This window comes from Methylobacter psychrophilus, from assembly GCF_025583945.1.
Lineage (GTDB): Bacteria > Pseudomonadota > Gammaproteobacteria > Methylococcales > Methylomonadaceae > Methylobacter_C > Methylobacter_C psychrophilus.
The window spans coordinates 1-115,343 of sequence record NZ_JAOEGU010000005.1 but is presented as its reverse complement, the minus strand read 5'-3'; the positions used below and the strand labels follow the sequence as shown (position 1 = coordinate 115,343).

Below are 115,343 nucleotides of genomic sequence, written 5' to 3'. Positions count from 1 at the left end.
AAAAGAACAGGCAGATTATTACAGAAATTCTGGACTTACCGGCTGAACCGGTATGGTTGGAGCAAATACATAGTAATCGTGCCGTTAAGGCCGTAAAAACGACTTCATTGCAACAAGCTGATGCCAGTTATACAAATGAGTCAGGCGTGGTTTGTGCGGTGCTGACTGCGGATTGTTTGCCGTTACTGGTTTGCTCCAGCGATGGTGCGCAAGTAGCAGCAATTCATGCCGGTTGGCGTGGTTTGTTGGCAGGTGTAATCGGTAACACGATCGATGCCATGCAAAGTCCTCTCAATCCCTCTCTTTCAAGCGGGGAAACCAGCCAGTTCGGCAATAGCGGTCTCAATCCTCCACTTTGTAAAAAGGGGGATAGGAGGGATTTACTGGTATGGTTAGGGCCGGCAATCGGGCCTGACTGTTTTGAAGTCGGCTTTGAAGTGCGAGATGCTTTTCTGCAAAAATCAGCAGGATTCAACGATGCATTTAAACGGCAAAGTAACAATAAGTGGTTGGCCGATATTTACCAGTTAGCCCGGATTGAACTGGCAGCGCTGGGCGTAGTTAACGTTTACGGCGGCACACACTGTACTGTTACCGAGCATGAGCGTTTTTATTCTTATCGCAGGGAGTCACAAACAGGACGCATGGCGACATTAATATGGAGAGAATAACGCAGTGAATTTATTGGTATTAATTATTATCTTTACCGCTGTCGGTGGCGTATTAAGCGTTATGGCCGCAGCTGTTTTTTTACTGTTGCGTGATCATCACCGGAGTGCAATATTACCGCACGGAATTAGTTTTGCCATTGGTGCATTATTAGCGGTTGCTTTTTGGGGGTTGATTCCCGAGGCTTTTGAAAAGGTTAAACCTGAGCAATTTCAATCATTATCGGCAACGATTTTAGCCGGTATTCTTGGTTTTTTTGTACTGGAAAAATTGTTGATTTGGCGGCATTGTCATTATGGTCGTTGCGAAGCTCATGGTGATGATACGCAGAGTGATAATCATGCACATAGTCACGGACATAGTCACGGCGGTGCCAAGTCTGCGGGCGCGTTGATTATTGTGGGCGATAGCATTCATAACTTTGTTGATGGTGTTTTAATTGCGGCGGCATTTTTAACCGATGTGCAGTTAGGCATAGTGACCAGTTTAGCGGTGGCAGCGCACGAAATTCCTCAAGAAGTAGGTGACTTTGCCATCTTATTGGACAGTGGTTATTCTCGGGGTAAAGCACTTTTTTACAATGTGCTGGCCAGCTTGACTACTGTATTAGGCGGGGTGTTGGCTTACTTTAGCCTGGAAGATTTGCATGATAGCCTGCCATATTTCCTGGCATTAGCGGCTTCAAGCTTTATTTATATTGCTGTTGCTGATTTGATACCCTCGTTGCATACCAAAACTGACATGAAAACTTCATTGCAACAAATTGCCTTGATTGCTGCCGGTGTCTTTTTGATTTGTTCATTACACAATATCGCCCATCATATCGAAATGGCGTAGAGACGCGATTTATCGCGTCTCTACTCACTTAAGTTTAAGTCGTTACTGTAGGCTCTGTTCTGCCGGTTCGTTTTTTAATTTCACAAAACTGTTCGGCGAGCAGAATTAACTCGCCTAATGCCTCTTGCGCATCTTGATTGTGTCTGGTGGCATCCGCTTCAAACCGTTCGATATAGATTCTTAAAGTCGCACCCACTGTTCCTGTTCCGGATAAACGAAAAACAATCCGCGAACCGTTTTCAAAGCCGATGCGTATGCCTTGATTATTACTGATACTGCCGTCTATCGGATCTTCATAGCTGAATTCATCAGCATAGTTAACAACGTATTCGCCAAAACTTTGGCCAGGTAATGTTGCTAATTGACTGCGTAAATGTTCGAGAATGCTGTTAGCAATCGGGCTCTCGACAGCTTCATAGTCGTGACGGCAATAAATGTCTCTACCGAATTTTTGCCAGTGATCATGGACAATATCTATAACAGACTGGCGTTTAACAGCAATTAAATTTAGCCAGAAAAGCACTGCCCATAAACCATCCTTTTCACGCACATGATCAGAGCCGGTACCAAAGCTTTCTTCGCCGCATAGGGTTATTTTTCCGGCATCAAGTAAATTGCCGAAAAATTTCCAGCCAGTAGGCGTTTCGTAACAGGGTATGTTGTAGCTGGCTGCGACGCGGTCAACTGCCTGACTGGTAGGCATGGACCTTGCGACTCCGCTTAAGCCTTTGCAATAAGCCGGAATTAAATGCGCATTGGCCGCCATAATAGCCAGGCTGTCACTGGGTGTGACAAAAATATTGCTACCGGTGATCATGTTGCGGTCGCCATCACCATCAGATGCTGCGCCAAAGGTAGGGGCGTTAGCGCTGAACATACGCTCGGCAAGTTCATGTGCGTGCGCCAAATTAGGGTCAGGATGATGACCGCCAAAATCTTCCAGCGGTTCGGCATTAATCACCGATTCTGGCGAAGCTCCCAGCATGTCTATCAATATTCTTTTTGCATAAGGTCCGGTTATCGCGCTCATGGCGTCAAACAGCAATGTAATATAGCCAGAGCTAATGCTTTGTTTAAGCAAGTTAAAATCGAAAATGGATTGCATAAGTTCCGCATAATCAGCAACCGGATCAATAATGGTGACTTTAAGCTCGTCTATTTGCTGAGAGCCTATGCTATCGAGATCCACATCTTGGATGTTAGCCGTTTTATAACTGTCGATGGTTTGGCTACGCTGATAGAATGCGTTAGTGTCTTTTTCCGGAGCAGGTCCGCCATTACCAACATTATACTTGATGCCAAAATCTTCATCCGGGCCTCCGGGGTTATGGCTGGCAGAAAGAATAAGTCCTCCAAAGGCATTATATTTTCTGATGAGATGTGACGCGGCCGGTGTAGACAGTAATCCTCCCTGGCCAATAATCAATTCACCAAAACCATTGGCGGCTGCAATTTTAATGATGATTTGAATAGCCACTCTGTTAAAATAGCGGCCATCGCCACCTAATATCAATGTTTTTCCGTTGAAGTCTTCCAATGAGTCGAAAATTGATTGAACAAAATTTTCCAGATACCTGGGTTGCTGAAATACTTTAACTTTTTTTCGGAGTCCTGATGTGCCTGGATTCTGATCGTTGTAAGGTTGTGTTGCGATAGTTTCTATTTGCATGTTGTCTCCTTAATGCGATAATTAATGTGGTTTATAAAGTACACCAAAATCCTTTTTTAATGTAAATTTTAATATGTTGCGAACTTATTTATTACTGTGTTGTAGTTTAGTTTCTTTTACTGCTTATGCAGATCCCAATGTGTGGCTTTTAATCGATACCACCGCGCGAAAAATTGAGGTAAAAAAAGGTGAGCAAACACTTGAAATATTGAGTGAAATTGCTATTGGTCGTGGCGGTGCCGGATTAAAAGGTCATCGAGGCGATAACGTGACGCCTTTTGGAAGTTATAGAATAGGCTGGGTTGGTGAAAAAAGTAGCTTTCGCCGGTTTTTTGGGTTAAATTACCCTTCCGCAGAAGACGCGGAAAAAGCCTTAGGAAAGGGTGTTATTGATCGATTAACTTATGAACGAATAATTACTGCTCATCAATTTCATCAAATACCACCACAAAACACGCCGTTAGGTGGACAAATCGGTATTCATGGTCTTGGGCGTGCAGATGCAAGAATTCATAAAGCGTTTGATTGGACTCATGGTTGTATTGCCTTGACTAACACTCAGATTGATCATTTAAGTCAATTGATCGACACCGGAACAGTGGTTAAGATAAAATAAAGCTGGAAAATATAGCTAACAATGCTAGAATCCCGCCAGCTATAATGTTTTTTTGTAGTAATAACTTTAAACTGAGGAAAATAATATGAAAAAAGTAATGAAATTATCAATGATCGCAATGGTTGCAAGTTTGGTTGTTGGTTGTGCGACTAATTCAGATATTGAAGGTCTGCAATCACAAATTGACGGCTTGAAAACTTCTGTAGCTCAAGCATCATCTGATGCACAAAGCGCACAAAGCGCAGCTGCTGACGCATCTGCAAAAGCATCTGCTGCAGAATCTGCTGCTAACCGTGCTGCTCAGTATGCTCAAGACACTAACAGCAAATTGGACAACTTGTTCAAAAAATCAATGATGAAATAAATCATTATTGCTTTAGAGCAGAAAAAAGCCCGGCGGTTTTCCGCCGGGCTTTTTTTTATGCCTTATTTTCTCCGCCAAACAACTCTATCAAGCGTGGCAGGAAGTTTGCCAGTTCCGCTGACATAATTGAAAAGTCGACATCAAACTGTGCCGCTTCATCTTCGGTTTCAATATCAGCGACTTGATCCTGAATTAAATCAAGAAAGCGGAGGCGTTTAACGGACAGATTTTCATCAATAATGAATGAAAGGCGTTCTGCCCAGCTAACGGCCAGCTTAATAACTACTTTGCCGGTATCCAGGTGAGTTTTAATCTCGGGAAGCGATAAATCGTGGCGCTTACAGCGAATAATGCCGCCAGCCTCTTCTGGTGCACGCAATTCACATTCATCTTCGATGGTGATATCGTCGGGTGCTTCATTATTAAGCAGCCATTGAGTCATGGTGGTGCTTGGTTTTTCGATGGTATTAAGAGGCATGGCAGGTAATGAGCCTAAAGATTTACGTAATAAACTGAGTAAATCCTCGGCACTTTTTGCGGAGGCCGCATCGACAATTAACCAGCCGCCTTTAGGGTCAATATAAGCATATATTTTTCGTGAAAAAGTAAATGCCTTGGGTAATAAATCAAAGATCAGTTCATCTTTGATTTCAGTTCGCTCTTTTTTGGATAATTTGCGTGCTTGTTGCTCTTCTTGTTCAAGAATTTTTTCCTGAACCAGTTCATTAACGACAGCGGCTGGCAGGACTCTTTCTTCCTTTTTTACACACAGCATCATAAAGCCGTTGGCATTATGTACCAGTTGTTGTGCTGTTTTGCCTAAGGGCGGTGTCCAGCCAAAAGTAAACTCCTCATGAAGACCGCAGGAACGAAAAGACAGTGGTTCAAGTTTTTGTTCCAGCTCTTCTGGAGCCAAGGTGAAAGCTTCGGTAAGACGAAAAATGCTAAGATTTTTAAACCACATGGGTAAATGATATCCTGTAAAAATAATGATTGCGCATTATCTCAAATTTAAAGGTATAGAAATAAAGTAAATTTTATGAAAAATAAACTATGACAACTATAAGTGGTTTTTTTCCTATCGTTTCAGGTAATGCCAAGGTATTGATATTAGGCAGCATGCCTGGTGAGGCCTCATTGCTCAGGCAACAGTATTACGGGCATGCCAGAAATGCTTTCTGGCCAATTATAAGTGCGTTGTTCGGTTTAGATCCCCTGCTTTGTTATCAAGGGCGTAAAGAGTTGCTAGTCGAAAACAGGATTGCGGTTTGGGATGTCTTGCAAAGCTGTAGCCGAAAGGGAAGTCTGGATGCCAACATAACGTTGGCAACCGTTATAACTAATGATTTTGCTGATTTTTTTACTGAATATAAAGCTATTGAGTGCGTCTTTTTTAACGGGAAAATGGCTGAAAAATTATACCGGAAGCAGATTGTTCCGGCTTTAAATCAGCGATTCTCTTACCTTGAATATCAGTGTCTGCCATCAACCAGTCCAGCTTATGCAGCATTAAGTCTTGAACAAAAGATAGAAGCATGGAAAGTGATTAAAAAGCATGTGGTAAAATAAATTTTATTTTTACTGAGTAACAATCAGGTAAGTATTTTTTACTTGGAAAAGTTTGTTGCTGGGCGCTATAGTATTGCCGATATATTCTGGATGCGCTCTGGAATTAAAGTGGCAATAAGAAAGCTGAAATGCAAAATCGACTTGGGTGATTTTAATGATGCCTTTGGGTTTTGTGGTGTTATTTTTTGGGTAATGGTTTGATATAAAATGCGTGAAGAACAAGAGCTAGAACAAGAATATGAGTATGAATACAACAGCAAGGGCGAAATAGTTTATTACGCTATTCGGCCCAATAAAACTCAAATAAAAAAGGAGTTGGCGGTACTTTTTGCATTAAGTGAAGAGCTATCCGAATTGTCGGCGGCTCAAGTGAAATATCTTGAGCTTCCTGACAATATCCATAAAGGAGTTATGGAGGTTTCTGGAATGCCGCACAAAGGTGCAAGAAAGCGGCTACTAAAATTTATTACCGGGCAGTTAAACAAGATAGATATAGATCCTATCTTGGAAAAATTGGCACGGATGAAAAACCAAAGTGCTCATGCAGTAAGAGAGCATCATATCGTTGAGCGCTGGCGCGACCGTTTGATTGCTGGAGGTAATAATGCCTTGACGGAATTTCTCAATGAACAGCCTGATGCGGATCGGCAGCAGTTAAGGCAGCTATTACGCAACATTCAAAAAGAAACTCAAGCAGGTACGCCGCCAAAATCTTCGCGATTATTATATCGATACTTGAAAGATGTCTTTAAAATTGAAGGTGAGCTTGAGCCTGAAGATTACGCAGCATTTGAAGAGAGCGCCGAGTTTGAAGATAATGCCGTCATTGAACATGACATCGAGTTTGATGATGATGCCGGATTTGACGATGAGGATGATTTAGAAAACGGTTAAACGGGTAGGACTAAAGGTGAAAATGGCAAAACCGTTGTTTTGTACCTTTCACCTTTAGCTGTTAACTTTAAGGCCTATTTTTCAGGCAGCTGAAGGTCTGCAGTCAGGTTCCAGGTAGAAAAAGGAAACGGCAGTATTTCTGTATTGAAAGTTAAAAACAATAGTATATGGTAAGTATAGATAGAAAGATTGCGCCCAAAACTTAGAACATTTTGATTGGCTTTTCCGGTCAGCAGAGTCGATGCGACCTGCAATATAATAACCGCCCACAGTATCATTCTGACTAATGCGCCGATAGCTGAAAAAACTACCATAAAGAAAATTCGTTTCCAGGTGTCAAGTTGTTTCAGGTTATAGTTGATTTGTTCGTCCATAGTATTCATTAACCTCGGTTCATGATGTCACGTAAATCAAGAGCGGCGGCATTTGCCCTCGCTATGTAATTTGCCATTGACAGGGAATAATTGGCAAAAAGACCGTAGCCACTACCATTTAAAATCATCGGGCTTAAAACCGGTGTTAAGGCGTTCTCCATTGCCTTAATCATAATATCAACAGTACGCATGGCCCGCTTATCCAGCAGAATGTCAGCAAAGTCATGTTTTATGGCTCTTAGAATATGTAATAAAGCCCAGCTTGCGCCGCGAGCCTCATAGAAAACATCGTCAATTTCCAGCCATGTTACGTTAGTTACTGGCGTTCCTTTTTCATCAGCAGCCTGTTTTTCAAGTTCAGTTAATCCTGGTCCATAGTTGCCGCCGGAACTGTTTGCGCTCAGGCGTGTAGATAGACCACCCAGGCGCTTTATCACAACCTCAGTGTACTGCCAAAGATTATCGGCTCTGGAATAAAATTGCGCTTTTTTTACCGGGCCACCGTATTTTTGCAGGCGCAACATATACTTATGCAGGGAATCAATGCCTTTTTGGTATTCAGCTTCCGTTGATGGCAAAGCCCACGAGTTATGCTCGTAATAAAAATAAGGTTCTGCTATGGCTAAATCAGGATCTTCGGCAGATTGTGACTGATCTCTGGCAAAGTGATTTCTTAAGGCGGTTGTGGCATCGCGTAACATTACCAGTGCACCATATTCCCAGTTGGAAATATTGTCGAGAAATACGCCGGGAGGTGCGACATCATTAGTAATGTAGCCACCGCTTTTATGTAGCAGTACTTCAGCAATATGAGCCAGTGTGTTGGTATAGGTATAGCCAACGGGCATTTCTGAAGTGTTGGTTTCTTTTGCTCTCTCAAGCGCTTCATCCTGTATATTAAACTGCCCGGGTTCGCTTCCCCACCAGGCGCCCAAAATAACGAGAACGACCACTACTGTGAGGGTAAGAACACCAAAGCCCCAGAGTATCCCTTTAGATTTTATATCGTCCAGTGTTTCACTTGCTGCCATTTGCGGTATCCTGTAAAGAGGGTATGTGTTTTGATAAAACAGATTGCTATTGTATAAAAAATAGCTGGCATGTTAGCAGGTTTTTAAATGTTTTGCTTGGGAAGCCAGTTGCTATTCAGATTTTTTTTTGGCTCTCGGATGTGCCTTATCATAAACATCTGCCAGATGTTGGAAGTCAAGATGGGTATATATCTGTGTCGTACTAATATTGCTGTGTCCAAGTAGTTCCTGAACGGCTCTTAAATCCTGGCTGGATTCGAGCAGATGGCTGGCAAACGAGTGTCTCAGCATATGCGGGTGGATATGTTCGGCAATGCCTTTTTTTTTGCACCATTGATCCAATCTTAACTCGATACTACGTTGGCCTAGTCGGGTTCCTCGTGTTGATATAAATAAAGCAGGCTCTGCTACAACAACGTTTTTTAAACGTTGTTCCAACCAGTTACTAATAGCAGTAACAGCTTTACTGCCTATAGGTAACAGTCTTGATTTGCCGCCTTTACCCAAGCGTACCATCAACGACTTATCAGCCAGATCAATATCCGTCAGGTTAAGCGCGGCAAGTTCGCCAAGCCGTAAACCTGAAGAATAGAATAATTCAAACATGGCCAGGTCACGGATTTCTAGCACCGAGTTTGTACCGGCCTCCAGTAAGCCGGTGATCTGATCGACATCCAGCGTCTTTGGCAGCTTTCTGGCTTGCTTGGGTGCTTTAACATATTGTGCCGGATTACTGTCGGCAAGGCCTCCTTTTAACAGAAAGTTATAAAAGCTGCGAATTGCTGATAATTCCCGTTGCAAGCTGGTACTACCAAGGCCTTGCCGATGACGACCGGCTATATGCGAGCGGATATCACTTTGCTTTAGATCAGTCCATTGAGGTATGGATTTGTCGGTGCAATAGTTGGTCAAGTGTTTAATATCTCGTTGATAACTTTTAACGGTATGTTCAGAGGCACGTTTCTCAACAGTCAGTTGCTCAAAAAAGTCAGTCAGCATTTGCTGTGCGTCAGCATGCATAAGGGCTTTGCCGTAATAATGAAATTAATCGGGTACCGATGATCTCGCTCATCTGGTTTAAAAACAGATTGCCCATACTGTATTGAAAGCGGTCTTCTTCACGGCTGCCTATCGCCAGAATGCCGTCAAGTTCAGTGAAATTCATCGGGATAATAGCGCAAGATTTTATTTCCAGTGCGGCATCGCCGAATAGTATTTTTGCCTGCCTCAGAGTTGGTCGGCCGCATATTGGTTGATTACTGGCGAGTACTTTAAGAAAGGGTTGCAGATCTTCGCTCCCAGGTTCAATAAATAAATGGGCAGCAGCTGATTCAGGGCACGATTTAATGATACGCACAGCGACAAAGTCGGTTAAAAAGTAGTCGGCCAGGACATTATCAAGATTCGCGATGGCTTGTTCCAGTGTTGATGTGTCGAGCAAAGCCAGCGTAAGTTTGTGCATGCGAATAAAAGAAGTATCGTTATCACGGGCTATTTCTATCAGTGCATTGAGTTGGCTTTCCATTTCATAATGTTTGCTTCTGAACAGTTCCAGCTGTTTTGAAATCAGGGAGATTGCCGTTCCGCTGGGATGAGGAACGCTCATTTTTTCAAGTAAGCTTAAGTGTTCATGGAAGAAGTCTGGATGATGTTGTAAATAATCTTCAATTTGAGAAGTGCTGAGCCCTGTTTTTTTTTCACTCATAGCTTAATGCTTCCATCAAAAACAGAAATAGCAGGTCCAGTCATCAACACTGGCTCATTACGACCTGACCAGCGTATGGTTAACTCTCCACCGGGTAGTTCAACGCAGACATCCTGATCCAGAAGGTTCTGCTCAATACCGATAACGACAGCGGCACAAGCACCGCTGCCGCAAGCCAAGGTTTCAGCTGCGCCTCGTTCATAAACACGGAGTTTAATATGCTTTCGGTTGATGATCTGCATAAAACCGATATTGGCACGTTCAGGAAAAATAGCATGGCTTTCCAAGGCTTGACCCAAGTCAGCTACGGGCGCATTTTTAACATCACTGACTTGAATAACCGCATGTGGATTACCCATGGAAATAGCACCAAAACTTGTCTCTGTTGCGTTAATACAGACGCTATAAGCAAAAGATTCTTGATCTACAAGGATAGGAACTTCAGACGGTTTATGTTTGGGAATGCCCATATTGACAGTTATCAGGTCATTATCATTAAAACGTAGCAGCAATTGACCTGAGTCGGTATCGACGCGTATTTCGTTTTTATCAGACAGTTTTTTATCGCGCACAAAACGCGCAAAGCAGCGTGCACCGTTACCACATTGCGCGACTTCACTACCATCTGCGTTAAAAATCCGGTACTTAAAGTCGGCATTATTACTGGCCGGTTTTTCGACCAGTAATAGCTGGTCAAAGCCAATGCCGAAATGTCGATCAGACAGGAGCCGGATTTGTTTGGGTGTTAAGGATATCTGTTGATTGATCGCGTCAATGACCACAAAATCGTTACCTAGACCGTGCATTTTAGTGAAGTTAATCATGTGTTGTCTTTCATTTTGCGTAATTTGTTGATCGGGTTGGCTTTACATAAAATAAGTGTGATCAGGGTAATAAATGCTCACCTGCCCACAGCTGTGCAATACTTTCTCTCTCCCTGACTAAATAAACCTGATCGCCATCGACCATTAATTCAGCAACGCGCGGTCTGGAGTTGTAATTGGAGCTCATGGAAAAACCATAAGCCCCCGATGAGCGTATTGCCAACAAATCTCCTTGAGATAACTTAAGGTTACGGTCTTTACCTAAAAAATCACCGGTTTCACAGACTGGCCCGACTATATCCCACACTTGATCGAGTGCGTTACTTTGCTGATTGACGGGAATGATTTCCTGCCAGGCGCTATACAGCGATGGGCGTACCAAATCATTCATGGCAGCATCAACAATGGCGAAGTTTTTATGCGTGGTGGGTTTAAGGTATTCAACCTGGGTCACCAGAATGCCTGCATTGCCAACAATGGCGCGACCAGGTTCCAGTAAAATTTCAAAATCGGTTTTTCCGAGGCGCTCTAAAACCGCTTTTATATAATCAGCGGGTTCAGGTGGCTGTTCTTCGTTGTAACGGATACCGAGTCCGCCACCCAAATCCAGATGATGCAGATGAATACCGTCGGCTTTAAGGGTAGAAACCAGATCAAGGATTTTATCCAGAGCGTCCAGAAATGGCCGTGTTTCTGTGAGCTGTGAGCCTATGTGACAGTCTATACCAATAATATTGATGTTTGGCATAGTCGCTGCGCGGCGATATTGGGTTAATGCCTGTTCAATATCGATACCAAATTTATTTTCTTTTAAACCGGTAGAAATATAAGGATGCGTTTTGGCATCAACATCAGGATTGACTCGAAAAGACACGGGCGCAATAACCCCTAATTGTTCTGCAAGACGGCTAATTCGATCCAGTTCATCGCTGACTTCAATATTAAAACAGCGTATGCCGATTTTTAGCGCCGCTAAAATTTCATCTTCACGTTTACCCACGCCTGAAAAAACGATTTTCCCGGCATCGCCACCAGCAGCAATAACGCGTTGCAGTTCACCTAGCGAGACAATATCAAAACCTGAGCCCAAGCGGGCAAGCAGATTAAGCAAGGCAATATTGGAATTTGCTTTTACGGCATAGCAGATTAAATGCGCTTGGTTGCCGAATGCCAGATCAAAAGCTTTCCAGTGCCGCTCTAGTGTGGCTCTGGAATAAATGTAACAAGGGCTACCGTGTTCGGCAATAATATCTCGCACAGGGACATCTTCGGCGTAAAGCTCATTGTTTCGGTAATTAAAATAATCCATGGTTTACTTGTTTTCTTCGGGTTTAGGTTCGGGTTTTAATTCAGGTTCAGACTTAACTTTGGGTTCAGGTGGCACATAAACCGGTGAGTCTGTACCTGGCAGATAAAGCGGTCCTATTTGCCCGCAGCCTGTTAAGACGGAACACGCGACTAAAAAGAGGAGAAATTGACTGGTTTTCATAAGGCTTCATCATAAATCATTGTTGGCCACTCTGTAGCAAAAACGAATGACATAATAGTATGAATGACCTTGCTTTAGAAAGCGATGACAGTATTTGATTTAATATTGGCTTAAATGGAGAAATATAAATTAAGTCCGTGATTATAAGTTCTTCCGATGCCTCAGCGGATATCGGTTCATTATTGTGGGCAATGGAGGTAAATGTATTAACCTAAACCAATTACTTATGAAAATGTTCGGACGGACACTTTCCCTGTCTTAAGCTGATGATAGGCCAACCAGCAGCCTTGGCAAATGCGGTTAGTTTTTCATCAGGATCAACCGCAACAGGATTATCAACCCATTTAAGTAATGGCAGATCGTTATGTGAATCACTATAAAACCAACTATCCTGCATGGTTTCGTCTGAGGTTTTTAACCATTCTTCCAATAGCTTGACTTTGCCTTCCTGAAAACAAGGTATGCCATTAAAGCGACCGGTATATCTGCCATCGACAAATTCAGGGGTTGTCGCCAATAAATTGTCAATGCCATAAAGTTTAACGATAGGCTCGGTAACAAAGCGGTTGGTTGCGGTAATAACCAGTAACGTATCCCCCCGGTTTTTATGTTTGGCGATAAGTTCCTGCGCGGGTTTTAATAATATCGGTGTGATGATGTCTTGTATAAATTGCGCGCGCCATTGGTGTAGTTGCTCGGGATCATTATTGGCTAGTGGGTGCAATGAAAAGCGCAGAAATTCAATAATATCCAGTGTGCCTTGTTTGTAGTCGTCATAAAATTTGGTATTGGCACTTTCGTAGTGATTTTTATCCACTACGCCTTGGTCAACAAGAAACTGTCCCCATAAGTAATCGCTGTCATCGGCTATCAGGGTATTATCTAAATCAAAAATCGCTAAACTCACGTTAAACCTGTCTGAAGTAATTAAAAGGGCTATGCACTCTGGCATCTAGGGTTTTTTTATGGAACAATGGCGTTATTATAAACAACCTGACCTATTCTTGTAAGTCTACCAGTTAGCAAGATTAAGATATAGGGCGGGTAAAAATGCAGGTTTTAACATGATAGACTCTAAAGGATACCGACCTAATGTCGGAATCATCCTTTGCAATGACGAGGGTCGCGTGTTTTGGGCAAAACGGATGGGCGTGAACGCATGGCAGTTTCCGCAAGGCGGAATAAATGATAACGAAGACCCTGAAGCAGCGATGTATCGAGAATTGTGGGAAGAAACAGGGCTGCAGCAGCAGCATGTGCAAGTATTAGGGCGTACGCGCTACTGGTTAAGGTATCAGTTGCCGGAGCGATATATCAGAAAGAGCTCCATGCCTTTATGTATAGGCCAAAAGCAAATCTGGTATATGCTGAGGCTTATAACAGCTGACTCAACGGTGCGTTTTGATCATTGTGCCAAGCCGGAGTTTGATAGTTGGCGCTGGGTCGATTATTGGGAGCCGCTTAATGATGTTGTGTATTTCAAGCGTAAGGTTTATCAAAAAGCGATGATTGAGCTGGGTGCTATTCTGGCGACAGAATCTGTGCCCGTTAGTGCGGTCAGTTATTTGGCAAAAGATCATAAGAGTTTTAAAGTGAAGGGCTCAAGGTCAAAATGATGCTCCGCTGGAGTTGCAATAACAGGTATATCTGATGAATATAGAATCAACTTTTCCGGTAGCGAGATAATTCCGGATTTTATCTTGCTATACATTTTCAGATAAATAATTGCTATACCAACAGATAACATCCCTTGAAGGGATGGTATCTGCATAAGCTTTAAATAACGCATAGTGGCAATTTAATTTCTGAAAGTCTATACAAAGGCTGATTGTTAAATGAGAGCATGGTACCTACAGCCATTTCTTTTTCTTAAAAAAGCGCAGCAAAAACACCGAGACACTAATAAAAAAAATCCATAATACCGGATAACCCCATCGCCATTTTAATTCCGGCATATATTCAAAGTTCATACCATAAACGCCCGCGATAAAAGTTAATGGAATAAATATCGAGGCAAACACGGTAAGAACTTTCATGGTTTCATTCATTTTATTACTGACACTGGATAAATAAATATCCAGCATACCGGCGATTAAATCGCGATAAGATTCTATCGCTTCAATAATACGTATGGCGTGATCATAAACATCACCGAAATAACGCCGGGTTTTTTCATTGATTAAGGGTGATTCGCTGCGCTGAATGCCTGCCAATAATTCACGTAGAGGCGATACTGACCGGCGTAAAAAAATTAATTCACGCTTGATTTTCTGGATGGTTGCCAGGGTTTCTGATGACGGATCAGAGAGTAATGTCTCTTCAACGGATTCGATCAGATCATCAAAGGTATCTTGCACGGCAAAATACTCATCAACAACGGTATCCATAATCAGATAGGCAAGATAATCAGTGCCCAGGTTTCTGATTTGACTTTTATCGTTATCAAGGCGGTTTAGAATGGGATTAAACAGTTCGTTAGGTTTTTCTATAAAGGTAAATACGAAGTTATTTAATATCAATAAGCTGATTTGTTCGTAGCCGATGTTAAAGTCTTTGTTACTTAAGGTAATCGCTTTAATGACGATATACAGATAATCATTAAATTCCTCGAATTTTGGCCGTTGATGGGTATTAAGAATATCTTCGAGCACTAATGAATGTATATCAAAATAGTGGCCTATGGCATCAATAATGGAGACATCTTTTAAGCCGTCAACAATTACCCATGTTATGGTGTCGGTTGTTTTGTAAGGGAGAAGTTCTTCAATGGATTTGACGGTGTGTCTTGTCAAGGTCGATTTATTGTAATTTATTACAGAAATTTTATGCTCATGTGTATGTACTTCGCCAACATGCACTAGCGATCCTGGTGGCAAACCTGATTTTTCAGAAGAGAAGCTAAGTGATTCCGACATGGGGTGTCCTTGTTTTGATCGGGTTATTTTTCCGAAATTAATGTTTGCAGGAGTGGCCACGCGAGTAAGTAGCCACATTAATACCAAGATATTGCAGGCATGGTATGCTGCTGTGATTTACAGAATGGTTTGTTTGGATAGTGCTCCTGCCTGTTCTTTAACCAATTTTGGTACGAGGTAGCCGGGTAGGGTGGCTTGAACCTCTTTGATAAGATCTATTGCTACTGTTTCAGAGACTTCAAAATGTCCGGTTCCAGTCGCCTTATCGAGTAGGTGTAGATAATAAGGGATAATGCCTTGACCAAAAAGCTGTTCACTTAATTCGCATAGCACAGCTACGTTATCATTAACGTCTTTTAACAAGACTGATTGATTAAATAAGGTAATGCCTTTATTTCTCAGTAGCTTAAAGGCAGTAATGACACGCGGGCTTATTTCATTGGCATGGTTGCAGTGGACCACTATCACTATTTGTTTTGAGCTTTGCGTTAAGGTGTTAATGAGATCATCAGTTATTCGTGCCGGTAAAACGATAGGTAAGCGTGTGTGTATCCGGATGCGTTTTAAATGCGGGATAGCGTTTAATTGGGCAACAAGTTTTGCTAATCGTGTATCGTTCAGTAACAACGGGTCGCCGCCGCTTAAAATAACTTCCGAGATATCAGGATTATCTTGAATATACTGGATCCCGGCATTTTCATTTTGTTTACTTAGTTGAAGGTCGGCATAAGGAAAGTTACGGCGGAAACAATATCGGCAGTTAATGGCGCAACTGCCGGTGTTGATAAATAAAACCCGACCATGATATTTGTGTAAAACACCTGTTTGAGTTGCAGAGGGGAGATCACCAACCGGATCGTTACTAAACCCGGGGTATGCAAATAATTCGTTTTTAATCGGCAATACTTGCCGTAATAAAGGATCATTGGGATTACCTTTTTGCATACTGGCAGCAAAACTTAAAGGGACCCGTAACGGGAAGTTTTCGGCAGCAGCAACTGAAACAGGTAAGTCATTAACTGATAAGCGCAGATAATGACATAAGCTCTCAATATTATTAAAGGCTTCGGCTAGTTGTTGTTGCCAGTTTTTAGTAAAGTGCAGGGTTTCGTTAAGGTCTTCTGACATGAAAGTAGTTATTTAAAGTTTCTATCGATTGTTGGCTCTATTATAATGATTATGTTTTACATTGTTTGTCATCTTGAGGATAAAATGGCCAGTTATAGCACCAATGAATTTAAAGCCGGATTAAAAGTCATGTTGGATAATGACCCCTGCGCAATTATTGAAAATGAATTTGTAAAGCCGGGTAAGGGACAGGCCTTCAATCGGGTCAAAATCAGAAACCTTAAGACAGGGCGAGTGATTGAGAGAACTTTTAAATCAGGTGACTCTCTTGAGGGCGCTGATGTAGTTGATGTTGCGATGCAATATCTGTATAACGATGGCGAGTTTAGACACTTTATGGTGCCGGATACGTTTGAGCAGTATCAATGTGATGAAAAATCCATCGGTGATACCAGTAAATGGCTTAAAGATCAGGATTCTTGTACTGTTACTTTATGGAATGACGCACCTTTAGCGGTATCACCGCCCAATTTTGTTGAATTGGCGATAGTTGAAACTGATCCGGGTGTGCGTGGTGATACTTCTGGTGGTGGCGGCAAGCCCGCTGTTTTGGAGACAGGTGCGGTAGTTAGAGTGCCATTATTCGTGCAACAAGGTGAAGTGATTAAAGTTGATACCCGCACCGGTGAATACATTTCACGTGTGAAAGAATAGTGCTAAATGAGTGGCGGCCAACATGCTCCGTAGATATGATGCGTTTAAGAGCGCAAGTACTTAAAGACATACGGCAGTTTTTTTCAGCAAGAGCGGTACTTGAAGTAGAGACGCCCTTGCTGGGTAATAGCTGTGGAACAGATCCACAATTAGACTTTTTTACGACTGATTTTTGTTTGCCTCCACTACAGCAGGGTTTGTTTTTACAAACATCGCCTGAGTTTGCCATGAAACGCTTGCTGGCTGCGGGTAGTGGATCCATCTATCAAATAGGCAAAGCATTCAGGAATGGTGAATCAGGACGCTTTCATAATCCTGAATTTACCCTATTGGAGTGGTATCAGGTTGGCTTTACCTTGCCTCAGTTAATGGATGAAATTGCCGAGTTAATGACGGTTTTGTTTGCGGGCCGTAAAGATTTGAGCCCGACACAACGAACTAGTTATCAGGAAGTATTTCAACTTTATACGGGTTTGAATCCTTTAGAATTTTCTTGTCAGGATTACTGTGCTTATGCACGGTATAATGACCTGTCTGAAGCGATCGATATCTGTGGCATTGACCATGGATTATGGCTGGATTTTATTTTTAGTCATCGGGTTCAGCCAAACTTGGGTGAAAATGCCGTGTGTATGGTTTATGATTATCCGTCCTGCCAGTCGTCACTAGCCCGCGTTAATGAATGTAACCCGGAAGTTACCGATCGTGTCGAGATTTTTATCAATGGCATTGAATTAGGTAATGGTTATTATGAATTAATTGACTCGCAAGAACAGAGTCGGCGCTTTGATGAAGAAATTGTTGTCAGGCAGCAAAGAAAACGACCTGTTACCGTTAAGGACAAGCATCTTGTTGCCGCGTTGGAATCGGGGTTGCCCGAATGTTCCGGGATGGCTATAGGCTTGGATCGTTTACTGATGTTAATGACCAACAGTGCAACGATTAATGAAGTGCTTAATTTTCCTGTACACAGGGCTTAAGCTTGTTCAAGATTTATTGTGCTATAATGCCGCGTTTTTAATCGTTCTGACCCTAATGTTTTATTTTTAGCCACCTACATGAAATCAAATACTTTTTCTCGCTTATTATTGTTGGGTCTGCTTGTGTCGCAGGGGGTTAAAGGTGATGAAGAATTCGTTGTTAAGGATATTCAGGTCAAAGGTCTGCAGCGCATCTCTTTAGGTACTGTTTACAACTATCTTCCCGTTAATGTCGGTGAAAGGTTTTCTTTGGATAATGTTTCACCAGCCATTAAGGCCTTGTTTAAAACAGGTTTTTTTAAAGATGTAACGTTGGAAAGAGAAGGTTCAACGTTAATTGTCAAGGTGGTGGAGCGTCCATCAATAGCAAAAATAATTTTTGAAGGTAATAAAGATCTGAGTAAAGATGACCTGACCAAGGCCTTGGATAAAATTGGTTTGGCTGAAGGTAAAATATTTGACCGGCAAGTTCTTGATAAGGTGGAGCAGGAATTAACACGCCAATATTTGAGTCATGGTAAATATGGCTTAAAAATTAAAACAGACGTGTCGAATTTGACAAGGAATCGTGTTGGTATCCATATTAAAATTTCTGAGGGTAGGGTTACCAAAATCAAGCAGATTAATGTGGTTGGTAATAATGCTTTTGATGATAAAACCCTGATAGGGAAATTTGAATTAAGCACGTCCAATTTATTATCCTTTTACACGAAGGACGATCAGTATTCCAAACAAAAGTTGGCTGGCGATTTAGAAACTCTTCGGTCTTATTATCTGGATCGTGGTTATGTTAATTTTGCCGTTGAATCTACTCAGGTAGCTATTACGCCGGATAAAAAAGATATATACGTCACTATTAATATCAAAGAAGGTGATGTTTACAAACTGTCCAAAGTAAAATTGGCCGGTAATTTGGTGGTAGCACCTGATGAATTAATTAAACTGGTTAGTATCGGGCCAACCGAGATATTCTCCAGAAAAAGTGCAACTGAAACCTCAAAGGCCATCCAAGATCGTTTGGGGGATGAGGGTTATGCTTTTGCCAACGTTAATATGGTGCCTGAAATTAACGAAAGCCAAAAAACAGTGGATATGACCTTTTTTGTTGATCCTGGAAAGCGTGTTTATGTCCACCGTATTAATATGAGTGGTAATACTAAAACCCGTGATGAAGTACTGCGTCGCGAAATGCGTCAAATGGAAGCCAGTTGGGCATCGAGTTCTAAAATTGAACGCTCGAAAACACGTCTTGAACGGTTGGGTTATTTTGAAACAGTCAATGTAGAAACGCCACCGGTTGTGGGTACTTCCGATCAGATTGATGTTAATTACAAGGTAGTGGAGAAGGCTTCAGGCAATTTGTCGGCGGGTGTCGGCTTTTCCCAGGTTCAAGGGATAGTATTAAATGCCAATATTGCTCAGGATAATATCTTTGGTTCGGGTAAACGGGTCAACATAGCGTTTAATAACAGCTCTTATTTGACCAGTTATCAGTTTGGTTTTTTTAATCCTTACTTTACAACGGATGGCGTTAGTCAGGGTTATAATCTGGGTTATACCAAGCGAAATGCCGGAGCCATCAATATTGCCAATTACAATACCAATATTGCCAATGCCGGTATTAATTTTGGTATTCCCTTGAATGAATTCGATCAGTTACGCTTTGATACTGATGTAAAGCACACTACCTTAGGAACCACTTATTACTCTTCCAATGAAATTAAAAGCTTTATTGCTGAGCAGGGTGACAAGTTTTTTACCCTTGGTCAGTCTGTGAGTTGGTCTCACGATACCCTTAACAGGGCTTTGTTTCCCAATAAAGGCGGGCAGCAAAGATTATCCGGCTTAATAACTGTTCCTGGTAGTGATCTGGAATATTATAAAATAGGTTATCGGCATCAACATTATTTTCCATTAGCCAAAGATTTTACCTTCAAGTTGAATGGAGAAGTCGGCTATGGTGGAGGTTATGGAAATACCAACGCATTACCTTTCTTTGAAAATTATTTCGCCGGCGGTACCGGATCAATACGTGGCTTTAAAAATAATACGCTGGGCCCCAGGGATTCCAATGGTTACCCGCTCGGTGGTACGACTAAAATAATGGCTAATGCCGAGTTGTTTTTTCCGGTACCTTTTATGGCGGAAACCAAGTCGATCAGATTGGGAACATTTTTTGATGCGGGTTCATTAAATGATAGTTTTAGCATCAATAACCTGAAATATTCTGCAGGTATTTCAGGTGAGTGGTTATCGCCATTCGGTGCGTTATCGGTGAGTGCGGCATATCCCTTGAATAAAGGAACTTATACTTATAATAATGCTGCTCCTGGTTCACCGGCTAATGATATCACTGCAAATGATCAAACACAGTTCTTCCAATTCAATTTTGGTCAGAATTTCTGATAAGTTGTTTTGGTTTAACAGGCTTATCCCCTATAATTTACAAAATATTATTTTTATTCATACTTTACTTTAATACTAACCGGAGATCGATTTAACAATGAAAACAAAAATTTCTTTATTTTTAGGGCTGATGTTTTTTGCAAATGCCAGTTTTGCAGATTTAAAAATTGGTTTTGTCAATATACCTGCTGTTCTTGAAAAAGCGCCTCAAGCTGAAAAAGCTAAAAAACGTTTGGAACAAAAATTTTCACCTAGAGACAAGCAACTGGTTGCTCAACAAAAAGAAATTCAGGGTATGGAAGAAAAACTGGCCAAGGATGCTTCAGTGATGAGTGATTCCGAGAAAAGTAATCTTGAAAAAGACATTATCAATAAGAAAAGGGATGCAAAAAGATCTCAGCAGGAATTTAGCGAAGATTTTAATGCCAGCCGTAATGAAGAATTGGGTAAATTGCAACGTCGTATCGTTGAAGCCGTTCGAAACATAGCTAAAGATGATGAATATGATTTACTGCTGACTGATGGTGTTATTTACGCTAAAGACCAGTTTGATATTACTGCCCAAGTTCAGAAAAAACTGTCAACAATGCCTGAGTAAATGATTTACTACTATTCAAGTACACTACTAACCTCTTTTATAAAGCACTCTACATCATGTCTATCAAGTTAGATATTTTACAAATACAAGCATTCTTGCCACATCGATACCCTTTTCTATTGGTTGACAAAGTGATTGAGTGTGAGCCTGGTATCAGGCTGTTAGGAGTGAAAAATGTCACTTATAACGAACCCTTTTTTCAGGGTCATTTTCCACAAAAACCCATTATGCCGGGTGTTTTGATTTTGGAGGCTTTGGCTCAAACGACGGGGCTGTTAGCTTCAGAAACCGCCGGGGCTGAATTGAAAGGTATGATCTATTATTTGGTGGGTATTGATAAAGCCAAGTTTAAAAGGCCGGTTGTACCCGGAGATCAATTAATGTTGGAAGCCAAATTTGTTAAAAGCAGGCGTAATATCTGGGCATTTGAATGCCGTGCGGAAGTTGACGGCGAATTTGTCGCAAGTGCCGAGATTAGATGTGCCGCGGTGGTAGAATAATTTTGATTGATCCAACAGCCATAATTGATAGTCATGCTGAATTGGCCGATGATGTATCCGTTGGCGCTTTTTCTGTCATCGGTGCGGAGGTAAAAATTGATGCTGGTACGGTCATCGGTCCCCATGTTGTTATTAAAGGACCTACTTCCATTGGGAAGGATAACCGTATCTATCAATTCACATCAATCGGTGAAGATCCACAAGACAAAAAATATGCGTCTGAGATTACCCGGCTTGAAATTGGTGACAGAAACACTATTCGAGAATTTACTTCCATGCACAGAGGAACCCAGCAAGATAATGGTGTTACCAAAATAGGCAGTGATAATCTGTTTATGGCTTACACCCATGTCGCTCATGATTGTATTATTGGTGATAATGTTATCATGGCTAATGGCGCATCATTAGCCGGGCATGTGCATTTAAACGATCATGCCATCCTGGGCGGATTTACCTTGGTGCATCAGTTCACCCAAATAGGGCAATACAGCTTTGCGGCTATGGGTAGTGCTATCACCCAGGATATTCCGCCTTTTGTTATGGTTGGTGGCAAACCTACCCGGCCACATGGTATAAATTCAGTAGGTATGGAGCGCAATAACGTATCCGCTGAAGATATCAGATTAATTAGAAATGCTTATAAAATAATCTATAAAATGAATTTACGCTTGGAAGATGCCATAGAGAAAATGGAAGAGTTGGCTAGTGACAGTAAGCAATTAGCTGATATGATTAATTTTTTGCGTAATGTACATAGAGGAATATTACGCTAGGTTTTACTGGTAAATCTAATTTACGTGACATTGTTGCTATGGATGACGACTTGATTCAAATACCCCCCGGTTTTCTGGTTGCCGGTGTCGATGAGGCCGGTCGTGGACCGCTTGCGGGTCCCGTAGTCGCAGCAGCCGTTATTCTTGATCCGCTAAAGTACATTGATGGCTTGGCTGACTCCAAAGTACTCAGTGAGCGAAAACGCGACAGTCTTTTTGAGATTATTAAGACAGATGCTTTAAGTTGGTCGGTGGCAATAGCCAGTGTTGAAGAGATTGATGAGCTAAACATTCTACAGGCAACCCTGCTTGCCATGCAGCGAGCGGTAAATGGCCTGTCAATTGTGCCTGATCAAGTTTTAGTCGACGGTAACTGCCTCCCCAAGTTACTTATTCCTGCCCAAGCGATCATTAAAGGTGATAGTAAAGTCAAGGCAATCAGTGCCGCTTCTATCCTGGCAAAAGTTGAGCGTGATAAAATCATGGTTGACTATTACAAAAAATATCCTGATTATTCGTTTCACCTGCATAAAGGCTACGGTACCAAGCAGCACTTAAAAGAGCTTGAGCAATTTGGTTTTTTATCCATACACAGGAAAACATTTAATCCTGTAAGAACCATGATACTTCAGCAAAAGTTAGTTGGTTAATCCAATTAAAAGCTTATCACCACGAAGACACGAAGGACACGAAGTTTTTTTCCTTCGTGGTGAATAACGTATTGTTTTAATTCATGTAGTTCGGGTAACGGCTTTATCGTTGCCCGATATTACGGTAGTTAAAATTGAAACGATATCAAGCTCGTGTCTTTTAAGGAGTTATGATTATGAAATGTCCATCTTGTGCAGCGGTGGAATTAGTGCATGACACCCGTGACATGCCATATACCTACAAAGGTGAATCAACCGTTATCCCAGCAGTAACCGGCGATTTCTGCCCGGCCTGCGATGAATCCATATTGAATGTGGTTGAATCGCGGCGTACGATGAGCTGTATGTTGGAATTTAATAAACAGGTGAATGCATCGATTGTCGATCCTGACTTTATTGCCAGTGTCCGTAAAAAGCTCGCACTTGATCAGCGTGAGGCATCCGAAATTTTTGGTGGTGGCATTAATGCGTTCTCGCGTTACGAAACGGGTAAGACTAAACCTTCATTGGCGCTGGTGAAGCTACTCAAGGTACTTGACCGTCACCCTGATCTACTGAACGAAGTTAGGGCAGCCTGACGTCACTTAAACAGTTTTAGAAGCACTTTCTTCGTGTCTTCGTGGTGAAAAAATTATTTCAACTTGACCTGAGTGGTTCCTCATCCATTAATGCAATCTGTTCGCGTAGTTCAATGATACGATCCTGCCAGTAACGTGGAGTATTAAACCACGGGAAGGCCATAGGAAATGCAGGATCATCCCAGCGTTTTGCAATCCAGGCAGAATAATGGATCAAACGTAAAGTTCGCAGGGCTTCCAGTAGATGTAATTCGTTGGTATTGAAATCGTAAAATGTCTGATAGCCAGTCAGTAGATGGTTGAGTTGCAAAGTCATCTCGTCACGGTCACCTGAAAGCAACATCCATAAATCCTGTATCGCAGGTCCCATTCGGCAATCATCAAAATCAACGAAATGAGGCCCGTCATCGGTCCATAAAATATTGCCTGGATAGCAGTCACCATGCAGTCTTAGGCTTTTTACCTTGCCGGCGCGTTCAAAACATCGTCTTACCGAGTCCAGTGCATAAGCGTTAACGCTACTATAAGCATTCAGCAGATCTGCTGGAATAAAATTATGAGTTAGCAGGTAAGCGCTAGGTTCGTCGCCAAAATTGGTAATATTTAGCGCTGGGCGTTCTTTAAAAGGTTTTAACGCGCCAATGGCATGAATACGGCCAATAAAACGCCCCATCCATTCCAGTTTTTCACGACCTTCAATTTCTGGTACGCGTCCGCCTTGTTTGGGAAATACAGAAAACCGAAAGCCCTCGATTTCATTGAGCGTCTGATTGTCGTTGAATAGTAAGGGAGGGACTACGGGTATTTCATTTTCTGCCAATTCCTGAATAAATGCGTGTTCTTCAACGATCGCAGCGGTTGTCCAGCGGTTGGGCCTATAAAACTTGGTGACAACCATCGGGGCATTCTCTCTGCCAACCTGATAAACGCGGTTTTCATAGCTGTTAAGTGCAAGCAATCGCCCATCACCAGGCAAGCCCACACTATCCATAGCAAGTAAAATGATATCGGGAGTTAGTGCTGAAAAAGGTGTAAGTTGAGTATTCATAAGGTCATTGTAACCTTGAATACGCAGTAAAGTCAGTCAGATTGACTAATAAGGCACGAAAAACACAGAAATAATTAATGCCAGAGCCCGGAAAAAGTATTTTGTCCACGAAAAGCACAAATAAATAACTTACCCTGTTACCAAAATCTATCTATTGGCTAAGCATCTAAAGGCAGGTAGCACTATTAAATATTGTCGTATTTTTCGCGGATAAAATTTTATAAAGTTATTTATTCAGTTGTTTCTTTAGGGCCTTGGGCATCAGCAGGGTCGCCTTCATAAGGAGTGGCATAGCTGCATTCTTTTTGTGGACAGACTTTTTCGACGCCATGTCTTTTGGTTTCTTTTACCGTCAAAATAGGCCAGCTACATTGCGGGCAGGGTTCATTGATCGGCATGTTCCAGAGTGCGTAATTACATTTTGGATAGCCCGAGCATGAATAAAATACTTTGCCATTGCGTGACTTACGTTTAAGTATCGAGCCTTTATTGCATTGCGGGCATTCGACACCGGTATCGGCAGGCTTTTCCAAGGGTTCAATATGGCGACAAGTTGGATAAGCGCTGCAACCGATGAATTTACCATAGCGACCGGTTTTGAAAATTAACGGCGATTCGCATTCAGGACAGGCTCGGCCTTCTACTGTTTCCGGTTCATCGGAAGCACCGGCATCATCATTTAAATTACGGGTATAGGAGCATTCAGGATAATTGGTACAGCCTATAAACCGACCATTTCTACCCAGGCGGATGGATAATGGACTGTCACAGGTCGGACATTTTTCATCAATCGCTTCCTGGGTAACATCTTTGCGCTGAACACTGGCATCTTTTTCCTGAACGGTTGCATGAAAAGGTTTCCAGAATTCATGCATTAATGGAATCCAATCTTTTTCACCACGGGAAACAGCGTCAAGCTCATCTTCTAAATTAGCGGTAAAATCATAATCAACGTATTTTGAAAAGTGTTCAGTCAAAAACTTATTAACGATTCTGCCTACATCGGTAGGGTAAAAACGTTTACTGTCCAGAGTGACATATTCGCGGTTTTGCAGGGTGGAAATAATTGACGCGTACGTAGAAGGCCGTCCTATACCGTGTTCTTCAAGCGATTTTACCAGGCTGGCTTCGCCATAACGTGGTGGCGGCTCAGTAAAATGTTGAGCGGCAATAATGTCGTTGAGAGTGACTGGCCTGCCTTCTTCAAGTGGTGGTAAAAAGCTTTCCTTATCATCACTTTCCTTGCTGTCATCTTTTCCTTCAAGATAAACTGCCATAAATCCGGGGATGGCAATAGTAGAGCCTGTTGCTCTAAAGCTATGTTTACCGTCACCACAGGTTAAATCAACAGCGACCATATTAAGAGTCGCATGAATCATTTGGCAGGCTATAGTACGCTTCCAGATTAGATCGTACAGCTTGTATTGTTCAATACTGAGGTGGTCTTTTATCTGGCTCGGTAAATGTCTTGGGTAAGTGGGGCGTATCGCTTCATGTGCTTCCTGGGCATTTTTTGATTTGGTTTTGAACAGTCTGGGTTCTTTAGGCACATTATCAGCGCCGTATTTTTCTGCAATCAGTATGCGCATTTCCTCTACGGCTTCTACTGACAAGTTAACCGAATCGGTACGCATATAGGTAATCAGACCTTCTGTTTCGCCACCTATATCGATACCTTCATACAGTTGTTGGGCCACTATCATGGTGCGTTTGGTGGTAAAGCCCAGTTTCCGTGAGGCTTCCTGTTGCAAAGTCGAGGTTATAAAAGGCGGCGCAGGGTTACGTTTTTGCTGTTTCTTTTCCAGTTTGGCAACCAGTAACTGTCCATCGGCTGTTGTTAGTAGTGCCTGCTTTGTCTTTTCTGCCAAGGCTTCATCGGTAATGCTGAATTGAGTCAGTTTTTGACCATCAAACTGGGTCAGTTTAGCTTTAAACTTTTGTTCATGAGCTGTCAATGCCGCATCAATAGTCCAGTATTCACGGTTTTTGAAGGCTTCAATTTCAAGTTCACGTTCAACTATCATTCGTAAGGCAGGGCTTTGTACGCGACCGGCTGACAGGCCGCGGCGGATTTTTTTCCATAATAACGGTGATAAATTAAAGCCAACCAGATAATCCAAGGCACGACGCGCCTGTTGGGCATTGATTAGATTAATGGCCAGCTTTTCAGGATTGGCAATCGCTTCAGTGACGGCTTTTTTAGTGATTTCATGAAAGACTACGCGATGTACCGGTTTGTCTTTGAGTAATTTCTTTTCTCTTAGTAGTTCAAGCAAATGCCAGGAAATGGCTTCCCCTTCTCTATCAGGATCGGTTGCCAGATATAAGGTGTCTGCTGATTTAAGTGCTTTGCTGATAGCCTGAACATGACGCTGATTGCGATCTATGACTTCATATTTCATGGCGAAATCATTATTCGGGTCAACGGCACCCTCTTTGGGAATAAGGTCGCGGACGTGTCCATAAGAGGCTAAAACCTGAAAGTCTTTGCCTAAATATTTCTCGATAGTTTTTGCTTTTGCAGGAGATTCTACAATGACAAGATTTTTACTCATTTAAGGTTCAATGTTCAAGGTGAAAGGCAAAAGGTGAAGATTTATGGTTCTTAAGACTCAAGGCAGGTATTATTTAACCTTGAAGCTTGTATCTTTTTACCTTAATGTAAATAGTTAGGGACAAGATCATAAACGATATCTTCCATTCTGGAAAAGGCAATTTCTTCATCAGGCTGGCTAAGCAAAATCATTAACACAATCCATTTCAGCTTTTCCATGGATATTTCTTCATTTTCGAGTGCCATTGCACGATCAATAACAATTTCCCGATTGGCCGAATTTAAAATGCCATTTTGTTCAAGAAACATAATAAGATTACGGCATTCAAGATCAAGTTTTGCTGTTTCCTGAGAGCAGAAAATACGAAACGCAGGCGCGATAGTTGGCTTTATCGCACGCTGCAGGCTAAGTGAGTCAAGCCAATCAAAGGCTTTATTAACCTCGCAGGACTCAAAACCTGCTTCCAGTAATTCCGTTCTAATTGCATCGCTATCAGGAAGGATTTCAATTTCATCTTCCATATAGTTTTCAAATAAATACATTAGGACATCAAAAATATTTTCTTTCATAGTGTGTTTGTTGTTTATAATTATTTTACTCTCATATAGCAACCGCCAGCGGTTGCTTCCAGATAACCTTGAAGCTCGAGAATCAGTAACATTGAGGAAATAACTTCAACGGATTCACCGGTATTCTCAACCAGGCTGTCAATAGAGGTTGGGCTAAACATGACGTGATTCAACAATGTTTCTTGCTCCGGGTCAAGTGTTGATTCCATGGTAAATGATAGCAATTTTTCATCTTGTGAATAATATTGATTTAATTCTTCAAGAATATCCTGGGTGGTTTCGACAAGTTTTGCCCCATTACGAATAAGTGCATTGCAGCCTCGCGCCAAAGGATTATGAATGGAACCTGGAATAGCAAAAACCTCGCGATTTTGTTCTAAAGCCATTCTGGCAGTTATTAACGAACCGCTTTGCTTGGCGGCTTCAACAACCAGAAGGCCTTGGCACAGTCCGCTGATAATGCGGTTTCGTCTCGGAAAATGATTGGCTTTTGCGGTAGTGCCAGGTGGAAATTCCGAGATCATCGCGCCGGTAGTAACAATTTCGGTTGCCAAGTCTTTATGTCGGGCAGGATAGACTCGATCCAGTCCGGTTCCTGCCACGGCAATTGTAAAGCCTTGCGCATTTAATGCGCCTCGATGGCTGGCTGCATCTATACCCAAAGCCAGGCCACTGGTGATAACAAAACCGTGACGGCACAATGTCTTGGCAAAATTGAATGCAGTTTCCTCACCTAACGATGAAGGATTTCGACTGCCAACGATGGCAATCTGTGGTAATGCCAATAAATCAGGGTTTCCGCGTACAAATAAAATGGGCGGTGGATCCGCAATTTCCTTTAATTGCAAAGGATAATTTGTATCGTTAAAGGTGATTGCGAGGTTGTTTTTTTGTTCCAGCCAAGAGATATCGTAATCTATTATTGTCCAGTCCGGATTTTTGATGGCATGAATAATATCACTTTTTAAGCCTAAAGCAGAAAGGGCTGATGCCGATTCTGTAAATAACTGTGCAGGTGTATGCGTTTTCAGGAGGCCAATAAATGTCCGACAACCGACACCTGGGGTGCGCAACAGGGCAAGCCAGTATTTTAAATCATTGTCAGTTGATTGCGTATTTATATTCAGGGTGTTTTAACTTTATCTAAAATGTGAATGGCCTGAGTCGCTTTCATCACCAGAGCGTAACTGACACGCTCAAAGGGGCGAAATACCATCAGGGTGCCGGCAATTTCATCGGGTAGCTTAACGACGTCGTTTTTAATGGTGCTGTACGGGTCATTAATACTTTTACCTGTTCTGTAGATGGCCAGTTCATGGCCAGCAAGAATACCGTCTTTGGTGCCTTTGTCTATAACGACGATGTTATAAAGTCCTATTTGAGAAACTCCCCCAAGCACGCTAATGAGGCTGCCATTAATGCTTTTTTCGGGAGGCCTTGGAAAATAATTTAAGGTAACCTCGTCTTCATTTTTTGGCATGGCCCGGTCACCTTTGCGAATTTCACTGTTTGATTTAGTGATGGATAACGTCGCCGGGTCTCCTGGCTTTTGCACAATGGTATCGGCGATATATTTCGCATCATACCCCAGAATTTCTCCGGTATCAGGGCTGACATAGGTATCTCCCGCTCGATAAATAGTGTATGACCGATTTTCTGGTTGAGTTATCGAGCGTACGTACACTTTATCGCCAGCTCCTGCAATGAGATGTTCACCTGCAAAATCAATGATATAAGGTGCATTATTGAGTTCGTTTTCGGTGACCACTTTGGGTGAGGTTAAAAATTGCGCTATAGACTCGGCGGGAATTAAGTTAATTGCTTGTTTAATAACCGTTTCCCGAATGCAAGGTAATAATTTTCCTGTTTCGGAAACATTAAATTTGGTCCGACCGTTTTTAACATCATCCTCGCCAAGAACGCAGGTCGAATCAACCCCGTATTGAGCTTGTTGTGCATTTCTGGACAAGTCAAGTTGCGGCCTGCCATTGACGATGGAAAAATAAATAGTATCACCTGGATAAATCAGCTGCGGATTTTTTATCTGAGCGTTGTTATTCCATAGTTCAGGCCATTGCCAAGGCTGGTTTAAAAACTTACCGGAGATGTCCCACAAAGTATCACCTTTCACAACGGTATATTGATCCGGGTGAGCAGGGTTTATTTGTATTTCTTCTGCCCATGTATTTATACTAATTAAAGAAATATTCATTAATACAAAAAGTGTTCGAAGAGCCATATTAATACCTGGAGAGTCTTTTTTAGCTGTTATGGATTCAAAGTTTATATGAATTACTATAGGATTCTGGTATTTCACTAAGTTATTGTTTTTTATGGATAAAAAGTTAACTCTTTTGGTGAAGTGTATCACCTAAATGGTGGTGATTGATGTCACTATTCTGGCATCAAGTTTTGAAGGTTACAAGCGAGAAATTAAAAGGCAATGTCTTCCATATCGGCAAATTCAAGTTTTTGTAATTCCCATTTAACTTGTTGCTCTACGTCCTCCCATCTATCAAGTAATATTTTTAACACGCTTTCTACTTCTGGCTCCCCCCAATCATCGCCTGCGAGGGCTAGGTCTGTTTCTGACATTTCATCCATCTCTATTGCATTTCCAATACGCTCCGCAATCACCCATGCATCTATTTCGTCTGCTTCGCCGTCAGCGATATATTCAGCGATATATTCAGCAACAAGACCGGCAAGACCTACAAGGACGCGCCAATTTTCCGGCACTGGCAACATTCGCAGTCTTGATTTAACATCGTCACTGTAGTTCGTTTGCCCCGGCTCGATAAACATTTTACATCGACCACTAAACAAACGTTCGTTGTCCCAATCGCGCGGGATTGATAGGGGGATACGCCGTATCTCAATTTCGCCAACCCCACCAAAGCATGAATATATGACATGGTGTCCAACTTCATGAAAGCACATTGATTTTTTTACTTTCTCTTCAATTTCTTTTAACTGGCTTTCGTTTAGATTCAAGATTTACACCTCTAAGTTGTAAAAATATTTTAAAGACTATAAGCGAGAAATTAACAGGCAAGCGCTATCTGCCTGCACAGTTTGTGCTTTGCCGATGGTAGGGTGATCGATTGTGTGACTTAATAATAAACCCTGATCAATCGTGGCGGTAATGGTTGCCGCCTCTAACAGGTCGCAAAGTTCAGCGAGGGTAATTATTTGGGTTTTCATGGCTTTTAAGTCCTTATTTGATTTTTAGAGGACTTACTGTAGCTGAGTAATTCAATACTTACAAGATAAACATTTTTGGTGTTAACGATATAAAACCCCAGCAAAAACAATAAGATAAGTCAGTACTTACTTACTTTATATTGCTGTAGAAACCGGTTGTAATAGTCTTCTGTGTGCTTAATGAGGGGCTGTGTCGCCGCAACTATTTTGTTTAAGCCGTTATATTCCATCTTGGTTAAACCTATCTCCTTGAGGTTGTAATCTGCCCAGTTTAGATCGGTAAATAAAGCACTACGTTCTTGTGATACCTTAACCCTTTTATTAAAGCGGTTTCTGTAACACCCATGCTTTTCTCTGGCGGTCATTTTTCCATTAAGTTTATAAATTGCTTTTTGTACCGCGTCCTCTTCATCCTGTCTTATCAGGAATGCACCTTGATAATGTGGTTGTCCTCTTCCGGCTGTCTCAAATGCAAACCAAAAGGCTACTTTATTATCCTTTGGACGCTTTAGGGCTTCGCTTAAGGCTTTTTGTAGTCTATCCCTGATAAAGTCTACTCTTAATAGTTTTTGTTGCTTAAAAGCGGCTGTGAGGGCTTTTGACTCGTTAAATACAAAAGGTGTGAGCCTGTAATTATTATTTGAAGAGCTTTCAAGCTCCGATAAAGCAAGTTGGTAAAAGTATGGCTTTAAATCTTTATCAAGATTTTTCCACGCCGAAAATTTTAATTTTATACCGGTGTCTTTATCGTCTTCTTTAGCGTAAATGAATACTGATTCTGGTAGGTGTTTTACTAAGTTTTCTATGTCGTGTGAAGGTGTATTAAATCTATATACTAACCCCCCTTGATATTCTGCCAATGCTAGGTCTTTCACATCCCTTATGCCGCGCTGGATGGAGCGGGTTTTTTCTCGCCTATTTTTAGGGCAATTCTCGTGTGAATTTTCCCATTTTTTACTGCTTTTATTGTTTTCTCTGATCGCCATTTTTATCTTGGTAATGGCGATAACATCACGGGGTATTCTGTTATCGTTTAGGTTGTTCATGGTGGTATAATATGCTTGCTGTCTGTAAGAGGGTTGCTGAATAAAGCCGGTTTAGTGGTTGTCGCCACTGTAATGACCGGCTTTTTTGTATGTTTTTTTCCCAGATTTTTACATTTTGAAATCAATATGGGTCGATTCACTAGCTATATTCGGTGCTCTACCCCTCCTTCTAAGGGTCTACCTTGCTTTTTGTAAGGTCTTTATAAGGTCGTCGTTAAGTCAGTGCTTACCTATCAATCTTCTATGATGTCGGTATCATCAAGATCGGCATAGCATGTTGGCGAATCTAACCCGCTTGCTTCAAGTTGCTGTTGCCTCATTGTTTCGATGTCATCACCGGTTAACTCTGAGATAAATAAATCGGGCAATGATTCCTGTTCCACTGGCTGATTGTCTATCTGTAGCGTTACCCTTAAAAGCTTCTGAGATAATGTTAGGCTTGTTGCCAATGCCGCGATACTTCTAGCTTTCATGCTGGCTGGGCTATCTTCGAGCATGACCGCTTCAAGGCAAACGGCTATTGACTCGCGCAGGCGTTGCGCCTGATTCAGATCATCCAATAAGCTGGCGCTTATTTCTCTTTTGAGACTATCGACAAATGAACCATCTTGTAATAGTTCTACCCTAGCAATACTGACAGCGGTTGAAGTCAAAGCGCCCTTATCTGTCCCCAGCTTCTTAAAATGGCGTTGTAATGTGCTGGGGCTAATGCCCGTCTTGCTGGCAATGCTTGCCAAAGAATACCCAGCATCCCTGAGAACGATAGCGCCCTTTATATCCAGCGTTGTTTTAACAGTGCGTTTAATGGCTATCTTGGCTGGCATGGCTTAGTGGATCGCATGGGTAATGGCAAGCATTAGCACCGGTTCAATGTTGGTTTCAAACCATGCTATAACGTCCCCCTCGTTGAAAGATATGGCAAAGCTTTTGCCTCGTGGCGACCTATGGCAGGGTAACGCGCCAAACTTGCGAGAGCCGCGTTTAAACCCTCTAGCTATGGCGGCTGGTGTCCACTGCTCTCTAATCATCTCGTCAACCAAGCCCCTGTAATCCCTATCTTGATCGGGCAAGGCATTGGCGGTTAAAACGGCTTGGTGTAACCTTTCAATCAGGCGCACACAGTTAGCCTTCGAAAGATTATAGGGCTTGGCGGTAAACAGATCGTCTTCGACAATAGGCAAGTTTAAATACTTTGAGCTTGTGGTGGGTGTTTTGATAATCATTAGATTGTTTCCTTTGGTAAATAGTCAGCAATATCTGTTAGTGGTTGTTCTCGATTATCTATGTAAAAGCGCTGTATTTCTTCAAGTGAACCGCCGGCGTCCTTGATGTTCATTGCCGCAAAATATGTGCTTACCCTACGTTTGATCGAATGCTCTGTAATGCTTTGTAATATGCCGGTAACTGTTTTTGTGCCCTCTGAGGCTTCGACAAGCGCATCAAGCCACGCTCCAACCTCTTTGCTAATGGTTACAGTAAATTGCTTGCCACCGGATGCTTTTAATTTATCTCGTTGGCGTTGCTTTTTTTCCGCGTCTGTTAGCGGTTGTTTTTTTAACTTTTCCATGACATTCCATAACTAATTGATATTATAGACAATTATATAATAAATAACGACAAGTCACCAGCTAATATTACATGAAATAATTAACCATTTAAGTTGTGATTCCCCAGCTCATAAATTACAGACAAGCATAAAAAAAAGCCACTGATTAAGTGGCTTATTGAGTACGGGATAGGGCTTGGTTAACTATGCGCGTTTTAAAATATTTGTCACTGTTGACGCATACCATTTACCTCCGCGCCTTGTTTTAACGCCCATGTTGTTGAGCTTTGCCGCGATAGCTGGAAGAGAGTCACCCTGATTTCTACACTGTTGAATAGTGTCTATGACGGTCTTGGCAAAAGTTGACGCTTCATGCCTGTTAGTAGCATTCGATTTTTCCCGCGCTTCGTCTAAATTGGTTCGGTTGCCTAGCGGTAATCTAGTTGGATCTTTTTTAATGATAGCCAACGCGGCTTTGGTTCGTTCACTGATAAGGTTACGCTCTTTTTCTGATAGAGCCGCGTACAAGTGCATCATGAAGGGGTCGGCATCTTTACCGAGTTGAGCCACAATAAATGGAACTTTGGTTTCCATCAGGCTTGATATGAAAGCCACGTTTCTACTTAGGCGGTCAAGCTTGGCGACAACTAAGTGAGCGCCTATTTTTTTAGCATGTTTTAACGCTTCTGCTAATTGCGGTCTTTTATCCAAAGCATTAGAACCTTTGCCGGTTTCGGTTTCTTCATAGTGGGCGATAACTTCGATATTTTCAGTTTGGCAAAACTCGGTAACTGAATCAAGTTGTGCTTTTAAGCCTAAACCTGATTTTCCCTGTTCGGCTGTTGATACCCTTGTGTAGATAATTGCTTTCATTAGTTTTGCCCTGTTGTGTTAACCTGTTACAAATTATAAACGGTCGTTTACATTTTGTAAAGCAAAGATTGCTGACATTGATTAGTGTAAGTATTTATACGTATATCGTTTATGTTTGAATTAAATTATTGTGGGGTGTGGTGCATCTATGAAAGCTTACCTACAAGTATGCAATAGCAAAGATACTTTTCAATGGATAAAATCGATCAGATAAAAGCGGTATTAGACCACGAACTTAAAAGTTCACTACCAAATGTAGGCATTGCATTTGGCGTTAAGCTTTTCAATGAGTTCAAGGCGCGTGGGTGGTTAACTATCGATATTGGGGGGGGGGGGGGGCTGAATTTATGTTTGGTGTGTATCAAGTGCCAGCTTGCTATAAAACACACGCTATATTTCAAACTTGGGGTATTCCAGAACTAGAATTTAAAATTTATTAGGAAAACGAACTGACGCGGTAAAGTTCGTTTAACCCCTGTTTACAGTGCAAAAAACCACTTTACTTTCATATACGGAAAGTAAAGTAGCCTGTAATCATTGGGCTGTAGCGTGTCGAGGGGTAAATACGGGGTAAAAAGTGAAAAAAACGGGGTTTTTAGGTTATTTCACCAACTTAAAAGGATGGTGTACTAAGCCGTAATCTATCTTATCAATCCATTCAACCAATGGGCCAATATCTGCATCCCGATGTCCACCAGTGCGGTAAACCTTAGAAGCCATTGTTGCGATAGAGTGCCCACAAAACGCCGCTACTATATCCCTGTCGCAACGCATATTTAAAAGTTTGGTGCTTAACGAATGTTTGAAGCTATGGAACACAACATCTTTACTTATAACGCCTGCATTACTGCTGTATTCGCCCCACCACTGGCTTTGTGGTCCAAAAGACTCTGGTCCATATTTTCCCACGTTCCGCCGTGCTGTCGGGAATAGCTCCTTTTCACCCTTTTGCAGTTGGTCGTTAATGTAATCAGTAAATCTAAGATCAATTAAGACTTTATGAATTGGAATAAGGCGTGGTCTGTAATCGTTTTTAAAGCGGCTGTCTCCGTCATCAGGATTCACGTTAAAATCTATAATCCAATGCTCTGAATCATCGAACGCTTTATGCTTGCGAATGTCGCTTAAATGAAGTTGGCATAGTTCGGACAAAGCCGCGCCTGTATATAACCCCAGCAATGGCAGCCAGTATTTAAAATTGGCATCGATACCACGAAACGAATTAAACCCCTTAACGTAATTTTCCCGACCTGAGTTATCATCTTGAAATAGGGCTTTAAGCTCATCTGGATTAAAGGCGCGTCTGTTTGATTCTGAACTAATACGCCTAGTTGCATGGTCAAACGCTTCTATTGCGTCCCCCAGCTCCTTTACGCGCTCCTCCGTCTTTATCCAGTTTAAGAACGCCCTTGCTATCTTGATGTCACCACCAATGGAACTTGGCGTTCTTGTTTCATAAGATGATGTATCGATATTGTCATCAAGCAACATTGATACCGTCAAGCCTAGCTTATTAAATCGTTTGGCTATCTGTCCATTTGAAAAGAAGCTCTTCGGAATAACATGTGCAATTTTAATATATTCCTTTGCACTGTCCCAATCAAACAACGCCGCCGGTTTGTCACAAACTAAAAGGAAAGGTCTTAAAATCCCTATCTTTTTTGATGTCGTGGTTGCTGTCCATCCATCTTTAACACCTTCGGTGGTTTGATACTTGACGTAATCAACAAAGTATTCTGATAATGTTTTAGGATTGATTAGTTTAGCTGGGGTAGCAGTTAACGCTGCTGGCGCGGAAATGGCTCTAAGTTGGGCTTGATGTATCTCTTCGGCACGTTTGTGCCTTGTTGTGCGGTCTTGTTTGGTTTCCTTTGGCTTCATCAAGTGATAAAGCTCTAGGTCTTTGTTATCGTCGCCGGTGTCTATAGTTACAAGTCGTCCAAGTTCATCATAAAAGGTTATGAAGTCTATTCTTGTATGATCTTCATCGACTTCCTTTGATACCGACTTATTAAACATTCCATCAACGAATTTTTCTTCCGCTTCCGCTTGTAGTTTGGTTTTGTCTGCAAGCAGTTCATCAATAATCTTTTTTGCTCTTTCTGATGTGTTATCTGACTTACTCATTAAATCGTCAACGATTTTTTCAAACTCGACTCGATACACCCGCGCTCTTTTAATGGCAAGTTTCCTGCTGTCAGTTTGTAGTGATCGCCGAACCTCCTTTTTATTGTCAAAGTGCTGTAGTAATGATTTTGGAATAATGAATCGGGCGTAATACATCCCGTGCGTATTCTTGCACATAAAGTTTGCACCGCTCATGTTTTTAGCCCTCTTGATGTACTAGGGTTATGTACCCCCTAAGTGTATCACCGCAAGAACTAACCCCTTAACCCCCAAGAACTATGGTGTTGACCAGATAAGACCCGTACTATAGAATTCCAGTATTCAATTATTTTTAGTGGAGAGTTTGTTGAGTATTTTAACTGTTCTCGAGTTTCCGGACGAGCGATTGCGCAAAAAAGCCGTAGTTGTAAAAACGGTCGATGATAAAATTAGAAAGTTAGTCGATGATATGCTTGAAACAATGTATCACTCGCATGGTGTAGGCTTGGCTGCTACGCAGATTGATGTACATCAACGGATTGTCGTTATTGATGTCAGTGAAGAAAAAGATGAGCCCTTATTCTTGATAAATCCTGAAATTATTGAAAAAGACGGTATTAAAGAGTCGGAAGAGGGCTGTCTTTCTGTGCCTGGTTTTTTTGAAAAGGTAAATCGGGCAGAACACATCAGGGTAAAAGCACTCAACAGGGATGGTCAGTCTTTTGAATTTGATGCAACGGAGTTATTGGCAGTTTGCGTGCAGCATGAAATTGATCATTTGAACGGAAAGTTGTTTGTTGATTATATTTCGCCCTTAAAAAGGCAGCGAATCAAGAAGAAGTTGGAAAAAATTCATAAAATGGACAATAGCTGAGTATGAAGATTATTTTTGCCGGAACTCCGGACTTTGCCGTACCCAGTTTGCAAATGTTGCTGGCTTCCAAACATGATATCTGTGCTATCTATACCCAGCCTGATCGACCAGCTGGCAGGGGACGGCAGTTACACGTAAGTCCCGTTAAGGCGTTGGCTTTAAAGCACGAAATCCCTGTATTTCAGCCCGTTAATCTCAAGATGGATGAAGATTTTCAGCAATTACTGTCACTCAATGCTGACCTGATAGTTGTGGTCGCTTATGGTGTGATTTTAACGCAAGCGGTATTGGATGTGCCCAGACTGGGTTGTATTAATGTTCATGGTTCATTGTTACCGCGTTGGCGAGGTGCTGCGCCCATTCAACGGGCATTAATCGCGGGTGACGAAAAAACCGGTGTGACCATTATGCAGATAGCGCTTAAGCTGGATGCGGGTGATATGTTGCACAAGGAAGAATATGTCATTGATGCTAAAGATACGGCTAGCAATTTACATGATAAATTAGCCCAATTGGGCGCGACAGGTTTGAGTAAAGTGCTGGTGGAAATGGAGGCAGGGGTTATTCACGCAGAGCCTCAAGATGAAAATTTGGTCACTTATGCCGAAAAGTTAACAAAAATTGAGGCGACCATTGATTGGATGCAACCAGCAAGTAGTCTGGCACTTAAAGTCAGAGGTTTAAATAGTTGGCCTGTCGCGCAGACACTTTATCAGGGTAATGTATTGCGAATCTGGCAAGCAGAAGCGATAGCGCTGGATACTGAATTAGAACCGGGTACGGTCAGTTGTAACAATAAAAATATGGATGTGGCAACCGGAAAAGGGCTGTTACGACTACATGAAGTTCAGCTTCCTGGAGGGAAACGTATATCGACTCAGGCCTTTTTAAATGCTCATGATATTAATGGCATCAAGCTTGGCAGTCGCTCCTGTATCCCCGCAGTTGTAGGTAGAACACCCGGTGAATAGTCGATTGGTCGCAGCGCGGGTATTGTCTCGCGTTATACAAGATGGGCAGTCCTTAACAGCGGCGCTGGATTCCGCTTTACAGACCATTGAGTCGAGTAAAGACAAGGCATTCATACAGGCTTTATGCTATGGCGTTTGTAGGACTTATCATCAATTGGATTTTATTTTAAGTCAATTACTGGATAAACCACTCAAAGATCAGGATGTTAAGGCCCTGGCTTTAGTCGGTTTATATCAGCTTAAATACATGCGGGTAAAACCTCATGCCGCTGTTTCCGAAACCGTGTTGGCAGCCCGAAAAAAACCATGGGCTAAAGCGCTGATAAATGCTTTGCTTCGACGTTATCTGAGAGAGCAAGAAGAGCTTGAGCAGAAAGCCAATAACGTGCAATTTGCAGCAGTGAGTCATCCTGACTGGCTTATCAAAAAAATTGAGCAGGATTGGCCGCAACAGGCGCAGCAAATTTTTCTGGAAAATAATCAGCAACCACCGATGACGTTACGTGTGAATTTGGCACATACCAGTCAGGATAAGTATTTACAGCAATTAAGCGACCAAGGTATAGGAGCAGTAGCGGTCAGTTTCTGTCCTTCGGCAATCATTCTGGATAAGCCGGTAGCTGTTGACCTGTTACCTGGCTTTGCAGACGGTATTGTCTCTGTTCAAGATGCCGCTGCGCAATTGGCGGCCGGGTTATTGGACGTTAAAGCGGGGCATCGGGTTTTGGATGTGTGCGCTGCGCCCGGCGGTAAAACAGCGCATATTTTGGAGCAGCAGGCGCAACTAAAAGAATTGGTGGCGGTTGATATTGATGAATTTCGCTTGCAGCGAGTTAGCGATAATTTGCAGCGCTTAAAGTTACCCGCCAAACTGGTGGTGGGCGATGCAGCAAATCCTCAAGAGTGGTGGGATGGTCAGTTTTTTGAACGCATTCTATTGGACGCGCCTTGTTCAGCATTGGGTGTTATTCGTCGTCATCCTGATATTAAGCTATTACGCAGAGCCGAGGACATCAAACCGTTACAGACTTTGCAGCAAAATATTCTGCGTGCTGTCTGGCCGTTATTAGCCCCTGGGGGAATAATGCTTTATGCGACCTGCTCCATTCTAAAGCAGGAAAATGAACAGCAAATTGAGGTGTTTTTAGCCGAGCATCCCGATGCAGTTGAGTTGTCTATTGATGCTGTTTGGGGTTTTTCCGGAAGTCATGGCCGGCAGATTATGACGGGTGAATCGGCAATGGATGGCTTTTATTATGCGCGTATCAGGAAACAATAAGTGCCATTGTTATGCTGCTTTATCATTGGACTGCTGCCCTTTTTAAGTTACGCCAACGAATTTACTGCAGAAGTCAAACAAGCCGGGATAACCTTGGAAGGTAATAGTTATGTGTTATCTGCAGACATTGTTTATCAGCTCAGCGAAAAAGCAAAAGAGGCGCTACACAATGGTGTGCCTTTGTTCTGGGATGTTCAAGTGAAAATACTGCAACACCGCGATATTGTCTGGGACAAAACGCTGGTCGATACGACGTTACGTTATCGTCTTCAATATCACGCTTTATTGAATATGTATCGGGTCAGAAATGAGGGCAGTGGTGAGATTTATAATTTTTCCATGCTGTCTGCAGCGCTGGATTTGATGTCTGCAGTGCGTGACTTTCGTGTGATGAGTAAGGTTGTACTCGCTCCTGAAAAACAGTATCTTTATGCCATGAAAGTCAGTTTTGATCGTGATGCGTTGCCTTTACCTTTGCGGACGATTACCTATATTGATCGGCAATGGTACTTATCCAGTGAATGGACACTATGGCCCCTAAAAAAATAAAACTCCCGGTTAATTTATCTGTTTTAGTCCTGTTTGGTCTAATTTTGTTGTCGTTGCAATTGATGAGTTCAGCCATGCAGGAATCATCACAGTTGAATGCAATGTATTCATGGCTGCTATTATTCAATGCTCTGGGTTCTGTTGTATTACTGATATTGGTCGGTGCCAATATATATTCGTTGATTCAGCATACCAAAAGACGTGAAGCGGGGTCGCGGTTAACCACCCGAATGGTATCCCTGTTTGTCGTTTTGGCTTTAGCGCCTGCCGTTATTGTGTTTTATTTTTCCATGCAATTTTTGCATCAAGGCATTGATAGCTGGTTTAATGTGGAAATAGATCGAGCCATGGAAGATGCGCTGGAGCTTAGTCAGTCTTCATTGGATCAACGTATGCGCTGGCATTTGAAGCAAATGCAGCAATTGACGCAAAGGTTGGAATATTCACCTGAAAACCTGGTGGTTCTGGAAATGGAAAATTTGCGCCAAATTTCCGGCGCTTCGGAGATGACTCTTTTTTCTCGTCAGGGTCGAATTATTGCGTCAAGTAGTATTAATCCTGGCGATATTTTGCCGAGTTTACCCGACGAGCATATCTGGTTGCAGTTACGTCAGAATTCTGTTTATGTCGCTTTGGCACCGATACATGAAGAAGAATTGATGATTCGTGTTATTGTTAAGGTTAAAACGCAGGAGCCGCAATATTTACAAGCGTTATATCCTGTTCCGGTAAGAATTGCGGATTTGGCGGATTCAGTCGAATTTGCTTTCGTCCGTTATCAGGAAATGAATTATCTAAGAAACTCATTAAAAATGAGTTTCTCGTTGGCGCTTTCATTAGTCTTGTTAATGAGCTTATTGGCAGCAATATGGGTGGCCTTTATTAGCATCCGTAATATTACCGCGCCAGTAAAAGAGCTGGTTAAAGGTACACAAGCTGTGGCTTCCGGGCATTATGATCAGCAGTTACCGGTTATGGCGCAGGATGATCTGGGTTTCCTGGTTGAATCATTTAATGAGATGACTCACCGTATTGCTGTGGCTCGTGATGAGACCAGAAAAGTTGGTTTTGAAGTGGAAAATCAACGGGCTTATCTGGAAACAATTCTGGCGAATTTAACGGCCGGTGTAATTAGTTTTGATGCGTTGTATAAGATTCGTACGGCAAACCAGGCTGCTTACCGAATATTTCATATTCATGTTAATCAGTTTATTGGGCGCACTTTATTGGAGCTTGTGCAGAACTATTCCGAGTTGGCAGAGCCGCTAAAATCAATTCAGCGATTAGTAGAGCAGGCTGATGATATCTGGCAGCAACGGATTGCTTTTTTAGGCCCTAATGGTCGGCAGGAGTTGTTGTGCCGAGGGACGCCGCTATTCTCGCAAGAAGGTTTTTGCGTTGGCGCTGTAGTTGTTTTTGATGATGTGACTGATTTGATCCAGGCTCAGAAGAATGCTGCCTGGGGCGAAGTCGCCCGGCGCTTGGCTCATGAGATTAAAAATCCGTTAACGCCTATTCAATTATCGGCAGAAAGATTACAGCATAAGTTGGCTGATAAGCTGGAGCCTGTTGACGCTGATATTTTGCAACGGTCAACAAAAATTATCGTACAGCAGGTTGAAGCGATGAAAGAAATGGTCGATGATTTTTCTGAATATGCGAAACCTTCCAAAAAGCAGACCGTAGATATTGATTTACCGAGCCTGGTTCAGGAGGTATTGGCGCTTTATGCATTAAAATCAGAAGTGAAATTTAAAGCCGATTATGAGACCGGCTTACTGATGATTAATGGTGATCCGGTTAGTATAAGGCAGGTGCTTCATAACCTGATAAAAAATGCTTTGGAAGCTATCGGTGCTCATGGGTTGATTGAAATAAGTCTGCACAGGGTACAGAAAAACAACACCGATTTTATAGAAATAGCGCTTTATGATGATGGGCCGGGTATTAAAGAAGGTCAAATGGAGAAAATTTTTGAGCCTTATGTGACAACTAAAGCTAAAGGTACTGGTCTGGGGTTGGCGATCGTGAAAAAAATAATTGAAGAACATGGCGGTGCAATCTGGATTGACACGAGTCGTAAGGTGGGTGCGGGTTTTATAATCCAGCTCCCTGCATGTAACTCTTAAATAGCTGTAAAACATTATGAATGTAAACACACCGCGTATTTTAGTTGTAGATGATGAGCCGGATATTCGCAGGTTGGTTTGCGAAATACTTGAAGATGAAGGCTATCAAGTTGCTATGGCTGAAAATGCAAGTACTGCCCGAGAATTAAAAAAATCCCAACAACCTAATTTGATATTACTCGATATCTGGATGCCCGATACGGATGGTATTACTTTGTTAAAAGAATGGGTTGATGAGGATTCCATGTTGTGTCCTGTAGTCATGATGTCTGGGCATGGCTCAGTAGAGGCAGCCGTTGAAGCGACCCGGTTGGGTGCTTATGATTTTCTTGAGAAGCCCTTGTCGCTGGCAAAATTATTATTGATTGTTGAAAGGGCATTGGAGGCAGGTAATCTCCAAATAGAAAATGCCGGTCTAAGAAAGCAACTGGTTGTTGATATTGAACCGATCGGCAAGAGCGCTACTGTAGCCAGAATTAAAGATCAGTTAAAGCGACTGGCTCAACATGATACCCGAGTACTATTTATCGGTGAGGCGGGTGTTGGTAAGGAGCTGTATGCGCGATATTTACATAACAACAGCACACATCGGAATGGTTCTTTTGTTGATGTCGCAGTAGGAAGTATATCGCCAGAAAATTCGGCAGTAGAGTTTTTTGGTAAAGAAAGTCAGGGTAAAATTTATCCTGGTTTATTGGAAAGGGCTCATAAAGGAACGCTGTTTCTAAGTGAAATAGCCGGTATGGACAAGGAAACCCAGTTAAGGTTGCTCAGCGCTCTGGAATCAAGTTCTTTTCTGCGCGTGGGCGGTAGTGAGGCTGTGCGCGTTGATGTCAGAGTGGTAGCATCAACCCGAATTACGATGGATGAGGAGGTTAAGTCCGGGAGATTCAGGCAGGATTTATATTATTTGCTTAATGAAGTTACTCTTAATATTCCGCCATTGAGTGAGCATAGCGAGGATGTGCCAGGATTGCTCAGTTTTTATGTTGATTATTTTGTTAATCAGGATAAGTTGCCTTTTCGAAAATTTTCTATGGCTACGCAGAATTTTTTACGTAATTATAGTTGGCGCGGTAATGTGCGGGAGTTAAAGAACCTGGTGCAGCGTTTAATGATTTTGGGTGTTGGTGAAGAAATAGAATTGGATGAAGTAAAGTCGGCATTGGGATCGGTAGTCAGTGATATCGTATCATCATCAGTTCCCGAGTTTTTCAATTTACCGTTAAAAGATGCACGAGATCATTTTGAAAAAGCTTATCTGGAATATCATTTTGAGCGTACAGGCGGTAGTGTTGCGAAGTTGTCAGCTGCCGTGGGGATGGAACGAACTCACCTTTATCGTAAATTACACTCGTTAAATATCAAGTTATAAATTGAGGATTAGTATATTTACAACTTGATTAAAGAGGCGGTAATACTATATAATTTAGAGGATAGATAGGTATGGATTAAACTTGTTTTTATCGTAATTTACATTCGATAATAAATAATAAAGTAGATGCAAAGATTTTTACATCCTGCTTCTCGTACCTAAATTATAAATAAACATTGAAAAAAAAGGCAATGTTTAGTAAAATTCTCGCTCTTTTATTGAGCCTTTAGAGAAAGACTAAGTAACGATGAAAACATTTAGTGCGAAAGCAGCAGAAGTTAAGCGCGATTGGTATGTAGTTGATGCAGATGGGAAGACGCTGGGTCGCCTTGCTTCTGAAATTGCACTCCGTCTTCGTGGCAAACACAAACCCGAATACACACCGCACGTTGATACCGGTGATTATATTATTGTTGTAAACGCAGAAAAAATCGGCGTTACCGGCAATAAAGAAAAAAATAAATTATATCAGCATCATACAGGTTATATTGGTAATCTGAAAACCGTTACCCTAGGTAAGCTAAGACAAACGTTCCCGGATCGTATTCTTACTACTGCGGTTAAAGGTATGTTACCAAACAATCCACTAGGCCGTGCAATGTTCAAGAAATTGAAAGTATATGCAGGACCTGAACACGATCATCAGGCCCAACAGCCAAAAGTTTTAGAATTATAAGCGAGTAGACCATGGCAGCAGCTCAGTATTACGGAACAGGTCGTCGTAAAAGTGCAATAGCACGCGTTTACGCAACATCAGGCACTGGAAAAATCACTATTAACAAAAAAACTATCGAAGACTATTTTGGTCGTAAAACCGATCAGATGGTTTCATGTCAACCACTTGAGTGTGTTGATATGGTAGCTAAATTCGATATCAATGTGATTGTTAAAGGTGGCGGTCCTTCTGGTCAGGCGGGTGCTATTCGTCATGGCTTGACACGTGCATTGATGGTATATGATGAAACATTGCGTCCAGCCCTAAGAAAAGCGGGTTTTGTGACTCGTGACTCGCGTATTGTAGAACGTAAAAAAGTTGGTTTGCATAAAGCCAGAAAACGTCCACAGTACTCGAAACGTTAAGCAGGTTATATCGTGACAGGTAGCATCAGTTACCCGTTATGAAATAAAAAGGGTCGCATTCGTAAGAATGTGGCCCTTTTTTATGAGTGAAATAAATAAAGATAGCGTAGTTAGTCTGGAATTAATTATTGCTGATCTTCTCATGCATTCAGTGATTTAATTATTATGGATGATAAAAAATCTATCTGTTTTTGTGTCATAGAATTAACTATTGGCACGTCGGGGATGATTTTTTTTATCAGCAATGCTAAAATTCAAAATCAATCATTAAGTAGATTTAACGGATGTCGATAGACCCTCAAAAAACACCTAATATGTCGCTCGCGTTAGAATTTAAGAGTAGTACTTTTTCAGTGCCTGTTTTAGTTTTATCTAGCGATGATTTGGTTGTTATCGAACAGCAGCTTCAAGAAAAAATCAATTTGGCTCCAGAGTTTTTTAGAAACTCGCCTTTAGTGCTGGACTTGCAGGAAATAAATAAACATAACTTCAATATTGATATTGTAGCGCTTGCCGATATTATTCGTCGATGTGGTTTATTTCCGATAGGGATACGTGGTGGCAACGTACAGCAGAATGAAAAGGCATTGGAGCAACGTATTCCTGTTTATGCCGGCCATAGTGACGGAGTATTGGCCGAAAATAAAAAGCAAAAAGCTATTGCTCCGGTTCCAGGGCCGAAAACAGACTCAGACATAGATATAGAGGTCATTACAACGACACTAATTACTCAGCCTATTCGCTCCGGGCAACGCATTTACACGGCAGGAGATTTGGTTATTTTATCTCAGGTTAGTGCGGGTGCAGAAATTATGGCCGAGGGTAATATCCATGTTTATAATACTTTAAGAGGTCGGGCTTTAGCGGGTGTGCGAGGGAATACTGAGGCACGGATTTTTTGTTTTGATTTACAGGCTGAGCTTATTTCTATTGCCGGTAATTATAAAGTCAGTGAGGATTTAAATGAATCCGTACGCAATAAGCCTGTTCAGATTTATTTACAAGACCAAGCATTAATTATTAAAGATATTGTGCAGCACCATTAACGTAGAGGAAAATTTCGTGCCAAGAATCATAGTCGTAACATCTGGTAAAGGCGGCGTTGGTAAAACAACAACCAGCGCTGCAATTGCCATGGGACTTGCAAAAAAAGGTCATAAAACAGCGGTCATTGACTTTGATGTGGGTTTGCGTAATCTGGATTTAATAATGGGCTGTGAGCGCCGCGTGGTTTATGACTTTGTTAATGTCATTAATGGAGAGGCGACGCTTAATCAGGCTTTGATTCGGGATAAGAACTGTAATTTACTTTACATACTGCCTGCTTCACAAACACGCGACAAAGACGCTTTAAGTCAAGAAGGTGTGGGTAGGGTTTTGGATGAGCTAAAAAAAGATTTCAAATATATAGTTTGTGATTCTCCTGCCGGTATTGAAAAAGGCGCTCATTTGGCCATGTATTTTGCCGATGATGCCTTTGTCGTAACCAATCCTGAAGTCTCTTCGGTGCGCGATTCGGACCGTATGCTGGGTATTTTAGCCAGTAAATCACGTCGGGCGGAGCAAAATGATGAGCCTATTAAAGAATATTTGCTATTAACCCGCTATTCGCCAGAAAGAGTAAAATTAGGTGAAATGCTTAGTGTCGATGATGTGCAGGATATTTTATCGCTGCATCTATTGGGCGTTATTCCTGAATCAAAATCAGTATTAAATGCATCAAATTCAGGTACACCTGTTATTCTTGATGAGAAAAGTGATGCTGGTCAAGCCTATGCAGATATTATTGCCCGCTATTTAGGTGAAAATAGACCACATCGTTTTATCGAGGATAAAAAAGGGTTTTTTAGGAAATTTTTCGGGAGCAGGTAATGAGTTTACTTGATTATTTTAGGTCATCTAAAGTTGGATCTGCATCCCTTGCAAAAGAAAGGCTGCAAATTCTGGTTGCTCATGAACGATCCTCGCTTAGTCAGCCGTCTTATCTTCCGCAATTACAAAAAGAATTGCTGGAAGTGATACAGAAGTACATTAACGTCGGGCAGGATGCTATTTCTGTTAGTTTTGAGCAGGATGAAAATCAGGAAACGCTTGAATTAAATATTGTACTGCCCGACCTTACTGCTAAAAAGACTTAACAACTTTAATTAATATACTACAGGTAACTTATGATGCTTAATTCAATTGGTGATGCCGCAGGTATAGTCTGGAAATATCTGGACCAAAATAAATCAGCCAGTGTAACTAAAATTACTAACGAAACTGGAATTAACAAAAATGATGTCCAGCGTTCAATTGGCTGGTTACTTAAAGAAGACAAGCTTGTCATTGAAGTCGTGGGTCGTACGGAAATATTGTCGTTGAAATAATATAGGTGAAAGGTGAAAGGCTTGTGTCTTTTGCCTTTCCCTGTCGTTTATCAGAAAGATTGTTGTTATTTTGAAAATTCCATAAATTTTCTAGTCTTAAGCCTACAAAAAATTTTCAGTTAGTAAAGTAATTGAGACTCAGCTTTTTAATTGTTTTTATCTATCTGTTTTTGTCGGTGTATTGCACGCAAGCATATCTGCTTGACCCAATCCAAAAGCTTATCATAGGCCATCTTAACATGCGGCGCATATTGCTTTGCTTTTTTGGCGAGCAAACGAATAAGCAGAAAAATACCTAAAATTGCTTGGTAGCTCATACCTTGCAGTCTATATAATAAAGGCAGTAATGCTGAAAAGTTCACCTTACGATCACGTACCCAGCCACTCCGGCATAACCATCTTAGTAAACCGCTGACATAAAGAGCGAAAAGACTAAGGCCTGCGAGAAACCAGATAAATCTGCCGGTAGTTCCCAAAGCTTCACCGGTATGTAATGGCCATATCCAGGTGGCAAAAAGCTCACCGTTCGAAAATTTGCCCGGATTTCTTACTTCCTTGATTTGGCCACTCCAGCGATCCACCCAGACTGTTGTAAAAGGATGTCGGTGATTAATCTCGCTGTTTTGTCGTAAGTTGATGCGGTAGATTCCGGTATCGCCCGCTGGCGTGGTAACTCGTCTGAGTTCTGCTTTTGGAAAGGGGCCATGCGCCACAAAAGATGCTGCGGCCAAGCCGGTAGGTCGATTATTGGGGATAGCTGTACTGGTAATGTTGCGGCCGGTTTGCCCGTGTTCCATGCCGGATGAGCCTGCCAGCGCTTCCAGTGCCGAAGGAAAGCTCAGTAGAGCGCCGGTAAATGCTAGTATTAACACGGCAACTGCGCTTAATAGTCCCAATAAGCGATGTATATCCAAGGCCAGCAGCATCATGCCTGCCTTGTATCGAACCGTTAAGGCTTGCTTTATTTCTTCTGTCCCAGGCCACCATAAATAAAGCCCCGTAGCACAAGAAACTATCAGTAATATTCCTGAGATTCCTGCTATATTCCAGCCAAATCGATCCAGTCTGAGTTGGGTATGTAAATCAAGTAACCAGGTTGTGGCAGTTTTCCCCCAAAAACGACTCATAACAACATCGCCGGTATAGGGGTTGACTGATACCATTAGTGGCGCATAAAGCTCGAAAAATGTCTCTGTGGGTTTATCGTACCAGGCTGTGATCATGCCTTTGGGTGATCTGGGCATTTCCAGGGTCCATGAGCCGTAACGGTTTGGATGTGCAGTTCGTACCGACGCCATAATCTTGTCCAGGGATTGATAGTTGCCTTGCGGTGCTTCGATAATCAATTGTGGATTTAATAGCTCATCCAGTTCTTCACGATAAATGCTAATACTGCCGGAAAGTCCCATTAGTGCAAAGAGAAAGCCGGCGCTTAGTGCAAGGTAAAGATGAATTTTAAGCCAGGTTGCCCGTGTGAGTAACCGTTGCATGAGGTTTTGCATGGAGTCTGATAGCGAGGAAAAAAATGAACATTATCCCATACTGCCTAGATTATTGTTTTATCAGATAATCTGATTTAGCTCTTCTTGTTATGGGGAGGCAAAGACCTTTTTAACGTTGATTTGTCAATGACATTAATGATGTCTGTGGAAAAGATTTAATCTCAAAATTATGTGTTTTATCTGTTTATTAATCTGATTTTATGAATATTATTCAAAATGAAAATTGCTGATTTATTGTAATAGTGCAAACATTTTTATCTGAACCAGATAGAATATAAGGCTTTTAGCGACTGCCTACCCATATAGCCTTCATGAAATTTAATATCGCTTTTATAAGTCTTTGTTTATTTGTGTCATGCAATAGTTCTGCTACGGAAAAAACCATTATTCGCATCGGCGTTCAGGCTCAGGGTACCCTTGAGTGGGAGTTGCAGGCTTTACAAGATGACTCGCAAATGAAGCTGGCAGATTTTCAACTGGAAATACAGCATCTTGCCAATGCAGAAGCCGGTAAAATTGCTTTGCAATCAGGCTCTGTCGATATGATTGTTTCTGACTGGGTTTGGGTTTCAAGTCGTCGTGCTACCGGTGCAGACTTCACTTTTTACCCTTATTCGAATACCTCCGGCGCTTTGGTGGTGGCAGAAAAAAGTCCTATTTATTCTATAGCAGACCTTAAAGGTAAGCGCTTGGGTATTGCTGGTGGTGAGTTGGATAAAAACTGGTTATTGTTGCAGGCATTGGCCCAGAAAGATCAGTTTGATTTGAATACCTCTGTTGAAAAAACATTTGGCGCGCCGCCGTTGATTAATGAACAAATCAAACAAGATCGTGTTGATGCTGTGCTCACTTACTGGCACTTTGCAGCCAGGCTTGAGGCCCAGGGTTATCGGAAAATTATTGACGGTCGAGGTATTTTAAAAGCGTTAGGTATCAATGAAAATGTGCCCAGTATTGGTTATGTGTTCAAACAAAGCTGGGCTGAAAATCATAATCAGGTTATCAGCAATTTTTTTAAAGCCAGTAAGCGAGCTAAAAATCAGCTATGTACTGCTGATGCTGCCTGGTTAAAAATTATTCCTTTGCTTCATACGGATGATGTCGCTACCCAAGCTTTAATGCGTCAGCGTTATTGTGAAGGTGGTATTGAGCAGTGGGGTGAACAGGAACAGCAAGCGGCTGCCCGTATTTATACGATGCTTCGCACCTTAAGTAACAACCAGTTAACGGGGGTATCAGAAAATCTGCAGCCCGGTACATTTTGGTCATTAGATTAATTTGAGGCTTTCCCGGAAATTTTTACCTACCTTGTCATTGCTGGCATTTTTAGCGGTGTGGCAAGGTTTGGCGGTCTATTCAAACAGCAATGCCTTGCCAGCGCCAGAAGTGGTGGCCAAGGTTTTTTGGCAAAGTTGTATAACAGGACAGCTTCCTTTTCATCTGGGTGTTACTTTGCTCAGGTTGGTGGTTAGTTTTTCTATCGCCATGTTGTTAGGGTGCGCGATAGGTATCGCTCTTGGCCGTAATAAAAAGCTGGATGCTTTCTTCGATAACTGGCTGGTTATTTTTTTAAATATTCCGGCTCTGGTTGCCATTATTTTGTGTTATGTCTGGTTTGGCTTGGTTGAGTCCGCTGCCATACTGGCGGTTGTGGTCAACAAATTACCTAACGTTATTGTTACTATCAGGGAAGGTACTCGTACGCTTGATCAGGATTTGCTGGATATGGCGCGTTGCTATGGCTTTAGTCGGCGTAAAACGTTGGCTCATGTCATATGGCCGCAACTACATCCTTTTATTATGGGGGCGACGCGCTCCGGTTTGGCGTTAATCTGGAAAATTATTCTGGTAGTTGAGTTGTTGGGTCGTAGCAACGGGATGGGCTATCAGCTGCATTTGTTCTTTCAGTTATTTGATGTTGCCAGTATTTTGGCTTATACGATTGCTTTTGTTGCGGTCATTCAATTGATAGAAGTGATGATCTTGAAGCCACTCGATAAAAAGGCTCTACGGTGGCGACGATGATGAATATTCAAATTAATATCGATAGTAAAACTTATCCGGCAATAGCTCAGGCAAGGCATCATGTGGCGATTGCTGATTTTAAGTTATCGCTGAAATCCGGTGAGTTTGTTTGTCTGGTTGGTCCCTCCGGTTGTGGAAAGACCACTTTATTAAATATTATTGCTGGTTTGGATAATGATTACGAGGGAGATATTTTCGTTGGACAGGCGCATTCGCATCCAAAAATTGGCTATATTTTCCAGAATCCACGCTTGCTGCCTTGGCGAACTGTTCGCGAGAATATAGAATTAGTGCTGGATGGTAATCAGTCTCCGACTGTTATTGATCCATTGCTTGAAGTTATGCAATTAACCCAGTCTCAACATGTTTATCCTGAGCGGTTATCGGTAGGCATGAGTCGCAGAGTCTCAATTATTCGGGCTTTTGCTGTTGATCCTGATGTCTTGCTAATGGATGAGCCCTTCGTATCGCTGGATGCGCCGACAGCCCGGCAAGTAAGAGAGTTGCTGCTAACGTTGTGGCAAGAGCGACCGCATACGGTATTATTTGTTACTCATGATTTGCGTGAGGCTATCACTATGGCCGATCGGCTTATCTTTTTATCGGCTGCTCCGATGTCTGTCATCAGTGAAATCACGGTACCCATTTCGAGATCCGAGCGTAATAATGAAAGTACTATTGAAGCATTCAGGCAAAATTTGATCAACAATTACCCTGAAATAAAGCAGTTGTTGTAAGCGATTTTTTACCAATAATTGGGGTTTTATGTCGCTTTTATTTGGCAGGGAATGGTAAGAAAATGAGGATTGTATTGCTGTAGGTTTTTTTGTTATAAGTTAACAAGAAAGAAAATACTTTTCTTCAGTCAAAAAAAAGGCCGTATCTCAAAAAGTCCGGCCTTTTTACTAAGCAATTACTAAAGATGTTAAGCGATAGCTTTTACTTTTGAATTCAGTCTGCTCTTACCGCGTGCGGCTTTATTCTTGTGAATAATGCCTTTATTGACTGCGGAATCTATAATGGGTACTACAATTTGATAGGCGGCTTGCGCTTTCTCTTTGTCGCCAGCATTAACGGCGGCAATCACTTTTTTTACAAAGGTACGTAAGTTGCTACGTTGTCCGGCGTTGCGAATACGGCTTTTTTCCGCTTGCCGCGCGCGTTTTTTAGCTTGTGCTGTATTAGCCATAGTGTCTCGATGCGTTCATGTATGAGTTAAATAGCCCTACATTATCTTTTTAAATGCTATTATTGTCAACAATTAACGTTCTGTAAAACGACTAACCTTGAGTCATCAGCTTTTTAAGCCAATTGCCAGTGCCAACAGGTTGACGATCATTCCCCGTATTCCCGTATTTGTAAGCGTTATTTAATGACCTGTTTTTTAGTGCTGATGTTGCATCAATGAGTTGTTGTAATGCTTAACAGGGTTGTGCAGTGGGGGATTATAAGTTCATATCCGTCAAATAGTGAGGGGTGGAGCAATTTTATCGTTTGCCTGTTATTGATGGTTACCGCATTTAAGTGTGGCACATGATAGAATAAATTTTTTTTATTCTCAAAAGGATCATGCGTTTAATTAGAGGCTTATCTCATTTAGAACCATTTAAAAACGGTTGCGTACTGACTATTGGCAATTTTGACGGATTGCATTTAGGTCATCAAACCGTGATAAAAAAACTCGCTGAGCGTGGCCATGCGCTTGGCTTACCTGTTGTGGTTATGGTTTTTGAGCCGCAACCGCTGGAATATTTTCTGGGTGATAATGCTCCTTCACGCTTGATGTGTTTACGGGAAAAAGTTATCAAGTTTGCTAAATTACCCGTTGATAACTTGCTGATAGTGCGATTTAATCGGTATTTTGCCAATTGTGATGCCGAGCAGTTTATTGATGATGTTTTAATAGACAAGCTCAATGTTAAGCACCTCGTGATCGGCGATGATTTTCATTTTGGTAAAGCCAGGCGAGGTAATTTTGTTATGCTCAAGGAAAAGGGCAGGCATTTTGGCTTTAGCGTTGAAGATACCGGATCTTACGAGGTAGCTGGATTGCGTATTAGCAGTACAATTATCAGGGATGCGCTAGGTTCGGGTGATTTGCCGCAAGCCGAGAAATTGTTGGGTCACTGTTATTCGGTGTGTGGGCGGGTAGCTCACGGCGATAAACGCGGCAGGACGATTGGCTATCCCACTGCCAATATAAGAATGTTTAGAAAAAATACGCCTGTTAATGGCGTATTTGCCGTTACCATGACAGGGATTGATGGTGTGGAATTTGAAGGCGTTGCTAATGTGGGCACCAGACCAACCGTTGATGGCGACTCCAAGGTAATTCTTGAAACTTATTTATTCGATTTTGATAAGGAAATCTACGGGCGTTATGTGGAAGTGCATTTTAAACAAAAAATCAGGGATGAATTGCGCTTCCAATCACTGGAACAACTGAAGGCCCAGATCGAAAAAGATGTGGCTGAGGCTATAAAAATTTTTGCTGAGATTAAAAAATTATGACAACAGATTATAAAAAAACACTTAATTTACCCAATACTGCTTTCCCTATGAAAGGCAATCTGGCGCAACGTGAGCCGGAACGGTTAAAAAAATGGAACGACGCCGACTTGTATCTAAAAATCAGGGAAGTCTTTGCCGGTCGTCCCCAGTTTGTACTCCATGATGGGCCTCCCTATGCCAATGGCGAGATTCACATAGGTCATGCCGTTAATAAAGTCTTAAAAGATATTATTGTGAAATCAAAAACCCTGAGCGGTTTTGATGCACCTTATGTACCGGGTTGGGATTGCCACGGTTTGCCTATTGAATTGATGGTGGAAAAGAAGATCGGAAAGGCGGGGGTTAAAGTATCGCCTGCCGTTTTTCGTAAAGCTTGTCGTGAATATGCGGGTAAGCAAGTCAATATACAAAAAGAAGCGTTTGTCCGCTTGGGTATTTTGGGGGATTGGGATAATCCTTACTTAACCATGGATTATGCTTTTGAAGCCAATATCGTACGCTCGCTGGGAAAAATCACCCAAAAAGGTCATATTGTCGCGGGTGCCAAGCCCGTGCATTGGTGTACCGATTGCGGCTCTGCCTTGGCAGAAGCGGAGGTTGAATATGAAGATAAACATTCGCCAGCAATTGATGTACGTTTTCAGATAGTTGATGAAGACGGCTTTATGGGTTTGTGTCATCACGCGCCTGAACATGAAGGTCGAGGTGCCTTATCGGTGGTGATATGGACGACAACGCCATGGACCTTGCCTGCTAATCAGGGTGTTGCTTTAAATGCGGATTTTGAATACGTCGTGGTTCAATGCGAAACAGAACGTCTGGTGGTTGCTGAAGCGTTACTGAAAGATACGATGCTGCGTTATGGTAATGAAAGTTATCATGTTATCGGTTACTGTAAAGGTTCTGCCTGGGAACATCAGTTGCTACAACATCCTTTTTATGATCGGCAAGTACCCATTATTCTGGGTGACCATGTTACTCTGGAGGCGGGTACAGGTGCCGTACATACAGCGCCAGGCCATGGTCAGGACGATTATGTCGTTGGCCAGAAATATGGTTTGCCGGTTGATAACCCTGTTGGTGCTGATGGCGTATTTTTGCCAAATACCGAGCTCTTTGCCGGCGAACATGTGTTCAATGCCAATGCTCATGTTTTGGAAGTGCTGGAAGCCAAAGGCAAGCTGGTACATCATCATGCTATTTTGCACAGTTATCCGCATTGCTGGCGCCATAAAACTCCGATTATTTTTAGAGCAACGCCACAATGGTTTATCTCTATGGATAAAAACAAGTTGCGTGAGCAGGCATTAAGTGAAGCCAATCGTGTAACCTGGCTTCCAGAATGGGGTCAGGCACGTATAGAAAGTATGATAGAAGGCCGTCCTGATTGGTGTATTTCACGCCAACGTACCTGGGGCGTACCGATAACCTTTTTTATTCATAAAGAAACGCGTGAACTGCATCCGCGCACGGGCGAGTTGATTGAACAAGTTGCCAGGCGGATTGAAGAAAAGGGTATAGAAGCGTGGTTTGAATTAGAAAAGGAAGAGTTACTTGGCGTAGAGGCTGTCGACTACGAAAAAATGACCGATACCCTCGATGTTTGGTTTGATTCGGGTGTTACCCATGCCTGTGTGTTGGATAAACGCGAGCAGTTGACGTTTCCGGCTGACTTGTATCTGGAAGGTTCTGATCAACATCGTGGCTGGTTTCAATCATCCTTGTTAACCTCAATAGCGATGAATGATGTAGCGCCTTACAAAGCCGTATTGACCCATGGTTTTACCGTGGACAAGAACGGTGAAAAAATGTCCAAATCTAAAGGTAATGTCATTCCGCCGCAAGCCGTCATGAAAAACCTGGGAGCCGATGTGTTGCGCCTATGGATTGCCTCGACTGATTATCGTAGTGAAATGCGTGTGTCTGATGAAATTCTGGAGCGCACCTCGGATGGTTACAGGCGCTTAAGAAATACGGCGCGATTTCTGTTATCAAATCTGAATGATTTTAATCCTGCGCAGGATTTAGTCGATACGACTGATTTATTGGCACTGGATCGTTGGGTGATAGATAGAACTTTGGTATTGCAAGAGGAGGTTAAAGCCGCTTACGACACTTATCAATTTCAGTTACTGTATCAAAAAATACATCATTTCTGCGTGATTGACCTGGGTGGGTTTTATCTGGATATTATTAAAGACCGGCAATATACGGCAAAAGCCGACGGTTTGGCCCGGCGTTCTGCACAAACGGCCATGTATTATGTATTGGAAGCATTGACGCGTTGGTTGGCGCCTATTATTAGTTATACCGCCGATGAAATCTGGCAGTATATGCCCGGTGAGCGCAGTGAGTCGGTATTTCTGGAAACCTGGTATCAAGGTCTGGTTAAGCTGGATGACAGTTCGGCAATGAACCGCGAATTCTGGCAAAAAGTGATGTCGGTACGAACCGCTGTTGGTAAGGAATTGGAGAAAAGTCGCGGTAAAGGCGATATAGGTTCTTCCCTTAATGCTGAAGTGGAGTTGTACTGTAATACCGAATTTTTTGATACCTTAAATCAGTTGGCAAGTGAATTGCATTTTATTTTTATTACTTCCGAGGTATCGCTTATCGCGGAACAATTTTGCCCGGACGATGCCATTCAAACCGAGCTTGAGGGTGTTAAATTAAAAGTGATTGTCTCCGGGCATAAAAAGTGTGTACGCTGCTGGCATCAACGTTACGACGTTGGCGAGTATGCAGAGCATCCTGAGCTCTGTGGACGTTGCGTCGAAAACGTAGCGGGCGCTGGTGAACACCGACATTATGCGTGATTTTAGTATGTTGAAATGGCTGGGATTATCGTTATTCACAATACTATTGGATCAGGGCAGCAAGCTGGCTATAAATAGTTCCATGCAGCTGTATCAATCCATTCCGATTTTGTCTTTTTTTAAATTGACCTATGTGCACAACAAGGGAGCAGCGTTTAGTTTTTTAAGTGAAGCAGGAGGTTGGCAACGCTGGTTTTTTGCCGGACTGGCTCTAGTTATTAGTATGGTTATAGCCGTTTGGCTGTCACGTCTGAAACGACACGAGACTTTGATGGCGGTGGCCTTGTCTTTGGTTTTGGGAGGGGCGATCGGCAATCTGATTGATCGGTTGGCATATGGTTATGTCATCGATTTTCTTGATGTTTATTACCAAACCTGGCATTGGCCGGCTTTTAATGTTGCCGATTCTGCTATTACTTTGGGTGTTATGCTAATGCTTGCAGAGTCATTTGGCTTGGGTGGCCCGAAAAAAACCGATTAAAGGCTGAAGGCAAAAAATGTAAGTTTTTGCCTTCAAGCGATTTCTTGTGAATAATACTCGGCTAAGTGCCTGTTTTTCGCGCCTGGACAACTGCTCTTGTGCTTCTTAATGAGATTACGGTTAATGTCTTGCAGTTGCTGTAAATAAACAAAAATCTTGCGCCACTTGGGTATATTAATTTTTGGATATTATCTAAATGGCTTTTACTTGATTTTTTGCCAATCAAACGATGCGCCCGGATCAGTTTTTCGTCCGGGTGCAATCTCACTATGTCCTGTTATTCGCTGTCTCGATAGTTTGGGGTAAGTTTTAAGCAAGGTATTAATGACGACGATAAGGCGCTCATATTGAGCTTCGGTGTAAGCAACCGATTCGGTGCCTTCAAGTTCAATGCCTATGGAAAAATCATTACAATTATTTTGTCCGTCATAGTTTGATTCGCCGGCATGCCAGGCGCGTTTGTCAAAAGGTACATACTGCACACAACTTCCGTTTCGTTTAATCAGTAAATGTGCAGATACCGTAAGCTGATGAATTTCTTTAAAATAAGGATGGTCATCAGGGTTGAGAGAATTACAAAATAGCTGGTCTATATAAGGGGTATCGAATTTACCTGGCGGTAGACTAATACAGTGAATGACCAATAATGAAATATCGGCAGGGTCAGTACGATCATTACAGTTGGGCGAGGGAATTTTGATAATATCGGTTAGCCAGTGCTGGTCTATATTCATCATTTAATAGCCGTCTAAAACGTAAACAAATCGAACTATCTGCGATAAAATAATCATTATTATTGGTTGGAATAGTCTGTGAAATATCGGCATTTGATTGTTAAAGCATAATAACTTATTTAATGATACGCAATACTTGGCCGATATTTTGTGGCAATAAATAGACATTAAAAAGAAAATTTACAATTTTAGTTAAATAAGTCTTGGCACTTATTTAACAGTACAAACAAAAGAGGATTTTTATGGCAAATTTAATTTATAAACGTTTATCCAAGTTGGCGTTGGTAGCGTTGCTTGCCGGTTGTGCCAGTGAGCCAGTGCCTCATCAGGTTGAAGAGATAAAGAGCAGTCCTCAGAAAACCGAGGCGCCTCCAGCACGTTATCCGCAAAATCGTCGCATCCAACAATCTCCGGATAGTTATGGGAAATCGCCGTATTCAAGCAGTTATGGGTATGGGGCCTATAAGTTGACGGGCACTTACGCCAACTCGCCAGCAATACGAAGCTTTATTCAGCATATGGTGAGTAAACAGGGTTTTTCTGAAACCTATTTAAACGGCTTGTTTTCGCGTGCCAATCGTCTGGATTCGGTTATTCGCCTGGAAAGTCCTGCACCTTATACAGGGCCATCAAAGCCGCAGTTGGGTAGTTGGACACGCTATCGTAACAAGTTCCTTACTGACGCACATATTAGTAACGGTGTAGAGTTTTGGCGAAATAATGCCGATGCCATTCAACAAGCCAGTGCTACTTACGGCGTTGATGCTGAATATATTGTCGGCATTATTGGTGTAGAGACTTATTTTGGCAAAAATTTTGGTAAAACCTGCATTATTGATGCACTAACGACCTTATCGTTTGATACTTCCAGGCGCGCCAAATATTTTACCTCTGAGTTGGAAAATTTTTTGCTGATGACTCGCGATGAAGGCTTTGATCCACGTCAGCCACAAGGTTCGTGGGCTGGCGCCATGGGTTATGGGCAATTTATGCCCAGCAGTTTTCGAAAGTTGGCAGTGGATTTTAATAATGACGGGCGTCGGGACCTCTGGCATCCCAAGGATGCTGTTGGTAGTGTAGCCAATTATTTTTCGCGTAGTGGTTGGCAGTTACATAGTCCGGTAACAAAACGATCCGGTCCGGCTAACGATGATGCTGTTATTGAACTGAGTACTTACGAGGGTAATGAATTTTGGCGTGTTTATCCTAATTTTAAAGTCATCAAGAAATACAATAATAGCAATAAATATGCGATGGCGGTGCATCAGTTGGCGCAGGCAATCAAGCAAAAATATCAACAAACCTATACTGCTGGTAGTGGCTATTCAATAAATTAAATTGATCGCCTGAATCTCACAGGATGATGGTGATTGCAACCTGGCAAAGATACCCTGCCTGGAAAGACCATGCTGTTGTAAAGTGATAATTAGCCGGATATCTATCCGGTTAATTTAACGGCTGGGATGATTCATTGAAATCACAAACTTTTATTATCACTGATGCTTTTTAGTTGTTATAGTAAATGCTGTTTTGAAATTAACAGGTAGGCTTTATTAAGATTTTACCTGCGGAAAATAGCCATTGATTGTTTAATTATTCTGTAAGAGGTGAGCCATGCATGCATTAAAAATCCCCTTTTCCCTATTGGTATTATTGGTCTGTTTTTGGATGGCACCTGTTTTTGCTGCCGACATAGCGGCTGGCGAACAAAAAGCGGCTACTTGTATGGGGTGTCATGGGCCTCAAGGTAAAAGCAAAAGTCCTCAGTGGCCTAATTTAGCGGCGCAACAAGCGTCATATATCGTCAGTCAACTGCATGCATTTAAGTCGGGAACACGCAATAACCCTATGATGCAATCCGTGGCTGCCAATTTGAGTGACGACGATATTAATAATTTGGCGGCTTATTATTCCAGGCAACCTGCCGTTAGCGCCGGCGGTGATGCAGCTTTGGCAAAATCAGGGCAGACCAAGGCAAGTATGTGTTTAGGGTGTCATGGGGCATCAGCTGAAGGTAATGGCCAGTTTCCAAGACTTGCCGGTCAACACCCCGATTACCTGGTCAAGCAATTAAATAGTTTTAAGGAAAAAGTACGTCAAAACGGACACATGCAGGCCATTGCCAATATGCTTTCTGAAGACGATATGAAAGCTTTGGCAGCCTATTTTGGCTCTTTGTAATGCTAACCTTATCTGCTTGCAAATACCTGCTCATGTAACTTCTGCTTGATAACAGGCAAACTGCAAAAATATAAATTAATAGCACCAAGAAGATCACGAAAATTTGTTTCTTCATGACCTGCTTGGTGCATAAAAAATTATTAATCGCCTGTTTGCCAATTTTTTGCCCCTAGCTTACTTAATTTCAGGCCTTATTAGGGGTTAATTGAAGCCTCAATCATTAAATAATATGGCAACTAAATCACAAGCTAAAATTTTTATAAAAAACTTATTTCCACTATTTCTGTCAATGCTGTTTCAATAAATACGTTGCATAAAATCGCTTGATTCTATTGCGTCATAAAATTAGGGTAGTCTGTGGGTATTGTAAAGTACAAAATAGTTTCAACCATGAACATAAAGTGTGTGTCGGTAAGCTTGTTATTTGGGAGCTTGATTTTTTTTTCTGGCACAGTTTTTAGCAATACAGTAGACCAACAAAGGCAGGATTTTTTGTTGGCAGAAAAAATGACCAATCAAGACAATGAGGGTGACTTTGTAACCTTGAGTTCGACGCTCGCAGATTATCCGCTTTATCCTTATTTACAGTACCAGTGGTTAAAAAATAATTTATCAAAAACGGATAATATCCTGGCTTTTTTATCAACCTATAAAGAGTCCCGCTATGCAGATTTACTGCGCTCTACATGGCTGAATTATCTTGCTGATAATGAACGTTGGCTTGAGTTTATTCACTATTATCAGGCCAATGATAGCACCGCACTTGAATGTCAGTTTTATTGGGCAACTTATAAAGTAGGTGATCAACAGTTGGCCCTGAACGCAGCAAAACGTTTATGGGCTGTAGGGGATACACAACCTAAAGAATGTGATCCGCTATTGTCGGCATTAGCTCTATCGCCTGCTTTAACTCCTGATTTGATTTGGCAACGCTTTGAGTTGGCGTTAAAAAAAGATAATAAATCCTTGGCAAGTTATGTACAGCATTTGCTGAATAAACCCGATCAGGATCTTGCCGAAATTTGGCTGCAGATTCATAACAAGCCGACATTAATCCAGGATAGTTTATTTTTGGGTGGGAATGAGCGGCAAGGTCATATTTTTGCACATGGCATAGATAGAATGGCCAAATCAGATCTGGATTTGGCGATTACTATCTGGGATAGCAGAAAACACAATCTGGTTATAGATAGCCAAACGGCCCGGCAACTTGAGCTCAGACTTGCACTGGCGTTGGCGCGGGCCCGTGACAACAGGGCTTATGATCGTTTGAATCAGTTGGTTACTGTTGATGCAGAAGCCAGGGAGTGGAAAGTCAGAGCGGCCTTGCTTGAACAGAATTGGCAGCATGTTGGCTTGGCACTAACGGGTTTAAGTTTTGAAGAGCAGCAAGCCCCACAGTGGCAATACTGGCAAGCGCGGTCTTTGATCGAAACAGGAAACGTTTTACAGGGGCAGTCTGTTTATAATCAACTGTCGCAAGATAGAAGTTTTTATGGTTTTATGGCTGCCGATGCTATTAATAAACCGTATTTTTTAGCAGATAAACCTGTTGTTATGGCCGGGAATGCATTAGAAAAATTGGCGCAAACGACTGATTTTAAAGTTGTCCATGAGCTGATCGCCTTGGATCGCGACTTGGAAGCAAAGCGACAGTGGTGGTTTGCTTTAAAAAAACTATCCAAAGAGCAAGTGATGATTGCGGCTAAATTAGCCGAGCAGTGGCAATGGGATCAGGTTGCCATTATTACTTTAGTCAAAGCCGATTATTGGGATGATTTAGCCTTGCGGTTTCCTTTGCGTTATTTAAGTCAGGTTCAAAGTAATGCTGATAAGCAAGATCTTGATCCAGCCATTATTTTTGGCCTGATTCGTCAGGAAAGCATGGTGGATAAGGATGCGAAATCCGCAGTGGGTGCGCGCGGATTAATGCAGATCATGCCGGCAACGGGTCAGCAGATTGCACGTAATCTTAATGAACCCTGGCAGGCAGAAAATAGTTTGTTTGTTCCGGATGTTAATATTAAATATGGTACTTTTTACTATAAACAGTTATTAAACCGGTTTGATGGACATTTCGCATTGGCAATGGCAGCTTATAATGCGGGGCCAAACCGGGTAGTAAAATGGTTGCCTGTTGAGGGTTCGGTACCTGCCGATATTTGGATTGAAACAATTCCTTACAAAGAAACCAGAAAATATGTCACTTCTGTGCTGTCTTACGCTATTATTTATCAGCAAAGAATACAAAGAAATGCATTAAAAATTACAAAAATGCTGTTTGATGTACGTCCCCATTAAAAATTCAGCTGATTTTTTTTGGTGTCTGTTAGATAATACCCCTATTAAACTATAAGAATAATTATTAAGGTACACGAATAGCATGCACAAACAGCATAGTTTTACGCGCGAAGAACTATTGAAGTCCGGTAGAGGGGAGTTATACGGACCTAAAAATGCGCAATTACCTCTACCAAACATGCTAATGATGGATCGTATTACCCATATATCCGAGGAAGGCGGTACCTATGGAAAGGGTGAAATCATTGCCGAGCTGGATATAAATCCTGATTTGTGGTTTTTTGCCTGTCACTTTCAGGGTGATCCTGTGATGCCCGGTTGCTTAGGGCTAGATGCCATGTGGCAACTAGTGGGCTTTTATTTATGCTGGATGGGCGGACCAGGAAAAGGACGTGCTTTAGGTGTGGGCGAAGTTAAGTTTACTGGACAAGTCCTGCCCACTGCCAAAAAAGTAACATATAAAATTAATTTGAAAAGACTGATTATGCGGAAACTGGTCATGGGTATAGCGGATGCTACCATGGAAGTCGATGGCAAGGTTATCTATGAAGCCACGGATCTGCGGGTTGGTTTATTTACTTCTACAGAAGATTTTTAAGGGTCAAAAGTAAAATGAAAAGAGTCGTAGTAACCGGTTTAGGCATTGTTTCCAGTATAGGGAATAACCGAAAAGAGGTTGTCGATTCCTTAAGACAAGGTCGTTCAGGAATCACTTTTTCAAAAGTTTATGAGGATTTGGGTTTTCGTAGCCATGTGCACGGCCCGATTAACATAGACCTGGATGCCTTCATTGATCGTAAAACCAAACGTTTTATGGGTGACGGAGCCGCTTTTAACTATATCGCGATGCAACAGGCCATTGCTGATTCAGGTTTAAATGAGGCCGACGTGTCTAATTTCAGAACCGGTCTGGTGATGGGTTCAGGCGGGCCTTCAACTTCAAATATTGTTGATGCGGCAGATATCCTGCGCGAAAAAGGTATTAAAAAAGTGGGTCCCTATATGGTACCCAGAAGCATGTCCAGTACCAATACGGCTTGCCTGGCAACACCGTTTAAAATTAAAGGTGTTAATTACTCCATTAGTTCAGCATGTGCGACCAGTGCCCATTGTATTGGTCATGCCATGGAGCTAATTCAGATGGGTAAGCAGGACGTGGTGTTTGCTGGTGGTGGTGAAGAAGTGCACTGGACCATGTCGGTACTGTTTGATGCCATGGGTGCTTTGTCTTCCAAGTATAATGACATGCCCACTACCGCTTCCCGGCCTTATGATGAAACCCGTGATGGTTTTGTTATCTCCGGTGGTGGTGGTGTTTTAGTCATTGAAGAACTGGAGCATGCCAAAGCACGTGGTGCCAAGATATACGCTGAGTTGGTTGGTTACGGTGCAACTTCTGATGGTTATGACATGGTTCAACCGTCAGGTGAAGGTGCTGTGCGCTGCATGCAGCAAGCTATGGCCACAGTGGACGGCACTATTGATTATATCAATGCCCATGGCACCAGCACACCGGTTGGCGATACCAAAGAACTGGGTGCTTTGCGTGCGGTATTCGGAGAAGGCAATATACCTTGGGTCAGTTCCACCAAATCACTGACCGGCCATGCTTTGGGCGCAGCTGGCGTTAATGAAGCCATTTATTCATTATTAATGATGGAAGAGAACTTTCTTAGCGCTTCAGCCAATATAACGCAAATTGATCCCGGCGCCGAGGGCATTCCTATTGTTCGTGAGCATCAGGATAACGTTACTTTAAATACTATTATGTCGAATAGTTTTGGTTTTGGCGGCACCAATGCAACCTTGATTTTCCAACGTTACAACGGTTAATATTTTTCTTATCGGGATTCAGCAGGTTATGAATCCCGATTTTCTTTTCTCCTTAGGAATGGGCATAAAATAACGCGAACAAGTTATAAAATGCACATTGCTTCATCATCTAATATAATTCTGACCATGTCAGATCATACGCAAAAATCCAGAATTCAATTTAACAAATTACAAAAACGTTTACGGCACACTGTCGGTGATGCGATTGTCGATTACAATATGATCGAGAATGGCGATAAGGTGATGGTTTGCCTGTCAGGAGGAAAAGATTCCTTTACGTTATTAGACGTTCTGATGGGGTTACAGAAAACCGCGCCTATCGATTTTGAATTGATAGCGGTTAATCTTGATCAAAAACAACCGGGCTTTCCCGAGCATGTTTTACCCACCTATCTTAAATCCCTGGGCGTGCCTTATCACATCATTGAAAAAGATACTTACAGCGTAGTCAAGCGCGTTATTCCTGAAGGTAATACCACTTGTGGCTTGTGTTCGCGCTTACGGCGCGGAACCTTATACGGCTATGCCGAAGCCAACGGGATTAACAAAATAGCTTTGGGGCATCATCGTGATGATATTCTGGAAACATTTTTTCTGAATATTTTCTACGGTGGAAAACTTAAAGCCATGCCACCCAAATTGTTGAGTGACGATAAAAAGAATATCGTTATCAGGCCGCTGGCTTATACCCGTGAGAAAGATATAGAGCGTTTTGCCGCCTTCATGGATTACCCCATTATTCCCTGTAATTTATGTGGTTCTCAGGCTAACCTGCAAAGACAAGCGATGAAAGTCATGTTAAAAAGTTGGGATAAGCAATTTCCGGGGCGACTGGAAACCATCTTTACCAGTCTACAGAATGTTGCACCTTCACAACTGGCCGACCGGCAATTATTTGATTTCACAGGATTGATGCGCAGTCAGCAAACTGAAGGAGAAATTCTTTCATTTAATGCGGGTTTAGACGTATTAGCCAGATAAGGGCTAATTTAAGTTACTGCTCCACTTTTTTACAGCGGATCAGGTGATGTCCAGAAATAATAATGCCCATCAGTCGGGTATATTCTTGGATGTCGCAGGTTCCCGATAAAACCCTTCAGCCTTTCAGAAATATCTGCTTGCCATTATTTATTGGTGATTAGTATTCCTTTGATTCCTGGTTAATTTTAATAATTGCTCGTGTACCTCTATGACATCCATACAATATATTGACACCCCTGATCAGCTGGCCAAACTGTGCGAACAGATAAAGAAAGAATCCTGGTTGGCACTTGATACCGAGTTTTTGCGTGAAAAGACGTATTATCCAAAATTTTGTTTGTTGCAAATAGCCACACCGGAATGGGTTGCCTGTATTGATCCGATAGCGTTACCGAATCTGGATGATCTTTTTGAAGCCATATACAATCCTGCCATTGTTAAAGTATTTCATTCTTGCCGACAAGATCTGGAAATTTTTCATCAATGGACCGGTAAAGTACCCGGACCGATTTTTGATACCCAAATCGCTGCACCTTTGTTGGGTTTTCAAGATAATCCCGGTTACGCCATGCTGGTTTCCAGTTTACTCAGTGTTAATTTGAACAAAGCCCATACCCGTGCAGACTGGAGCAAGCGGCCATTAACCGAAGCGGAAATTGAATATGCAGCTGATGATGTCATTTATTTATGCCAGATTTATCAGATTATGGTTCAAAAGCTGACTGAATTGGGACGTATTGATTGGCTAAAACATGACTTTGCCGAGCTGACAAATCCGGCGATTTATCAAGTAGATCCTGAAAAAGCCTGGTTTAAAATTAAAGGCAAAAATAAATTAACCGGCAAGCAATTGTCCATTATTCAAACTCTGGCGCAATGGCGAGAAAAAACTGCGCAAGCGGAAGATCGTCCTAAAAGCTGGCTGTTACGTGATGAATTGCTGTTTGATCTGGCCAAGTTACAGCCTGAAACCGTTGCAGAGTTAGCCAATGTGCGAGGTATCAATGAGCGCGCTGTTAACCGTTACGGTAAAGAGCTGTGCCAGTTAATTACTGATGCCAAAAATCGTGCGCCGTTGCCTTTACATGAAAAAGACCGACCCGCCAAAAAAACCCAGCAAGAAGAAGCCATACTGGATATTTTAACGGCATTAGTCAGAGTACGCGCAGAAGAAAATGCCTTAAATCCGACTATTCTGGCTTCACGTAAAGACCTTGAAGAGTTGTTGTTTAATGATGATGAAGATTGTCCCTTACTCCATGGTTGGCGTTTTACCATGGCAGGCAGGGAATTGGTCGGCTTGTTAAAAGGCCAATTGTTACTGGGTATCGACTCGGACAAATTGGCTATTATTGAAAAATAATTTTTTAATAAGTACGGCCATTTGCATACCTCCTTATATAGATTTTCAGATAAATAGTTTGGGCTCAAAATTTCATGTAATGGAAATTCAATTTCTGAACGACGATAGACCTTAAGCTTATGACGCCAATCACTGATCAAATATTCGACAGCTTACAAACCGTGCAACGTCCCGGTGACTTTTATGCCACCGGCAGCCTGGATATATTCTTGCCGCAATTAGAGGTTGCCGGTGTCGGCAGGATTGCTTTGCCATTATTATCAATGCAGGCAGAGTAACTGGTTGCTATGGCCGAACAAGCCCCTTATGGTCGCGGTCAAGAAACCTTGGTCGATACTGATGTGCGGCGCACTTGGCAGATTGATGCAGGGCAAGTTACGATCAAGGGTAAGCATTGGCCAGAAAATCTGACCACGATTGTCAGTCGTTGTGCGGCAGGGTTAGGAGTTAGTGGCGAGGTTCAGGCTGAGCTGTATAAGCTGCTGGTCTACGATGCGGGCAGTTTTTTTGTCAGTCACTGTGACTCGGAAAAAACACCGGGTATGTTTGCCACTCTGGTCATTGTATTACCCTCAGAATATCAAGGCGGCGAACTAGTGGTAAAGCATCAGCAAGAAGCTGTCACCTTGGATTTACATCGTGACGATGCCGCCGAAATCGGTTATGCCGCATTTTATGCTGATTGCGTACATGAGGTATTGCCTGTCACCCAAGGCTGTCGGCTTACCTTGATTTACAACCTGATCCGTACTGACAAAAAATTGCCTTTGCCGAAACCGCCAGATTACCATCAAGAGCAAGACTTGGTAGCGGCCTTGTTACATAACTGGTCGACCTTGCTTAAGGCGGCGCCTGGCGACGAAATACCGGAAAAATTGATTTACCTGCTGGAACATGCCTATGCGCCCGCAGAGTTGGGATTTGATACACTAAAAAACGCCGATGCGGCAGTGGCCGAGGTGTTGGTGGCGGCAGCTGAACAAGCTGATTGTGAGATTCATCTGGCGTTGGTGTCGGTTGAGGAAAGTGGCAGTGCTGAATATTCCGGTGGCTACGGAGGTCATTGGGGTGATGAGTCGGAGGATGACGATTTTGAAGTTGACGAAGTTTTTGAGCGCACCGAAACCATTTCCGAATGGCGGCGCAGGGATGGCAAACCCTCTCCTTTGCCTACACTGCCGTTTAGCGAGCATGAATTTTGCCCAACGGCGGCTTACGAAGCTATTGAGCCTAATGACATCGAGTTTCAAGAAGCCACCGGCAATGCCGGAGCTTCTTTTGAACGCACCTATCAAGCAGCCGCCTTGGTGGTTTGGCCTAAAGCATTCAACCTGGTTATTATTAACCAAGCAGGATTCGCGGCGACATTGCCGGTGTTGCGGGATTTTTGTCAACGCTGGGAAGATGAATGTCAAGACCAAAATTCAAGCCTATGGCAAGATGCTCATACGCTGGCGGGTTATATGTTGCGCGATATCTTTCGCGAAAACACCAACAATCCTAATGGCTATCAAAGCCGCAGCAGTGACCATGAATTTTTAGAGTGCCTGTTTCGTTTGCGTGACAGCCACTGTGTCAATGGTTATTGGCAGGGTATCGCCGGACGCGGTTTTTATCAAAAGAAAGACAGTGATGCTCTGGTGCAAACTGCAACGCTTGTGCCTTGGCCTGTTGCGGTCAAAACCTTGAAGCAAGCGTTCCCTTTAAGTGTCGCTAAAGCTTATGAAGCGTGTGCTGCGCTATTGGCCGGTTTATGTGCTGCCGAACCCGATACTGCCGCAGACCTCAATAATGCCGCGCAAATCTTATGGGCGGCACTGCCGGGAGACCCGCAACGTTTCCCTGAGCTACAACCTTGGGAACGTGGCAGAATGACGGTCAACGATGAATTAGTGCCATAAATACCGCACTGGCCGACAATGCCTTGGCTTATTTTCTGGCTTGGTCTGCTGTTTATGATGTCGATAAAATCTTGGTAGCAGCCGTCTTGTCCCTCACTCAATCTGAGCTCCATCGCAACCTGCCGGCCATCACGGGATTACGGGCAGCTGTGATTAAGCATATCAATGTGAGGGTGATGATGGCATTGGAGCCGCCAGCAGATTGGCAACGAGACAGCCAAATAACTTGCGACTGTCAAGATTGCACGGCATTGAAGTCATTTTTGGACGACCCGACACAACCTAAATGGACTCTTAAGGCCGTTGAGGCAAGACGCAAGCATGTTGAACAAATAATCAAACAACACCCAAACGATGTTAATTGCGCTACTCAACGCATCGGCAGTCCCCATACATTAATTTGCACCAAAAACCAGGCCAGTTATCAACGGCGTGTTGACCAACGCACGCATGACTTGAATGTGTTGACGAGTTTGAGTGCAGTTTGATGATGGTCGATCATAAGGATTTGTTCAAATAACGGGAATCAATGGCTGGGGGCCAGAGTAAAGTTAAATCTAAGTTTACTCTGATTCCGGTTATGAATATTGTAATGTCGGGCAACGATGAAGCTGCGATTCCTTTCACCGAAGTGGGATTGAAGTTAATGGCAAAGGTTGTGGGGGGGGGTAAGCAAAAAGTGTCAGCAGAATTAACAGCCAAAGCTGCACTTGTTTCTGTGTGCGGATAAATTTCGTAGACTGAAAGCAACTCTCATGCTTTGTACTTCTTTATAAGGAAGGCGAATAGAGACCAAATTCCCCATGCAGCCAAGCCACCCAGTAATCCAAACAATTTAACGATTGCCAGTATCACAACCATCTGCAGCCAAAATTGCCACCCCATTGAGGGTGACGTGGTTTTTACGACTGCTTGCTCTTGGTCATTGCTCATTTGCGCTCCCGCTAACTTAATATATACCACATTAGTTGCCGTATAATAATTGTAAATTGTCGTGCAATCGTGCCCGATTAATATAACCTATTGTTTATGTTAGCCAGAGCATAAATGAGTGTGTAGGGTGGTTTCGCGATAGCAAACCATCAATCACCACACAACATTAATGACAATCAGTTATTGTGTGCTGGATTTCCTAACGGCTAATCCACCTTACAATTAATCCGACGTACGGCCGTTGTTCAAATAACGGGAGTCAATAGCTGGTAGCATAGTAAAGTTACTCTGATCCCGGTTATTAATGTCATGTCGTAATGTCGGGCAACGATGAAGCTGTTGCCCGACAAGGCTGTCAGTCAACGTAGTGTGATTTTCACCGTGGCCTGATTAAATATTATACGGGATATGCCATTATCCCGGCTCGCATTGCACCTCCAATACTTCCATCAACATGTTCTATGCCTGGAAAAAACCATTCGTTAGGATCATATTTATTGGAGCTGTGTTTGAAAATGGCAAACTCCCACTCGTCGAGCGAACCAGTAAATTTTAAACGACATATTTCGGTAGCTCGAACACCATGATCCGAGCGGTCCAGATACAAAAATGCACCCTTAAAGCGAGGAATATAACTGGAATAACCTTTAAGTTCCTGTTGATTAAACTCCTCAATGATAGCTACAGCCTGTTGTTGGATATCTGTTGGGATTTTCTTTGTTGTCATGATTTTATTAAAAAATAGGAAATATGTAAAATCGGGGCAGGTAATAGAAGCTAATGTTATCATTAAATTTGAGTTGACGGTAAGCAGCCTGTTTTTTGACTGGCTTCTAATCCAGTTTGAAAATCAGTAAGTAGCTTCAATGTAATATAGTGGAATCGATAATAAATCCTCGATTCCGCTCTGCTACATCGAGTCTACTTGCTGATTTTAATGGCAATAGGGGTGGGCGTCCGGTTATCGATTTTTTAACAGATCACGAATTTCTGTCAGCAAGACTTCCTGGGCAGGTATAGAGGGAAGCGGTGCAGCTTGTTTTTTTTTCTTTAGGCTGTTCATTACCTTTACCATCACAAATATAGCAAAGGCAACAATCAAAAAATCGACGACAGTTTGAATAAAATTACCATAATTCAATGTGACCGCAGGTGCTTTATCAATAGCCTCTTTTAGGGTTAGCTTAAGATCGGTAAAGGTCACGCCGCCAAGAATCAGCCCAATTGGCGGCATAATGACATCAGCCACTATCGAAGAAACGATTTTACCAAAAGCTCCACCGATAATAATACCTACGGCCAGATCAACCACGTTGCCCCTCATTGCAAACTCTTTGAACTCGTTCATCATACTCATAGAAATGCTCTGTTGTTTGTTAAAGTTTAAGATTATCCATCTAATAGAAAAGATTATTACTATAAGGATCAGCTTCGGTTTGTGCCATATTTTTTATAAAAAACTCCCATCCATAGAAGAGTAACAAGCAATCTCAATGTAACATAGTGGAATCGAGGATAGTCGAAAATAATTCCTCAACTCCGTTTTACTTCATTGAGGCTACTTGCTTATGGGTTTGAAAAGCCCCGAAGGGGCTTAATCGATCAGCGATGAGCAACGCCCATCTAAATCAAAAAAACAATATAAAGCCCTGCAAGGGCGTTATACCTTAATGGCGATAATCACGCACTATAAGATGTTTTATTTCGCCTTTGCAGGGCTTGGGGTTTGCAATAACTGGAGTCAAAGTAAACTTAACTTTACTTTGACTCCAGCTATTAATGTCGTAATGTCGGGCAACGATGAAGCTGTTGCCCGCCCTACAAGGCTATAATGGAATGGCTAAAAATAGCTTGGGAGCCGCCAATTAACCCCAAGGATCTCCCATTGATTCTGCTCACAGTCTTTGAAATTCTCAGGGAGTACCTAATAATTCTCAGGGATATCCCAAAGACTCGCAGGGAGAGCAGAATAACTCTCGACACGCTCCCAATGACTGTCGGTAGGTTCCCTGAAAGAGGCAATATGAGCAAATAAATGTGGCTACCATCACTGAACAGTAAGACCATCAGTAGTCTAAAGATTTATAGGTTGCTTTATAATTAACCTGCTGTGCGTTTGTGCTAACAGCACTTTAAACGTATATTAGGGAGCTGTTTACATTGCCGGAATTATTTGATGGATACCATTAGCATACGCGGTGCCAGAACCCATAACCTGAAAAATATTGATATTGACCTGCCCAGGGATAAACTCATCGTTATTACCGGGCTTTCCGGTTCAGGTAAATCATCACTCGCTTTTGATACTATTTATGCTGAAGGTCAGCGGCGCTATGTGGAATCTCTTTCTGCTTATGCGCGTCAGTTTTTATCCATTATGGAAAAGCCGGATGTTGATCATATAGAAGGCTTGTCGCCCGCCATTTCCATCGAACAAAAATCTACTTCCCACAATCCTCGCTCAACAGTCGGTACGATTACCGAAATTTATGATTATTTACGGTTGTTATTTGCGCGTGCCGGTACGCCGCGTTGCCCAGAGCATCATGTGTCACTGGAAGCACAAACCGTCAGCCAGATGGTTGATCATATTTTGGCGCAGCCGCAAGATCAACGCTGGATGCTGTTGGCGCCGGTAATTAATGACCGTAAAGGCGAGCATAGCCAGTTATTGGATGATTTGCGTGCCCAGGGCTTCATTCGTGCCCGTATTGATGGTGTTGTTTACGATTTGGATGACGCGCCGGCTTTGGATTTAAAAAAGAAACATACCATCGAAGTGGTGGTTGATCGGTTTAAAATTCGTGAGGATCTGGCACTACGCTTATCCGAATCATTTGAGACCGCTTTGCGTATTGCTGACGGTATTGCCATTGCCGCTTGTATTGAAGATGCCACAGAGTTGGTATTTTCTGAGCGTTATGCCTGTACGCAATGTGGTTATAGTTTGACCGAGCTGGAACCGCGCATATTCTCCTTTAATAATCCCAAAGGCGCTTGCAGCAGTTGTGATGGTTTGGGCGTCAGACAGCATTTTGATGCCGATCTGATTGTTCACAATCCCGATATCAGTCTTGCCGGTGGTGCTATTCGTGGTTGGGATCGGCGCAATGCCTATTATTATCAAATGATCTGCTCACTGGCTCAGCATTATGGTTTTGATCTGGAAGTCCCTTTTTCAGCGCTGTCCAAAGAAGTACAAGATATTGTGCTTTATGGTAGCGGAAATACCGCCATTGATTTTAAGTTTATGTCCGGCACGGGATCGGTTAAAACCAAGAAACATCGCTTTGAAGGCATTATTGCCAATATGGAACGGCGTTACCATGAGACCGATTCGCAAATGGTTCGTGATGAACTGGCCAAATATCGCTCGCACCGGCCTTGTAACGTCTGTAATGGCGCCAGACTTAATGTCGCCGCCCGAAATGTCTTCATTGAAGAGTTTCCCATACATCAGCTGACCCATTTACCGATTCGCAAATCCCTGACTTTCTTTAATGAGTTATGTCTGCCAGGTCAACGCGGCGAAATCTCGGTAAAAATTATTAAAGAAATCCAGGAGCGGTTGGAATTTCTGGTTAATGTCGGGCTGGATTATTTGACGCTGGATCGCAGTGCGGACACGCTTTCGGGTGGTGAAGCCCAGCGCATCCGTCTTGCCAGTCAAATTGGTGCAGGTTTGGTGGGTGTTATGTATGTGCTTGATGAACCCTCTATCGGTTTGCATCAACGGGACAATCAGCGCTTGCTGAATACCTTGTTTCATTTGCGTGATTTAGGCAATACCGTTATCGTGGTTGAGCACGATGAGGATGCCATACGCTCGGCACAGCATATTGTCGATATTGGTCCTGGCGCGGGCGTTCATGGCGGACGTATTATTGCCCAAGGTACACTGGATGATATTCTTAATAACGAAGACTCATTAACGGGGCAATATTTATCGGGGAAAGTGAGTATTGAAATTCCGGAATTATTAACGCCTATCGATAAAGACAAGTTAATTACCATCCGCAATGCCCACGGCAATAATCTAAAGAATGTGGATATTTCCTTTCCTGTGGGGTTATTGACTTGTGTCACCGGCGTGTCGGGTTCCGGTAAATCAACCTTGGTTAACGATACGTTATATGCTTATGCGGCGCGGTTAATCAATCGTGCCGGTATTATTCCGGCGCCCTGTGATGCTGTCGAAGGACTGGAGCATTTTGACAAGGTCGTTGATATCGATCAAAGCCCGATAGGCCGCACGCCACGTTCTAATCCGGCAACTTACACCGGTTTGTTCACGCCCATACGCGAACTCTTTTCAGCGACTCCTGAAGCACGCTCACGAGGATATACCGTCGGACGTTTCAGTTTTAATGTTAAGGGTGGTCGCTGCGAAGCCTGTAAAGGCGATGGCGTTATTAAAGTTGAAATGCATTTTTTACCGGATATTTTCGTGCATTGCGATGCCTGTAACGGCAAGCGCTATAACCGTGAAACCCTGGAAATACGTTATAAAGGCAAAACCATTCATCAAGTACTGGAGATGACGGTAGAGGATGCTGCCGAATTTTTTAGTCCGGTGCCAACGTTGGCCAGAAAGTTACATACCTTAACCGAGGTAGGTTTGAGTTATATTACTTTAGGGCAAAATGCGACAACGCTGTCCGGCGGCGAAGCGCAGCGCGTGAAGCTCGCCAAAGAACTTTCCAAACGTGATACAGGCAAGACCTTATATATTTTGGATGAGCCCACTACCGGTCTGCATTTTCATGATATAAAACAATTGCTGGGTGTGCTGCATACCTTGCGTGATCACGGTAATACCGTTATTGTTATCGAGCATAACCTGGATGTGATTAAAACAGCCGACTGGCTGGTTGATATGGGACCTGAAGGCGGTGATGGTGGTGGTATGCTGGTTGCCGAAGGTTCGCCAAAACAGGTTTCTGAAAATGCAGCATCGTATACGGGACATTATCTAAAGCGCTTCTTTGAATAAGCGTTTTGGCATTCTTCATAAAAGTCTAAAGACAGTTGACTCTTTTTTATCACAAACAATGCTAATAACCTTTGGCGGGTTAAGCGCTAGCCGTAACCCGCCAAAGATACTTCGATTTGTCGGGTTATGCCCTCTGGGGCACAAGCGCTGTCGCTAACCCGACCTACGCGACGGTAATTGCAAAGAGTGTAAATCGAGGAATGAAGAATGCCAAAAAATGCTAATAATCTTTGTAGGTCGGGTTAGGCGCTAGCCGTAACCCGACACAGATACTGAAGTGTTTTGTTTATCAGTAAAATTATTAATTAATTACATGAAATAAACAGGGTTTTATTGTTACCGTAACCTGTTTATGATACTAAAATTTTAAGCCTAAAGGAGCAACCGGTTTTGACAAAAGTGCAGGATATTACGAGTCCGATGAGTTCATCGGAAAAGCGGGCAACGTGGTCTTTAGCAAGTATTTATGCTTTACGCATGCTGGGATTGTTTTTGATTTTGCCTGTATTGTCATTATTTGCCGAACAACTTGAAGGCTCAACACCGGCATTAATCGGCATGGCTATCGGTGTTTACGGTATTAGTCAGGCAATTTTGCAAATTCCTTTTGGTTTAATGTCAGATCGGTTTGGCAGAAAAAAAATCATTATCATCGGCTTGATACTGTTTTTGATCGGTAGTGTGGTTGCGGCACTTTCAAGCAGTATTTACGGGGTTTTATTGGGCAGGGCGATACAAGGATCGGGTGCAATAGCCGCACCTATTATGGCTTTGGTGGCCGATTTAACGCAAGAAGTACATCGCACTAAAGCGATGGCATTAATTGGTCTCAGCATTGGCGTCTCTTTTGGGGTTGCCATTACCGCAGGGCCGGTCATTGCCGGATTTATTGGCGTTCACGGGATATTCTGGCTGATTGCCGGATTGTCATTAATCGCTATTTGGGTTGTTCGTTATCAAGTACCTGATCCGAAGCAATCCAAAGTTCATCGGGATGCCGAACTGGTTCCCGGCCAGTTTTTTAATATCTTAAAAAACAAGGAATTATTACGACTTAACTATGGCATTTTTATTTTACATGCCATTTTAACGGCCAGTTTTGTAGTTGTACCATTATTAATGCGTGATACCGATTTATTGCCTGCCGAGCATTGGAAAGTTTATTTACCGGTTTTTGTTATTTCAATGGCCGCCATTATTCCGTTCATTATTTTGGCAGAAAAAAAACGCAAGATGAAACCGGTATTCATCGGTGCTATTGCTGCATTGGTTCTGGCTGATTTGGGTTTAATGCAGTTTAATGCGTCTTTGCCGGCAATTATTGGTTTTCTTTGGTTGTTTTTTACCGGCTTTAATTTATTGGAAGCCACTTTACCGTCATTAATTTCCAAGACTGCACCGGGTGATTTAAGAGGGACTGCAATGGGTGTTTATTCAACTTCCCAGTTTCTGGGTGCCGGTATTGGCGGTGGGATAGGCGGTTGGTGCTATGGCGAATATGGTGCCAGCGGGGTGTTTTTATTTTGCGCAGCAGCGGCATTGAGCTGGTTGATACTGTCATTCAGTATGAAAGCACCACGCTATTGGGCCAATTTACTTATCTCCCTGGAAAAAATTAACGAGCAGGAAGCCAATGATTTTGTTGCGGCGATGTTAACAATTAACGGCGTAGAGGAAATTACTTTGCATTATGATGAGGCTGTGGCTTATCTTAAAGTCGATAATCATCAACTGGATAGAAATGAGTTACAAGGTTTGATTAATCAATATGTTGGGTAATTGAGGCCTACAGTCTTTCAGATATTAAATATTCAATTTATGTGATTGTAAACTCACACAGATACCATCCCTTGAAGGGATGTTATCTGTCGGGGCCTCAAAGTCTACATCAATATATTGCCTATGGCAAACGCACCAAAATAAGTTGCTATAAAATAAAGCAATGATAAAGCCAGGCTGGCGCTAGAAGTGATGGCAAGTATTTGCCTGAAAATATAGGCCATCACTATAAATTCCCACAGGAACAATACCCCCAAACTATAATAACTTAAAAGATCTTCACTGACGGTTAGCCAGATCAAAACCGGAGTGACGAAAACAGAGATTATATTGGCACAAACCAAAATAGCTGTTGTTACTTGTATATAGGCATATAAGGCCTTGTTTAAATGCAATATTACGCCTATAAACAATAGCGTTAGCAGTGTTTGTATAGCGACTTCAATAAACGATTCAAAAGGATCGTCCGTCATGTTCGCTTGCATGAAATACTCAAAAATAAAATAGAAAAACAAGTTTTGTTTAAAAAAACTTGTTGATCTTGTTAGCTCAAGCGGGTTGTGTTTAAGCCAGCACAAAGGCAAATATTGTTTTAGAATTTCAATAGTTAACATGGCAAGTCATGCTTGTTGTCAGAATGATAAGTTTTTAAAATCGGCAATTATGTTTTAAATTTTGATAAATCCACATAGTCGGATTGCTCATCTTCTTGGTAGTCTGTGAAAACTTGTTCATCATAAGTACCAAAGTTATCATTTAACGATTGCACCAGATTTTTGGTTTTATCGCTTAATTCAATTAAGCGGGCCTTAATTTTTTTATTCCAGGCCGCCGGTTCATTAATGGGTAACAGCATGCGTACAAAGGTTAAATTCTTTTCAAAAAGATTAGCCAAATTTTCCATTAAATGCAGTTCCTTCTGGCGTTCATTGAGTTTGGTAATAATTAATTTGGCATGTAGTCGGCTCATCAGTAAATGTACAGGCACCATAATTGCCAACAGAATGGCGATTAATATAGGGCCAATAATAGGGTCAATTAAAAACTCTAAAATTCCTACATTTATTTCAGCAAAAACTGCCAGGATGGCAATAAAGCAAAGAATAATCATGCTGGAGATATTGACGCGTTCTTTCCATAGCAGGATGCCATTTTTTACTTCCGGTATTATTACGTCTTCAATCTCGCGTATGTTTTTTTCTAGTGAGTCCAGAACGCGATAGGATCGATTATAGGCAACATTGGACATACGCTCATCGATTTCAGAAAAATCGACTTTGTCCAGCGGGTTAATACTGTTTTGCTGATTAGGGACAATAATAAATTGTCCGGTGTTTAATCCCGTACCGGAAAGCTTTCTTTGCCAAGAGGCAATGATTTCATTGGCTTTACCTGGATTGAGCGTTGCCAAGGGATCGTCTATCAGGTAAACAAATTTATTGGAATCCTGGTGAAGGGTAATATCTTGTATCAAGTCATCAAGCATTGGCGAAGCTGATTCAAATACATCGGTAAAAACCAACACCAGATCAGAGTTTTCAACAATATGTTTTATAAACATTGAGTTAATCGGATTGGTTTCTACCGCGCTGATATTGGGCGTATCGATGAATAATTTACCTTTAAGACGGTCACTATTGATGGTTTTTAATTCCAGATAAGAATTAATCCGGTTACCTTCACCTTTTTGCAGTTGCTCCATTTTTCTGCTGATTTGATAAAAAGGGTAGCGGGGATCAACATCCAATGCTGTGCCAGGTAACGTTGCGGAATTATTTTGGCTATTTTGTAAGAGTACCGTAAATTTGTGATTGGTTGCCTGAATGCCAGAGGCTACTTGTTGAATGTTAAGGTAGCTGTTAATAAACCGGGATTTTGCCGTAGAATTGCCGCCAATCAAACTGATTATTGGCCACCATGAATTTTTACTGGCAGTCGTTTCATCGGCTTCAATGAGACCAAGATCATATTCAATTTGATCCAGATCATGAAAGACTTTTGCTGATCTTAGTAATACCGGATTGTCATTGGCGAAGTATTTTTCAAGGTTGATCAGATATTTGCTGGGCGTCTTTTCAGTCATCAGTTTGATCTCGTGTTTACTTGTTTTTGAGATATAAAGCCTTTGGAGTATACACCTAAGGCTGTTTTGATAATACATAAAACAGGGTCAACATTAAAGCGGTTTTATTTTTATAAAACGATACCTCTTTGTCTGTTTGTTGTTTTTTTGTACTCGAATAAATCGGATTCATAGTATATTAACATCTCAATTAACAAGACTTATGCAAGGGTAAAATGACAAAATGGAATGCCGGTTTGGTTGGTTTATCAGGCTTAACGTTGATGTCAGTTATGCTAATAATATCAGGGTGTGCGACGCCTTTGGTGGGCCGCTATGGTGAAAATGGCCAAACGAAGGAAGAGTTTACGCGTTATGTGGAAGGCGTGTTTAAACTTCAAAACAGCATGACCAGTGAAATTATGGCGATTTTGGAAACGGATAGCGAAAATAATCATGATGATTTATTACTGGCCGAGCAAAATATGCAGCAAGCCTGTGGACCACTTAATGAATATGCTTCCCGCGAAAGTGAAGGCTTGAATATCGGCTTTTTTCTGAGTCGGCGCGTTGAGAAATCGGCTATTGATTGCGAGCGCGCCGCTCAAAAAGTCAAGGCATTGTTGAAACACTAACAGACGAAGCCTGTCGGGGTTTACAAACTGGTTTCCACGTTTTATAACTGACTCAAATCCAGGCTGCAACAAGTCTGTTGTGGCGAAAGCTGGAATTGATGTTTCCGTCACACATCCTTGCTGCGCCGGAAATGTTGCTCCCTTTTGACAAGCCCTGAACAAGATTAGGTGAGATTTTTCGGCCTTATTTAATTACATCATCCTCTGTAGCCAGACATTACAAAGTTTTTTATTAGCCATAAAAACATGAAGAAATAAAACGTCGTATCTTCATGGCGATATTGTTCTGTAAGCTAAATAATCCGCTCGCCTCTAGCCAGTTTGGGCAATTTGCCTTCCAAGCCCATGGCACTACGCATGACTTTATTTTTGGCTGGCAAAATTCGTTCCGCCAGTCCCAAGCCTAAATTACGTATCAGCTTTACGGGTAATATTTCATTACTGAATACCTGGTAAAAAATATCCATGACGGTCATCATTTTGAGGTTTTCATTGCGACGCAATTGTTCATAATGCTTTAAAACGCTTAAATCGCCAAGTTCAAGGCCTTTTTTTGCGGCATCAAGCAACACTTCGCCTAAGGCTGCTGCATCCAGCAAACCAATATTAACGCCTTGCCCCGCCAGAGGATTGATCATGTGCGCGGCATCACCAACCAAAACCACGCCGGGTTTTACGTAGTTTTGGGCATGTTGTCGCTTAAGCGGAAAACTAGCCACGCCCAGCACACGGTTCACTTTGCCGAGGCAGGCAGGGAAGGCGGCAACCAATTCATCCTTCAATGCTTCAAGTGATAATGATTTTAAGCGACTGACTTCATCAGGCGAATTGTACCAGACGATAGAGCCATAATTTCCTGTCAGCGGTAAAAATGCTTGAGGACCGCTGGGCAAAAAGCGTTGCCAGGTTATATCCTGCTGTCCATAAGCGGTTTCAATATAAATAACCATGGCATGTTGTTTATAATCCCAGCTGGTTACGCCCAAACCTACCGTTTGTCTGACTTTGGACTGGCCACCATCGGCGGCAACCAAAACTTTTGCAGACAAGATGCGCCCGTCTTCCAGTTCCAGTTCACTTGGTTTTCCGGCGACGTAATTGATTTTTTTAATGCCGACCGGACAGATCAGTTCGACATTGTCAAATTCTTGCAGGCGATCCAATAAAGCCAATTGGGTTATCCGGTTTTCTACGATATAACCCAACTCGGGATAGTCAATATCATCACTACAAAACTCGGTATCACCGGTAGTTTCCCATACCCGCATTCTACGGAAAGGGCAAAAACGTCGATTAATAACACCTTGCCAGGCTCCCACGGTTTCCAGTATATTTTTGGAAGCAATGCTAAGAGCAGAAACCCGCAAATCATGCGGCTGATCAGGCGCAAACGGCAGTGGCGGAGAACTTTCGATAACCGCAACTTTTAATAAACTACCACCCAGACTACAGGCAACGGCGGCTCCAACCATGCCACCACCTACGATTACCACATCAAATTTTTCTTTCATAATTAATCGACCATAAATTCAAGCATGCAACATAGTAGGAAAGATACCATACTTACTTGGTCATTAAGAAAATACCTCTATTGCGATGGTATTAATGGTTAATGAATTTTGAATTTACAAGGCAACAATTTTTTGATTTTATAGTCATTACCGATTTTCCTGTTCAACCAATTTATGACTGTTTTTAGAATGCTTGCGATTGTTGGTTAAGTGTTGTAAAACATAACTTAAGAGGTTTGTTTATCATTTAGATAAGGTAGCGGTTTTGCCCGCCGATGCCTTCTGATAGAAGTACTAAATACGAGTGCCAGGCAAAGGGTTGTAAGGGAAAAATAGTAACTCTTTTGTAATTTCTTTTTGAGGTAATTATGAGTCAAAGTACGCTACCGGCCAGACAAGGTTTATATGATCCGCGTCATGAACATGATGCGTGTGGAGTGGGGTTTATTGTCCATATTAAAGGCCATAAAAGTCATGCGATTGTAAAACAGGGTTTGGATTTACTTAAAAACCTGACGCATCGTGGCGCAGTTGGTGCAGATCCTTATGCTGGTGACGGTGCGGGAATTTTGATTCAAATGCCTGATGCTTTTTTACGTGCCGAGTATGAAAAAAAAGGCTTATCGCTACCTACTGAAGGAAATTATGCGGTAGGTATGGTATTTTTACCACGCGACGAATCTGATCGGGCGAGCTGCGAAAGCCTGTTTACTGAAATCATTGCCCGGGAAAAAGCCATATTTTTGGGCTGGCGTGATGTACCGGTTGATAATTACGAGTTGGGTGCTTCGGCAAAACGGGTTGAGCCGTTTATCAGACAGATTTTTATCGGACGCGGTATGGATTGTCCTGATCAGGACGCTTTTGAGCGTAAGTTGTTTGTTATTCGTAAGCAAGTTGAAAATGGCATTCGCACTTTGAATTTGAACAATGGTGACTCTTTTTATGTGCCATCGTTATCAACGCGTACTTTGGTTTACAAAGGTATGTTGTTGGCGAATCAGGTCGGCCCGTTTTACCCTGATCTCAGTGATGAGTGTATTGTCAGTGCCTTGGCATTGGTGCATCAGCGTTTTTCCACCAATACCTTCCCAACTTGGGATAGGGCTCACCCTTTCCGTATGATTGCCCATAATGGCGAAATCAATACCTTACGGGGTAATATGAACGGTATGGCTGCGCGTCGGCATTCAATAGCATCCAAAGTGTTGGGCGAGGATGTTCATAAGCTGTGGCCATTAATTGCTGAAGGACAATCAGATTCCGCATGTTTTGATAATGCCGTTGAATTATTGGTTGCCGGTGGTTATACGCTTGCCCACGCCATGATGTTACTGATTCCTGAAGCATGGTCAGGCAATGTCTTGATGGATAAAAGACTGCGCGCATTTTATGAATATAATGCTGCGCTGATGGAGCCTTGGGATGGGCCGGCCGCGATTGCCTTTACTGACGGTCGTCAGATTGGCGCAACATTGGATCGCAATGGTTTGCGCCCGGCGCGTTATCTGGTTACTGACGATGATTTTGTCATTATGGCGTCAGAGATGGGAGTACTGGATATACCGCAGCATAAAATCATCAAAAAATGGCGATTGCAACCGGGCAAAATGCTTATGATTGATACCGTGCAAGGACGCATCATTGATGACGCAGAATTGAAGGCGGATTTGTCTGCCCGCTATCCTTATTCTGAATGGTTGGATAAAACGCAAATTTTGCTGTCCATGCTACCCCATGAAATTTCAGCAATGGCACCGGATGCTGCTACCCTTTTAGACCGGCAGCAGGCATTTGGTTATACCCGGGAAGATATTGAGTTTATCTTAAAACCAATGGCTCAAACAGGTCAGGAAGCCATTGGTTCAATGGGTATAGATGCTGCGTTAGCGGTACTGTCGCAGCGTCCGCGCCTGTTATACGATTATTTTAAACAAGGTTTTGCCCAAGTCACCAATCCGGCGATAGACCCGATTCGTGAAGAATTGGTCATGTCTTTGGTTTCGCTTATTGGTCCCAGGCCGAACTTACTGGGGTTGGATGAAGGTGGCACGCACATGCGGTTAGAAGTTGAACAGCCTGTTTTGACCAATCAGGATCTGGAAAAAATTCGCCGTATTGAAGCGCGTACCGGTGGCGTTTTTAAAACAAAAACCTTAAGTCTGTGCTATCCCTCTGATTTGGGGGCAAGCGGAATGGAAGGGGCGCTGGATAAGCTTTATCTGGCCGCTAAAGAGGCTGTTAAAGACGGCAATAACATTTTGGTGCTTTCTGATCGAGATCTGGATGCGGCACATGTTGCCATTCCCGCCTTGCTGGCGACATCTGCGGTGCATCACTATCTTACCCGTGAAGGTTTACGTACCAAAGCAGGTTTGGTGGTCGAAACCGGCGAAGCACGTGAAGTTCATCATTTTGCGCTGTTGGCGGCTTTCGGTGCAGAAGCGGTTAATCCTTATCTGGCTTTCAACACAGTGTCACGGTTTTGCCAGGATATACCGGATCTTACCGAGTATGAAGCGCATAAGCGTTATGTTAAAGCCGTGTCAAAAGGCTTGTTGAAGGTGATGTCAAAAATGGGTATTTCGACCTATCAGTCTTATTGCGGTGCCCAAATTTTTAATGCCATAGGCTTGGCGGAGCCCTTTTTGGAGCGTTATTTCACCGGTACCACCAGTACGATTGAAGGCGCCGGTTTACCGGAAATTAGTCAAGAAACTTTGCGTCGCCATAGTTTGGCGTTTGGTCATGAGCCGTTATATCAGGATGCACTGGATACTGGCGGAGAATATGCTTATCGCATACGTGGTGAAGCGCATACCTGGACGCCGGCAACTATCAGTACCTTACAACATGCCACGCGTACCAATAGTGCCGAAGGCTATGCAGATTTTTGTCGCTTAATTGATGAGCAAAATGAAACGTTGCTGACTTTACGTGGCTTGATGACGTTTAAGGAAGAGGCAAATCCAGTGCCCCTGGATGAAGTCGAGTCGGTTACCCAAATTCTTAAACGTTTTGCGACCGGTGCGATGTCGTTCGGTTCAATTTCCTATGAAGCGCATACGACCTTGGCGATTGCCATGAATCGTATCGGCGGCAAATCCAACACCGGTGAAGGCGGTGAGCTTTCAGAACGTTTTAAACCTTTGCCCAATGGCGATTCCATGCGTTCTGCGATCAAGCAGGTGGCGTCGGGGCGTTTTGGTGTGACTACTGAGTATTTGGTCAATGCCGATGATATTCAAATTAAAATCAGCCAGGGTGCCAAGCCGGGTGAGGGCGGGCAATTACCGGGACATAAAGTCGATGCGATTATCGCTAAAGTTCGTCATGCCACGCAAGGTGTCGGTTTAATATCACCGCCACCACACCATGATATTTATTCGATTGAAGATTTGGCGCAGCTTATTCATGATTTAAAAAACGTTAATCCTAAAGCGCGTATCAGCGTTAAATTGGTGTCTGAAGTAGGTGTGGGTACGGTGGCGGCAGGTGTTTCCAAAGCCCATGCCGACCATGTTACCATCGCCGGTTATGATGGCGGCACCGGTGCCAGTCCGATGAGTTCGATTAAACATGCCGGTTTGCCTTGGGAAATCGGCCTGGCTGAAACGCATCAAACACTGGTGCTTAACAAGTTGCGCGGACGCATTGCCGTACAAGTTGATGGTGGTTTACGAACCGGGCGAGATGTCATTATCGGTGCTTTGTTGGGGGCTGACGAATTTGGCTTTGCGACTGCGCCGTTGATTGTTTCGGGTTGTATCATGATGCGTAAATGTCATTTGAATACTTGTCCGGTCGGTGTGGCGACACAAGATCCCGAGCTTAGGAAACGGTTTACCGGACAACCCGAGCATGTCGTTAATTATTTTTTTATGATCGCCGAAGATGTGCGCCGGTGGATGGCCAAGCTGGGTTTTCGTAACTTCGACGAAATGATAGGCCGTTCCGATAAACTGGATATGCAACGGGCGTTGTCGCATTGGAAAACGGACGGACTGGATTTTAGTCGGATTTTCTATAAGCCTGAGGTCGACGGTTCCACGGCTGTTTATCATTGCGAGCAGCAAGAACATGGTTTGGAACAGGCACTGGATCATGTGTTAATCGCACAAGCGCAGTCTGCTCTGGAAAATAGACAGGCCGTTGTTATCAATATCCCGATTCGTAATATCAATCGCACTTTTGGCGCGATGTTATCCGGCGAAGTTGCCCAGCGTTATGGGCATAAAGGCTTGCCCGAGGATACCATTGCCATTCATGTTAAAGGTACTGCCGGTCAAAGTTTTGGTGCATTTTTGGCACAAGGTATCAGTATCGAGCTTGAAGGTGAAGGTAATGATTATGTCGGGAAAGGCATGAGTGGCGGACGTATCGCTATTTATCCGCCTAAAGAGTGTCCTATTGATCCGGCGGAAAATATTATCGTCGGTAATACTGTGCTCTATGGCGCAATCAGCGGTGAATGTTATTTTAACGGTATTGCTGGTGAGCGTTTTGCCGTGCGTAACTCGGGTGCTATTGCGGTTGTTGAAGGCGTGGGCGATCATGGTTGTGAATATATGACCGGTGGTGTCGTTGTTGTCCTTGGCAAAACCGGGCGTAATTTTGCCGCTGGCATGTCAGGTGGTGTAGCTTATGTGTTGGATAAAGAGAACAATTTTGATCAGCTATGTAATTTAGCCATGGTTGAGCTTGAGCCGGTTCTGGCAGAAGATCAAATTCTGGAAATGGTAGCGCACCAAGGTGGCGATTTGGAAACTCATGGACGTGTTCACATTATGTCTGATATGACGCGCCATGATGCCCAGCGTTTGAAGCATTTGATTCAAAATCATAAACGCTATACGGGCAGCAAGCGCGCACAACATATTCTGGATAATTGGCAGGATTATTTACCGCGTTTCATCAAAGTGATGCCGGTTGATTATCGCGCCGCGCTTAAACAAATTCAGGCAGAACAAGCTTCCGCGTCCTGCTAACGCCCCTCGCCTACGTCCTGTAGGCGAAGCTACCGCAACTGTGTAACCATTTTTTGTAGAAGGTATTGAGATGGGCAAGCCAACCGGTTTTATGGAATTACCGCGAGCTGAACGGCGCTATCAAGCACCGGGTGATCGTATCAAGCATTATCGAGAATTTACGCTGGCACCCAGCGATATTGAAATGGCTGAGCAAGGCGCACGTTGTATGGATTGCGGTATTCCTTTTTGTCATCAGGGCTGCCCGGTTAATAATATTATCCCGGAATGGAATGATGGGGTTTATCGTGGTGATTGGCAGCAGGCATTGGCAGTTTTGCATAGCACCAATAATTTTCCCGAGTTTACCGGCAGTATTTGTCCTGCGCCCTGTGAAGCGGCGTGCACACTTAATTTAAATGATCAACCCGTAACCATTAAATCGATAGAACGAGCCATTATCGATAAAGGCTGGGAAATGGGCTGGGTAAAACCTCAGATACCTGCAGAGCGGTCAGGTAAGCGGGTCGCTGTGATAGGTTCAGGGCCTGCGGGTATGGCTTGCGCTCAACAGTTGGCTCGCGCTGGGCATGAAGTGGTGTTGTATGAAAAAAATGACCGTATTGGCGGCTTATTACGCTATGGCATTCCTGACTTTAAAATGGAAAAAATCCACATCGACCGGCGTATCGCGCAAATGCAGGCCGAAGGCGTTCGCTTTAGACCTAACAGTAACATCGGTAAAGATATCCCTGTGCAAAAAATACTTGCCGAATACGATGCGGTGGTCTTAACCATTGGCTCGGAAAAACCACGTGATTTGGAAGTCGCTGGCCGTAATGATTACCAGGGCGTGCATTTTGCGATGGATTTTTTGCGTCAGCAAAATAAGCGCAATGCCGGCGATACCATCGCGGATGAGGTCGCCATTTCTGCACAGGGTAAGCATGTCGTAGTTATCGGTGGCGGCGATACCGGCTCTGATTGTATTGGTACGTCAATACGGCAAGGTGCACTATCCGTGGTACAGCTGGAAATTTTGCCGCAGCCGCCTGAAAAAGAGAACAAATTACTCACCTGGCCGAATTGGCCCAACAAATTACGTACGACTTCTTCACATGATGAAGGTATCAAGCACCGTTACTGGAGTGCCAATACCAAAAGTGTAACCGGCAAGAATGGCATTATTACCCACCTGAACGCGGTACCAGTGGAATGGAAGCAGGAAAATGGACAGTGGCAAATGAGCGAAAAACCCGATAGCACCTTTACGCTGAAAGCCGATCTGGTGTTGCTGGCAATGGGCTTTGTTCATCCGGTACAGGAAGGTTTATTGCAGGATATTGGCGTTGAACTGGATGGGCGAGGACAAATTAAAGCCAATGAAAAGGAATATATAACCTCGGTTGATAAGGTTTTTGCTGCGGGTGACGGTCGGCGTGGACAATCGCTGGTAGTGTGGGCGATACGTGAAGGCCGGCAAGCTGCCAGAGCCGTGGATGAGTATCTGATGGGCGCTTCAGAATTGCCAAGGTGATGGTTTTTGGCAGGGTTTTATTTTTGATAAACCAGGATGAATGATACGAAGAAAAAGCCAGGTATTATAGTCGGGCATAGCGAGCAGTAGGTCAGTTTATGCCGCCAAGTTTGTATAGCCAGGCTTGGGGGCCAAGTACAATTTGAAATATCTTGAACATTTTACGTTTTCTCTCGCGGTGAGAGGTTTGCGATGAGGGAGTCTAATGCTCAAGTAATTTCGTGTATGTTTTTTAGTAATTTCTCTGAACAGAAAATTTTGCCAATAAAGTTAATGCTTCTTTGTATTCGGAAGCGGGTAAAACACTTAGTGCATTAATGGCTTTTTCAGCTTCTTCATCCGCCCGTTGTTCGGTATATACAATAGCTTTGGTGCTTTGCACGATGGCATAAACTTCATTGAATGCATTTCGATCTCCATTTTTAATGGCATCAATGATTATTTTTGCTTCGGTTTCATTACCTTTTTGAATGGCGTAAATTAAAGGTAAGGTTGGTTTGCCTTCGGCCAAGTCATCACCGAGATTTTTTCCCAGATCTTCCTGGCTGGCTTTGTAGTCCAGTGCATCATCAATCAATTGAAAGGCAATGCCAAGGTGCTGTCCATATTTTGCCAAGCTTTCTTCTGTTTCCGAAGGTGCACCTGCTAAAACGGCACTTAATCTGGTCGCTGCGCTGAATAGAATGGCAGTTTTTCTGGCAATAACTTCGAGATATTTTGCTTCTGTTGTTTCGGGGTTATTACAATTTAATAGCTGCAATACCTCGCCTTCGGCAATGGCCGTCGTAGTTTTTGAGAGAATTTCCATGACGCGCATATTGCCTGTGCGTACCATCATTTCAAAGGCGCTGGAATACAGGTAATCGCCAACTAATACGCTGGCAGCATTACCCCATACGGCATTTGCGGATTCTTTGCCGCGTCTCAGATCGGACTCGTCAACAACATCGTCATGCAGCAGTGTCGCCGTGTGAATAAATTCAATAACAGCCGCAAGTATCAGATGATTTTCGTTAGCGCCGCCTAATGCTTTGGCAGCCAGCAACAGCAACATGGGCCGTAATCTTTTTCCGCCGTTGCCGACAATATAATGCCCCATCTGATTGATTAAAATAACATCGGAATGTAGCTCATTAATAATAAGCTGATCGACTGCTTTGGCTTCAGTGGCAGTTAAATTCTTGATTAAGTCAAAATCAATGGGTGCCAGAGTGTTCGAAGGTAATTGTGATTGCGATGCCATTGATTTAGTGCTGATTGCGTAAGGTTTGGTTATTTTTCATAGTCATAACTATAAAATACAAGTTTATTGAGTTATTATAACCCAATAGAAAGTTAACTGCCCGTGCTATTGAATAAAGTATGCTGGTGTCGATAGCTTTCTTGTGTTGCCATTAAATGGATCAATTCATTTAGTTGGTATAAATTTTAGTTGACTAGACTTGTGTTTGAAAATACAATTGTCCGTTAACTTTTAACAGATTAATGCTTGATGGAGCTTGCTCAGATGTATGCGGTAATTCAAACAGGTGGTAAACAGTACCGCGTTGAAGAAGGTACTTACTTAAAAATAGAAAAACTGGAGCTGGGCACAGGCGACAGCATTGAATTTGATAAAGTGCTAATGATTCAAACAGACGATGCTGTCAAAGTCGGCTTGCCTTTTATTGAAGGCGGCAAGGTTACAGCGGTTGTTTTGTCTCAAGGTAGACATGATAAAATCAAAATAATCAAATTCAGAAGACGTAAGCACCATATGAAACAAATGGGGCATCGTCAATACTATACAGAAATCCAGATTACTGGCATTTCTGCTTAAGATATAGGAGTTATATAGATGGCTCATAAGAAAGCTGGTGGTAGTACCCGTAACGGACGTGATTCTAATGCAAAACGCTTGGGCGTTAAGCATTACGGTGGAGAGTTGGTGACAGCAGGACACATTATTGTTCGTCAACGTGGAACCCGGTTTCACCCAGGAAATAATGTAGGATGCGGAAAAGATCATACTTTGTTTGCTACGGCAGATGGTAGAGTGCTTTTTGAAGTTAAAGGTCCTAAAAGTCGTAAATTTATCAGTATTGTTGCTGCATAAAGTTTATAGCTGCATTATAGTAAGTACTTATATAGGTCGGGTTCGCTTTGGCGTAACCCGACATATTTAAAAAAGCTCCGTCCTTTAATGACGGGGCTTTTTTTGTTTTTATCGGTTGGTTTTTAAGTGTGGCGTGTAAGTTATGAGATTTATTGACGAAGCGGAAGTTCGTGTAGAGGCGGGTGATGGTGGTAATGGTACTATTGGTTTTCGGCGTGAGAAGTATATCCCTATGGGAGGACCCGATGGCGGCGACGGCGGCGACGGCGGCAGTGTCTATTTAATTGCAGTGGAGAATGTCAATACACTGGTAGATTTTAGATACCATGCCGTGCATAGGGCGCAGCGTGGTCAAAATGGCATGAGTCGTAATTGTACCGGTAGAAAAGGTGAAGACTGTTATGTACAGGTGCCATTGGGAACCAAAGTTTCTGATTTGGAAACCGGCGAAGTCATTGGTGATTTAACTGAAGTTGACGAAACTTTACTGGTTGCCAAAGGTGGCTTTCATGGCTTGGGTAATACTCGTTTTAAAAGTAGTGTTAACAGGGCGCCACAAAAAGCCAGTAAAGGCTCTGAAGGCGAGCATCGCGTACTCGTTTTGGAGCTGACCTTAATTGCCGATGTCGGCTTGTTGGGAATGCCTAATGCCGGTAAATCCAGCTTGATACGCTCGGTATCATCTGCAACACCCAAAGTCGCTGATTACCCGTTTACTACTTTACACCCAAATTTGGGTGTGGTCAGTGTTGATGATTTACGCAGTTTTGTTATTGCCGATATTCCCGGCGTTATTGAAGGTGCTGCGGAAGGTGCAGGTCTTGGCCTACAATTTCTTAAGCATCTGTCACGTACCGGGTTATTGTTGCATCTGGTTGATGTGGCGCCATACGAGAGTATGGATACGCCGGTAGAGGCTGCCAGAAAAATTATTCATGAAGTTGAGAAATGGAGTGATGATTTGGCCAATAAGCCGCGTTGGCTGGTATTGAATAAAATTGACAGGTTGCCTTATGATGAAATAGATGAGCGTTGTCAGGCGATTGTTGATGAATTGGGTTGGACTGCTCCCGTATTTAAAATAGCGGCAATTAATGGCAAGGGTACCAGAGACTTAATGTTTGCCATTATGAACTTTTTGGAAGAACAGCGACGGAACGACAGTGAGCAGGCATGATTTTACCAACGTTAAGCGAGTTGTTGTAAAGATAGGTAGTTCTTTACTAACCAAAGGCGGTCAAGGGCTTGATAAAGTGGCCATTACTGCCTGGGTTAAGCAAATGGCGGGCTTAAGGCAGCAATCAATTGATGTGGTGCTGGTATCTTCAGGCTCAGTGGCTGAGGGTATGAGTCGTTTGGGCTTGAAGGCAAGGCCAAAGCTATTGCATGAGTTACAGGCGGCAGCGTCAGTCGGTCAAATGGGGCTGGTGCGAACTTTTGATGATAATTTTCAGCAACATGGTTTACAGGCAGCGCAAGTATTGCTGACGCATGATGACTTGTCTAACCGGCAGCGTTATTTAAATGCCCGTAGCACCTTATTGACCTTGCTAAAGTTTGGCGTAGTGCCGGTTATTAATGAAAACGATGCCGTTGCTACTGAAGAAATTCGTTTTGGTGATAATGATACGTTGGCGGCCTTGGTTGCCAATCTGGTTGAGGCGGAGTTGTTAATTATTCTGACGGACCAACAAGGTTTATTTACCGGTGATCCTGGTTTGTATCCTGATGCAAAATTAATTTCCGAGATTAGCGTTAATGATGATCGACTGGAAAAGATGGCCGGTGATAGTCGTAGCGGCTTGGGTCGGGGTGGTATGTATACTAAAGTCCGCGCGGCACGCCTGGCAGCCAGGTCAGGCGCTGCAACAGTCGTTGCTGCGGGTGCCGTTGATGATGTCATTGCCAAGGTAATGTCAGGCATTGATCTGGGAACTTACTTTTTACCTGATATTGAGCCTTTGGTTGCAAGAAAGCGCTGGCTTGCCGGTCAGTTGCAAGTTAAAGGGCAGTTGGTTCTTGATGCTGGCGCAGTTAAGGTATTAAAAGGTGCCGGTAAAAGTCTGCTTGCTGTCGGTGTTAAAGCGGTTTCAGGCCAGTTTGAGCGGGGCGAATTGGTTTCTTGTCTGGATGAAAGTGGCTTGGAGATTGCTCGTGGACTGGTTAATTATGGCAATATGGATGCCCAATTAATAGCCGGTAAGAGCAGTTCGGAATTTGAGAAAATTCTCGGTTATGCGGATGATTCGGAAATGATACACAGGGATAATATGGTGCTGGTTTAGGATTTTGTTGAAAGACGAGGTTCAAAAAAGGCGGTAGGCCAGTTTGAGAAGCAAAAAACCAGCATCGGTTTGATCTGTTCCAGGAGCAGATCAAACAACAATCTTTAATCATTAAAGAGCAGTGTACTATGCAAACTTCTGAAAAAATTCATTCTGCACAGTTTCTGGAGCATCAGCTACAGGATGTCATTACCCTGCTGGAAAAGCAGCAGTTGGAAAAATCCCTCGTTCAGCGTGGCCCTGGAGCCAATCACGAACTGGTTGAAGCGATGTTGCAAAATCAGCATCAAGTTCGTCTTCAGGAAAAATTTGCCCTTTTACGTCCGGCAGATACTGCTTTTATTCTTGAATCGTTGCCCCTGGATCAGCGTAAGACGCTATGGGATGCGATTAAAAACCAACATGACGGACAAGTTTTACTGGAAGTATCCGATGCAGTTCGACATACCCTCATTTCAGGTATGGAAGCGGAAGAACTGGCAATAGTCGCCGGTAAATTAAACACCGATGAAATAGCGGATCTTGCCGCAGACCTTCCCAAGAGAACCATGCTAAAGATTCTCCGGTCGTTAAATAGTAAGGATCGCCAACATTTAAATGCCATTCTTTCTTATCAAGATAATCAGGTCGGTGCGCTGATGGATTTTGGCATGATTACCATACGCGCTGATCTCAATCTAAAAGCAATCATTGCTTATATCCGCAAGCTCGGCAAATTACCCAGTCACACGGATAAATTATTTGTCGTCGATCAGTACGATAAAGTCCAAGGCATATTGCCACTGCAACGCTTACTAACGCATCCGCCCTCCCATCAGGTGGCCGATGTTATGGTGACCGATTTTATCCGCTTTCAGATTGACCAGGAAGCCGCCGAAGCGGCACGGGCATTTGAGCGTTATGATTTGATCTCCGCACCGGTCATCGATAAAGACGGCAAGCTACAGGGGCGGCTTTGTGTTGACAATATACTCGATTTTATCCGCGAAAAAACGGATGAAGACCTATTGACTCAGGCGGGTGTCGGCGAAGAAGAGGATTTGTTTTCCAGTGTCTGGAAAAGCGCCAGAAACCGCTGGGGCTGGTTATTAATCAATATTGCAACAGCCTTTGCTTCAACGCGTATTATTGGCGTCTTTGAGGATATTATTTTGCAACTGGTGGCACTGGCATCATTGATGCCGATTATTGCAGCGATGGGAGGTAATACCGGTAATCAAACCAGTATGCTGATTATTCGCTCATTAGCCTTAGGACAAATCACGCCAAGCAATATAAGACGCTTGATAAAAAAAGAACTCACCCTTGCCGTTATTAACGGTACTTTTATTGGCTTGATTATGGGATTGTTGAGTTTGTTGCTTTATCGGGATATAGCGCTTTCTGCCGTTATGACAACTGCCATGTTTATTAATCTGTTGGTTGCTGTAGTGGTCGGTCTTGGCATTCCATTGCTACGGCATAAATTTGGTAAAGATCCTGCAGTAGGCACCAGCGTTATATTAACCGCTATTACCGACTCAATGGGGTTCTTTATTTTTCTGGGATTAGCGAGTTTGTTTTTAATTAAATAGAAGCTTACGATTGGCCAAGTGATTAAAAGATTCCCTAGGCAATGACTTATCTGTAAAATTTGCCTATTTTTATTTGTCAATGGAGCAGTAATAAAATGGGTAGAGCCTATCAAAACCGTAAAGTGTCTATGGCCAAAACGTCTGATACCAAGGCAAAGGTCTACAGTAAATATGGCCGTGAAATATATGTATGTGCTAAAGCCGGTGGTGTCGATCCGGATGGTAATTTGGCATTACGGGGATTGATTGATCGGGCCAAGAAAGATCAGGTACCAACCCACGTTATTGAAAAAGCCGTTGAGAAAGCCAAAGGCGGCGGCGGTGAAGATTTTGCTCCTGCCCGATATGAAGGTTTTGGCCCCGGTGGTTGCATGGTGATTATTGATTGTCTGACCGACAACCCTAATCGTACTTTTGGTGATGTGCGTCAGTGTTTTACCAAAACAAAATGTAAGATTGGTACTCAAGGTGTGGTTAGCCATATGTTTGATCATGCCGCTATTTTGGCATTTCAAAATGATGATGAGGATGCTGTTCTTGATGCCTTGCTAACGGCTGATGTAGATGTTACTGATATTGAAAGTGACAATGGCAAAGTCACCGTCTTTACGCCCCAGGCTGACTACTTTAAGGCCAAGCAAGCCTTAATGGATTCGTTAGGCAAAATTGATTTTGAGGTAGATGAAATTCAATTTTTGCCAAGAACTGTTACACCCATTAGCGGTGATGATCTGGAATTGTTTGAAAAGTTTTTGGATATGCTCAATGAGTTGGATGACGTGCAAAATATTTATCATGATGCCGAGTATTGATGACTGATTCGCTTAATCGCCAATCCATCATCAATTAATGGTTAAATGATTTTATTTTTTTGGTCAAAAAGCCGTCAAACAAATACTACTCCAACGCCACTAAAGTTTCTGTGCTTCTTGTCCTTTCTCCGTTTATCCTTTGACAAGCTCAGGACGAATGGAGAAAGATAACAGGCTTTCAAGATTACGATACGCTTAGTCGGTTTACGAAACTTGTCTCAGAGAATTCGACAACAGGACTAAATTCCTCGGTAGCCAGAAGTAATGGGATAACGCCGATCGCGTCCAAATGCTCGACTGGTAATGCGGATGCCGGGAGGGGATTGTCTGCGTTTGTATTCATTTCTATCTACCAAATTAATGGCTCTGGTGACATGTTCGCGACTGAATCCTGCAGCAATAATTTCTTCAGCGGATTGATCCAGCTCCACATAACGTTCCAGTATAGGGTCTAAGACCTCGTAAGGCGGTAACGAGTCTGAATCGATTTGATCAGGCGCTAATTCGGCAGAGGGTGGACGGATAATGACTCGCTCTGGGATAACTTCTGACAGGGTATTGCGATAACGAGCCAATTGATAAACCAGAAGTTTAGGCACATCCTTAATAGGTGCAAAGCCACCGGCCATATCACCGTAAAGCGTTGCATAACCAACACTCATTTCGCTTTTATTACCGGTAGTCAGTAACAGTTTGCCTTGTTTATTGGAGAGTGCCATTAAAATAACCCCGCGGCAACGTGCCTGAATATTTTCTTCCGTGGTATCTTTAGTGGTACCTTGAAAAACCTCGGCCAACATCCCCGTAAAGGCATTAACGGCAGGTTCTATGGGAATTGTGTGATATTTCACACCCAGTATTTCAGCTTGAAGCACGGCATCTTCATTACTCATATCTTGCGTGTAACGGGAGGGCATTAACACGGCTTCAACTTTATCAGGCCCGAGCGCATCAACCGCCAACGCCAAAACCAGCGCTGAATCAATGCCACCGGACAAGCCCAAAATGGCACCTTGAAAACCGTTCTTGCGGACATAATCTTTAATACCCAGTACCAGAGCCTGATATTCGCTGGAAATTTCATTGTAAAGGGGAGCGCAGGTACTGGTTACCGGATGATTGTCGTCAAAATCAATGACACTGATTTGTTCTTTAAATTCTTCGGCCCGAAAAACAATGTTGCCTTGTGAATCAGTAACAAATGAAGCGCCGTCGAAAATTAACTCATCTTGACCGCCTACTTGATTAACATAGATCAGAGGAATTTGGGCGGCTTTAACCTGCTGGCAAATAATGGCTTCGCGTTGATGGATTTTTCCGGAATTAAACGGTGAGGCGTTGAGGGTTAGCAGTAATTCTGCGCCTGCTTGTTTAGTCGCATCAATAATGCCGCTTTTCCAGACATCTTCGCAAATCGTCAGGCCAATGAAAGTCCCATTAAACTCAAATACACAAGGTTTATTCCCGGCAGTGAAATAGCGTTGCTCATCAAACACGCCATAATTAGGCAGTGCCTGTTTACGGTAACAGGCGAGCATAACACCTTGATGTAAAACCACGGCGCTATTGTAAAGCTTATCACCGTCATGCTCAGGAAAACCCACTACCAAGGCAATGTCGGCAATACGGTCGGCAAGTTGATAAATGGCGTTGTTGGCTGCAGTAATAAAATCAGCGCGCAATAGCAGGTCTTCTGCAGGATAGCCGGTAATAGTCAGTTCAGGAAAGACAATCATATCGGCATGTAAATGATCACGGGCATAAACAGCAGCTTCGATGATGTGATCAACGTTGGCGGCTATATTACCAACCAGGAAATTGATTTGTGCAAGTGCGATTTTTAGTGACATAAAGAAAGGCTCAAAGTGCTGGCGAAAAATAGCTTGGAAGCTGATTGGCTAACATTATACGTTTTTTGCACAGGTGTGTTGGTAACAGCATGTAAACTCTGCCTTTAGAAGTTTGCAGTTAATAATCTAAAATCATTGGCGGTTTTTATATTGACAGTACCACTGTCATAATTTTGTCAATGTTTTGTAAAGCTTTATGTTACTATGGTTTTTAACTTTTTATGCAAAGAAGCAAGCTATGACTGGTATTAACGATGACTCAGCGCAATATTTAATTAGTACCGTTTCGAAAAGATCAGGGGTTAAATCTGATCTTGTCAGAGCTTGGGAACGTCGCTATCAGGCTGTCACACCTTCACGCACCTCAGGTGGGCATCGGGTTTACACCGATCAGGACATTGCCCGCTTAAAATTACTCAATGAAGCCACCAGCAATGGCCATAGTATCAGTCAAATTGCTCAATTTTCTCTTGATGATCTAAAAAAGCTTATAAAAAATGAACCCGATGCAATAACAAAAACGTTTAGTCGTGTTCTTCCTTTAGTTGCTGACAGAATTTATCTTACCGAAGATTATATTGAAAAATGCTATGCCGCAGTTTTAGCTTTTGATGCTAAAGCACTGGAATCGCACTTTGAAAATGCGATTGTAGAGTTGGGGACTGAAGTATTTATTGAGCACTTGCTGACGCCTTTGTTAAGCAAGATTGGTGAGCGCTGGAAATTAGGTGAGCTGAGACCGGTTCATGAACACATGACTTCATCGGTGATTCGTTCTTTGACTTATATTTTGCGTAACAATAATCCATGTGCTGCTAATGCACCCAGGATGATTGTTAGTACACCGATTGGCCAATTGCATGAACTGGGTGCTTTACTGGCCGCTATTATGGCAGAACTTAGCGGTTGGCAGGTAACTTACCTGGGGGCTAATCTACCTGCCGAAGAAATTGCCGCCGGGGTGAAATATACCAATGCCTGTGCCTTAACGCTTAGTCTTAGCTTTGCTACCGATGATCATATTGTAGCGAAAGAGCTACGACGACTTAAAAAATTGATGGGTAATAACGTTGCAATTATTGTCGGAGGACGTGCTGCGGGCCATTTTCAAGCGGTTTTAAACGAAGTTGGTGTATTAAATATTCAAGGTTATGCACATTTTAGACAAATTCTGGATCAACTGGCTTTAGAAAACCTGGATCAGGAAATTGATCAGGTATAAAAAGACACTATCAGACGCCTTCGTTGATTAAGCTGTATTATTCCTTATGGGGCAAGCCCAACAGTCTTAATCAATTTAGTACCCTATATATTTAAACTTCGTCCTTTTGTTTGGGATAACATAAGCCGATATTTTGCTAATTGATTAATCATTAAAATTTTCTATGAGCTTTTGGAAAACCAAGAAACTGCCTGAAATGACTACCGAGGAATGGGAATCGTTGTGTGATAACTGTGGTAAATGTTGTTTACACAAGCTTGAGGATGAGGATACCGGTGAAATAGTGTTCACCAATGTAGCTTGTAAGCTTATTAATCTAAAGACCTGTCGATGTACTCGCTATAGTGAACGTACCCGATTGGTTCCTGAATGTTTGAATTTAAAACAAGATGACTTTACGCAATTTCATTGGTTGCCTTCGACTTGTGCATACCGCTTACTCAACGATGGTAAAGAGCTGCCAAAATGGCATCCGCTAATATCGGGAAACACCAACAGTGTTAAAAAAGCGGGTGTTTCAATTAGACGTTATGCCATTAAAGAATCTGTTGGGTTGGACTTGGAAGACCATATTATTGAATGGCTGGATTGAATCCGGCATTTATGATTGTTAACTTGTAGGATATAAAGAAGATACGGGTAGCCTATTGAACTATTGCTGCTATCAGGGTTTAAGTTTAATAACAAAGCCGGCCCCATCTACCGTTTTTTGTTTGCCGGCTTCCGGTTCTGGAGACATCAAAAAACTGCCATTTAATTCTAGCGGCCCATGATTTTTTTCGGTTTCCGGGGCAAAAATATTAGTCATTTGACTTTGTGTTGCTGATTTTTGCTTATTTTTCAGACCGGTATTTTCAGTGCCTTGAAACGGTACGGAAAGATCAAGGGTTCTATCAAACTCGTCACGTTCAACAGGGTTTTCATCAGTAATACGGGTATCTGCCACGTTAATGGTTGCCTGTTTTCTTGGCTGCGTTTTACGGGTATTTTTGGTCTCTATTGATTGGAGTTCAAGTTCTGTTTTCTGCATTTCCTGAGTTGATATGGTATTAGCAATTGGCTTGTTAAAGCCGCTTAGGAACATCCATGAAACAGTTAAAAAACTGAATAAACATAGTCGGTAAATTGTCATTTTAATTTTTCCATTTCAGTTATTAAAATAACCGAGTTACTGGTAAAGCGGGGTAAAACATTTAGAACGATGGCTTGAACGGGAAAAAGAAAACAATCGGACTTGAGTGGTGATAAAGAAATTTAAACAATATTAGCAATAACGTAACCAAACTTTATCACAGTCAATATCTACTATACAAGGCGCATTTTTTTACAGGCCACTCAGAAAATAACCAAAATTGGTCGTTTTGCTGCTTTAAGAAAATTATGATTAAAAAATTACATTTTAAATTATCTAATTGAAAAATTTGGTTTAATTTTTTAGACAAAACGTTAACAGAACCTTGCTTGTAATTGATAGTATGGTTTTTTGCCTGTTTCTTTAGTCATTTTTTTGTGTCTTTCGTGGACTGTATGTTTGCAGTAGATATGAGCTGCATCAATTATAAATACTCAACCTATCATTTCGGTTCGATAGCGATAAATTTTGATATTTTTCGACCAGTAATTGGGTGCTAATCCTGCTTTTTGTTTTAAATGCTGTAGAAATTCTTCAGGCTCGGGTAATTGCTCCCATACTGAAGGCAGAAAGGTTCCACGCTTTCGACCTTCTTCTAATATTAAACCATCTATGCCAGGCTGTAGTCGGGTTATTAAGTCCTGTTCAGAGGTAAATGAAACCGCTTCTGCTGGTGTGAGTATGGACAAGTGTATTTCCAGTTCACCGAATTCATCTTCTGTCAGAGGCATAAAACGAGGATCTTTGAAAGCGGCTAAAAAAGCATTCTCTGCAATGTCCTCAACCAGTGGTCTGACTGCTTCCAACATCCCAATGCAACCGCGCAGTTGATGGTTTTTTTGCAAGGTAACAAAGGTAGCCCGATGTTCAGTCAATGCAGTCGGGAAATCGGCTAAATTAATTGTCAATGGCCGACCGGTTTGCAAACCATGCTGAATGGAGCTTTTGGCTACATTCAGCAATTGTTGTTGATGTTCTTTATTCAATGACATAAGCGCCATATCCTACGACTCTGTTTTTATCTCCAGCGGTATCGCCGGAGTTGCGCAGGTCAACTGTTTTAATAGTGAGTGATTTTTCCCGTGCCAGCTTTAACAATCCGCTTACCGGCACTTTACCGCAGGCGGAGCCATCAGCAAGCCGTTCATATTGCAGATGTTCTATGATCTGACTGGTTGCTTTGTCGAGTTGTTTGGCGAATTCATAGTCGTGATAATGACTCAAGTCAGAGCTAATAACAATCAATGTTTCATTGCCGCCCCACAGTGTTTCAATAACCTGGCTCACTTGTTCCGGTGAGGCATCGCCAGCGACAATGGGTACGATGGTAAAATCATCCAGCATTTCCTGTAAAAAAGGCAAATGGACTTCCAGGCTATGCTCATGGGTATGGGCCTCCTCAAGGTAATCAACAAAGGGGAGTTTAGCTATCATTTCTATGGCTTTCTGGTCGACAGTAATAGAGCCTAACGGGGTAATAAATGCTTGCGCCTTGCTTACCGCCAGTCCCTTAAAAGCAACGCGATGAGAAGGGCCAATAATAACAACGCGGGTAATCAAGTCATGCGCTTTTTTTAATCGGGCATAGGCCGTTGCAGCAACGGGACCTGAATAAATATAGCCGGCATGTGGAGCAATAATGGCTTTGGGAGTTTTCGCACTCGTTTCAGCCTCGTTTAAATAACTGTCCAGCATTTGATGTAATTGTATCGGGTTGGAAGGATAAAAAGTTCCTGCGACTGCGGGTTGTCTGTTCATGAGCTTGTCCTTTATTTTTCAGTAAAAGATTTATAGTAATCTTTGCAAATCAAGAGTAAATATTTTATGCTAATATCTTTGCCACAGATATTACATGTTAATGCTGTGTTCTGACAAGATGATTTATTAACGGTTCCAGGAGAATGGTAATGACTGCTTTTATTACCCATGACACAGTGAAAACACGCTATTGGCACAGCTTGGATGATGGCCGTATTCAATGCGATCTCTGTCCGAGATTTTGCAAGTTGCACAAAGACCAGCGTGGTTTGTGCTTCGTCAGGCAGAATCTGGATGATCAGCTTGTTATGACCAGTTATGGTAGGTCCAGTGGTTTTGCTATTGATCCTATTGAAAAGAAACCGTTGAATCATTTTTTACCTGGCACACCGGTATTTTCATTCGGTACGGCGGGTTGTAATCTCGCCTGTAAGTTTTGCCAGAACTGGGATATCAGTAAATCGCGGGAAATGGATACCCTGATGAGTAAGGCATCTCCCGACGCAATTGCCCAGGCTGCGCTAGACTATGGTTGTGACAGCGTTGCTTATACCTACAATGATCCGGTCGTTTTTCATGAATATGCGATTGATACTGCTCAGGCCTGCAGAGATCTTGGCATAAAATCAGTGGCAGTTTCAGCAGGTTACGTCTGTGCGCAGCCCCGAGCTGAATTTTATCAATGGATGGATGCCGCTAATATTGATTTAAAAGCTTTTAGCGAGCATTTTTATCACCACATTACTGGCGGTCACCTACAACCGGTATTGGAAACGCTACAATATATCAAGCACGAAACGTCTACCTGGTTGGAGTTAACGACGTTACTTATTCCTGGCGAGAATGATACGGAAGCCGAGATTGAAGCAATGACCCAATGGGTGGTTGAAAATCTGGGGCCGGATGTACCTATGCATTTTACGGCCTTTCATCCTGACTGGAAGATGCTCGACAAGCCACCGACACCGATATCATCGTTATTACAGGCACGGCAGATTGCTTTAAAAAATGGTGTGCATTATGCCTATGTGGGTAATGTGCATGACAAGTCGGCAGACAGTACTTATTGTCACGGTTGCGGCAAGTTATTGATAGGTCGTGACTGGTATGAACTGTCAGAATGGAATCTGGATGCGGCAGGATGTTGTCGTTTTTGTGGGGTGCGTTGTGCCGGGATATTTAATCCAAAGCCTGGAAACTGGGGCGCAAAACGAAAAGCCGTTATTATGAGTTGAGCAACATGATTGCTGTTAACTCACTACGAAGATCACAATAATTGTTTTTGTGATCTTCGTATTTTTAATGATAGCTAAAAAGCGGTTAACAGAAAGTAATGCTTACACAAGCTAAAGTGAATCGCCAATTTCAGTTTTATAAAAAGGCCACTTTTTAACGTGTAAAAATTTTCTGATAGGTGATTTAATCACTGATACACAAAGAGCGATAGAAAACAGGCACCAGACGGCAGCATATTCATTGGGATCTGTGGTGGTAATATCTGAAATAAACGGACCAATCAGATAATGAAAAGCCACAAAACGCCATGAACCATACATTAACGGCATATAAAAAGACACCAGAATATAGGTGAATGCATGCAGTCCCCAGTTAAAACCAAATAACCATTTAACAGGATCTGACATGAGGCCGTTTAGAGGCATTTGCCAGGCAATATGCCAAGAACCGGACGTTGAACAGACTGCGGGTCCGCAAAAACCTTCGACACCAATGTTACAGGTACCGGCCCAGGCAAATGGATACATTTTGATAAGCATGGCTATTGAGCCTATTGCACAAATTGTATAAACCGTTGTTCTGATTTTTAATTTGACACTAACCGGAATGAAATACATCGCGACCATATTGACAAAAAATGGCTGAAACGCGACGTGTAAATAACCTAAAAGCGTGAGTATCTGATTATTCGGATTATCACATAAATCGATATAGACATAAGTTACTGCCTGTAATAACTCCATTAAGGCAAAATAAGTTAACGGAATCCAAAGTTCTTTCGATTCCCCTTGTTTAAGTGCAACATAAGCTGCCGTACTCAAACCTGCGATAGCTAAAACGCCTGACGCTTCACCACTCCAACACATAAAGCTGTACCCCCCTCTTTTATATTTATTAAATACTGCCTGCTATAACAGTCTATTTGTTGGCTTATTAACATTGAAACATCAGTTCAGTTTTTTGATGGTTAATAGTTCAATCAGCATAACGTCGGGTATTGTATTACAAGTTGAGAGGGATTGATAAAGGCTTGTGTAAACCTTCTGAGTGTTATGGGTAATAAACGAGTCCGGTAACAGGATTTAAAGCAGTTGTTACAGAAAGCATTTAAATGATTTATCAGCTACTAACTGTACTGATATTTTGGCTATATTTAGTTATAGCGGTATCGCAGAAAAGGCATCAAGATCTTCTATTGCCGCCGCAGTTCGGCGTATCAGTTCATGGTTGCTCTGTAGGTTCATCATACCGCCGATTGCCAGTGTTATAATCATTGCTTCAAAGGGATAGATGAGATGAGCGCGATATCTTTGCTGCAGAATATTGACATCAATACCGGCAATGCCGTTGTCCTGAAGACATTGAGCATAAATTGCTATAAGGCTCGCTTCATGAAGACGTCGGGTCTCGGTGTTTAGGGAGACAGACAGGAAGTAGGCAATATCACTTATCCCCTCACTAAAACGGATCAACTGCCAATCGAGAAGGCCCGGTTGAGATTGATTCCAGAATATATTGCCGGGGTGGCAATCATGATGAACCAGAGTTTGTTGGGCTTGTGTAAGAAAGCGCATTGCTTGCCTGCGATTACGGGCATAATGAATGGCTTGTGCGTAAAGCTTAAAGGGCACGAGTTCACCAGCTTGTTGCAGGCCTCTTTTCATTAACGGCACTGCCATGGCGGTGCCTAAAAAGTCTTCCAGACTGCGAACGGGACCTGCCAGCCATGGATAGCTATGATTGATACAGCCTTTATTCCAAAAACAGGCATGGAATTTTGCCAGTTGTTCGACAACTCTGGTTGCTTGAGTCAATGTCAGGGCATCACCTGGACTACCCGGAATGGCTCCAAATTCAGTTACATCAGTAAGAACTAGTGTTGCCCCCCTGCCAAGCTTGCTCTGCGCTGCCAAAAAATGCGGTACAGTCACTGATACAGAGTGAGCCACTTCATTATAAAAGCGCACCTCGGTATGTAATAGTCTTGGTAATGCGGTGATTAACCTTGCTTGCCAGGCCATAGACGGGAGCTTTACAAACCACTGTTCGGGTAAAAGAGAGGGTTCATTGTGTTCCACTTTGATACGTATGCGTGTTGTCGTGGCAATATCAACAGAGGTAATGTCCACACCGGAAACCACTATATCCGTGTTATGTTGATTAACTACGCGTTGAGCCCAGTCGATTGTCAAATCCTTGGGGTGGTGAACAATAATATTGTGCATTATTTTAACAATCAGCAGGGAGAGTAACGCAGAGGTAATATAGGATGCACTAAGACATTAAGCGCTCCCTAACAAATTGGATGCGCCTTTTCTGATAGGCGCACCCTGTTGGTTTACCTGTTGTTTTTAAGGATTATATGCGTCCCTATCAATATAAATATCGACAGGATTCTTGGCGCTTATTGTTGCAACGGGTAAATCCTGACCTGAACGCCAGTTTTTAACGGCTTCCTGTTTGTTTGTGCCAGTAATCAGGAAGATCAGTTGTTGTGTGTTACTTAAGGCCTTTGCACTAATGGAAACCCGTTCTGGTGGTGGTTTTGGTGAGTTATAAACCGCGTGTGCCAATTCATCTTCCTGGTGCTGATGTCCCGGAAACAAGCTGGCAGTATGACCATCTTCACCCATACCCAATAAAACCATATCAAAGGGGAGGGCAGCCGCGACGACTTGTTGATATTTTTTAGCACCTTGTTCAGGGCCCAGTTCAGCAGGGATCGTAAAAATCTGCATGTTGGGAATAGCTACTTTTTCAAGAAAAGCCTGGGTTGCCGCCAGGCTGTTTCTATCGGCATGGTCTATTGGCAAGCAACGCTCGTCACCATAGTAGATAAACCATTTGGCCCAGTCAGCATTTGCCTTAGCCAATAAGTGATACACTTTTTCCGGTGTACTACCGCCGGCTAACACCAATTTAAAACTGCCATGTTCGGCAATGGCATGTTCGGCACACTCAAGAATTTGTTGATAAGCGGCTACAGCGACCTGGTCGGCTGTTTCCATAGTGTGCCAGAGACTGTTATGTTGCATTTATTTACACTCCGGTGTTAAAGAACTGCGCCAGGATTGAGCGCTTTTATCAAATAGACGGCTGTCTTCAGGTCCCCAGGAACCCGCAGGATAAGTGGCAATATAGTCACGTTCCATCGCCCAGGTTTGCAGGATAGGGTCAACAATACGCCAGGCATATTCGACTTCATCAAAGCGCAGGAAGAGCGATCTATCGCCTTTCAAAACATCCAGTAACAAGTCTTCATAAGCATCAATGGCTTTTTCATCATCATTTCTAAAGCTGGCATCCAGACTGCTGGTTCTGGTGCTCATTTCCAGGCCGGGTTCTTTTACCGTCATTTCAATACGAATGCATTCTTCAGGCTGTATCCCTAATAATATCCAATTCTGGTTCATACACTGTACATCGGTATCACGGAAAAATTGTAACGGCGGGTGGCGAAAGCAAATCGAAATAGTCGATTGCGCTTTAGCCATGCGTTTACCAGTACGCAAATACATGGGCACACCGCGCCAGCGCCAGTTGTCTATATACAGCTTCATGGACGCATAGGTTTCGGTGACACTATTTGCGGGAATGGCTTCTTCCTGTAGATAGCTATTGACCTTTTCACCTTTAATATGACCCTGTGAGTATTGACCTCGAAAGGCATGGCCATGTACGGCTTCTTTAGGAATAGGGCGAATTGATTTTAATACTTTAACTTTTTCATCACGCAAGGATTCCGCTTCCATTGAAGCTGGCGGTTCCATGGTTACCAAGGTCAGCAATTGTAGCAGATGGCTTTGCAACATATCACGCATTGCACCGGCACCGTTATAATACTCGCCCCGACTGTCGATACCGATTTCTTCAGAATGAGTGATTTGAATATGGTCGATGTAATTACGGTTCCAGATAGGTTCCAGCATAATGTTGGCAAAACGAAATACCAGTACATTTTGCACCATTCCTTTACCCAGATAATGATCAATGCGATAAATTTGCTCTTCCGTTAAATAGTGACTAATGCGTTTTTGTAAGGCCTGAGCGCTATCCAGATCATAACCGAAAGGTTTTTCAATGATGACCCGTCGCCAACCGTATTCTTCATCAAATAACTGATTATTGCTTAACATCTCCATGACGTTGCCAAATTCTGAGGGACTAACCGACAGATAGAAGGCAATGTTTTTAGGAAATTTTTTGTCGTTAAGTAGTTCTGCCAATTCCGTATAACAGGGCGGTTGTTCTATATCGCCTTGATGATATTGCAGACGGTCGCTGAACCGTTGAAAAACAGCTTCATCAAAATCATTACCTGATTTTTGCAGAATCATGTCCCTGACTTCACTCAGCCATTTTTTCTGATCCCAGGGTCTGCGTCCAATGCCTACAATACAAGTCCCTTCAGGTAGTCGATTGGCCGCATCAAGATGATACAAGGCAGGCATTAATTTAATTCTGGAAAGATTTCCAGTAGCTCCAAAAATAACGTAGGTACAGGGTTCGGCATTCATAAAGAAGGGCTCGGTTAACGGTTTACCACGAAGAAGACCAGGCTTTATAGAGGCGCTGCATGTTCTTTGTGGTAAATAATAAGGGTTAAAAACTTATATACTGTTTTAAGGCTATCAACTTAAGCCAGGACAGATACCATCCCTTGAAGGGATGTTATCTGTAAAATCGTCCCACTTTAAATTGGTAGTCTGTTTTAAGCAGTATAGGTAGATGATGCCGTTTTACCACCATGACCGGTCCAGTCGGTATGGAAAAACTCACCTCTGGGCTTGTCGGTACGTTCGTAGGTATGGGCGCCAAAATAATCTCTTTGTGCCTGTAGTAAATTGGCAGGCAGTCTTTCTGTTCGATAGCCGTCATAATACGCCAGTGCAGAAGAGAACGCCGGTGTAGGGATACTTAAATTTATACCTGAGATAACCGCTTTACGCCAGCCTTCATCGGCTTGTTGCATGGTATCAACAAAGAAGTCAGCCAGTAGTAGGTTTTCCAGATCAGGATTATCGGTAAATGCCTGCTTGATATCATTTAGAAACTGACTGCGAATAATACAGCCACCTCGCCACATCAGCGCAATCTCACCATAGTTAAGCGCTAAATTATAGTCCTTGGACGCTTCACGCATTAAGCGAAAACCTTGTGCATAAGAAATAATTTTGGCAGCGTACAAGGCATCACGAATTGCATCAATCATGGTTTGTTTATCACCGGAAAATACTTGCGTACATTTAGGCAATACCTTTGCGGCTTTAATTCTTTCTGACTTTTGAGCGGACAAACACCGTGCAAATACTGCTTCACCAATTAGAGTTAACGGAATGCCCAACTCCAGCGCATTAATGCCGGTCCATTTACCGGTGCCTTTTTGGCCTGCAGTATCCAGTATTTTATCGACTAAAGGCAGGCCGTCTTCATCTTTAAACGCCAATATGTTGGCCGTTATTTCAATTAAATAAGAGCTTAATTTACCTTTATTCCACTCGGCAAATATCGCCTGCATTTCATCGGCACTCAAGCCCAAGCCTTCAGACAGCAATTGATAGGCTTCGCAGATCAACTGTATATCGCCATATTCAATGCCGTTATGTACCATTTTGACATAATGCCCTGCGCCATTATCACCAACCCATTCACAGCAAGGCGCACCATTGACCTGCGCACTGATAGCCTGAAAAATAGGTTTAATGGTAGGCCAGGCGGCTTTATTGCCACCCGGCATAATTGAAGGTCCATGTCTTGCGCCTTCTTCACCGCCAGAAACTCCGGCACCTATGTACAGAATATTCTGTTCTTTAAGAGCGGTAGTGCGGCGATTGGTATCAGTAAACAATGAATTGCCACCATCGATAATAATATCGCCGGCAGCCAACAGCGGCACCAACTGGTTAATACACTGATCAACAACATCACCGGCTTTAACCATCAACATAACAATACGTGGCGATTCAAGGCTATCAACCAGTTCTTGCAGAGAGTGCGTACCGACAATTTGGGTATCTTTTGCTGGGCCGTCCAAAAATTCATCCACGGTGCTGGTGGTGCGATTAAAGACCGCTACTTTAAAACCATGGTCATTCATGTTAAGAACCAGGTTTTGCCCCATTACTGCCAGACCGATTAAACCGATATTTGCTTTCATGTTTGTCTCCTATGAAATTACTGTAGACCGAATACTAGCATATTTTGTAGATAGCTTGCATAGAGGATGCAGTCTATAAAAAAACCAGTCAATAGAAAGCTTCGCCAAAAAATTTTGCCTTGATTTTGTGATGTTATTTTAACAATGAGATGTAAATTGGTTGCGTTAGAGTACTGACATCTATTGCTGTATTGTTTTTTGTATTTAGCTGAAGTTAAGAAACTTGTGCTAGCTTATGGAAAACGAAATTTTTATAAAAGGCACTTACATGGGCGCATTAGAGCAAATATCCGCAACCCTGGCGTTAACAATGGGGCTTGCATGGGCTAGCGGCATTAATTTGTATGCAATACTACTCATGCTGGGTTTTCTTGCCAATACCGGTAATATTATTTTGCCGTTGGATTTGCAAATTGTTGCCGATCCAATGATCATGACTGCCGCCGGATTGATGTATTTTATCGAGTTTTTTGCTGATAAAGTGCCGGGCGTAGATACCGGATGGGATGCCCTTCACACGTTTATTCGAATTCCTGCTGGGGCTATGCTGGCCGCAGGGGCGATAGGTGACTTAAATCCTGTTGTTGAAATAGCGGCGGCTATTATGGGTGGTGGCTTGGCTGCCGGATCGCATGCGACTAAAGCCGGTACGCGGGTGCTTATTAATACCTCTCCCGAACCTTTTAGTAATTGGTTTGCATCAGTAGGGGAAGATATTGTTGTAATAGGCGCTGTCTGGGCTTGTATCAATCATCCGGTAGTGTTTTTAATTGCCTTGGTATGCTTTATTGCGCTGATGATTTGGTTATTGCCACGATTATGGAAAGGTATAAAAAAAGTTTTTAGTTTGGTTATTAACCTTTTCAATAGAGACAACGGACCTGCCGGCATCAATCCACCGCAATAAATTTACAATTTCTATTGACTAACGCCCCGTAATCTAGTCTAATGGCCGTCTTTTGTAGTTCCGCCCAGGTAGCTCAGTCGGTAGAGCAGAGGACTGAAAATCCTCGTGTCGACGGTTCGATTCCGCCCCTGGGCACCACTACAAAAAACAAGCAACACCTCAAAAAGCCCAGGTAGCTCAGTCGGTAGAGCAGAGGACTGAAAATCCTCGTGTCGACGGTTCGATTCCGCCCCTGGGCACCATGAATTCTAAAGGCTCCGATCTAATCGGGGCCTTTTTTATTTGTACCTTCCTGTCTATCTCCTGAATGCTAACTCGTCATAAACCCAACTTCCAGTACAACCCGTCGAGCAAGTCATTAACCATAATCTGAGAGCCTCCTAAATTCTGTGTCTGTGTAACTTCCTGTTCACGAAGTCATTATCCTTTTCCGTTATAAGCTATAAAAAAAACAGTCGCAGTCAAACAATAGGTTAAACTTTCAGCAGATTTAATCAACCTGAAATAAAACCAATAATTAGTGGCTACTTTTCTAGAGTTATACCAAAGCTTGGACAATGACCCTTTAAAGCGGGGCAAGCAATTTGAACGCTTTACAAAGTGGTTTCTCAAAAACGACCCCGGATGGTCAACTCAGATTGATCAGATTTGGCTATGGGAAGAGTATCCTAACCGCTGGGGTATTGATTGCGGAATTGATCTTGTTTTTAAACATAAGAATGGCGAAAACTGGGCTGTACAGGCTAAGTGTTACTCCCCAATTTATGACATCACCAAACATGATGTAGACAAATTTCTCAGCGAGTCCAATCGCAAGGGCATTGATAAGCGCCTGCTGATAGCCACCACTGACCGGATTGGCAAGAATGCAATACAGGTCTGTGAAGCTCAAGAGAAAACTGTAGTCAGGTTCCTACTATCTGACTTTGAATGTTCGAAGATTGAATATCCATCACATTACGAAGACCTTCATAGCGGCAAGCGCAAAGAACCTCCCAAGCCACGTCCTCACCAGCTTGAGGCAATCGCCAAGGTAGTGGATAGTTTTCAACATGCCGATCGTGGTCAATTGATCATGGCTTGTGGTACTGGTAAGACCTTCACTACACTTTGGATCAAAGAAAAACTGGTATCCAATCAAACGCTGGTATTGCTGCCGTCTTTAAGTCTGCTGTCACAAACACTGAGGGAATGGACTTTTGCTGCAAGTCAGCCATTTGATATTCTTTGTGTATGCTCAGATGAAACGGTTGGCAAACGTGGAGCCGATGAAATAATTCATTCCGTGTCTGAACTGGCATTTCCTGTAACTTCGGATATAGAAGAAATCAGAAATTTCCTGCAAAGCGATGGCGATAAGGTCATCTTCTCAACTTATCACTCTTCACCACTTGTAGCAGATGCGCAGGCCCATCAATGCATCCCTGTTTTTGATTTAGTGGTTGCCGATGAAGCTCATCGTTGTACCGGCAAGGTTAGCAGTGCTTTTTCAACTGTGCTGGATAATAACCGAATCATTGCAACCAAGCGTCTATTTGCAACCGCCACCCCACGGACTTATACCAGCTCAGTCAAAAAGACCGCCGAAGAGCGTGGCATTGAAGTAGTGGGCATGGATGATGAAGCAGTTTTCGGCAAGGTTCAGTATTCACTCCCTTTTGGTGAAGCCATCAGGAAAAACCTGCTGACCGATTATCGGATCGTGATCATTGGTGTGGATAGTCCGATGATTGCGGAATGGATTAAGAACAGAGAATTGATTAAAACGGACACCGGCATTGAGAACGACGCTGAGTCTATGGCTGCTCAAATTGGTTTGATTAAGGCGATCAAGGATTACGACCTCAAGCGGGTGATCAGCTTTCACAACCGTGTCAGTCGAGCCGAATCATTCAAGGATGATATGCATCAGGTACTTGACTGGATCAGTGAAGAGCATCGCCCCAGCGGTGAACTTTGGACTGACTTTGTATCAGGAGCAATGCCTACGGATAAACGGCGGCAGAAACTGGATTACTTGAAAGGGTTGAGCCAGGATCAAAGAGGACTGCTCACCAACGCTCGGTGCCTTTCCGAAGGTGTGGATGTCCCATCATTAGATGGTGTTGCCTTTATTGATCCAAAAAACAGTCAGGTGGACATTGTTCAGGCAGTGGGTCGCGCCATTCGCTTAAGTGCTGACAAGAAGTTTGGAACCATCGTTATACCGGTATTTATTGAGCAGGGCGATGATGCCGCAAGCTCAATTGTAGCCAGTAACTTTAAACCTGTCTGGGAGGTATTAAATGCTTTTAAGTCTCATGATGAAGAGTTGTCGCAGCAACTGGATACATTGCGGACTGAGCTAGGAAGAAAGCCAGGGTCAAAGGTCAATCCACAAGACTTTTCAAAAATCACCATTGATCTCCCTAACACAGTGGATGCGAATTTTGGCAGTGCACTACGCACCTATCTGGTTGAGCAGGTGACGGAGTCCTGGAATTTCTGGTTTGGGTTGCTGGAGACGTTCGTAAAACGTGAAGGCCATTGCAAGGTTCCTGCGTTATATAAAACAGAAGATGGATATCGGATCGGTAGCTGGATAAATAACCAACGAACAACAAAGAACAGCATATCGTCAGAGCGCAAAGAGCGGCTGGAAGCAATGCGTGGCTGGGTTTGGGATGCGATTACTGAGCAGTGGGAAGAAGGATTTCGATATTTAAAAGGATTCGCTGATCGAGAGGGACATTGCTTGACTCCCGCACTATATGAAATGGCAAATGGATACCGGCTTGGTCAGTGGGTAAGTACTCAACGAACAAAGAAAAGCAGTATGTCCCCGGAGCGTAAAGCCCGGTTGGAAGAATTGCCTGGATGGAATTGGGTGGGTCGTGCAGATAATTGGGACGAGATATTTCATTACCTCAAGGAATTTGTAGAACGAAATGGGCATACCAAGGTTCCCACTGAATACAAAACGACAAATGGTTACAGTGTCTATATTTGGGTAGCGAACCAACGAAAAATGAAAGACTGCATGTCATCGGATCGAAAAACTCGGCTTGAAGCTTTACCCGGTTGGAGTTGGGATCCTTTTTCAGATAAGTGGGAAAAAGGATTTAGCTATCTCAAGGAATTCTCTGATCGAGAAGGCCATATCAAGATTCCTAATGGCTACAAAACGGCAGATGGATACCGCCTTGGTGGCTGGGTAATGGAACAGCGTGCAACAAGAGATGGTATGTTACCAGAGCGCAAAGAGCGGCTGGAAGCAATGCGTGGCTGGGTTTGGGATGCGATTTCGGAGAAGTGGAATGAAGGATTTCGCTATCTCAATGAGTTCGCAGATAGAGAGGGGCATTGTCTAGTGCCTGCTTTATACAAAACCGCAGATGGCTATCGACTTGGTAGCTGGGTAGGTACCCAACGAACAAAAAGAGTCAGCATATCACCGGAGCGCAAAGGACGACTAGAGCGACTTCCCGGTTGGAGTTGGGATCCTTTTTCAGATAAGTGGGAAGAAGGGTTTCGCTATCTCAAGGAGTTTGCGGATAGAGAAGGGCATTGCTTGTTCCCTGCGTTATACAAAACGGCAGATGAATATCGACTCGGTAGCTGGGTAAATACACAACGTACAACAATGGACAGTATGTTGCCGGAGCGCAAAGCGCGATTGGAATCCGTGTCCTGTTGGGTTTGGGATATTTTGTCTGAAAAGTGGGAAGAAGGTTTTCGCTATCTTAAAGAATTTGCAGATCAAGAGGGGCATTGCTTAGTTCCGACATTATATAAAACGGCAGATGGATATCGAGTTGGTAGTTGGGTTGTGACTCAGCGAACCAAAAAAGAAAGAATGGCCTCTCACCGAAAAGCACGACTGGAAGCACTCCCCGATTGGATTTGGAAAGTTAAGTGAGGCTTAAAACATCATGAATTTCTCGCAACGTCTCGCGCAAGGCCATGAATTGGCGGCTTGGATTGAGCAGCTGGTTTACGATCTATCATTGCCAGATACAGTTCGAACACGACTTGCCGGAACATGTTTTCAAGTTGCGCAAGAGCACCACCAAGCAATTCTGTTACTTCTGAGTCAGACACATCCTCTGCATGCACCCGCTTTCGCGCTACTACGCCCAGTGTTCGATTCTTATCTAAGAGGTTTGTGGTTTGCGCATTGTGCAACAGACGCAGACTTGGAGAGATTTGTGCAGGGTAAGAGTCCGCCGAATATGCCAGCAATGCTAGCTGCCATTGAGCAGATTCCTGGATTCGATGTCAGGCAACTGTCCGATATTTACAATCGAAGTTGGTCTGCCATGTGTGCTTATACCCACACTGGATCGCAGCAGATTCTTAGGTGGAGTACGAGCGATGCAATACAACCGAACTACTCTGATGCAGAGATTAACGAAGTTATTGCGTTTACAGAGGCATTGGCGATTCTATCGACTCTCGGTCTCGCAACAATCGCAGCCAACAAATTCCTGGCTAAGAGCGTGCTTGCCAAGGCGCTGGAGTTTAGTATTCCGTTTGTAGTTTTTTAATTGGAAGCATCCATATATTAATTATCCTGAAATTCTAATCTGACTGTAGTGACTTCTAAAACGCCATCTCAAAGCCTTGTTGGTCGTCATGATCATCAGGGCTTTTGTTTTTCTAAACCTATTCAAGGAGTTATTATGAAACTCGCCTTACTGTTGTTCGGACTAATCATCCTATCAGTCCAAGCCGAAGAAAAGCGTATCTACCAAACTGATTCAGTCGGTAACATCCAATACAACAAACCCTCACAAACCATTCAAAACGACGGTCGGATAATACAGACCGATCCTTACGGCAACAAACAATACAACAAGCAACAATACCAAATCAAAGGAGACAAAATATACCAAACGGATTCAGTTGGAAATATCCAGTACAACAAGCCTCAACAAAGAATCAAGTAATCAATACCTCCTACAACAGCCCCTTTGATCATCCGGTCATTGGGGCTTTTTTATGCCCTATATTCTTACTATTCGGCACTATCGCCGCCGCCCTGTAACAGCAGATCTAACTGCGCACTCTCAACCATCTTATATGAAGAAACTCTAACCACTAACCCAAGGAAAACCCATGTTTACAAACTTACTCGTTATCAGTCTGCTTTGCGCCGCATTCCCGCCTACAAGGTTGATCGGGATAGCTGGCTTAGCTATTTTGTCTTATTTCTACCCACCGTTGCTTATAGGTCTTCTCATTTTTGGAGCCATCATTTTGTATTTCATTCACCGCAAATAATTAACCTCTTCAACCAAAATCCTAATTCTTTCACTATAGCTACTTCATTGTAGAGATTGGCGTTTGCGTTGGGAGCAAGGAAATTTTATATGATTACACGAAAAACAATACCAACTCAAAAACGTATCAAACATACCGCTGACTTGTTTGGCCTACATTTCCCAATGCGCCTTGAGCCAGCTATCTACAACATCACCATTGACATTGCCGATGAATATACAAATCGGCGGCGTGTTTGCTGGCGTCAATGAAGAGATTTATCGCACTAAAAACAGTCACGATTTAGCCTTCCAGCTTAATGCAATGTCGGCCTGGTTACTGTGCTTGTTGGTCCATAAGTTTGGACGTAAAACCAAAGCCAAATCCAGGACCGATTATGATGAATATATTGAACAACTAAAAGCCAGTTTGCCAAGTAACTTTAGAGCCAAGGGGGATCTTTATGTATTCGTTGATGAGTGTCATCGGACACAATCGGGCAACTTACACAAGGCCATGAAGCAACTGTTACCCAATGCCGTATTTATTGGTTTTACCGGCACACTGTTACTTAAAAAAGATAAACAAAAGAGCCTGGAGATATTTGGCCAGTATATTCACACCTATAAATTTGATGAGGCGGTAATCGATGGTGTGGTGCTGGACTTGCGTTACGAGGCACGTAAGGTTGAGCAAAACTTAAGTTCCAAGGAAAAAATTGATGAGCGGTTTGAAATAAAAACCAAAGGCTTGAACGAGGCTGCCAAAACCCGAATAAAACAACGCTGGGGGACCTTGCAAAAGGTGCTGAGCTCTAAAGACAGGCTCAGCCACATTGTTGCCGATATTATCCTGGATATGGCGCGTAAACCCAGGTTGGAAAACGGTAAGGGTAATGCAATTTTGGTTGCCGGCAGTATCTATGAAGCCTGTAAATATTATGAGTTATTTCAACAAGCAGGCTTTGCTAAATGTGCGATTATCACCTCTTACACACCTAAGCTAAAAAATATAAAAGGTGAAACGGTTGGCGATAAAGCCAAGACAGAAAATAGCTGGAAATACGATGTTTACAGCAACATGCTGAACGGCAAAAAACCGGAAGATTTTGAAGATGAGGTAAAAAAGCAATTTATCAAAGAACCGGCAAACATGAAGCTGCTGATTGTGGTTGATAAGTTACTGACCAGCTTTGACGCACCACCAGCAACTTACCTCTATATCGATAAGACCATGCAGGATCACGGCCTGTTTCAGGCTATCTGTCGCGTGAATCGCCTGGATGGTAATGACAAGGAATTTGGTTACATCATTGATTACAAGGTTTTATTTAAAAGTATTGAAAAAGCGGTCGGTAATTATACTCAGGATGCTTTTAGCGAGTACGAGCCCAAGGATATTGAAGGTTTATTAACCAACAGGCTCAAGAAGGCCCGTGAAAGCCTCGATAACGCCTTAGAAGCCGTAAAAGTATGGTGTGAACCGGTGGCTCAACCCGGTGCAGCCGAAGACTACCGGCGTTATTTTTGTGGCAACAATCTTGCCAACGATAATCAGGTGAAAGACAATGAACCCAAGCGGGTAAGCCTTTATAAGTTCACGAAAGCGTTAATGAGAGCTTACGCGGAACTGGCGAATGAAATGCTTGAAGCTGGTTATAGTAGCCATGACACAGCCCGGATAATAAAAGAGGTTAAGCATTATGAAGCGGTGAGCGCCGACATCAAGCTGACTAGCGGCGATGCACCTGATTTGAAGCAGTATGAGCCGGAAATGCGTTATTTGATTGATACCTATATTCGTGCTGAAGACAGCGAGGTGATCTCAAACTTTGATGATTTGACCTTGGTGCAGATGCTGGTTAAGGAAGGCGAAGCAGCCGTTAATAATTTGCCGCCGGCCATTCGTAAAGATAAAGAGGCTGTTGCGGAAACCATTGAAAATAATATGCGTAAGCTGATCATTGACGAGAACCCGACGAACCCCACGCATTATGCAAAAATGTCAAAGTTGTTGGATGATCTGATTATCGCCTAGAAGAAAAAACAGCTGAGCTATGATGCCTATTTAAAAAAATTGGTAGAGCTGGCAAGGCAGGCAGATCAAGCCAATGGCGGGGGCATATCGCGCCCTGAAACACTGGTCACTAATGCACAGAAAACCTTGTATGACAATCTGGATAATGATGAAGCGCTGGCCTTAAAACTTGACCAAGCTATCAGAGACGTTAAAAAAGACGACTGGCGAAACCATCCTGTTAAATCCAGGGCGGTTAAAACGGTTGTTAAAAATCACGTTACAGAAGATAAGGCCGATTACATCTTCAATTTGGTCAAAAATCAAAATGATTACTGAGCCATTACATCAAATCACGGTGGGTAAGTGGGTCGTTAATGTGGTTAGAAAAGACATAAAAAACCTGCATCTGGGCGTTTATCCGCCTGATGGCCGACTCCGCGTTGCCGCGCCATTAACGGTAACGGATGATGCCATACGCTTACTGGTGGTCTCTAAACTGGCCTGGATAAAAAAGCAGGTTGCTCAATTTCAAGGACAGCAACGACAATCCAAACGCCAATATGTATCAGGTGAAAGCCATTACTTAAAAGGGCAGCGGTATTTATTAAATGTCATTTACCACAATGCAGCGCCTAAGGTCATCATCCGCAATAAAACCTATATCGATCTTTATGTACGATCAGGCAGTTCTGAAGAAAAACGCCACGAAGTAATGACAGAATGGTATCGGCAAAACCTTAAAGAGCAAATACCGGTACTTGTTGATAAATGGCAGCCGGTTATGGGCGTAGAAGTGCGCGCTTGGGGTATCAAGCAAATGAAAACCAAGTGGGGAACGTGCAGCATTGCCGCTCAGCGTATCTGGTTAAACCTGAACTTGGCTCAAAAGCCTGAACACTGTTTGGAATACATTGTCGTGCATGAAATGGTGCATTTATTAGAGCGCCACCATAATGAGCAATTTACCGCTTACATGGATAAGTTTATGCCGCCATGGCGTAATTATCGTGATGAGCTGAATCAATTTTTATTGAACCACTCGGATTGGAGTTATTAGTTATTAGGCGTGATTTCTTATTACAAAAGCGGTAATTGTCAATGTAGTTGTCGCCTCGACGGTTAACTCTTACTCTGGTTTGTTTTCTAAATAATCACTTCCTTGGTAGCATTTTTTTGTTTAGACCTTGTCTGGGTTAAGGTGGGCTGTCTGGAT

Annotated in this window: 112 protein-coding genes and 2 tRNA genes (1 of these 114 running past the window's edge); 69 read left to right on the top strand and 45 right to left on the bottom strand. The window is 42.8% G+C overall.

Annotated elements, in window-relative coordinates; genetic code table 11:
* Both N7974_RS04455 and N7974_RS04450 read left to right on the top strand, forming a co-directional pair.
* Positions 1 to 671, top strand: partial view of a polyphenol oxidase family protein gene (locus tag N7974_RS04455; RefSeq protein WP_262964446.1) — the 3' portion only. 151 nt of this gene lie to the left of the window's left edge; the window shows 671 of its 822 coding nt (coding positions 152-822); its start codon lies beyond the left edge, outside the window; its stop codon occupies positions 669 to 671.
* A gap of 4 nt (positions 672 to 675) precedes the next feature.
* Entirely contained in the window at positions 676 to 1,506 is an 831-nt protein-coding gene (locus tag N7974_RS04450; protein ID WP_262964445.1) for a ZIP family metal transporter, read from the top strand.
* A gap of 34 nt (positions 1,507 to 1,540) precedes the next feature.
* Here the strand turns inward: N7974_RS04450 and N7974_RS04445 are convergent, their stop codons facing one another.
* Positions 1,541 to 3,175 carry an alpha-D-glucose phosphate-specific phosphoglucomutase gene (locus N7974_RS04445; protein WP_262964444.1) on the bottom strand — a complete coding sequence of 545 codons (1,635 nt, stop codon included), beginning with the start codon at positions 3,173 to 3,175 and terminating at the stop codon, positions 1,541 to 1,543.
* 73 nt (positions 3,176 to 3,248) lie between these two features.
* Between N7974_RS04445 and N7974_RS04440 the strand changes: the two genes are divergently transcribed.
* Positions 3,249 to 3,791 carry a L,D-transpeptidase family protein gene (locus N7974_RS04440; RefSeq protein WP_262964443.1) on the top strand — a complete coding sequence of 181 codons (543 nt, stop codon included), beginning with the start codon at positions 3,249 to 3,251 and terminating at the stop codon, positions 3,789 to 3,791.
* Positions 3,792 to 3,876: 85 nt separating this feature from the next.
* Entirely contained in the window at positions 3,877 to 4,155 is a 279-nt protein-coding gene (locus tag N7974_RS04435; protein ID WP_243219839.1) for an Lpp/OprI family alanine-zipper lipoprotein, read from the top strand.
* A 55-nt stretch (positions 4,156 to 4,210) separates the two neighbouring features.
* Here N7974_RS04435 and rdgC read toward each other — a convergent pair whose 3' ends face one another.
* Positions 4,211 to 5,119: a recombination-associated protein RdgC gene (gene rdgC / locus N7974_RS04430; RefSeq protein WP_262964442.1), complete on the bottom strand. Its 909-nt coding sequence runs from the start codon at positions 5,117 to 5,119 to the stop codon at positions 4,211 to 4,213.
* An 89-nt stretch (positions 5,120 to 5,208) separates the two neighbouring features.
* Here rdgC and N7974_RS04425 point away from each other — a divergent pair, with 89 nt between their 5' ends.
* Positions 5,209 to 5,724 carry a DNA-deoxyinosine glycosylase gene (locus tag N7974_RS04425; protein ID WP_262964441.1) on the top strand — a complete coding sequence of 172 codons (516 nt, stop codon included), beginning with the start codon at positions 5,209 to 5,211 and terminating at the stop codon, positions 5,722 to 5,724.
* A 207-nt stretch (positions 5,725 to 5,931) separates the two neighbouring features.
* The gene (gene yjgA, locus N7974_RS04420; protein ID WP_262964440.1) at positions 5,932 to 6,618 is read left to right on the top strand and encodes a ribosome biogenesis factor YjgA; all 687 of its coding nucleotides are present in this window, start codon (positions 5,932 to 5,934) and stop codon (positions 6,616 to 6,618) included.
* Between the two features lie 74 nt (positions 6,619 to 6,692).
* Here yjgA and N7974_RS04415 read toward each other — a convergent pair whose 3' ends face one another.
* The 8 genes from N7974_RS04415 to N7974_RS04380 all read right to left on the bottom strand — a co-directional run bounded on the left by N7974_RS04415 (position 6,693) and on the right by N7974_RS04380 (position 12,948).
* Positions 6,693 to 6,992 (bottom strand): DUF4389 domain-containing protein, encoded by a 300-nt coding sequence (locus tag N7974_RS04415; protein WP_262964491.1) that lies wholly within the window; start codon positions 6,990 to 6,992, stop codon positions 6,693 to 6,695.
* An 8-nt stretch (positions 6,993 to 7,000) separates the two neighbouring features.
* Positions 7,001 to 8,023 carry a DUF2333 family protein gene (locus N7974_RS04410; RefSeq protein ID WP_262964439.1) on the bottom strand — a complete coding sequence of 341 codons (1,023 nt, stop codon included), beginning with the start codon at positions 8,021 to 8,023 and terminating at the stop codon, positions 7,001 to 7,003.
* Positions 8,024 to 8,134: 111 nt separating this feature from the next.
* Positions 8,135 to 9,043, bottom strand: a complete 909-nt coding sequence (xerC, locus tag N7974_RS04405; RefSeq protein WP_262964438.1) for a tyrosine recombinase XerC — start codon at positions 9,041 to 9,043, stop codon at positions 8,135 to 8,137.
* A complete protein-coding gene (locus N7974_RS04400) occupies positions 9,033 to 9,728 on the bottom strand; it encodes a DUF484 family protein (RefSeq protein ID WP_262964437.1) in 696 nt (231 codons plus the stop codon). The genes xerC and N7974_RS04400 overlap by 11 nt, the downstream gene beginning before the upstream one ends.
* Complete coding sequence (gene dapF / locus N7974_RS04395) at positions 9,725 to 10,552, bottom strand: diaminopimelate epimerase (RefSeq protein ID WP_317451581.1); 828 nt, start codon at positions 10,550 to 10,552, stop codon at positions 9,725 to 9,727. Before dapF ends, N7974_RS04400 begins: the two co-directional genes overlap by 4 nt.
* A gap of 61 nt (positions 10,553 to 10,613) precedes the next feature.
* On the bottom strand, positions 10,614 to 11,861 hold the full coding sequence (gene lysA / locus N7974_RS04390) for a diaminopimelate decarboxylase (protein ID WP_262964436.1): 1,248 nt from the start codon (positions 11,859 to 11,861) through the stop codon (positions 10,614 to 10,616).
* A 3-nt stretch (positions 11,862 to 11,864) separates the two neighbouring features.
* The gene (gene lptM, locus N7974_RS20740; protein ID WP_262964435.1) at positions 11,865 to 12,041 is read right to left on the bottom strand and encodes an LPS translocon maturation chaperone LptM; all 177 of its coding nucleotides are present in this window, start codon (positions 12,039 to 12,041) and stop codon (positions 11,865 to 11,867) included.
* A gap of 220 nt (positions 12,042 to 12,261) precedes the next feature.
* The gene (locus tag N7974_RS04380) at positions 12,262 to 12,948 is read right to left on the bottom strand and encodes a histidinol-phosphatase (protein WP_262964434.1); all 687 of its coding nucleotides are present in this window, start codon (positions 12,946 to 12,948) and stop codon (positions 12,262 to 12,264) included.
* A 157-nt stretch (positions 12,949 to 13,105) separates the two neighbouring features.
* Between N7974_RS04380 and N7974_RS04375 the strand changes: the two genes are divergently transcribed.
* Positions 13,106 to 13,657 carry an RNA pyrophosphohydrolase gene (locus N7974_RS04375; protein ID WP_262964433.1) on the top strand — a complete coding sequence of 184 codons (552 nt, stop codon included), beginning with the start codon at positions 13,106 to 13,108 and terminating at the stop codon, positions 13,655 to 13,657.
* 234 nt (positions 13,658 to 13,891) lie between these two features.
* On the opposite strand, the gene corA is transcribed toward N7974_RS04375, so the two are convergent.
* Both corA and epmB read right to left on the bottom strand, forming a co-directional pair.
* Positions 13,892 to 14,956, bottom strand: a complete 1,065-nt coding sequence (corA, locus tag N7974_RS04370; RefSeq protein WP_262964432.1) for a magnesium/cobalt transporter CorA — start codon at positions 14,954 to 14,956, stop codon at positions 13,892 to 13,894.
* Positions 14,957 to 15,073: 117 nt separating this feature from the next.
* Positions 15,074 to 16,084: an EF-P beta-lysylation protein EpmB gene (epmB, locus tag N7974_RS04365; RefSeq protein ID WP_262964431.1), complete on the bottom strand. Its 1,011-nt coding sequence runs from the start codon at positions 16,082 to 16,084 to the stop codon at positions 15,074 to 15,076.
* A gap of 84 nt (positions 16,085 to 16,168) precedes the next feature.
* Here epmB and efp point away from each other — a divergent pair, with 84 nt between their 5' ends.
* The 8 genes from efp (at position 16,169) to N7974_RS04325 (ending at position 23,223) form a co-directional block, all read left to right on the top strand.
* The gene (gene efp, locus N7974_RS04360) at positions 16,169 to 16,738 is read left to right on the top strand and encodes an elongation factor P (protein WP_243219820.1); all 570 of its coding nucleotides are present in this window, start codon (positions 16,169 to 16,171) and stop codon (positions 16,736 to 16,738) included.
* Positions 16,738 to 17,718: an EF-P lysine aminoacylase EpmA gene (gene epmA, locus N7974_RS04355; protein ID WP_262964430.1), complete on the top strand. Its 981-nt coding sequence runs from the start codon at positions 16,738 to 16,740 to the stop codon at positions 17,716 to 17,718. Before efp ends, epmA begins: the two co-directional genes overlap by 1 nt.
* A gap of 78 nt (positions 17,719 to 17,796) precedes the next feature.
* A complete protein-coding gene (gene bamA, locus N7974_RS04350) occupies positions 17,797 to 20,124 on the top strand; it encodes an outer membrane protein assembly factor BamA (protein WP_262964429.1) in 2,328 nt (775 codons plus the stop codon).
* 97 nt (positions 20,125 to 20,221) lie between these two features.
* Positions 20,222 to 20,722: an OmpH family outer membrane protein gene (locus N7974_RS04345; protein ID WP_262964428.1), complete on the top strand. Its 501-nt coding sequence runs from the start codon at positions 20,222 to 20,224 to the stop codon at positions 20,720 to 20,722.
* 56 nt (positions 20,723 to 20,778) lie between these two features.
* Positions 20,779 to 21,222 (top strand): 3-hydroxyacyl-ACP dehydratase FabZ, encoded by a 444-nt coding sequence (gene fabZ, locus N7974_RS04340; protein WP_262964427.1) that lies wholly within the window; start codon positions 20,779 to 20,781, stop codon positions 21,220 to 21,222.
* Entirely contained in the window at positions 21,201 to 21,995 is a 795-nt protein-coding gene (gene lpxA / locus N7974_RS04335; RefSeq protein ID WP_262964426.1) for an acyl-ACP--UDP-N-acetylglucosamine O-acyltransferase, read from the top strand. Before fabZ ends, lpxA begins: the two co-directional genes overlap by 22 nt.
* 38 nt (positions 21,996 to 22,033) lie before the next feature.
* Positions 22,034 to 22,645, top strand: a complete 612-nt coding sequence (rnhB, locus tag N7974_RS04330) for a ribonuclease HII (protein ID WP_262964425.1) — start codon at positions 22,034 to 22,036, stop codon at positions 22,643 to 22,645.
* A gap of 176 nt (positions 22,646 to 22,821) precedes the next feature.
* Positions 22,822 to 23,223, top strand: a complete 402-nt coding sequence (locus N7974_RS04325) for a type II toxin-antitoxin system MqsA family antitoxin (RefSeq protein ID WP_262964424.1) — start codon at positions 22,822 to 22,824, stop codon at positions 23,221 to 23,223.
* 58 nt (positions 23,224 to 23,281) lie between these two features.
* On the opposite strand, the gene N7974_RS04320 is transcribed toward N7974_RS04325, so the two are convergent.
* The 12 genes from N7974_RS04320 to N7974_RS04265 all read right to left on the bottom strand — a co-directional run bounded on the left by N7974_RS04320 (position 23,282) and on the right by N7974_RS04265 (position 34,064).
* Complete coding sequence (locus tag N7974_RS04320) at positions 23,282 to 24,271, bottom strand: serine/threonine protein kinase (RefSeq protein WP_262964423.1); 990 nt, start codon at positions 24,269 to 24,271, stop codon at positions 23,282 to 23,284.
* Positions 24,272 to 24,501: 230 nt separating this feature from the next.
* Positions 24,502 to 26,826, bottom strand: a complete 2,325-nt coding sequence (gene topA, locus N7974_RS04315; protein ID WP_262964422.1) for a type I DNA topoisomerase — start codon at positions 26,824 to 26,826, stop codon at positions 24,502 to 24,504.
* Positions 26,827 to 26,927: 101 nt separating this feature from the next.
* Positions 26,928 to 27,395, bottom strand: coding sequence for a DUF494 family protein (locus N7974_RS04310; protein WP_262964421.1), 468 nt, complete (start codon positions 27,393 to 27,395; stop codon positions 26,928 to 26,930).
* 20 nt (positions 27,396 to 27,415) lie between these two features.
* A complete protein-coding gene (gene dprA / locus N7974_RS04305; protein WP_262964420.1) occupies positions 27,416 to 28,468 on the bottom strand; it encodes a DNA-processing protein DprA in 1,053 nt (350 codons plus the stop codon).
* A gap of 50 nt (positions 28,469 to 28,518) precedes the next feature.
* Entirely contained in the window at positions 28,519 to 29,634 is a 1,116-nt protein-coding gene (locus tag N7974_RS04300) for a LysM peptidoglycan-binding domain-containing protein (RefSeq protein WP_262964419.1), read from the bottom strand.
* A gap of 194 nt (positions 29,635 to 29,828) precedes the next feature.
* A complete protein-coding gene (locus N7974_RS04295; RefSeq protein ID WP_262964418.1) occupies positions 29,829 to 30,389 on the bottom strand; it encodes a hypothetical protein in 561 nt (186 codons plus the stop codon).
* A gap of 36 nt (positions 30,390 to 30,425) precedes the next feature.
* Positions 30,426 to 30,599 (bottom strand): hypothetical protein, encoded by a 174-nt coding sequence (locus N7974_RS04290; RefSeq protein WP_262964417.1) that lies wholly within the window; start codon positions 30,597 to 30,599, stop codon positions 30,426 to 30,428.
* Positions 30,600 to 30,718: 119 nt separating this feature from the next.
* Entirely contained in the window at positions 30,719 to 31,645 is a 927-nt protein-coding gene (locus N7974_RS04285) for a hypothetical protein (RefSeq protein ID WP_262964416.1), read from the bottom strand.
* Between the two features lie 233 nt (positions 31,646 to 31,878).
* The gene (locus N7974_RS04280; protein ID WP_262964415.1) at positions 31,879 to 32,469 is read right to left on the bottom strand and encodes a winged helix-turn-helix transcriptional regulator; all 591 of its coding nucleotides are present in this window, start codon (positions 32,467 to 32,469) and stop codon (positions 31,879 to 31,881) included.
* Positions 32,470 to 32,472: 3 nt separating this feature from the next.
* Positions 32,473 to 32,868 carry a hypothetical protein gene (locus tag N7974_RS04275; protein WP_262964414.1) on the bottom strand — a complete coding sequence of 132 codons (396 nt, stop codon included), beginning with the start codon at positions 32,866 to 32,868 and terminating at the stop codon, positions 32,473 to 32,475.
* Entirely contained in the window at positions 32,868 to 33,212 is a 345-nt protein-coding gene (locus N7974_RS04270) for a hypothetical protein (RefSeq protein ID WP_262964413.1), read from the bottom strand. The genes N7974_RS04275 and N7974_RS04270 overlap by 1 nt, the downstream gene beginning before the upstream one ends.
* A gap of 183 nt (positions 33,213 to 33,395) precedes the next feature.
* Positions 33,396 to 34,064: a recombinase family protein gene (locus N7974_RS04265; RefSeq protein ID WP_262964412.1), complete on the bottom strand. Its 669-nt coding sequence runs from the start codon at positions 34,062 to 34,064 to the stop codon at positions 33,396 to 33,398.
* A 192-nt stretch (positions 34,065 to 34,256) separates the two neighbouring features.
* Here N7974_RS04265 and N7974_RS04260 point away from each other — a divergent pair, with 192 nt between their 5' ends.
* Positions 34,257 to 34,487, top strand: coding sequence for a hypothetical protein (locus N7974_RS04260; RefSeq protein ID WP_262964411.1), 231 nt, complete (start codon positions 34,257 to 34,259; stop codon positions 34,485 to 34,487).
* Between the two features lie 177 nt (positions 34,488 to 34,664).
* Here N7974_RS04260 and N7974_RS04255 read toward each other — a convergent pair whose 3' ends face one another.
* Positions 34,665 to 36,386, bottom strand: coding sequence for a site-specific integrase (locus tag N7974_RS04255; protein ID WP_262964410.1), 1,722 nt, complete (start codon positions 36,384 to 36,386; stop codon positions 34,665 to 34,667).
* 151 nt (positions 36,387 to 36,537) lie between these two features.
* Between N7974_RS04255 and def the strand changes: the two genes are divergently transcribed.
* The 12 genes from def to N7974_RS04195 all read left to right on the top strand — a co-directional run bounded on the left by def (position 36,538) and on the right by N7974_RS04195 (position 46,796).
* Entirely contained in the window at positions 36,538 to 37,044 is a 507-nt protein-coding gene (gene def, locus N7974_RS04250; RefSeq protein WP_262964409.1) for a peptide deformylase, read from the top strand.
* A gap of 2 nt (positions 37,045 to 37,046) precedes the next feature.
* On the top strand, positions 37,047 to 38,015 hold the full coding sequence (gene fmt, locus N7974_RS04245; protein ID WP_262964408.1) for a methionyl-tRNA formyltransferase: 969 nt from the start codon (positions 37,047 to 37,049) through the stop codon (positions 38,013 to 38,015).
* Positions 38,008 to 39,294 (top strand): 16S rRNA (cytosine(967)-C(5))-methyltransferase RsmB, encoded by a 1,287-nt coding sequence (gene rsmB / locus N7974_RS04240; protein ID WP_262964407.1) that lies wholly within the window; start codon positions 38,008 to 38,010, stop codon positions 39,292 to 39,294. The genes fmt and rsmB overlap by 8 nt, the downstream gene beginning before the upstream one ends.
* On the top strand, positions 39,295 to 39,843 hold the full coding sequence (locus N7974_RS04235) for a DUF4390 domain-containing protein (RefSeq protein ID WP_262964406.1): 549 nt from the start codon (positions 39,295 to 39,297) through the stop codon (positions 39,841 to 39,843).
* Positions 39,825 to 41,972, top strand: a complete 2,148-nt coding sequence (locus tag N7974_RS04230; protein WP_262964405.1) for a sensor histidine kinase — start codon at positions 39,825 to 39,827, stop codon at positions 41,970 to 41,972. Before N7974_RS04235 ends, N7974_RS04230 begins: the two co-directional genes overlap by 19 nt.
* 16 nt (positions 41,973 to 41,988) lie before the next feature.
* Entirely contained in the window at positions 41,989 to 43,347 is a 1,359-nt protein-coding gene (locus tag N7974_RS04225; protein WP_262964404.1) for a sigma-54-dependent transcriptional regulator, read from the top strand.
* Positions 43,348 to 43,594: 247 nt separating this feature from the next.
* A complete protein-coding gene (rplM, locus tag N7974_RS04220; protein ID WP_262964403.1) occupies positions 43,595 to 44,023 on the top strand; it encodes a 50S ribosomal protein L13 in 429 nt (142 codons plus the stop codon).
* An 11-nt stretch (positions 44,024 to 44,034) separates the two neighbouring features.
* Positions 44,035 to 44,427, top strand: a complete 393-nt coding sequence (gene rpsI, locus N7974_RS04215; RefSeq protein WP_243219792.1) for a 30S ribosomal protein S9 — start codon at positions 44,035 to 44,037, stop codon at positions 44,425 to 44,427.
* 284 nt (positions 44,428 to 44,711) lie between these two features.
* A complete protein-coding gene (gene minC, locus N7974_RS04210) occupies positions 44,712 to 45,473 on the top strand; it encodes a septum site-determining protein MinC (protein WP_262964402.1) in 762 nt (253 codons plus the stop codon).
* 16 nt (positions 45,474 to 45,489) lie between these two features.
* A complete protein-coding gene (gene minD, locus N7974_RS04205) occupies positions 45,490 to 46,299 on the top strand; it encodes a septum site-determining protein MinD (protein WP_262964401.1) in 810 nt (269 codons plus the stop codon).
* Positions 46,299 to 46,565: a cell division topological specificity factor MinE gene (minE, locus tag N7974_RS04200; protein WP_243219789.1), complete on the top strand. Its 267-nt coding sequence runs from the start codon at positions 46,299 to 46,301 to the stop codon at positions 46,563 to 46,565. The genes minD and minE overlap by 1 nt, the downstream gene beginning before the upstream one ends.
* A 33-nt stretch (positions 46,566 to 46,598) precedes the next feature.
* Positions 46,599 to 46,796 (top strand): winged helix-turn-helix domain-containing protein, encoded by a 198-nt coding sequence (locus tag N7974_RS04195; RefSeq protein ID WP_262964489.1) that lies wholly within the window; start codon positions 46,599 to 46,601, stop codon positions 46,794 to 46,796.
* Positions 46,797 to 46,942: 146 nt separating this feature from the next.
* Here the strand turns inward: N7974_RS04195 and N7974_RS04190 are convergent, their stop codons facing one another.
* Positions 46,943 to 48,286 (bottom strand): PepSY-associated TM helix domain-containing protein, encoded by a 1,344-nt coding sequence (locus N7974_RS04190; RefSeq protein ID WP_262964400.1) that lies wholly within the window; start codon positions 48,284 to 48,286, stop codon positions 46,943 to 46,945.
* A 323-nt stretch (positions 48,287 to 48,609) separates the two neighbouring features.
* Between N7974_RS04190 and N7974_RS04185 the strand changes: the two genes are divergently transcribed.
* Genes N7974_RS04185 through N7974_RS04175 form a run of 3 tightly spaced genes read left to right on the top strand, consistent with a single transcriptional unit; the run spans position 48,610 to position 51,060 of the window.
* Complete coding sequence (locus N7974_RS04185; RefSeq protein ID WP_262964399.1) at positions 48,610 to 49,575, top strand: ABC transporter substrate-binding protein; 966 nt, start codon at positions 48,610 to 48,612, stop codon at positions 49,573 to 49,575.
* A gap of 31 nt (positions 49,576 to 49,606) precedes the next feature.
* Entirely contained in the window at positions 49,607 to 50,323 is a 717-nt protein-coding gene (locus N7974_RS04180; protein ID WP_394813041.1) for an ABC transporter permease, read from the top strand.
* Entirely contained in the window at positions 50,320 to 51,060 is a 741-nt protein-coding gene (locus N7974_RS04175) for an ABC transporter ATP-binding protein (RefSeq protein WP_262964397.1), read from the top strand. Before N7974_RS04180 ends, N7974_RS04175 begins: the two co-directional genes overlap by 4 nt.
* Before the next feature lie 188 nt (positions 51,061 to 51,248).
* On the opposite strand, the gene rpsT is transcribed toward N7974_RS04175, so the two are convergent.
* Positions 51,249 to 51,512, bottom strand: coding sequence for a 30S ribosomal protein S20 (gene rpsT / locus N7974_RS04170; RefSeq protein WP_243219784.1), 264 nt, complete (start codon positions 51,510 to 51,512; stop codon positions 51,249 to 51,251).
* 380 nt (positions 51,513 to 51,892) lie between these two features.
* On the opposite strand from rpsT, the gene ribF reads away from it, so the two are divergent.
* From ribF to lspA, 3 genes are read left to right on the top strand one after another with little or no spacing between them, the layout of a single operon-like run.
* Positions 51,893 to 52,834 (top strand): bifunctional riboflavin kinase/FAD synthetase, encoded by a 942-nt coding sequence (gene ribF, locus N7974_RS04165; RefSeq protein WP_262964396.1) that lies wholly within the window; start codon positions 51,893 to 51,895, stop codon positions 52,832 to 52,834.
* A complete protein-coding gene (ileS, locus tag N7974_RS04160; RefSeq protein ID WP_262964395.1) occupies positions 52,831 to 55,650 on the top strand; it encodes an isoleucine--tRNA ligase in 2,820 nt (939 codons plus the stop codon). The genes ribF and ileS overlap by 4 nt, the downstream gene beginning before the upstream one ends.
* Positions 55,651 to 55,657: 7 nt before the next feature.
* Complete coding sequence (lspA, locus tag N7974_RS04155) at positions 55,658 to 56,131, top strand: signal peptidase II (protein WP_243221735.1); 474 nt, start codon at positions 55,658 to 55,660, stop codon at positions 56,129 to 56,131.
* Between the two features lie 203 nt (positions 56,132 to 56,334).
* Here the strand turns inward: lspA and ampD are convergent, their stop codons facing one another.
* A complete protein-coding gene (gene ampD / locus N7974_RS04150; RefSeq protein WP_262964488.1) occupies positions 56,335 to 56,865 on the bottom strand; it encodes a 1,6-anhydro-N-acetylmuramyl-L-alanine amidase AmpD in 531 nt (176 codons plus the stop codon).
* A gap of 242 nt (positions 56,866 to 57,107) precedes the next feature.
* Here ampD and N7974_RS04145 point away from each other — a divergent pair, with 242 nt between their 5' ends.
* The 11 genes from N7974_RS04145 (at position 57,108) to N7974_RS04095 (ending at position 68,155) form a co-directional block, all read left to right on the top strand.
* Positions 57,108 to 58,202, top strand: coding sequence for a lytic murein transglycosylase (locus tag N7974_RS04145; RefSeq protein ID WP_262964394.1), 1,095 nt, complete (start codon positions 57,108 to 57,110; stop codon positions 58,200 to 58,202).
* A gap of 277 nt (positions 58,203 to 58,479) precedes the next feature.
* Positions 58,480 to 59,046, top strand: a complete 567-nt coding sequence (locus tag N7974_RS04140; protein ID WP_262964393.1) for a c-type cytochrome — start codon at positions 58,480 to 58,482, stop codon at positions 59,044 to 59,046.
* 390 nt (positions 59,047 to 59,436) lie between these two features.
* Positions 59,437 to 61,347 carry a transglycosylase SLT domain-containing protein gene (locus N7974_RS04135; RefSeq protein ID WP_262964392.1) on the top strand — a complete coding sequence of 637 codons (1,911 nt, stop codon included), beginning with the start codon at positions 59,437 to 59,439 and terminating at the stop codon, positions 61,345 to 61,347.
* Between the two features lie 82 nt (positions 61,348 to 61,429).
* Positions 61,430 to 61,945: a 3-hydroxyacyl-[acyl-carrier-protein] dehydratase FabA gene (gene fabA, locus N7974_RS04130; RefSeq protein ID WP_243219778.1), complete on the top strand. Its 516-nt coding sequence runs from the start codon at positions 61,430 to 61,432 to the stop codon at positions 61,943 to 61,945.
* 14 nt (positions 61,946 to 61,959) lie between these two features.
* Complete coding sequence (gene fabB / locus N7974_RS04125) at positions 61,960 to 63,180, top strand: beta-ketoacyl-ACP synthase I (protein ID WP_262964391.1); 1,221 nt, start codon at positions 61,960 to 61,962, stop codon at positions 63,178 to 63,180.
* A 126-nt stretch (positions 63,181 to 63,306) separates the two neighbouring features.
* Positions 63,307 to 64,161: a tRNA 2-thiocytidine(32) synthetase TtcA gene (ttcA, locus tag N7974_RS04120; RefSeq protein ID WP_262964390.1), complete on the top strand. Its 855-nt coding sequence runs from the start codon at positions 63,307 to 63,309 to the stop codon at positions 64,159 to 64,161.
* Positions 64,162 to 64,369: 208 nt separating this feature from the next.
* A complete protein-coding gene (gene rnd / locus N7974_RS04115; RefSeq protein ID WP_262964389.1) occupies positions 64,370 to 65,524 on the top strand; it encodes a ribonuclease D in 1,155 nt (384 codons plus the stop codon).
* Positions 65,525 to 65,643: 119 nt separating this feature from the next.
* Positions 65,644 to 65,802, top strand: a complete 159-nt coding sequence (locus N7974_RS04110) for a hypothetical protein (protein ID WP_262964388.1) — start codon at positions 65,644 to 65,646, stop codon at positions 65,800 to 65,802.
* 9 nt (positions 65,803 to 65,811) lie between these two features.
* Entirely contained in the window at positions 65,812 to 67,425 is a 1,614-nt protein-coding gene (locus tag N7974_RS04105; protein WP_262964387.1) for a 2OG-Fe(II) oxygenase, read from the top strand.
* 23 nt (positions 67,426 to 67,448) lie between these two features.
* Positions 67,449 to 67,913: a hypothetical protein gene (locus N7974_RS04100; RefSeq protein ID WP_262964386.1), complete on the top strand. Its 465-nt coding sequence runs from the start codon at positions 67,449 to 67,451 to the stop codon at positions 67,911 to 67,913.
* 92 nt (positions 67,914 to 68,005) lie between these two features.
* Positions 68,006 to 68,155, top strand: coding sequence for a hypothetical protein (locus N7974_RS04095; protein ID WP_262964385.1), 150 nt, complete (start codon positions 68,006 to 68,008; stop codon positions 68,153 to 68,155).
* 23 nt (positions 68,156 to 68,178) lie between these two features.
* On the opposite strand, the gene N7974_RS04090 is transcribed toward N7974_RS04095, so the two are convergent.
* The 3 genes from N7974_RS04090 to mscL form a co-directional block, all read right to left on the bottom strand.
* Positions 68,179 to 68,358, bottom strand: a complete 180-nt coding sequence (locus N7974_RS04090; protein WP_262964384.1) for a hypothetical protein — start codon at positions 68,356 to 68,358, stop codon at positions 68,179 to 68,181.
* A gap of 397 nt (positions 68,359 to 68,755) precedes the next feature.
* On the bottom strand, positions 68,756 to 69,148 hold the full coding sequence (locus N7974_RS04085; protein WP_262964383.1) for a hypothetical protein: 393 nt from the start codon (positions 69,146 to 69,148) through the stop codon (positions 68,756 to 68,758).
* Positions 69,149 to 69,319: 171 nt separating this feature from the next.
* Entirely contained in the window at positions 69,320 to 69,715 is a 396-nt protein-coding gene (gene mscL / locus N7974_RS04080) for a large-conductance mechanosensitive channel protein MscL (protein WP_262964382.1), read from the bottom strand.
* 819 nt (positions 69,716 to 70,534) lie between these two features.
* Here mscL and uvrA point away from each other — a divergent pair.
* Positions 70,535 to 73,351, top strand: coding sequence for an excinuclease ABC subunit UvrA (gene uvrA, locus N7974_RS04075; RefSeq protein ID WP_262964381.1), 2,817 nt, complete (start codon positions 70,535 to 70,537; stop codon positions 73,349 to 73,351).
* Positions 73,352 to 73,771: 420 nt separating this feature from the next.
* On the top strand, positions 73,772 to 75,130 hold the full coding sequence (locus tag N7974_RS04070) for an MFS transporter (RefSeq protein ID WP_262964487.1): 1,359 nt from the start codon (positions 73,772 to 73,774) through the stop codon (positions 75,128 to 75,130).
* A 104-nt stretch (positions 75,131 to 75,234) separates the two neighbouring features.
* Here the strand turns inward: N7974_RS04070 and N7974_RS04065 are convergent, their stop codons facing one another.
* Positions 75,235 to 75,744, bottom strand: a complete 510-nt coding sequence (locus N7974_RS04065; RefSeq protein WP_262964380.1) for a hypothetical protein — start codon at positions 75,742 to 75,744, stop codon at positions 75,235 to 75,237.
* Positions 75,745 to 75,791: 47 nt separating this feature from the next.
* Complete coding sequence (locus N7974_RS04060) at positions 75,792 to 77,213, bottom strand: P-loop NTPase family protein (RefSeq protein WP_262964379.1); 1,422 nt, start codon at positions 77,211 to 77,213, stop codon at positions 75,792 to 75,794.
* Between the two features lie 215 nt (positions 77,214 to 77,428).
* Between N7974_RS04060 and N7974_RS04055 the strand changes: the two genes are divergently transcribed.
* Positions 77,429 to 77,827, top strand: coding sequence for a hypothetical protein (locus N7974_RS04055; RefSeq protein WP_262964378.1), 399 nt, complete (start codon positions 77,429 to 77,431; stop codon positions 77,825 to 77,827).
* Between the two features lie 293 nt (positions 77,828 to 78,120).
* On the opposite strand, the gene N7974_RS04050 is transcribed toward N7974_RS04055, so the two are convergent.
* Positions 78,121 to 79,338, bottom strand: a complete 1,218-nt coding sequence (locus N7974_RS04050) for an FAD-dependent monooxygenase (protein ID WP_262964377.1) — start codon at positions 79,336 to 79,338, stop codon at positions 78,121 to 78,123.
* Positions 79,339 to 79,706: 368 nt separating this feature from the next.
* On the opposite strand from N7974_RS04050, the gene gltB reads away from it, so the two are divergent.
* Positions 79,707 to 84,326, top strand: coding sequence for a glutamate synthase large subunit (gene gltB / locus N7974_RS04045; protein ID WP_262964376.1), 4,620 nt, complete (start codon positions 79,707 to 79,709; stop codon positions 84,324 to 84,326).
* Positions 84,327 to 84,396: 70 nt separating this feature from the next.
* On the top strand, positions 84,397 to 85,842 hold the full coding sequence (locus N7974_RS04040; protein WP_262964375.1) for a glutamate synthase subunit beta: 1,446 nt from the start codon (positions 84,397 to 84,399) through the stop codon (positions 85,840 to 85,842).
* Positions 85,843 to 86,074: 232 nt separating this feature from the next.
* Here N7974_RS04040 and ispB read toward each other — a convergent pair whose 3' ends face one another.
* Entirely contained in the window at positions 86,075 to 87,085 is a 1,011-nt protein-coding gene (gene ispB, locus N7974_RS04035) for an octaprenyl diphosphate synthase (protein WP_262964374.1), read from the bottom strand.
* Positions 87,086 to 87,349: 264 nt separating this feature from the next.
* Here ispB and rplU point away from each other — a divergent pair, with 264 nt between their 5' ends.
* The 6 genes from rplU (at position 87,350) to N7974_RS04005 (ending at position 92,608) form a co-directional block, all read left to right on the top strand.
* Positions 87,350 to 87,661, top strand: a complete 312-nt coding sequence (gene rplU / locus N7974_RS04030) for a 50S ribosomal protein L21 (RefSeq protein WP_262964373.1) — start codon at positions 87,350 to 87,352, stop codon at positions 87,659 to 87,661.
* 18 nt (positions 87,662 to 87,679) lie between these two features.
* Entirely contained in the window at positions 87,680 to 87,937 is a 258-nt protein-coding gene (gene rpmA, locus N7974_RS04025) for a 50S ribosomal protein L27 (protein ID WP_243219736.1), read from the top strand.
* A 142-nt stretch (positions 87,938 to 88,079) separates the two neighbouring features.
* Positions 88,080 to 89,114, top strand: a complete 1,035-nt coding sequence (gene cgtA, locus N7974_RS04020) for an Obg family GTPase CgtA (protein WP_262964372.1) — start codon at positions 88,080 to 88,082, stop codon at positions 89,112 to 89,114.
* Positions 89,101 to 90,222, top strand: a complete 1,122-nt coding sequence (gene proB, locus N7974_RS04015) for a glutamate 5-kinase (protein ID WP_262964371.1) — start codon at positions 89,101 to 89,103, stop codon at positions 90,220 to 90,222. The genes cgtA and proB overlap by 14 nt, the downstream gene beginning before the upstream one ends.
* A gap of 128 nt (positions 90,223 to 90,350) precedes the next feature.
* Positions 90,351 to 91,796: a magnesium transporter gene (gene mgtE, locus N7974_RS04010; RefSeq protein ID WP_262964370.1), complete on the top strand. Its 1,446-nt coding sequence runs from the start codon at positions 90,351 to 90,353 to the stop codon at positions 91,794 to 91,796.
* Positions 91,797 to 91,891: 95 nt separating this feature from the next.
* Positions 91,892 to 92,608 (top strand): YebC/PmpR family DNA-binding transcriptional regulator, encoded by a 717-nt coding sequence (locus N7974_RS04005; RefSeq protein ID WP_262964369.1) that lies wholly within the window; start codon positions 91,892 to 91,894, stop codon positions 92,606 to 92,608.
* 239 nt (positions 92,609 to 92,847) lie between these two features.
* Here the strand turns inward: N7974_RS04005 and N7974_RS04000 are convergent, their stop codons facing one another.
* Positions 92,848 to 94,458, bottom strand: coding sequence for an NAD+ synthase (locus N7974_RS04000; RefSeq protein ID WP_262964368.1), 1,611 nt, complete (start codon positions 94,456 to 94,458; stop codon positions 92,848 to 92,850).
* Between the two features lie 238 nt (positions 94,459 to 94,696).
* Between N7974_RS04000 and N7974_RS03995 the strand changes: the two genes are divergently transcribed.
* Positions 94,697 to 95,680: a MerR family transcriptional regulator gene (locus N7974_RS03995; protein ID WP_262964367.1), complete on the top strand. Its 984-nt coding sequence runs from the start codon at positions 94,697 to 94,699 to the stop codon at positions 95,678 to 95,680.
* A 163-nt stretch (positions 95,681 to 95,843) separates the two neighbouring features.
* Complete coding sequence (locus N7974_RS03990; protein WP_262964366.1) at positions 95,844 to 96,272, top strand: YcgN family cysteine cluster protein; 429 nt, start codon at positions 95,844 to 95,846, stop codon at positions 96,270 to 96,272.
* Positions 96,273 to 96,344: 72 nt separating this feature from the next.
* Here N7974_RS03990 and N7974_RS03985 read toward each other — a convergent pair whose 3' ends face one another.
* The 3 genes from N7974_RS03985 to amrB all read right to left on the bottom strand — a co-directional run bounded on the left by N7974_RS03985 (position 96,345) and on the right by amrB (position 98,570).
* A complete protein-coding gene (locus N7974_RS03985) occupies positions 96,345 to 96,812 on the bottom strand; it encodes a hypothetical protein (RefSeq protein WP_262964365.1) in 468 nt (155 codons plus the stop codon).
* A 434-nt stretch (positions 96,813 to 97,246) separates the two neighbouring features.
* Positions 97,247 to 97,804 (bottom strand): AmmeMemoRadiSam system protein A, encoded by a 558-nt coding sequence (amrA, locus tag N7974_RS03980; RefSeq protein ID WP_262964364.1) that lies wholly within the window; start codon positions 97,802 to 97,804, stop codon positions 97,247 to 97,249.
* Positions 97,791 to 98,570 carry an AmmeMemoRadiSam system protein B gene (gene amrB / locus N7974_RS03975; RefSeq protein ID WP_262964363.1) on the bottom strand — a complete coding sequence of 260 codons (780 nt, stop codon included), beginning with the start codon at positions 98,568 to 98,570 and terminating at the stop codon, positions 97,791 to 97,793. The genes amrA and amrB overlap by 14 nt, the downstream gene beginning before the upstream one ends.
* A 149-nt stretch (positions 98,571 to 98,719) precedes the next feature.
* Here amrB and amrS point away from each other — a divergent pair, with 149 nt between their 5' ends.
* Positions 98,720 to 99,805 carry an AmmeMemoRadiSam system radical SAM enzyme gene (amrS, locus tag N7974_RS03970; RefSeq protein WP_262964362.1) on the top strand — a complete coding sequence of 362 codons (1,086 nt, stop codon included), beginning with the start codon at positions 98,720 to 98,722 and terminating at the stop codon, positions 99,803 to 99,805.
* Between the two features lie 111 nt (positions 99,806 to 99,916).
* Here the strand turns inward: amrS and N7974_RS03965 are convergent, their stop codons facing one another.
* From N7974_RS03965 to gnd, 5 genes are all read right to left on the bottom strand, one after another.
* Positions 99,917 to 100,672 carry a DUF5765 domain-containing protein gene (locus tag N7974_RS03965; protein WP_262964361.1) on the bottom strand — a complete coding sequence of 252 codons (756 nt, stop codon included), beginning with the start codon at positions 100,670 to 100,672 and terminating at the stop codon, positions 99,917 to 99,919.
* Between the two features lie 291 nt (positions 100,673 to 100,963).
* The gene (locus N7974_RS03960; protein WP_262964360.1) at positions 100,964 to 102,031 is read right to left on the bottom strand and encodes an ecdysteroid 22-kinase family protein; all 1,068 of its coding nucleotides are present in this window, start codon (positions 102,029 to 102,031) and stop codon (positions 100,964 to 100,966) included.
* Between the two features lie 126 nt (positions 102,032 to 102,157).
* Positions 102,158 to 102,841 (bottom strand): 6-phosphogluconolactonase, encoded by a 684-nt coding sequence (pgl, locus tag N7974_RS03955; protein ID WP_262964359.1) that lies wholly within the window; start codon positions 102,839 to 102,841, stop codon positions 102,158 to 102,160.
* The gene (gene zwf / locus N7974_RS03950) at positions 102,842 to 104,323 is read right to left on the bottom strand and encodes a glucose-6-phosphate dehydrogenase (protein ID WP_262964358.1); all 1,482 of its coding nucleotides are present in this window, start codon (positions 104,321 to 104,323) and stop codon (positions 102,842 to 102,844) included. It lies immediately after the preceding gene.
* A 194-nt stretch (positions 104,324 to 104,517) separates the two neighbouring features.
* On the bottom strand, positions 104,518 to 105,963 hold the full coding sequence (gene gnd, locus N7974_RS03945; RefSeq protein ID WP_262964357.1) for a decarboxylating NADP(+)-dependent phosphogluconate dehydrogenase: 1,446 nt from the start codon (positions 105,961 to 105,963) through the stop codon (positions 104,518 to 104,520).
* A gap of 235 nt (positions 105,964 to 106,198) precedes the next feature.
* Here gnd and N7974_RS03940 point away from each other — a divergent pair, with 235 nt between their 5' ends.
* The 4 genes from N7974_RS03940 (at position 106,199) to N7974_RS03925 (ending at position 110,768) form a co-directional block, all read left to right on the top strand.
* Entirely contained in the window at positions 106,199 to 106,870 is a 672-nt protein-coding gene (locus N7974_RS03940) for a DUF4126 domain-containing protein (RefSeq protein ID WP_262964356.1), read from the top strand.
* A 62-nt stretch (positions 106,871 to 106,932) separates the two neighbouring features.
* Positions 106,933 to 107,008: transfer RNA gene (locus tag N7974_RS03935), tRNA-Phe, on the top strand.
* Positions 107,009 to 107,036: 28 nt separating this feature from the next.
* Positions 107,037 to 107,112, top strand: a tRNA-Phe gene (locus N7974_RS03930).
* A 308-nt stretch (positions 107,113 to 107,420) separates the two neighbouring features.
* Positions 107,421 to 110,768, top strand: coding sequence for a DEAD/DEAH box helicase (locus N7974_RS03925; RefSeq protein WP_262964355.1), 3,348 nt, complete (start codon positions 107,421 to 107,423; stop codon positions 110,766 to 110,768).
* A gap of 11 nt (positions 110,769 to 110,779) precedes the next feature.
* Here the strand turns inward: N7974_RS03925 and N7974_RS03920 are convergent, their stop codons facing one another.
* On the bottom strand, positions 110,780 to 110,950 hold the full coding sequence (locus N7974_RS03920; protein ID WP_262964354.1) for a hypothetical protein: 171 nt from the start codon (positions 110,948 to 110,950) through the stop codon (positions 110,780 to 110,782).
* Between N7974_RS03920 and N7974_RS03915 the strand changes: the two genes are divergently transcribed.
* From N7974_RS03915 to N7974_RS03890, 6 genes are all read left to right on the top strand, one after another.
* A complete protein-coding gene (locus N7974_RS03915; protein WP_394813046.1) occupies positions 110,926 to 111,396 on the top strand; it encodes a DUF6988 family protein in 471 nt (156 codons plus the stop codon). The two genes, N7974_RS03920 and N7974_RS03915, sit on opposite strands and share 25 nt — an antisense overlap.
* A gap of 135 nt (positions 111,397 to 111,531) precedes the next feature.
* On the top strand, positions 111,532 to 111,798 hold the full coding sequence (locus N7974_RS03910) for a hypothetical protein (RefSeq protein ID WP_262964352.1): 267 nt from the start codon (positions 111,532 to 111,534) through the stop codon (positions 111,796 to 111,798).
* A 423-nt stretch (positions 111,799 to 112,221) separates the two neighbouring features.
* A complete protein-coding gene (locus N7974_RS03905) occupies positions 112,222 to 112,383 on the top strand; it encodes a hypothetical protein (RefSeq protein ID WP_262964351.1) in 162 nt (53 codons plus the stop codon).
* Positions 112,343 to 114,148: a type I restriction enzyme subunit R domain-containing protein gene (locus tag N7974_RS03900; protein WP_262964350.1), complete on the top strand. Its 1,806-nt coding sequence runs from the start codon at positions 112,343 to 112,345 to the stop codon at positions 114,146 to 114,148. The genes N7974_RS03905 and N7974_RS03900 overlap by 41 nt, the downstream gene beginning before the upstream one ends.
* 39 nt (positions 114,149 to 114,187) lie before the next feature.
* Complete coding sequence (locus N7974_RS03895) at positions 114,188 to 114,466, top strand: hypothetical protein (protein WP_262964349.1); 279 nt, start codon at positions 114,188 to 114,190, stop codon at positions 114,464 to 114,466.
* On the top strand, positions 114,456 to 115,187 hold the full coding sequence (locus tag N7974_RS03890; RefSeq protein WP_262964348.1) for a M48 family metallopeptidase: 732 nt from the start codon (positions 114,456 to 114,458) through the stop codon (positions 115,185 to 115,187). The genes N7974_RS03895 and N7974_RS03890 overlap by 11 nt, the downstream gene beginning before the upstream one ends.
* Positions 115,188 to 115,343 lie beyond the last annotated feature (156 nt).

Coding starts and splice junctions, on each gene's coding strand:
- N7974_RS04445 (WP_262964444.1), bottom strand. CDS start 3,175: ATGCAAATAGAAACTATCGCAACACAACCTTACAACGATCAGAATCCA.
- N7974_RS04440 (WP_262964443.1), top strand. CDS start 3,249: ATGTTGCGAACTTATTTATTACTGTGTTGTAGTTTAGTTTCTTTTACT.
- N7974_RS04435 (WP_243219839.1), top strand. CDS start 3,877: ATGAAAAAAGTAATGAAATTATCAATGATCGCAATGGTTGCAAGTTTG.
- rdgC (WP_262964442.1), bottom strand. CDS start 5,119: ATGTGGTTTAAAAATCTTAGCATTTTTCGTCTTACCGAAGCTTTCACC.
- N7974_RS04425 (WP_262964441.1), top strand. CDS start 5,209: ATGACAACTATAAGTGGTTTTTTTCCTATCGTTTCAGGTAATGCCAAG.
- yjgA (WP_262964440.1), top strand. CDS start 5,932: ATGCGTGAAGAACAAGAGCTAGAACAAGAATATGAGTATGAATACAAC.
- N7974_RS04415 (WP_262964491.1), bottom strand. CDS start 6,992: ATGGACGAACAAATCAACTATAACCTGAAACAACTTGACACCTGGAAA.
- N7974_RS04410 (WP_262964439.1), bottom strand. CDS start 8,023: ATGGCAGCAAGTGAAACACTGGACGATATAAAATCTAAAGGGATACTC.
- xerC (WP_262964438.1), bottom strand. CDS start 9,043: ATGCATGCTGACGCACAGCAAATGCTGACTGACTTTTTTGAGCAACTG.
- N7974_RS04400 (WP_262964437.1), bottom strand. CDS start 9,728: ATGAGTGAAAAAAAAACAGGGCTCAGCACTTCTCAAATTGAAGATTAT.
- dapF (WP_317451581.1), bottom strand. CDS start 10,552: ATGATTAACTTCACTAAAATGCACGGTCTAGGTAACGATTTTGTGGTC.
- lysA (WP_262964436.1), bottom strand. CDS start 11,861: ATGGATTATTTTAATTACCGAAACAATGAGCTTTACGCCGAAGATGTC.
- lptM (WP_262964435.1), bottom strand. CDS start 12,041: ATGAAAACCAGTCAATTTCTCCTCTTTTTAGTCGCGTGTTCCGTCTTA.
- N7974_RS04375 (WP_262964433.1), top strand. CDS start 13,106: ATGATAGACTCTAAAGGATACCGACCTAATGTCGGAATCATCCTTTGC.
- corA (WP_262964432.1), bottom strand. CDS start 14,956: ATGTCGGAATCACTTAGCTTCTCTTCTGAAAAATCAGGTTTGCCACCA.
- epmB (WP_262964431.1), bottom strand. CDS start 16,084: ATGTCAGAAGACCTTAACGAAACCCTGCACTTTACTAAAAACTGGCAA.
- efp (WP_243219820.1), top strand. CDS start 16,169: ATGGCCAGTTATAGCACCAATGAATTTAAAGCCGGATTAAAAGTCATG.
- bamA (WP_262964429.1), top strand. CDS start 17,797: ATGAAATCAAATACTTTTTCTCGCTTATTATTGTTGGGTCTGCTTGTG.
- N7974_RS04345 (WP_262964428.1), top strand. CDS start 20,222: ATGAAAACAAAAATTTCTTTATTTTTAGGGCTGATGTTTTTTGCAAAT.
- fabZ (WP_262964427.1), top strand. CDS start 20,779: ATGTCTATCAAGTTAGATATTTTACAAATACAAGCATTCTTGCCACAT.
- lpxA (WP_262964426.1), top strand. CDS start 21,201: ATGTGCCGCGGTGGTAGAATAATTTTGATTGATCCAACAGCCATAATT.
- rnhB (WP_262964425.1), top strand. CDS start 22,034: ATGGATGACGACTTGATTCAAATACCCCCCGGTTTTCTGGTTGCCGGT.
- N7974_RS04325 (WP_262964424.1), top strand. CDS start 22,822: ATGAAATGTCCATCTTGTGCAGCGGTGGAATTAGTGCATGACACCCGT.
- N7974_RS04320 (WP_262964423.1), bottom strand. CDS start 24,271: ATGAATACTCAACTTACACCTTTTTCAGCACTAACTCCCGATATCATT.
- topA (WP_262964422.1), bottom strand. CDS start 26,826: ATGAGTAAAAATCTTGTCATTGTAGAATCTCCTGCAAAAGCAAAAACT.
- N7974_RS04310 (WP_262964421.1), bottom strand. CDS start 27,395: ATGAAAGAAAATATTTTTGATGTCCTAATGTATTTATTTGAAAACTAT.
- N7974_RS04300 (WP_262964419.1), bottom strand. CDS start 29,634: ATGGCTCTTCGAACACTTTTTGTATTAATGAATATTTCTTTAATTAGT.
- N7974_RS04290 (WP_262964417.1), bottom strand. CDS start 30,599: ATGAAAACCCAAATAATTACCCTCGCTGAACTTTGCGACCTGTTAGAG.
- N7974_RS04285 (WP_262964416.1), bottom strand. CDS start 31,645: ATGAACAACCTAAACGATAACAGAATACCCCGTGATGTTATCGCCATT.
- N7974_RS04280 (WP_262964415.1), bottom strand. CDS start 32,469: ATGCCAGCCAAGATAGCCATTAAACGCACTGTTAAAACAACGCTGGAT.
- N7974_RS04275 (WP_262964414.1), bottom strand. CDS start 32,868: ATGATTATCAAAACACCCACCACAAGCTCAAAGTATTTAAACTTGCCT.
- N7974_RS04270 (WP_262964413.1), bottom strand. CDS start 33,212: ATGGAAAAGTTAAAAAAACAACCGCTAACAGACGCGGAAAAAAAGCAA.
- N7974_RS04265 (WP_262964412.1), bottom strand. CDS start 34,064: ATGAAAGCAATTATCTACACAAGGGTATCAACAGCCGAACAGGGAAAA.
- N7974_RS04260 (WP_262964411.1), top strand. CDS start 34,257: ATGGATAAAATCGATCAGATAAAAGCGGTATTAGACCACGAACTTAAA.
- N7974_RS04255 (WP_262964410.1), bottom strand. CDS start 36,386: ATGAGCGGTGCAAACTTTATGTGCAAGAATACGCACGGGATGTATTAC.
- fmt (WP_262964408.1), top strand. CDS start 37,047: ATGAAGATTATTTTTGCCGGAACTCCGGACTTTGCCGTACCCAGTTTG.
- N7974_RS04230 (WP_262964405.1), top strand. CDS start 39,825: ATGGCCCCTAAAAAAATAAAACTCCCGGTTAATTTATCTGTTTTAGTC.
- N7974_RS04225 (WP_262964404.1), top strand. CDS start 41,989: ATGAATGTAAACACACCGCGTATTTTAGTTGTAGATGATGAGCCGGAT.
- rplM (WP_262964403.1), top strand. CDS start 43,595: ATGAAAACATTTAGTGCGAAAGCAGCAGAAGTTAAGCGCGATTGGTAT.
- rpsI (WP_243219792.1), top strand. CDS start 44,035: ATGGCAGCAGCTCAGTATTACGGAACAGGTCGTCGTAAAAGTGCAATA.
- minC (WP_262964402.1), top strand. CDS start 44,712: ATGTCGATAGACCCTCAAAAAACACCTAATATGTCGCTCGCGTTAGAA.
- minE (WP_243219789.1), top strand. CDS start 46,299: ATGAGTTTACTTGATTATTTTAGGTCATCTAAAGTTGGATCTGCATCC.
- N7974_RS04195 (WP_262964489.1), top strand. CDS start 46,599: ATGCTTAATTCAATTGGTGATGCCGCAGGTATAGTCTGGAAATATCTG.
- N7974_RS04190 (WP_262964400.1), bottom strand. CDS start 48,286: ATGCAACGGTTACTCACACGGGCAACCTGGCTTAAAATTCATCTTTAC.
- N7974_RS04185 (WP_262964399.1), top strand. CDS start 48,610: ATGAAATTTAATATCGCTTTTATAAGTCTTTGTTTATTTGTGTCATGC.
- N7974_RS04175 (WP_262964397.1), top strand. CDS start 50,320: ATGATGAATATTCAAATTAATATCGATAGTAAAACTTATCCGGCAATA.
- rpsT (WP_243219784.1), bottom strand. CDS start 51,512: ATGGCTAATACAGCACAAGCTAAAAAACGCGCGCGGCAAGCGGAAAAA.
- ribF (WP_262964396.1), top strand. CDS start 51,893: ATGCGTTTAATTAGAGGCTTATCTCATTTAGAACCATTTAAAAACGGT.
- ileS (WP_262964395.1), top strand. CDS start 52,831: ATGACAACAGATTATAAAAAAACACTTAATTTACCCAATACTGCTTTC.
- lspA (WP_243221735.1), top strand. CDS start 55,658: ATGTTGAAATGGCTGGGATTATCGTTATTCACAATACTATTGGATCAG.
- ampD (WP_262964488.1), bottom strand. CDS start 56,865: ATGAATATAGACCAGCACTGGCTAACCGATATTATCAAAATTCCCTCG.
- N7974_RS04145 (WP_262964394.1), top strand. CDS start 57,108: ATGGCAAATTTAATTTATAAACGTTTATCCAAGTTGGCGTTGGTAGCG.
- N7974_RS04140 (WP_262964393.1), top strand. CDS start 58,480: ATGCATGCATTAAAAATCCCCTTTTCCCTATTGGTATTATTGGTCTGT.
- N7974_RS04135 (WP_262964392.1), top strand. CDS start 59,437: ATGAACATAAAGTGTGTGTCGGTAAGCTTGTTATTTGGGAGCTTGATT.
- fabA (WP_243219778.1), top strand. CDS start 61,430: ATGCACAAACAGCATAGTTTTACGCGCGAAGAACTATTGAAGTCCGGT.
- fabB (WP_262964391.1), top strand. CDS start 61,960: ATGAAAAGAGTCGTAGTAACCGGTTTAGGCATTGTTTCCAGTATAGGG.
- ttcA (WP_262964390.1), top strand. CDS start 63,307: ATGTCAGATCATACGCAAAAATCCAGAATTCAATTTAACAAATTACAA.
- rnd (WP_262964389.1), top strand. CDS start 64,370: ATGACATCCATACAATATATTGACACCCCTGATCAGCTGGCCAAACTG.
- N7974_RS04110 (WP_262964388.1), top strand. CDS start 65,644: ATGACGCCAATCACTGATCAAATATTCGACAGCTTACAAACCGTGCAA.
- N7974_RS04105 (WP_262964387.1), top strand. CDS start 65,812: ATGGCCGAACAAGCCCCTTATGGTCGCGGTCAAGAAACCTTGGTCGAT.
- N7974_RS04095 (WP_262964385.1), top strand. CDS start 68,006: ATGAATATTGTAATGTCGGGCAACGATGAAGCTGCGATTCCTTTCACC.
- N7974_RS04090 (WP_262964384.1), bottom strand. CDS start 68,358: ATGAGCAATGACCAAGAGCAAGCAGTCGTAAAAACCACGTCACCCTCA.
- N7974_RS04085 (WP_262964383.1), bottom strand. CDS start 69,148: ATGATAACATTAGCTTCTATTACCTGCCCCGATTTTACATATTTCCTA.
- mscL (WP_262964382.1), bottom strand. CDS start 69,715: ATGAGTATGATGAACGAGTTCAAAGAGTTTGCAATGAGGGGCAACGTG.
- uvrA (WP_262964381.1), top strand. CDS start 70,535: ATGGATACCATTAGCATACGCGGTGCCAGAACCCATAACCTGAAAAAT.
- N7974_RS04070 (WP_262964487.1), top strand. CDS start 73,772: ATGAGTTCATCGGAAAAGCGGGCAACGTGGTCTTTAGCAAGTATTTAT.
- N7974_RS04065 (WP_262964380.1), bottom strand. CDS start 75,744: ATGTTAACTATTGAAATTCTAAAACAATATTTGCCTTTGTGCTGGCTT.
- N7974_RS04060 (WP_262964379.1), bottom strand. CDS start 77,213: ATGACTGAAAAGACGCCCAGCAAATATCTGATCAACCTTGAAAAATAC.
- N7974_RS04055 (WP_262964378.1), top strand. CDS start 77,429: ATGACAAAATGGAATGCCGGTTTGGTTGGTTTATCAGGCTTAACGTTG.
- N7974_RS04050 (WP_262964377.1), bottom strand. CDS start 79,338: ATGAAAGAAAAATTTGATGTGGTAATCGTAGGTGGTGGCATGGTTGGA.
- gltB (WP_262964376.1), top strand. CDS start 79,707: ATGAGTCAAAGTACGCTACCGGCCAGACAAGGTTTATATGATCCGCGT.
- N7974_RS04040 (WP_262964375.1), top strand. CDS start 84,397: ATGGGCAAGCCAACCGGTTTTATGGAATTACCGCGAGCTGAACGGCGC.
- ispB (WP_262964374.1), bottom strand. CDS start 87,085: ATGGCATCGCAATCACAATTACCTTCGAACACTCTGGCACCCATTGAT.
- rplU (WP_262964373.1), top strand. CDS start 87,350: ATGTATGCGGTAATTCAAACAGGTGGTAAACAGTACCGCGTTGAAGAA.
- rpmA (WP_243219736.1), top strand. CDS start 87,680: ATGGCTCATAAGAAAGCTGGTGGTAGTACCCGTAACGGACGTGATTCT.
- cgtA (WP_262964372.1), top strand. CDS start 88,080: ATGAGATTTATTGACGAAGCGGAAGTTCGTGTAGAGGCGGGTGATGGT.
- mgtE (WP_262964370.1), top strand. CDS start 90,351: ATGCAAACTTCTGAAAAAATTCATTCTGCACAGTTTCTGGAGCATCAG.
- N7974_RS04005 (WP_262964369.1), top strand. CDS start 91,892: ATGGGTAGAGCCTATCAAAACCGTAAAGTGTCTATGGCCAAAACGTCT.
- N7974_RS04000 (WP_262964368.1), bottom strand. CDS start 94,458: ATGTCACTAAAAATCGCACTTGCACAAATCAATTTCCTGGTTGGTAAT.
- N7974_RS03995 (WP_262964367.1), top strand. CDS start 94,697: ATGACTGGTATTAACGATGACTCAGCGCAATATTTAATTAGTACCGTT.
- N7974_RS03990 (WP_262964366.1), top strand. CDS start 95,844: ATGAGCTTTTGGAAAACCAAGAAACTGCCTGAAATGACTACCGAGGAA.
- N7974_RS03985 (WP_262964365.1), bottom strand. CDS start 96,812: ATGACAATTTACCGACTATGTTTATTCAGTTTTTTAACTGTTTCATGG.
- amrA (WP_262964364.1), bottom strand. CDS start 97,804: ATGTCATTGAATAAAGAACATCAACAACAATTGCTGAATGTAGCCAAA.
- amrB (WP_262964363.1), bottom strand. CDS start 98,570: ATGAACAGACAACCCGCAGTCGCAGGAACTTTTTATCCTTCCAACCCG.
- amrS (WP_262964362.1), top strand. CDS start 98,720: ATGACTGCTTTTATTACCCATGACACAGTGAAAACACGCTATTGGCAC.
- N7974_RS03965 (WP_262964361.1), bottom strand. CDS start 100,672: ATGTGTTGGAGTGGTGAAGCGTCAGGCGTTTTAGCTATCGCAGGTTTG.
- N7974_RS03960 (WP_262964360.1), bottom strand. CDS start 102,031: ATGCACAATATTATTGTTCACCACCCCAAGGATTTGACAATCGACTGG.
- pgl (WP_262964359.1), bottom strand. CDS start 102,841: ATGCAACATAACAGTCTCTGGCACACTATGGAAACAGCCGACCAGGTC.
- zwf (WP_262964358.1), bottom strand. CDS start 104,323: ATGAATGCCGAACCCTGTACCTACGTTATTTTTGGAGCTACTGGAAAT.
- gnd (WP_262964357.1), bottom strand. CDS start 105,963: ATGAAAGCAAATATCGGTTTAATCGGTCTGGCAGTAATGGGGCAAAAC.
- N7974_RS03940 (WP_262964356.1), top strand. CDS start 106,199: ATGGAAAACGAAATTTTTATAAAAGGCACTTACATGGGCGCATTAGAG.
- N7974_RS03910 (WP_262964352.1), top strand. CDS start 111,532: ATGAAACTCGCCTTACTGTTGTTCGGACTAATCATCCTATCAGTCCAA.
- N7974_RS03905 (WP_262964351.1), top strand. CDS start 112,222: ATGATTACACGAAAAACAATACCAACTCAAAAACGTATCAAACATACC.
- N7974_RS03900 (WP_262964350.1), top strand. CDS start 112,343: ATGAATATACAAATCGGCGGCGTGTTTGCTGGCGTCAATGAAGAGATT.
- N7974_RS03890 (WP_262964348.1), top strand. CDS start 114,456: ATGATTACTGAGCCATTACATCAAATCACGGTGGGTAAGTGGGTCGTT.